The sequence below is a fragment of the Pseudomonas kielensis genome (genome assembly GCF_030505375.1).
GTDB classification, from domain to species: Bacteria; Pseudomonadota; Gammaproteobacteria; order Pseudomonadales; family Pseudomonadaceae; genus Aquipseudomonas; species Aquipseudomonas kielensis.
The window spans coordinates 2820001-2932052 of record NZ_CP130043.1 but is presented as its reverse complement, the minus strand read 5'-3'; the positions used below and the strand labels follow the sequence as shown (position 1 = coordinate 2932052).

Genomic DNA, 112052 nt, shown 5'->3' with positions numbered 1-112052 from the left:
GACCATACCGATGTTGACGAAAACGTAAACAAAAAACGTCATGGTCAGTGCACCGGCCAGCAATTTGCCAAACAGTGTCTGGGCCTGGGCGGTAATCACCAGGCCACGGCCAATCAGCAGCAGATAGATCAGCAACAGGGCGCAAATGCCCACCAGGCCGAACTCTTCGCCCATCACCGCGATGATGAAGTCGGTGTGGCTTTCCGGCAGGAAGTCCAGGTGCGACTGGGTGCCCAGCAGCCAGCCCTTGCCAAATACCCCGCCGGAGCCGATGGCGGCCTTGGACTGGATGATGTTCCAACCGGTGCCGAGCGGATCGCTCTCCGGGTCGAGGAAGGTCAGCACGCGCTGCTTCTGGTAGTCGTGCATGACAAAGAACCACATGGCGATCGCCACCGGAACCGTGGCCGCCAGCACGCTGATGATCCAGCGCCAGCGCAGGCCACCCATGAACAGCACGAAAGCGCCGCCGGCGAGGATCAGCAGCGAGGTGCCGAGGTCGGGCTGGCGCACGATCAGGATGAACGGGATGCCGATCAGGATCAGGCTGACCCCGACGTGTTTGAGTTGTGGCGGCAGCGTGCGCTTGGCCAGGTACCAGGCGATGGTCGCCGGCATGATGATCTTCATGAACTCCGAGGGCTGGAAGCGGATCACCCCGGGAATGTTGATCCAGCGCGTCGCCCCCATGGCGTTGTGGCCCATGATGTCGACCACGATCAACAGCACCACGCCGAACACGTAGCCCAGCGGCACCCAACGCGCCATGAAGCGCGGCTCGAACTGGGCGATGATGACCATCGACACCAGGCCGATGCCGAACGAGGTGGCCTGCTTGGCCAGCAGGTCCCAGCTCTTGCCGCTGGCCGAATACAGCACGAACAGGCTGCCGGCCGCCAGAATCAGCAGCAGGATCAGCAGCGGACCGTCGATGTGCATGCGTTGCAACAGCGTCGCACGGCGACGCATCACATCCTCGCTGGAGAGAATGCGATCGAAATTACTCTTCACGGGCCGTAGCCTCCGCGGTATTGGGGCTGGCGAACTCAGGTTTGAGCCGGCCGTCCTGGTCCAGAAGCCAGGCGTCCATGATTTGACGGACTACCGGCGCGGCGACGCCGGAGCCGGACTCGCCGTTCTCGACCATCACCGACACGGTGATTTTCGGGTTGTCGGCGGGTGCGAAACCCACGAACAAGGCGTGGTCGCGATGGCGTTCCTGCACCTTGGAGCGGTCGTACTTCTCGCCCTGTTTGATCGCGACCACCTGGGCGGTACCCGACTTGCCGGCGATCCGGTATTGCGCGCCGATCGCCGCTTTACGCGCCGTGCCGCGAGCACCGTGCATCACTTGCTGCATGCCATGGTTGACCCGGTTCCAGTCCAGCGGATCGCGCAGGATGATGTCCGGCATCGGGTTGTCGTCCACCGGCTTTTCGCCTTCGATGGTCTTGGCCAGGTGCGGACGAATCCACTTGCCCTTGCTGGCCACCAGTGCCGTGGCCTGGGCCAGCTGCAGCGGGGTGGACTGCATGTAACCCTGGCCAATCCCCAGGATCAGGGTTTCCCCCGGGAACCAGGCCTGGCGGCGAGTAGCGCGCTTCCATTCGCGGGACGGCATCAGCCCCGGCGATTCCTCAAACATGTCCAGCGAGACCTTCTGGCCGATGCCGAACTTGCCCATGTAGGCCGACAACCGATCAATCCCCAGCTTGTGGGCCAGGTCATAGAAGTAGGTGTCGTTGGAACGCATGATCGCCGTGTCGAGGTCGACAAAACCGTCACCGGAGCGGTTCCAGTTACGGTATTTGTGATCGTAGTTGGGCAACTGGTAGTAACCCGGGTCGAACACCCGCGAGGAAGCCGTCACCACCCCGGAGTCCAAGCCGGCAATCGCCACGGCTGGCTTGATGGTCGAGCCAGGTGGATACAGGCCGCGCAGCACGCGGTTGAACAGCGGTCGGTCGATGGAGTCACGCAACTCGGCATAGGCCTTGAAGCTGATACCGGTGACGAACAGGTTCGGGTCGAAACTCGGCTGGCTGACCATCGCCAGGACTTCGCCGGTGTTCGGGTCCAGGGCTACCACCGCGCCACGACGGCCGCCCAAAGCCGCTTCGGCCGCTTCCTGCAGCTTGATGTCCAGGCTCAGGACGATGTCCTTGCCGGGAATCGGGTCGGTGCGCTTGAGCACCCGCAGCACGCGGCCTCGGGCGTTGGTCTCGACTTCTTCGTAGCCGACCTGGCCGTGCAACTGGGGCTCGTAGAAACGTTCGATACCGGTCTTGCCGATATGATGGGTGCCGCTGTAGTTCACCGGATCGAGGGTCTTGAGCTCTTTTTCGTTGATCCGCCCCATGTAGCCCACCGAGTGCGCAAAATGCGCGCCCTGAGGGTAATGGCGCACCAACTGGGCAACCACTTCGACGCCTGGCAGGCGGAACTGATTCACCGCAATGCGGGCAATCTGCTCCTCCGTCAGTTCGAAGAGGATCGGCACCGGCTCGAACGGCCGACGCCCCTGGCGCATGCGTTTTTCAAAGATCACCCGGTCCTCGGGCGTCAGCTGCAGCACCTCGACGATCACATCGAGGACCTGCTGCCAGTCGCCGGAGCGTTCGCGGGTCATGCTCAGGCTGAAGCTGGGCCGGTTGTCGGCAATCACTACGCCATTACGGTCGAAGATCAGGCCGCGCGTCGGCGGAATCGGCTGAACGTGGACGCGGTTGTTTTCCGACAGGGTCGAGTGGTACTCGTACTGGATCACCTGCAGAAAATACAGCCGCGCAATCAGCACGCCGATCAGCACCACCACTGCAATTGCCCCGAACACGACACGGCCACGCACCAGACGGGCGTCTTTTTCGTGGTCCTTGATGCGGATCGGCTGGGGCATGAGGGCAGAACTACTTGTGGTAAGGGTGGCCGGACAGAACAGTCCAGGCACGGTACAGCTGTTCGCCGATCAGGATCCGCACCAGCGGGTGCGGCAAGGTCAAGGGCGATAACGACCAGCGCTGATCAGCCCGCGCACAGACTTCCGGCGCCAGCCCCTCGGGGCCGCCGACCATGAAGTTCACCGTGCGCGAGTCCAGGCGCCAGCGATCGAGTTCCACCGCCAGTTGCTCGGTGCTCCACGGTTTGCCGTGGACTTCGAGGGTGACGATGCGCTCGTTCGGCCCGACCTTGGCCAGCATGGCTTCGCCTTCCTGGCGAATGAAACGCGCCACGTCAGCATTCTTGCCCCGGGTGTTGAGCGGTATTTCCACCAGTTCCAGCGCCAGCTCGGACGGAAGACGCTTGGCATATTCATGCCAGCCTTCTTCCACCCACTTGGGCATGCGTGAACCGACGGCGATCAGTCGCAGTCGCACAGCGGTCCCTTATTGCTGGTCTTTGTTGAGCTTGGTGAAGTGCTCATGGGTGTTTTCCGGGCTGTGGTGCGCGGCGCTGGCCGAACGGCTTTGCTCGGCACCGGCCCACAGGCGCTCCAGGTCGTAGAACTGGCGTGCCGAGGCGGTCATCATGTGCACGATGACATCGTCCATGTCCAGCAGGACCCAGTCGCTGTCGCCCTTGCCTTCTTCGCCCAGCGGCTTGACGCCCTGTGCCTTGACCGCTTCGCGGACCTTGTCCAGCATCGCGCCGATCTGGCGGTTGGAGGTACCGGTGGCGATGATCATGAAGTCAGTGATGCTCTGCTTCTCACGAACGTCGATCACCTGGATGTCCTGGGCCTTGACGTCTTCCAGGGCCGCTACGGCAACCTTGACCAGCTCTTCGCCAGCCAGGATCACGCCAGTGTGCGCTTCTACTGGCAGCGGGGCGCTCTTGAACGTGCCTTTACGCTTTACTTTGGTTTGGTCTTTGTCAGTCATATAAAACTCGTTTTGCTCGTATGTTCGGGCGCATCAATACACGTTGTTGCCACGTGCCTTGAGGCACTCCTATTCAGTTCGGCGCACGGTAAAGTCCGTGCGCATCGATGTAGGCCAGGACCGCGTCGGGCACCAGGAAACGTACCGACTTACCGCTGGCCAGCAGTTGACGGATCTGGGTGGCGGATACCGCGAGCGGTGTCTGCCAGACGAATGCAATCTGTCCACTCGGCCCTTTGAGGGCCAGCGGGTCGCTCACCGAGCGCGCGGCCAGCAGGTTGCGCAAGGCATCCGGCGGTTCGCTGTCGGCATCCGGGCGTTGCAGCACCAGGATGTGGCAATGCTGGAGCAACTCTTCCCAGCGGTGCCAAGTGGGCAGGCCGCAAAATGCGTCCCAGCCCAAAAGTAAAAATACCTGGTCATCGGCGGCGAGTTCCGCGCGCATCAGCTCCAGGGTGTCAATAGTGTAGGACGGCTTGTCGCGTTTGAGTTCGCGGTCGTCCACCACCAGGGGTGCAACCCCAGCCACCGCGCATTCGACCATAGCCAGACGATCGAGCGCCGATACCTGCGGCGTACCCCGATGGGGTGGCCTGGCGCTGGGCGTCAGGCGCAACTCATCGAGATTCAGCGACTCGGCCACCTCCAGCGCACCGCGCAAATGACCGATGTGCACCGGGTCGAAGGTCCCGCCCAGTACGCCAATGCGCCGGGGACAGGGTGCCTGACGGGTCACGGTGGCTGACGGCTCGAGGTCGCCCAAGTCAGACCGGCTCCTGACCGCGCAACTGGCCATCACCGACCACGATGTACTTCTCGCAGGTCAGACCTTCGAGACCCACCGGACCGCGGGCGTGCAGCTTATCAGTAGAAATGCCGATCTCGGCACCCAATCCGTATTCGAAGCCATCGGCAAAGCAGGTCGGGGTGTTGATCATCACCGACGCCGAGTCGACTTCGGCCACAAAACGCCGGGCGTCGCCCTGGTGTTCAGTGACGATCGAGTCGGTATGGTGCGAGCCGTAATGGTTGATGTGCTCGATGGCCTGGTCCAGGCCGTCGACCACCAGGATCGAGAGGATCGGCGCCAGGTACTCGGTGCTCCAGTCTTGCTCGGTGGCGACTTCGGCGTCGATGATTGCCCGGGTCCGCTCGCAACCACGCAGTTCGACGCCTTTTTCGCGGAACTGGGCCGCCATGGCCGGCAGGAAGTCCTTGGCGACCGCCTGGTCGACCAACAGGGTTTCCATGGCGCCGCAGATGCCGTAGCGGTAAGTCTTGGCGTTGAACGCGATGCGCTGGGCCTTGGCCAGGTCGGCGTGGGCACTGACGTAGACGTGGCAGATGCCGTCCAGGTGCTTGATCACCGGCACCCGGGCGTCGCGGCTGACCCGTTCGATCAGGCCCTTGCCGCCGCGCGGTACGATCACGTCGACGTATTGCGGCATGGTGATCAGCGCGCCCACGGCGGCACGGTCAGTGGTCTCGACCACTTGCACCACGGCAGCCGGCAGTCCGGCTTCGGCCAGGCCGCGCTGGATGCAGGCGGCAATGGCACGGTTGGAATGAATCGCCTCGGAGCCACCGCGCAGGATGGTCGCATTGCCCGACTTCAGGCACAGGCTGGCGGCGTCGATCGTCACGTTTGGCCGCGATTCGTAGATGATCCCGACCACACCCAGGGGTACGCGCATCTTGCCCACCTGGATACCCGACGGCCGATAACTCATGTCGCGGATCGCGCCTACCGGGTCCGGCAAGGCCGCCACCTGACGCAAACCGACGATCATGCCGTCGATGCGTGCGGGGGTCAGGGCCAGACGCTCGAGCATTGCCGGCTCCAGGCCATTGGCCCGGCCAGCGGCCAGGTCCAGCTCATTGGCGGCGGTCAACTCGGCGCGTGCGGCATCCAGGGCGTTCGCGGCGGCCAGCAGGGCGCGGTTTTTCTGCCCGGTGCTGGCACGGCCGATCACGCGGGAAGCATCGCGCGCAGCGCGACCCAAGCGGGTCATGTAGTCAAGAACGGACTCAGTCATAGTCTGGAGTGGTCTTTGCTATGGTCGTGGTAAAGAGTAAAGCGGCAGATTATAGCTGTCGCGTCACTCGACTAACAGCGGTGACGGGCGGATGGTCGAAATGGACAGCAAATAGTCAGTCTTCAGCCTGGATTAAGGCCCTGGTTGTTATCATAACGCCACATTTGCTCTCTGAATGCTGCCACCCATGTCCATCCTGCCCCATCCCAAGCAGCCAAAGGCCCTGCCTGACAGCTTTTTCAACCGCGACGCACAGGTGCTCGCCTGCGAATTGCTGGGCAAAGTCATCCGCCATCGCGTGGGCGATTTGTGGCTTTCGGCACGAATTATTGAGACCGAAGCCTATTACTGCGACGAAAAAGGCAGTCATGCCTCCCTCGGCTACACAGAAAAGCGTAAGGCTTTGTTTCTGGATGGCGGGCACATCTACATGTATTACGCCCGCGGCGGCGACTCCCTGAACTTCAGCGCCCACGGACCCGGCAATGCGGTCCTGATCAAGTCCGCCTATCCTTGGGTCGACGAGGTCTCGGGGCCCGCGAGCCTGGCCCAGATGCTGCTCAACAACCCCGACGCCAATGGCCGGCCGCGCCCCTCGCAGAAGCTCTGCGCCGGCCAGACCCTGCTGTGCAAGGCCCTGGGACTTAAAGTACCGATTTGGGACGCCAAGCGCTTTGACCCTCAAGTGCTGTTTGTCGAAGACCTTGGCCGGCCGCCACCCCATGTGATCCAGACCACTCGCCTGGGCATCCCCCACGGACGCGATGAACACCTGATGTACCGCTTCGTCGACAGCGCCTACGCGCCCTACTGCACACGGAACCCTCTACGCCGCGGCCAGGTCGAAGGCCGCGACTATTTACTGATCTGATTCCTGCCCTCGATGGGCCAACAACAATCCTGGAGTTGTACCTATGGGCCCATGGCTCGATAGCCTGACCGCTTGGTTGACGGCAAACCCGCAATGGCTGGCGGCAGCCGTCTTTATCGTGGCCTGCATTGAGTGCCTGGCGATCGCCGGACTGATCGTCCCCGGCACCGTCCTGTTGTTTGCCGTTGCGGTACTGGCGGGCAGCGGCGCCCTGTCGCTGGGGGAAACCTTGCTGCTGGGCTTTCTCGGTGGCTTGCTGGGGGACGTGGTGTCGTACTTCCTCGGCCGGCACTTCCATCAGAACATCCGGCGCTTACCAGGCCTGCGTCACCACCCGGAATGGATCGGCAGTGCCGAAGCCTATTTCCAGCGCTATGGGATCGCCAGCCTGCTGGTGGGGCGCTTTATCGGCCCGCTGCGCCCGATGCTGCCAATGGTGGCCGGGATGTTCGACATGCCCTTCCCGCGCTTTTTTGCCGTCAGCCTGCTGGCGGGCGCCGGCTGGGCGGTGGCCTATCTGCTGCCGGGCTGGGCCACCGGGGCGGCTATCCGCTTGCCACTGCCCGAGGGTTTCTGGCCCCAGGCCGGACTGGTAGTGGGCAGCATCGCGGTGCTGGTGGGCCTGGGCATCAACAGCGGCCTGCGCGGTCATCGGCGCTCTACCCTGCTGATCGCCGGCCTGAGCCTGGTGATCCTGGGTGGGCTGTTTGTCGGCTATTCGCACCTCGGCGCCTTTGATCAAGGCCTGATGACGCTGGTGCAGGAACACCGCAAGCCGCTGCTCGACGAGTTCGCGGTGATGCTGACCCAACTCGGTGAGTTCAAGCACATGCTGGTGATCAGCGCGGCGCTGACCCTGGTGCTGCTGGCCACGCGGCAATGGCGGCACTTGCTGTTCGCCGGCGGCACCCTGCTGGTGACGGCCCTGGCCAATACCGCCACCAAGCAGCTGTTCGCGCGGATGCGCCCGGAAGTCCTGACCGATCCACTGACCAGCTACAGCATGCCCAGCGGCCACGCCTCCGGTTCGTTTGCGCTGTTCCTGGCCCTGGCCGTGCTGGCGGGTCGAGGACAACCCCAGCGCATGCGCCTGACCTGGGTGCTGCTCGGCTGCCTGCCGGCCCTGGCCATCGCCCTGTCGCGGGTTTACCTGGGGGCTCACTGGCCCACCGACGTGGTGGCCGGAGCCATGCTGGCGGCCTGCGTGTGTGCCGCCAGCCTGTGGCTGAGTCAGCGTCAGGCACCACTCGAGCCACTGCCAGCGAAAATCTGGTGGCTGATCCTGCCCGTCATGGTGGGGCTGTTCGGCTTCTACGCCCTGCAGAATCTGCCGCACGCGATGATGCGTTACGCGTACTGAGGCAACCTCAGGCGAACAAATCGCCCTGCAGTTCATCCAACAACGCCTGGATCGCATCCAGGCGTTGTTGCGGATCATCGACCTGCAGCAGCCCGATCTTTTCCAGCTCGGAAAATGGCAGCAAGTAGGCCAACTGGTTCGCCAGTGACTGCTGCCCTGCGGCGTCAGTGCCCATGTTCAACGCCTCGACCATCGGGTGCTCGGCCAGCGCCTTGAGCAAGGCCATCAGGTCGGCGTCTTCTTCCTGCAAGGGCTGCTCGGGCAAATCGTCCAGCCACTCGACCTCGGCGACAGTCAATTGATCACGCTGCACTTCGCTGCGCAGTACATTGAAGCGTCGCCCACCCTGCACGCGAATCCCCAGCAGGCCGTTGTCCTGCTGCTTGAAATCGGTAATCCGCGCCTCGCAGCCGACCCGTGCATACCCCTGCGCAGCCAGGCCGACCTCTTTGCCCTCAAGAATGCACACCACGCCAAACCCTGCCCCCTGCTTCATGCAGCGGCTGATCATGTCCAGGTAGCGCGCCTCGAAAATCTGCAGATCAAGGAAACAGCCGGGAAACAGCACCGTGTTCAGAGGGAAAAGCGCCAGACTCATAGACATGTCCTTACACCACCATCGACACCGCCAACGGCAACAACACCGCCGTGGCCACGCCCATCAGGCTCATCGCCAACGCGGCAAACGCACCGCACTCTTCACTTTCCTGCAAGGCTACCGAAGTGCCCACCGCATGAGCGGTCATGCCCAGGGCCATGCCGCGGGCTTCGGGGCCATGGACCCCGAGGCGATCGAGCAGCGCCGGGCCGAAAATCGCCCCGATCACCCCGGTGATCAGCACAAACACCGCCGCCAACGCCGCCACGCCACCAATCTGCTCGGCCACCAGCATAGCGATGGGCGAGGTCACCGACTTCGGGGCCATGGTCATCAGAATCATGTGCTCGGCACCAAACCACCAGCCCAGCAACACGCACAGACCGGTAGCGACCACCCCACCTACCACCAGCGTAGTAAAAATCGGCCAGAACAGTTGGCGGATGCGCCGCAGGTTGAGGTACAACGGCACCGCCAGGGCCACCGTCGCCGGCCCCAGCAAGATGCTGAGGATTTCCGTGCTTTTACGGTACTCGGCATAGGTCAGGCCACAGGTGAGCAACACGCCAATCACCAGCAGCATGGACACCAGCACCGGCTGCAGGAAGATCCAGCGGGTTTTCTCGAACGCCGCCAGCACCAACTGATAAGCCCCCAGGGTAATGCCGATCCCGAACAACGGGTGATGGATCACCGCCGCCACCGCGCCTTGCCAGTCAAACATCATGAGCGTTCCTCCCGCCGAGCCTGGCGCTTGACCAGCCATTGCATCAGCACCCCGGCAAAGGCCATGGACAGCAGCAACGACAACACCAGTGCGCCGACGATGGCCCAGAAGTCGGCCGCGATATCCGCGGCATACACCATCACCCCCACCGCAGGCGGGACCAGCAGCAACGGCAAATAGCGCAACAAGCTACCGGCGGCCAGGTTCAGTGGCTCGCCGACTTCACCGCGAACGATCAGGAACACCAGCAACAGCAGCAGACCGATAATCGGCCCCGGCAGCACCGGCAACAGCAAATGGTTGATGGCCGTGCCGAGCAATTGAAACAGCACCAGCCAGGTCAGGCCGCGAAGCAACATGAATCATCCCCCACAAGACTCGCCCCCCAAAACGGGCCTGCCATTATAAGCATGGCATCTGCTATGCATGGGTATTCGCCAATGGTATGGAGGATTGACCGGCACCCACCGCCATGATGATCTAAGGTGGTTTCAGCTCACTCAGAAAAACTATAAAACCGATGAACCCAAGGAGAGTCTCAATGCCCTATGTACCCGTTGCAGAGCTCAAGAATTATGTCGGCAAGGAACTCGGACGTTCCGAATGGCTCACCATCGATCAGGAACGCATCAACCTGTTCGCCGAAGCCACGGGTGACTTTCAGTTCATCCACGTTGACCCGGTAAAGGCCGCACAGACGCCATTCGGCAGCACCATTGCCCACGGCTTCCTGTCGCTGTCGCTGATTCCAAAACTGATGGAAGACATCATGGTCCTGCCCCAGGACTTGAAAATGGTCGTCAACTACGGCCTGGACAGCGTGCGGTTCATCCAGCCGGTGAAAGTCGATTCCCGGGTCCGGCTCAAGGTCGATCTGACCGAAGTCACCGAGAAAAAACCCGGCCAATGGCTGCTCAAGGCCACCGCCACCCTGGAAATCGAAGGCCAGGAAAAACCGGCCTATATCGCCGAACCCCTGTCGCTGGCGTTCGTGTAACCCCTGCCGGATGCGGAGCAGTTGCTGCTGTTTCGCACCGCGTCTCTATTTATCAGGCACATAGCTGCGGCATACTCGGTCGCCTAATCACCCGGATCCTGCTATGCGCTCACTTGTACCCCTCGCATTGACCCTGTTGCTCACCGCCTGTGGCGACGGCGAATCGCTGTTGCCGCCGGACGCGCGCCTGCCCGACGGCGGCCGCTATCGGGGAGACCTGGTCGACGGGCTGCTGCAAGGCCGGGGTCGCATCGACTACCCGAACGGCAGTTGGTACGCCGGCCAGTTCGACAAGGGCCAGTGGCACGGACAAGGCGAATGGCACGGCAGCAATGGCGAGGTCTACCGCGGCGCCTTCCAGCAAGGGCTGTTCCATGGCCAGGGCGCCCTGAGCACCAGCGACAGCAGCTACACCGGCGGTTTTAAACTGGGGCGGCGCGACGGCGAGGGCACGCTCAAGGAAAACGGCATGACCTACCGGGGCGAATTCAAGGCCGACCAGTACTCCGGACTCGGCCGCCTTGAGCTCGAAGACGGCAGCCAGTACCAGGGCCAGTTCGCCCACGGCAAACCCAATGGCGAAGGCCAGCGCAGCGATGCCAGCGGCAATCAGTTCAGCGGCCACTTCATCAACGGCCAACTGGACGGCATCGGCAGCTTCAACAGCGCCGAAGGCGACAGCTATGTCGGTGGCTTCAAACAGAATCAGCTGCACGGCAAAGGCCGCTACGAAAACGCCGACGGCGACGTGTGGATCGGCCAATTCAAGGAAGGCGCGCTCAGCGGCAAGGGCGAGCTGATCGGCGCCGACAACAGTCACTACCTCGGGCACTTCAGCGACTGGCGCTTCACAGGCCAAGGGCGCCTGAACCTGCCCGATGGCAGCTTCTACGTCGGCCAGTTCGACAACGACAGCTATCAGGGCCACGGCACACTGGTACTGACCGACGGTACGGTGCAGAGCGGCGATTGGATCAATGGCCAGCGCGTGCGTGATGCCGACGGCAAACTGCTGCCCGATACCCTGGAGCTGGGCTTGCTGGCCCAGGGCCGACTGCTCGATGAAGCACTGGCCAATGTGCCCGCCTCAACTCCCGCGGTCGAACTGTACAGCCTGACGCTCGGCGGCGACGGCAAGCAGAGCGTATTCCTGCGCGAGTCCGACTACGTCAGCAACATGCTGGCCAGCCGGTTTGGCGCCTATGGCCAGATCCGCCTGGTCAACCACCGCGACCACCTCAGCGACCGGCCCATGGCCACCCGGGAAAACCTGCGCCGCGCGGCCCTGACCCTGGCCGAGCGCAGCGGTCCGGAAGACTTGCTGTTCATCTACCTGACCAGCCACGGCACCCACGAACACGAACTGGTGCTCGACCAACCACGCATGGAGCTGGCCGACCTGCCCGCCGATGAGTTGGCCGCCGTCCTGGCGCCGCTGAAAAACCGCGACAAGATCATCGTGATTTCCGCCTGTTACTCCGGCGGTTTCCTGCCGGCCCTCAAGGACAATCGTACGCTGGTCATGACCGCCTCGCAGGCTGATCGGGTGTCGTTCGGCTGCTCCGAGGAGGCGGACTTCACCTACTTCGGCGATGCCCTGTTCGCCCAGGCCCTGAACCAGACCGACGACCTCGAACACGCCTTCAAGCTGGCCAAGGCCACGGTTGCCGAACGGGAACTGGCCGACAACTTCGAAGCCTCTGAACCACAGATCTGGGCACCCAAGGGGGTCCTGGCGCGCTGGCAGGTGCTGCGCAAACAGCAAGCACGAAAAGCGCTGCAAAATGCGGCGTTGAACAACACGGACGCAAAGAGCAACTAAGCTGAACAGTATCAAGGGAGAAACACTATGTACTTGACGCCTCAGCACGTACTGCTCGCCGGAGCCACCGGCCTGACCGGTGAACACTTGCTCGACCGCTTGCTCAACGAGCCCACCATCAGCCGCGTACTGGCGCCCTCTCGCCGGCCGCTGGCGGAACATCCGCACCTGGAAAACCCGGTCGGCGACCCCAGCGCATTCCTGCCTCAACTCAGTGGCCGGGTAGACATCGCCTACTGCTGCCTGGGAACGACGATCAAGCAGGCGGGCTCGGAATCGGCGTTCCGTGCGGTCGACCTGGACATGGTGGTGGCCTTCGCCAAACGCGCGCGCGAAATGGGTGCACGGCACCTGATCGTGATCAGCGCCATCGGCGCGGACCCAAAGTCCTCGGTGTTCTACAACCGTGTCAAAGGGGAAATGGAACAGGCCCTGCGCGCGCAAGACTGGCCACAGCTGACCATCTGCCGACCTTCCCTGCTGCTGGGGGAACGCCTGGAGCCACGCCTGGCCGAGCAAGTGGCCGGCCCGCTATCCCGGTTGATCCCGGGCAAGTACCGCGGCATCGAAGCCTGCCAACTGGCCCGCGCCATGTGGCGCCTGGCGCTGGAGGAGCAGGATGGGGTGCGGGTGGTGGAATCGGACGAACTGCGCAAGCTGGGCAAGTAGCCCCCGCTACAACCCACCCGTCGCCTGAAACCCGATCCCGAGCACCGTCAACACTGACAACGGCAACAACAGCGTGTCGAGCAAGGCGCTGGCCGGCAGGTCGAGGCCGGGGTAACTCGGCGCTTCGGCGCCAAATCGATCCTTGGCACAACAGCCGCCCTGCAGCGCATACCAGTCCAGTCGCGTCCCGGAATACACCACCGGAGCGCCCGGTTGCGCCGCATCCAGGGTGCGCACACTGGCGCACCCTGCCAGCTGCAAGGCCAGCAGCACCAGCAGCAGCTTATTCATCACTGCTCAGATGGTGTTCGCCCCAGCGTGGCAGCATGTCCTGCGGGATGTTCAGCACATTGAGAATCCGCGCCACGACAAAATCCACCAGGTCATCGATGGTCTGCGGCTGATGATAGAAACCCGGCGACGCCGGCAGGATGGTCACGCCCATGTTCGACAGCTTGAGCATGTTTTCCAGGTGAATGCTCGAATACGGCGCCTCGCGCGGCACCACAATCAGCTGCCGGCGCTCTTTCAAGGTCACGTCGGCGGCACGTTCGATCAGGTTGTTGCAGGCGCCCATGGCGATGGCGGACAAGGTCCCGGTGGAACAGGGCACCACCACCATCGCTGCCGGCGAGCCGGAGCCCGAAGCCACCGGCGACATCCAGTCCTCCTTGCCATACACCCGAATCTGCCCGGCGACCGCGCCGGTGTATTCGGTGAGGAAGGCCTGCATCATCTGCGGCTTGGGCGGCAGCGTGACGTCGGTCTCGGTGGCCAGCACCAATTGCGCGGCCTTGGAGATCAGAAAATGCACCTCACGGTCTTCGCGCACCAGGCAATCGAGCAGGCGCAAGCCATACTGGGCGCCTGAAGCGCCCGTCATGGCCAGCGTGATGCGATCCGGACCGTTGTTCATTTAAGCGCCTCGGCGAGCTTGCCGTGCAGGCCGCCGAAGCCGCCATTGCTCATGATTACCACGTGCGTGCCGGGTTGAGCCTGGCTTTTGACCCGCGCAATGATGCCCTCCAGCGAATCGCTGACGATCGATGGCACCGTACACAGCGCCGCGGTGGCCGCCAGGTCCCAGCCCAGGTTAGCCGGGGCGTACCAGATCACCTGGTCGGCATCGACCACGCTTTGGGGCAATCCGTCGCGGTGCGCGCCGAGTTTCATGGAGTTGGAACGCGGCTCGATGATGGCAATCAGCGGGGCGTCGCCGATGCGCTTGCGCAGGCCGTCCAGGGTTGTAGCGATGGCCGTCGGGTGGTGGGCAAAGTCGTCGTAGAGGGTGATGCCGTTGACCTGGGCCACAACCTCCATCCGCCGCTTCACACTCTTGAAGGCGCTCAACGCTGCAATGCCCATGGCCGGGACCACGCCGACATGGCGCGCCGCCGCCAGGGTCGCCAAGGCGTTGGCGACGTTGTGCTGACCGGTCATGTCCCACTCGACCACGCCTTGGGCGACGCCCTCGAACAGCACTTCAAACTTCGACCCGTCTTCGCTGAGCAACTTGACCTGCCATTGCCCGCCGGCACCGGTGGTTTGCACCGGGGTCCAGCAGCCCATCTCGATCACGCGCTGCAAAGCCGGCTCAGTGGTGGGATGAATCACCAGCCCTTCGCTTGGGATGGTGCGCACCAAATGGTGGAACTGCCGCTCGATCGCTGGCAGATCGGGGAAGATGTCCGCGTGATCGAACTCAAGGTTATTGAGGATCGCCGTGCGCGGGCGGTAGTGGACGAACTTCGAACGCTTGTCGAAGAAGGCGCTGTCGTATTCGTCGGCTTCGATCACAAAAAACGGCGTGTCGCCCAGACGCGCCGAGACCGAGAAATTCTGTGGCACGCCGCCGATCAGGAAGCCCGGGCTCATGCCCGCGTGCTCCAGCACCCAGGCGAGCATGCTGCTGGTGGTGGTCTTGCCGTGGGTGCCGGCAACCGCCAGCACCCAACGTCCTTGCAGCACATGGTCGGCCAGCCACTGCGGGCCGGAGACGTACGGCAAGCCTTTGTTCAAGACGTATTCGACCGCCGGGTTACCGCGGGACATGGCATTGCCAATCACCACCAGGTCCGGGGCCGGGTCGAGCTGGGCCGGGTCATAACCCTGCGTCAGTTCAATGCCCTGAGCTTCCAGTTGCGTGCTCATCGGCGGATAGACATTCGCGTCGGAGCCGGTCACGCGATGGCCCAGCTCTTTGGCCAGAACCGCCATCGAGCCCATGAAAGTGCCGCAGATACCCAGGATATGAATGTGCATAGTCAACCTCGTAAAACATCGAGGCAGGTTAGCCTAGGGTGGGAAAAATCGCACCTGATGTTTCAACCGCACGCCATTGCACTACTGAACATCCAGAATCTGCCTGCGACCCTGTACAACACCAATGTCCTTGATAGTCTTGGCACCCCACACGCCAGAGTGATCGCCAGAGGCTGCGCATGAGTACAACCCCCCATGAGCTCAGTATCTCCCCAGACAAAGACCCCAAAAAACTGTCTGCCGGGCAGCGAAAATTCAATGAGCTGGTGAAGAAAATCGACAAACAGCGGCAGATCCTGCAAGCGTGGGAAGCGGCCACCCCGCTGTATGAGCAGCGCTGGCACAGTGAGTTCCTTCCCCAGCTCGACATCCTGCATCAGCACACGGTCGGGTTCGTGCAACTGCTGAGCGACCTGGGTGAGCGGATCAAACTCTCGAAAACTGATCGCAAGACGCTGACCCAGGAAATTTGCGGCCAAGCCTACAGCTTGCTTGATAGCGGCAATTGCAGTGATGAGGAACTGGTTCGCTTGAAAGCGCTGTACAACCAGCACAGTGGCCGCGACTTCGATACCGATGAGGAAGAAGACAACGAGCTTCTCAAACTGGGGCTGCAGGAGATGTTCGGGGTCGAGCTCGACGACGATATCCACGGGCTGTCTCCCGAGGAAATCGCGGAAAAAATAAATCAACGCTTGCAGAGCGAACAACCCGAGCCAAGCAAACCTGGCAAGAAAAACGCCCACCAGCTACGCCAGGAAGCAGCCGCCGCCGAGGCCAGCCAGTCCGTGCGCGAGGTGTATCGCAAACTGGCCAGCGCCCTGCACCCAGACCGAGAAACCGACCCCGACGAGCGCGAGCGCAAAACCGTGTTGATGCAGCGCGTCAACCATGCCTATGGCCAGCGCAATCTGCTTGGGCTGCTGCAACTGCAGCTGGAGTTGGAGCACATCGATGCCAGCACCCTCAACACGCTGACCGCTGATCGACTGAAACATTACAACCGCGTATTGACCGAGCAACTCGATGAGCTGAAACAGGAAGTATTCGATCAGGAGCAAGGGTTCAGACTGCAATTTAATATCGACCCATTCGACAAACTGACACTGGCGAACCTACCTGGTTTTTACCAGCATCAACTCGACTCGGTCCTGGATGATATTCAGGAACTTATGCTGCTCGGCGAAGAGCTGAATGATCCCAAGAACCTGAAAGCCTGGCTCAAGGCACAGAGGGACTATGAGCGCGAGATGGAAAAATCACTCAACGACGACCTGTTCTTCGACGACCCGTTCTTTCGCTGAACAACCGTCACGTCAGCCGACACCTAACGGGTTATCCCGTGCTTGCGCAGCTTTCTATAGAGGGTGTTGCGGCTGACGCCCAACTGTTCGGCGGTGTGGGTCATGTGCCAGCGTGTTTGCTCCAGGGCATTGAGCAGTACCAAGCGTTCGGCATCATTGAGCGGCAGTTCCGGCAGTTCGCCGACCGAGGGGGTCAGCGCCGGACGTGCCTGGCGAATCATCGCCGGCAAGTCTTCGACGCCAATGCGTCCGTCTTCACACAATGCCGCCAGGGTCCGCAATACCGTGCGCAACTGCCGCACGTTACCCGGCCAGGAGAAATCGAGCAGGGCCTGGCGCGCGGGGGCGTCGATCAGGACGGTCTCGTCCCCCGCCTCTTCAGCCAAAAGGAAGTCCAGCAACTGGGATTTATCACCGCGCTCACGCAGGGGCGGCAAGCCCACCTCCAGGCCATTGAGCCGGTAGTACAGGTCTTCACGGAAGCTGCCATCCTGCACCCGCTCCAGCAAGTCCCGGTGGGTGGCGCTGATGATCCGCACGTTGACCGCCTGCGGCTCGCCACCAATCGGCACCACCAGCCGGTCCTCAAGCACCCGCAACAAGCGGGTTTGCAGGGCCAGGGGCATGTCGCCGATTTCATCCAGGAACAAGGTGCCGCCATCGGCCTGCTGCAGCTTGCCGCGCATGCCTTCCTTGCGTGCGCCGGTAAAGCTGCCGCCGCGGTAACCGAACAGTTCGCTCTCGATCAGGCTTTCCGGAATGGCCGCGCAATTGAGTGCGACAAAGGCTTTGTCGGCACGCTGGCTGGCCTGGTGCACGGCCTTGGCAAAGGCCTCTTTGCCCGAGCCGGTCTCGCCGTTGATCAACAGCGGCACATCACGCTCGAACACCCGCAGGGCTTTGCGAAAATCGGCCTGCAGACCTTCATCACCCAGGCAAATACCGGCCAAGCGCGGGCGTTCGGCAATCCTCGGCGCAGGCACAACTGGCGCAGGCACACTGCGCGGCTGACCGCGCAGCAGGGCAAACAAGGCCCGGCCATCACGGGTGCGCAGCGGCCAACTGGCGCTGGCGTTGACGCTGGCGCGGGATAACAGTTGATCCAGCGAACAGTCGAAAAAGGCCTCCACCGGCTTGCCCACCAGGCCGCCGCGAATATGCCCCAGCAGGTTCAGCGCGCTCTGGTTGACGGCGCTAATCCGACCTTCCCCGTCAAACGCCAGCAGCCCTTCGCTGAACAGCCCGACCGACTCGGCCTGCAGGTGAAAACGCAGCAACCACTGGTTGTCGAAATGGCGCAGGAAGTAGCAGCTCTCGATCATTTTCGCCGAGAGATTGACCAGCGCCATGGTGTGGAACTGGCTCTGGCGCGAAACATCATGGCGCGCCGAGGAGACGTCGAGCACCGCCAGCAGTTCGCCATGGGGGTCGAACACCGGGCTGGCCGAGCAGGTCAGGCCGGTGTGGCGTCCCCGGAAGTGTTCATCCTGATGAATGGTCAGCGCCTGGCGTTCCACCAGGCAGGTGCCGATCCCGTTGGTGCCTTCGCAGGCCTCACTCCAGTCGGCACCGAGCCACAGGCCGGCGCGCTCGAAGATCTTGCGCTCGGTGGGCGCCGTGACACAGTTGAGGATCACCCCGCGGGCGTCGGTCAACAGCACCGCATGCCCGGCACCGCTGAGTTGCTGATGCAGGCTGTTCATTTCGCCGCCGGCGATCTGCAGCACCTGCTGCAAGCGCTCCCGACTTTCCAGCACCCGACCATGCTCAAGCACCGTGGGCGCCATGGCCAGTGCCGGATCGAGATGATAGTCCTCCAGGCACCGCAGCCAGGAGCGGGCGATGGATGGATCGCTGCCCGGACCGTGCAACTGGTTCTTGCCCTGGGTGACGGTCAAGACCTGCTGGGCATGGCGGCTCAAATGGTTGTTGTGCATTTCTTATTGTTCTCCCCGAGGGTCAGGTCCGCAGAGCGTTCCTGACCCCCGTGTCCCCTATCTTGTGCCTGGTTCAGGCGAGTGCTTCGCCCTCTCATGCAGCCGAGCATCCTCCAGCCCGACGCGCATTGCAATGCCGACGAGACCGACCGGTCACACGCTGTGCCACAAACGGCACAAAGTGTCACAAGCCCCGTATCGCATCTGGCACAGCCCGTGGACAAAGCCCTGCCGCCGACGGCGCAAGCCCTTGATTTATAGGCACCACAAGGCACTGGCCCGACCTTTGCTCTAGGCTTGTACCAGCGCTCATTGCGCGTACTCCCCTATAAGCACAAAAGCCAAGGAGACACTCATCATGCGTTACGCTCACCCAGGTACTGAAGGCGCTATCGTTTCGTTCAAGAGCAAATACGGTAACTACATCGGCGGCGAGTTCGTCGCGCCTGTCAAAGGTCAGTACTTCACCAATACCTCGCCGGTGAACGGCCAACCGATTGCCGAATTCCCCCGCTCCACAGCTGAAGACATCGAAAAAGCCCTCGACGCTGCCCACGCTGCCGCCGACGCCTGGGGCAAGACCTCGGTCCAGGACCGCTCCCTGGTGCTGTTGAAAATCGCCGATCGCATCGAGCAGAACCTCGAAGTCCTGGCGGTCACCGAATCCTGGGACAACGGCAAGGCCGTGCGTGAAACCCTGAACGCCGACATCCCGCTGGCGGCGGATCACTTCCGTTACTACGCCGGGTGCATCCGCGCGCAAGAAGGCAGCTCTGCCGAAATCAACGAACACACCGCGGCCTATCACTTCCACGAACCGCTGGGCGTGGTCGGCCAGATCATCCCGTGGAACTTCCCGATCCTGATGGCCGCCTGGAAACTCGCGCCGGCCCTGGCTGCCGGTAACTGCGTGGTGCTCAAGCCTGCCGAGCAAACGCCGCTGGGCATCAGCGTGCTGCTGGAACTGATCGGCGACCTGCTGCCACCGGGCGTGCTGAACGTGGTGCAAGGGTTCGGCAAAGAAGCCGGCGAAGCCCTGGCCACCAGCAAGCGCATCGCCAAGATCGCGTTCACCGGCTCGACCCCGGTTGGCTCGCACATCATGAAATGCGCCGCCGAGAACATCATTCCGTCCACCGTGGAACTGGGCGGCAAGTCGCCGAACATCTTCTTCGCCGACATCATGCAAGCCGAAGAATCCTTCATCGAGAAAGCCGCCGAAGGCCTGGTGCTGGCGTTCTTCAACCAAGGTGAAGTCTGCACCTGCCCGTCTCGCGCCCTGGTGCAAGAGTCGATCTACGACGACTTCATGAAAGTGGTGATGAAGAAGGTCCTGCAAATCAAGCGTGGCGACCCGCTCGACACCGACACCATGGTCGGTGCCCAGGCTTCCGAGCAGCAATTCGACAAGATTCTCTCCTACCTGGAAATCGCCAAGGGCGAAGGCGCCGAGCTGCTGACCGGTGGCAAGGTGGAAAAACTCGAGGGCAACCTGGCGACCGGCTATTACATCCAGCCGACCCTGCTCAAGGGCACCAACCAAATGCGCGTGTTCCAGGAGGAAATCTTCGGCCCGGTGGTGAGCATCACCACCTTCAAGGACGAAGCCGAAGCCCTGGCCATTGCCAACGACACCGAGTTCGGCCTGGGTGCCGGTCTCTGGACCCGCGACATCAACCGCGCCTACCGCATGGGCCGCGCCATCAAGGCCGGTCGAGTGTGGACCAACTGCTACCACCTGTACCCGGCGCACGCCGCGTTCGGTGGCTACAAGAAGTCTGGCGTCGGCCGTGAAACCCACAAGATGATGCTCGATCACTACCAGCAGACCAAAAACCTGCTGGTGAGCTACGACATCAACCCGCTGGGCTTCTTCTGATCCAACCTCCCGGCGACTTCGGTCGCCGGGACTGGCTTGTTCCGACAAGACTCATTTTCCGTGCAATGCATTCGGCCCCGTTAGGCGGCCGGGTGCACGGCTGCAAGCAGAGCATCGCAAAGGCCCACGCGCCTTTGGTGAACACAGCGTCCGCGCTGGAAAACAACAATAAGAAAGGAATCCGCAATGGATCAGATCGGCAACTACGTGCTCTATCTCATCATGTTCTGCGCCGTACTCGGCGCCTTCGCGGCGATCTACAACAGCGATGAAGGACTTGGTAAAGAATTCATGGAAGGCATCCACGCCACCGGGCATATCTTCGTGCCGGCGGCGGGGATCATGGCGTCCATCCCCTACCTGACCGTGGTCATCGAAAAAGCCTTCGGCCCGTTCTTCAGTTCCCTGGGCGCCGACCCGGCACTGGCGGCGACCATGATCATTGCCTCGGACATGGGTGGCTATCACCTGGCGTCGGCCCTGGCGGCCAGTAAAGAAGCATTGGTCATGGCACTGATCACCGGCTTCATGGGCGGCGCGACCATCGTCTTCTCCATCCCCATGGGCCTGGCGATGCTCGACAAGCGCGACCACAAGTACATGGCCCTGGGCATCATGTCGGGCATCCTGACCATCCCCCTGGGCGTGCTGATCGCCAGCGTCATCCTCGCGTTCAGCAACCCGCTGGTACGCGACCTGGTATCGACCAACGGCGAGGCCACCTATCAGTTGGCCCTGGGCCTGGGCAGCATCTTCGCCAACCTGCTGCCGATCCTGATCTTCGTCGTGGCCCTGGCCCTGGGCCTGCGCTTTTTGCCCGACCTGATGATCAAGGGTTTCATCATCTTCGGTCGCACCCTGGACGCGGCGATCAAGCTGGTGCTGGTGTTCTCCATCGTCGAATACTTCACCGGTGTGTTCACCCTGGTGTTCGGCGGTTGGGGGTTCCACCCGATCATCGCCGACGCCGAAGACCAGACCCGCGCCCTGGAAACCGCCGGCTACATCGGCATCATGCTGGCCGGTGCCTTCCCGATGGTCTACCTGCTGCGTAAATACCTGGGCAAGCCGCTGGAAAGCCTGGGCAGCAAGATCGGCCTGAGCGCCGTCGGCAGTGCTGGCATGCTGGCCACTATCGCCAACATCCTGGCCATGTTCCGCCTGGTGCGCTTCATGCCGCCAAAGGACAAAGTCATCAACATTGCCTTTGGTGTGTGCGCGGCCTTCCTGCTGGGCGACCACCTGTCCTTCACCGCCAACTTCCAGCCCACCATCATTCTGCCGGTGCTGATTGGCAAGATAAGTGCAGGATTCATTGCCGTGGGCCTGGCGTACTGGCTGTCGGTACCCAAGGCCTTGCAACTGGAAGCCGAGGACCGCGCCGCCGGGATCATTGCCAAGGGCGAATACCTGGGCCTGCCGCTGCCGGAAACCCTGCACCCCGATGGCACCAAGGCAACGGCCTGAGTCCGCTGCATTGAAGTGCGCTGCCGACACCGAGCGTGGCATGCTCAGCCACCGCCGGCCCCGGGCAGCGCACTGTCCTATTTGAAACGGAGACTGAAATGGCAAGTTTTTCCCATAGCGTGGGCGCCCAGACCTACCGCTTCGACGACCTCAAGGACGTCATGGCCAAGGCCAGCCCGGCACGCTCCGGAGACTTCCTGGCCGGTGTCGCCGCGCAAAACGACGGCGAGCGGGTGGCAGCGCAAATGGCCCTGGCGGACATCCCGCTCAAGCATTTTTTGCAAGAAGCACTGATTCCCTACGAGAGCGATGAAGTTACCCGACTGATCATCGATACCCACGACGCCAACGCCTTTGCCACCGTCAGCCACCTGACCGTCGGTGGTTTTCGTGACTGGCTGCTCAGCGACGCGGCCGACGAACACAGCCTGCGTGCGCTGGCCCCCGGCCTGACCCCGGAAATGGCCGCCGCCGTGTCGAAAATCATGCGCGTGCAAGACCTGGTGCTGGTGGCGCAGAAAATTCGTGTGATCACCCGTTTTCGCGGGACCCTGGGCCTGCGCGGTCGCCTCTCGACCCGCCTGCAACCCAACCACCCCACCGACGAGCCCGCCGGTATCGCGGCGAGCATTCTCGACGGCCTGCTGTACGGCAATGGCGACGCGATGATCGGCATCAACCCGGCCACCGACAGCATCGCCTCGATCTGCGCCATGCTGGAAATGCTCGACGCGGTGATCCAACGCTACGAAATCCCCACCCAGGCCTGCGTTCTGACCCACGTCACCACCTCCATCGAGGCGATCAACCGTGGCGTGCCATTGGACCTGGTGTTCCAGTCGATTGCCGGCACCGAAGCCGCGAACGCCAGCTTTGGCATCAGCCTCAGCGTACTCCAGGAAGGCTATGACGCCGGCCTGAGCCTCAACCGCGGCACCTTGGGGCAAAACCTGATGTATTTCGAGACCGGCCAGGGCAGCGCGTTGTCGGCCAACGCTCACTTCGGCCTCGATCAGCAAACCTGCGAGACCCGGGCCTATGCCGTGGCGCGGCATTTCAAGCCATTTCTGGTCAATACCGTGGTCGGCTTCATCGGCCCGGAGTACCTGTACAACGGCAAACAGATCATCCGCGCCGGCCTTGAAGACCACTTCTGCGGCAAGTTGCTCGGCGTGCCCATGGGCTGCGACATCTGCTACACCAACCACGCCGAAGCCGACCAGGACGACATGGACACCCTGCTGACCCTGCTGGGTGTGGCCGGGATCAACTTCATCATGGGCATCCCCGGCTCCGACGACATCATGCTCAACTACCAGACCACCTCCTTCCACGACGCCCTCTACGCGCGCCAGACCCTGGGCCTGAAACCGGCTCCGGAATTCGAGGCATGGCTGGCGAACATGGGCATTTTCACGCAGGGTGACGGCAAGGTCCGGTTCGGCAACAACCTGCCGCCGGCCTTCCGCCAGGCCCTGGCGCAACTGGGATGAACGAGGTGCTTATGGAACAACCACCGATCGACCCGCAGAACCCCTGGCTGGAACTGCGCCGCCTGACCCCTGCGCGCATCGCCCTGGGCCGGTCCGGCACCAGCATGCCGACCGGCGCCCAACTGGACTTCCAGTACGCCCACGCCCAGGCCCGTGACGCCGTGCACCTGGCCTTCGATCACGCCGGGCTGAGCGCGCAACTGGCCGAAGCCGGACGCGCCAGCCTGCTGCTGCACAGCGCCGCCAGCGATCGGCACAGCTACCTGCAGCGCCCGGACCTGGGGCGCAAACTCTCCGAGCACTCGGCGCAAACCCTGCGCGACTACGCCGCGGCCCACCCAGGCGGGGTCGACCTGGCCGTGGTGGTGGCCGATGGCCTGTCGGCCCTTGCGGTCCACCGGCACACCCTGCCCTTCCTGGCACGAATGGAAGAACAGACCCAGGCTGAAGGCTGGTCCCTGTCACCGGTAATCCTGGTGGAGCAAGGTCGCGTCGCCGTGGCCGACGAAATCGGCCAGTTGCTGGGGGCAAAAATGGTGGTGATCCTGATCGGCGAACGCCCCGGCCTCAGCTTCTCCCGACAGCCTTGGCCTGTATTTCACCTACAACCCCAAGGTCGGCCTGACGGACGCCTACCGCAACTGCATCTCCAATGTCCGCCTCGAAGGCCTGAGCTACGGCATGGCCGCCCACCGCTTGCTGTACCTGATGCGTGAGGCCTGTCGTCGGCAGTTGTCGGGCGTCAACCTGAAAGACGAGGCGCAATTGCAGACTATCGAGTCAGAAAACGACGCACAAACCAGCTCCAATTTCCTGCTGGGACCGCAGAATCCTTGAGTCCAATGCGGATTGCGTTTTAGTCGCGCTTTGAGGCAGAGTCGACGAACGGCTGCCCGAGTGATGGATCAATTGCCGTCAAATCCACTGGAAACTGCCGTCATATCTACTTGAAGTTGAGGCCTCTAGCATGCGGATTATTCAAGCTACTCTCGAGCACCTGGACCTGCTGACGCCTCTGTTCGTCAAGTACCGCGAGTTTTACGGCTCGCTGCCTTACCCGGATTCTTCCCGCGCGTTCCTGGAAAAACGCCTGCGCCGCAAGGAGTCGGTGATCTACCTGGCGCTGCCGGATGACGACGATGGCCGGCTGCTGGGCTTCTGCCAGCTATACCCGAGCTTCTCGTCCCTGTCGCTCAAGCGGGTATGGATCCTCAACGACATCTACGTCGCCGAAGACGCCCGCCGCCAACTGGTCGCCGACAACCTGATGCGCACCGCGAAAAAAATGGCCAAGGAAACCCAGGCCGTGCGCATGCGCGTGTCCACCAGCAGCGACAACCTGGTGGCGCAAAAGACCTACGAGTCCATGGGCTTTCGTGAAGACAACGAGTTCAAGAACTACATCTTGCCGATCAGCGACGAACTCTGACATGACCTATGTTTCCAGGTAGCGAGGGCGCACGCTCTCGCCGGGGGGTGCGATGCGCCCCTGAAACCTGAACCCAGGCTGAAGCCGATGCACTCCATTGCCCTGGTATCCGCTCCCCATCGCATTCGTAATCCCTCGCTACAAAACCCACACGCTTTTCACTTTGCTGTCCGTATAATCGCGATCTTTATCGGCCGTAAGAAATAGCCCGCAAACTTGTAGCCATTTTTTTCAGACTTTCCGTACAGGCTTGCCGAGTCGAGCCGTCACACAGGTGCCCCCCATGGATTTCAACCCGATCGACCTTGTCCTGCATCTCGATGTGTACCTCGATATGCTGGTCACCAACTACGGGCCATGGATTTACGCCATTCTTTTCCTGGTGATCTTCTGCGAAACCGGCCTGGTGGTCATGCCCTTCCTGCCGGGCGATTCGCTGCTGTTCATCGCCGGTGCCGTTGCCGCCGGTGGTGGCATGGACCCTGTACTGCTGGGCGGCTTGCTGATGCTGGCGGCGATACTCGGAGACAGTACCAACTATGTGGTCGGTCGAACGGCCGGGGAAAAACTGTTCAGTAACCCCAACTCGAAAATCTTCCGTCGCGACTACCTGCAACAAACCCACGATTTCTATGAAAAGCACGGTGGTAAAACCGTGACGCTGGCGCGCTTCCTGCCGATCATCCGGACCTTCGCGCCCTTCGTCGCCGGGGTCGCCAAGATGCCCTATCCGCGCTTTTTCGCTTTCAGCGTGTTCGGCACCATCCTCTGGGTCGGCGGCCTGGTGACCCTGGGTTACTTCTTCGGCAACGTGCCCTTTATCAAGAAGAACCTGTCGCTGCTGGTGGTGGGCATCATCCTGTTGTCGCTGGTGCCGATGATCATTGGCCTGGTCCGCAGCCGCTTCGGTGGCTCGAGCTCCAAAGCCCAGTCGCGCTGATCGCCCATGGGCCTGCTCAGCACCTGGCGTCGCCAACGCACCCTGGCCAAGCACCCCGTTGCCGATGAAACCTGGCAGCGGGTCCGTCAGCACCTGAGTTTTCTCGACGGCCTGAGCGAAGCCGAGGACCAGTGGCTGCGCGAGTCGGCCGTGCTGTTCCTGCAGGACAAACACCTGACATGCCTGCCCGGCGTTGAATTGCACCAGGAACAGCGCCTGCTGCTCGCCGCCCAGGCCCAACTGCCGCTGCTGCACCTGGGCGATCTGAACTGGTATCAGGGCTTCCACGAGATCGTGCTGTACCCCGACGACTTCCTCAGCCCGCAGCGCCATCGCGATGCCAGTGGCGTCGAGCATGAGTGGGACGGCGAGCACAGCGGTGAGGCTTGGCAACAGGGGCCTATCATCCTGGCCTGGCCGGGGGTGATGGCCAGTGGTGGCTGGGAAGGCTACAACCTGGTGATCCACGAACTGGCGCACAAACTCGACATGCTCAACGGCGACGCCAACGGCCTGCCGCCGCTGCACAGCGACATGCGGGTCTCGGACTGGGCGCAGGTGATGCAACACGCCTACGACGACCTCAACCGCCAGCTCGACCACAACCCCGACGCCGACACACCGATCGACCCCTATGCGGCGGAAAACCCCGCCGAGTTCTTCGCCGTCACCAGCGAGTACTTCTTCAGCGCCCCGGATTTACTGCACGGCACTTATCCACAGGTCTATCGACAACTGCAGCTGTTTTACCGCCAGGATCCCCTGGCAAGGCTTGCGCATTTGCAAGCCGAACATCCGGCGTATCAGCCACACGACTAAGGTCTACACGACTTCTGGCACGTGGCACAGGCTCAGGAATATGCCTATAATCGCCGCCACTTTTTGGTCAATCCGGCCAAGTCATTTGGCCACTAACGGGGGCACCGCCCAATGAGCTACAGCAAGATTCCGGCTGGCAAAGACCTGCCGAACGACATCTACGTCGCGATCGAGATCCCGGCCAACCACGCGCCGATCAAGTACGAAATCGACAAAGACAGCGATTGCCTGTTCGTTGACCGTTTCATGGCCACCCCAATGTTCTATCCGGCCAACTACGGTTTCATCCCCAACACCCTGGCTGACGATGGCGATCCCCTCGACGTGCTGGTTGTAACCCCTTACCCGGTTGCACCAGGCTCGGTCATCCGCGCACGTCCAGTCGGTATCCTGAACATGACCGACGACGGCGGCGGCGATGCCAAAGTTATCGCTGTGCCACACGACAAACTGTCCCAGTTGTATGTCGACATCAAGGAATACACCGATCTGCCAGCCCTGCTGCTGGAACAGATCAAGCACTTCTTCGAGAACTACAAAGATCTCGAAAAAGGCAAATGGGTGAAGATCGATGGTTGGGGCGACGCCGAAGCTGCGCGCGCCGAGATCATGAAGTCGGTTGCGGCCTACAAAGGCTGAGACGGCACTGGCCTGGCGCCAGTGACGGCTTGAAAAAACCCCGGTTATCCGGGGTTTTTTTATAACTATAAGAACTTCAGGTAACAGACTAATTAATACAGTTTGGAGGGATGTTTAGTTACGTTTAGTGTTCGCTTACACACCCTTGCAAAACAACAGAATATTCCTGCATAAATTGTTCGGTTTGTTTATTCAATCTAGTTAGTTGACTGAGTAAAATCCGCGTTTATGAAAAAACACAAATGCGGCCCACGCTTCAAGGCACTCCTCAAGGAGGTGAAAATCACCCCTTCGGAGTTCGCTACCTTCTGCAACGTCGAGCCCCAGCACATCAACAACTGGTACATCCGCGGCGTGCCCTACCCCCGGGTCGAAGAAATCGCTCGCCTGCTGAGTGTCAACAGCCAATGGCTGATCAACGGCGAAGGCCCCAAGCATCCCGTCAACGGCCAAGCTCCCGAGCAGGCCGACAAGCTACTGGACACCCAGGAGCCGCGCGAGCACTACCACGTCTGTATCGGCTCACCCGACATCGAGTTGCCCCTCTACAAAGAACGGCCCAAAGCCCTCGGCTCCCGCGACACCCATGTGGTGAAAATCCCCGGCGAAGCCGTTCGCCTGCCACGCCGCTACCTGGAAAGGCTGGAAGTCGAACCCAGCCGCGCCATCTGCGTGCCCATGGTCGGCGACAGCATGTCGGAGAAAATCCAGGATGGCTCGACCCTGGCCGTCGACTGCAGCCTGACCCATATCATTGACGGCCAGATCTACGCGCTCAAGCACGACGGCATGCTGCGCATCAAATACCTGCACCGCCTCCCCGACGGCGCCTTGCGCCTGCGCAGCCACAATCGCAGCGGCTACCCGGACGAAATCTTCAGCGCCGAACAAATCATCAAACAGAACATCGACGTCCTCGGCTGGGTGTTCTGGTGGTCCACCCTCAACAAACAACGCCCACCCGTACCCTTTGGATGACCACCGCAACGCCCGGCAACACACATCACGCTGGGAATTCCCCAAAAAAATCAGTATGCTGCGCCCCACATTTGCATCGACCCGCCCCGCGCCGGTCCGATCGCACCGACAAGGCAGATGACTTTCTCGCCAAGTCCCACAGCCGGACGCAAGATCCGGATGTACGTTTTGAAGGCTGGTACGGTTTACCAAAAATAAACCAAGCCAGTCCCCGAGAAGCCGGCCACAAGCCGGCTTTTTAATGCCCGCTGAAAACCCCCACCAGGATGGTTTCTTGGTCAAACACTGCCCCTGCTCACCTTCGCGGCGCTGTCCTACGCCCGTATTGCCCGACTGACGGTCAGCCCGGTGCCGATTTTTGTCCCGGCCTTCCGCGTATTCATGGTCCGGGACGTGGAACACAACGACGACCCGCACAATCGCTGGCTGCGCAACTTCATCATCGACACCACCCAGGAGTTGCAGCAGGGGTCGTTGACGCCGACCTGAAGCAGCTCAACAGTGGCAGACAACTGGACGCTGAGCCGAATAGATCGTCAACTCGATCCGCTACTGCGTGCCGGCATCGCGCATTTCCGGCTTGTCACCCTCCACCCGTTCGACGATGGCAATGGCCACCTGACCCGTTTACCCGGCGCAGGCCGTAGTACCCGCTATCAGGTCAACTCTTCGAGCAATGCCGGCGCCAGGCCCGTTTGAGAGACCTGCTCATTTGCCCCACACCCCCCTATCTGCTAGTGTCGCGCCGGTTCAAATGTCACCTGGATAGCCGCCATGGCCCGTAAAAAAGCTGCACTGGATTTCGAACAATCCCTCGCCGACCTGCAAACGCTGGTTGAGCGTCTGGAGAACGGCGAGCTGTCGCTGGAAGACTCGCTGACGGCCTTCGAGCAAGGCATCGGCCTGACCCGCGATTGCCAGGCCGCACTGGCACAGGCCGAGCAGAAGGTCCAGGTGCTGCTGGAGCGTGATGGCGAGCTGGCCGAGGCACCTTTCGACGCGGAACAGCCAGAATGATCGCGGCGTATTCGGCCAGCAGCCAGGCCCGGGTCAACGCCGCGCTGGAAAGCCTGTTTATCGCGCCGAGCCCGGAGCTCGCGCGCTTGTACGAAGCCATGCGCTACAGCGTGATGAACGGTGGCAAGCGCGTACGCCCGCTGCTGGCCTATGCCGCCTGTCAAGCCCTGGGGGGCGAGGCTGAGCAAGCCAACGGCGCGGCCTGTGCGGTGGAGTTGATCCACGCCTACTCGCTGGTGCATGACGATTTGCCGGCCATGGACGACGACGACCTGCGTCGCGGCCAGCCCACCACCCACAAGAAATTCGATGAAGCCTGCGCGATTCTCGCCGGTGACGGCCTGCAGAGCCTGGCCTTTAGCGCCCTGCTCGATCCACGCCTGAACACTGCCGACGCCGAGATCCGCCTGCAAATGGTCAGCGCCCTGGCGTTGGCGGCAGGCCCGGCCGGCATGGTCGGCGGCCAGGCCATCGACCTCGGTTCGGTCGGCATCAAGCTCGACCAGCAAGCCCTGGAGTACATGCACCGACACAAGACCGGCGCGCTGATCGAAGCCAGCGTCAAGCTTGGCGCCCTGGCCAGTGGTCGGGCCGAAAAGAGCGAGCTCAAGGCGCTGCAGACCTATGCCCAGGCCATCGGCCTGGCGTTCCAGGTGCAGGACGACATTCTCGACGTCGAAAGCGATACCCAGACCCTGGGCAAACGCCAGGGCGCCGATATTGCACGGGACAAACCGACCTACCCGGCCCTGCTCGGCCTTGAAGCGGCCAAGGCCTATGCCCTGGAACTGCGCGATCTGGCCCTGCACGCGCTGCGACCGTTTGACGCGTCGGCCGAGCCGCTGCGCGATCTGGCCCGCTACATCGTCGACCGCCGCAACTGATCCGGCGCACGCTGCCCAGCAAGTTCCGCGCTCCGCGTGGGCAGCGTGCGCTGCATCAGGTAAACTGCCGCATCTTTTATACCTATAACGATTCGCCTGATGCCCACGACGTTTCATGAGATTCCCCGCAAGCGCCCGACCACGCCCCTGCTCGACCGTGCCAACACGCCGGACGGCTTGCGCCGGTTAGGCGAAGCCGAGCTGGAAACCCTGGCCGATGAGTTGCGCCTGGAATTGCTCTACACGGTCGGTCAGACCGGCGGGCATTTCGGCGCGGGCCTTGGCGTGATCGAGCTGACCATCGCGCTGCATTACGTCTTTGACACCCCGGACGACCGGCTGGTGTGGGACGTGGGTCATCAGGCTTATCCGCACAAGATTCTCACGGGCCGTCGTGAGCGCATGGGCACCCTGCGCCAGAAAGACGGGATCGCCGCCTTCCCGCGCCGTTCCGAGAGCGAATACGACACCTTTGGCGTCGGTCACTCCAGCACTTCGATCAGCGCAGCCCTGGGCATGGCCATTGCCGCCCGCCTGCAGAACAGTGATCGCAAGGCCATTGCGGTGATCGGCGACGGCGCCCTGACCGCAGGCATGGCCTTCGAGGCGCTGAATCACGCCCCCGAAGTCGACGCCAACATGCTGGTGATCCTCAACGACAACGACATGTCGATCTCGCGCAATGTCGGCGGGCTGTCCAACTACCTGGCCAAGATCCTTTCCAGCCGCACCTACGCGAGCATGCGCGAGGGCAGCAAAAAGGTCCTGTCGCGCCTGCCCGGCGCCTGGGAAATCGCCCGGCGCACCGAAGAGTACGCCAAGGGCATGCTGGTCCCCGGCACCCTGTTCGAAGAACTGGGCTGGAACTACATTGGCCCGATCGACGGCCACGACCTGCCAACCCTGATCGCCACCCTGCGCAACATGCGTGACCTCAAGGGACCGCAGTTCCTGCACGTGGTGACCAAAAAAGGCAAAGGTTTCGCCCCGGCGGAAGTCGATCCGATCGGCTATCACGCCATCACCAAGCTCGAACCCCTGGATGCCCCGGCCGCCGCGCCGAAGAAGGCCAGCGGGCCGAAGTACTCCGGTGTGTTTGGCGAATGGCTGTGCGACATGGCCGCCGCCGACCCGCGCCTGGTGGGCATTACCCCGGCGATGAAGGAAGGCTCCGACCTGGTGGCGTTCAGCGAGCGTTTCCCGCTGCGTTACTTCGACGTGGCGATCGCCGAGCAACACGCGGTCACCTTTGCCGCCGGCATGGCCTGCGAAGGCGCAAAACCGGTGGTGGCGATCTATTCGACCTTCCTGCAGCGTGGCTACGACCAGTTGGTACATGACGTAGCGGTGCAGAACCTCGATGTGCTCTTTGCCATCGACCGCGCCGGCCTGGTGGGCGAAGACGGCCCGACCCACGCCGGCAGCTTCGACCTGTCGTTCCTGCGCTGCATCCCCGGCATGCTGGTGATGACCCCAAGCGACGAGAACGAACTGCGCAAGATGCTCACCACCGGCCACCTGTACAACGGCCCGGCGGCGGTGCGTTATCCACGTGGCAACGGCCCGAACGCGACCATCGACAAAGACCTGGAGCCGATCGAGATCGGCAAGGGCGTGGTGCGCCGCCAAGGCCACAAAGTCGCCCTGCTGGTGTTCGGCGTGCAACTGGCCGAAGCGCTGAAAGTCGCCGAGACCCTGGATGCAACCGTGGTCGACATGCGTTTCGTCAAGCCGCTGGATGAAGCACTGGTGCGCGACATTGCCAGCCGCCACGAGCTGCTGGTGACCATCGAAGAAAACGCGATCATGGGCGGCGCCGGTGGCGCGGTCAGCGAATTCCTCGCCCGCGAAAACATCCTCAAGTCGATGCTGCACCTGGGCTTGCCGGACAGCTACGTCGAACACGCCAAGCCGGCACAGATGCTGGCCGAGTGCGGGTTGGATGAGGCGGGAATCGAAGCTTCGATTCGCGAGCGCCTGCAACTGCTTAACATCTAAACGCAGAACCCTGTGGGAGCGAGCTTGCTCGCGATGGCGGCCTTTCAGTCGATTGAAACCTTGACTGGCACTCCGCTATCGCGAGCAAGCTCGCTCCCACAGTAGTTTTCAGCGCCTATCAAATCTCTACTTGCCGCCAAGCCTCAACGGATCGTCGATGAACCTCCCCCGCCTCGCCCTGACCCTCTCGCTGCTGCCTACCGTCAGCGCCCTCGCCGACACCTTCGAACGCGAACAAGCCCTGAAGCTGCCCGAAGTCCTGATCAGCGCCAATCGCCAGGTCGAAGCCCGCAATGACAGCAGCGCAGCCAACACGGTGTTCACCCGCGACGATATTGACCGCCTGCAACCCTCCAGCGTCACCGACCTGCTGAGCCGGGTGCCGGGAGTGCAAGTCACCCAGATGGGCGGGCGCGGGAGCTTGCCGGGGATTTACATGCGTGGCACCAAGTCCGCGCAAAGCCTGGTGCTGGTAGACGGCCAGCGCATCGGCAGCTCGTCCTCCGGCGACAGCAACCTGCAGCACATCAACATCGAACAGGTCGAGCGTGTGGAAGTGTTGCGCGGCTCGCGCTCAGTGATTTATGGCAGCGATGCGATTGGCGGGGTGATTCAGATTTTCACCCGGCGCAGCGCCGAGCCGGGCCTGCAGCCACGCCTGCACATGGGGTTGGGCAGCAACCAGACCTGGGAGCGCAGCCTCGGCCTGTCCGGTGGCGACGACAACACCCGCTTCAACCTCGGCGCCAGCCTGGATGAAACTGCCGGGATCGACCGCACCCACCAGTCCTATCCCAGCGATGGCGATCACGACGCCTACCGCAATCAGTCGCTGAGCCTGAGCCTGAGCCATGGCTTGAGTGATGATCTGGAAGTGGGCTTCAACGTGCTGGATAGCCGCGGCAAGAACGAGTTCGATAGCCCGTTCGGGCGCTACGACTCAAGCACCGATCAAAGCTACCAACAAAAGCCCTACAGCGACTTCAACGTCAGTAGCGTCAGCAGCTATTTCGATGCCCGCATCAACCCGACCTGGAAGACTCGCGTAGAACTGGGCCACAGCGAGAACCGCGAACAAACCCGCGACAAGCTCAGCGCCGAAAATTCGGTGTTCAACACCTACCGCGACTCCGTGAACTGGCAGAACGACCTGGCCCTCAACGAGCAGAACAGCCTGATCCTGGGTGGCGACTGGTACGAAGATCGGGTCAACAGCGACTTCGACTACTACGGTGCGCGCGCCGCTTTAGGTGAAGACAGCCGCTGGAACCGCGCCGCGTTCATTCAGCATCACTTCGCCGCCGAGCACTTCTCCACCGAACTGGGCCTGCGTCGCGACGACAACCAACAGTTCGGCAGCCAGAACAGTTGGAGCGGCACCTTCACCCTGCCGCTGAACGCCGACAATGACCTGTTGCTGACCTACAGCGAAGGTTTCCGGGCGCCAACGTTCAACGACCTTTACTACCCGGACTACAACAACCCAGGCCTCAAACCTGAGACTTCAAAGAGCTACGAGCTGCAATGGCGCAGCCAACTGACTGACAGCAGTCGCCTGGAAGCCTCGCTCTACCGCACCGACCTCGAAGACGCGATTATCTACGGCAGCCGCCCGGAAAACGTCGCCTCGGCGCGGATCAACGGCTTCGAAGCCGCCCTCAAGCAAGAGTTGTTCGGCTGGCAGAGCAACCTGGGCATCTCGTTCATCGACCCGCGGGATCGCGAGAGCGGCCACACCCTGGCCCGCCGTGCGCGCCGCACCTTGAACCTGGACCTGGATCGGCAGTTCGACCAGCTCGGGCTGGGGGCGACCTGGCAAGCGGTCAGCAGCAGCTACGACGACGAGAAAAACCTCCAGCCCCTGGGCGGCTATGGCCTGCTGGGCCTGCGCAGCAGTTGGGCGGTGAACCACGAAGTCACCCTGCAGATGAAAATCGACAACCTGCTGGACAAGGGCTACAGCCGCGCGCTGTACCAGTACCAAGGCGAGCAGTACGGTTATCGCGAGGAAGGCCGGGCGCTGATGTTCGGGGTGACGTGGATGCCGCAGCTCTGAACTGAGGTACGCGGTGTTGCTCGCGATAGCCGCACCTCGGTCTTACTGACCCGGCGCGATCAACCGGCACAACGCAGCCGTCGCCTGGATCATCTGCCCACTCGGCCGCTCCAGGCCTTTGTCGATCACCCTCAGCAATTGCCCCTGGCTCACCGCCGTGACCTGCGGCCAGGCCTTCCAGGCATCGAGCTGGGCCTGGCTGCTGGCGAGGATCACCTCGGGGTTGCGCGCCAGCACCGACTCGATGCTGACCTGCGGCGCCGGCAGGCGCAGGTCGGCGAACACATTCCGCGCACCACACACCTCAAGCGCATCGCTGATGATCTGCCCGCCACCCACGGTGTACAGCGGCTGGTCCCAGACCTGATAGAACACCCGCAGCGGCACGTCGCGTCGGTAGCGCTGGCGCAAGGCATCCAATTGCCGACGCAGGTCGGCCGCCAGTGCCTGCCCGCGTTCGGGTCGACCCAGTTGCCGGGCAATGTCTTCGATCTGGGTGGTGAGTTGGTCGAGGCGGTGGGGTTCGGCGACGTAGGTGGGAATGCCCAGCCGACTCAGTTGTTCCCGCTGGGCCGGGCCAACACTGCCGGGCCAGAGCAGCAACAGATCGGGTTTGAGGCTGAGCAGGCGTTCGATGTCCAACTGGCCATAACGCCCCACCGACGGCACGGACTCAAGGGCTGGCGGACGCTCGCCGGCATCGAGCACGCCGACCAGCAGGTCGGCGGAGTCCAGTTCAACAACGATTTCCGACAGGGAGGGGGCCAGGCTGACCACCCGCTCCACGGCAGCCGCCGGACCACTGAGGGCCAGCAGCAGCGCCAGCCAGCGCCCCATCAGCCGAGTTGACGCGGAATACGGTAGAGGTAGAACAGCACGGCAGTGGCCAACCCCAGCAGCACCAGAGGCACCGCCTCCAGGCCGACGAACACCGCCAGCGCACCGATCCAGGCCGGCAGGGAAGCCACCAGCATGGCGCTGCGGCGCTGAGCGGCCAGGGCGATCCAGGCGGCGGGCTCTGCGGGGGTATCGAGGGCTTTTTGGGTAGTGATCAGGCCGTGTTTGTAGCCACCGAAAAACTTCAGGCTGACGAACATCGAGGCCATGCCGGCGATGAAGAACGGCATCGCCAGGATCGGGGCCAGGGCTTCACCGTCGCCAAACAGGCCATTGATCACCAGCAACGGCAACAGGGCCAGCGCGAAGTACTGCCACCAATTGACGGACAGGCGCCGCCGAACCTGGCCGCGGGTCACGCCCGGTCCGCCTCGCCCTGATGCTCGTTGCCCATCATGTGGTCGAGCTTGCTGGCCTTGGTCGCCAGGTAGAGTTTGTTGTGCGGGTTGTGGCCCGTGTGCAGCGGCACGCGCTCGGCGACCACGATGCCCATGTCGGTCAATGCCTTGACCTTGCGCGGGTTGTTGGTCATCAGGCGCAGGGACTTGACGCCCAGGTGCTCGAGCATCGGCAGGCACATGGCGTAGTCACGCTGGTCAGCGGCAAAACCCAGGCGCTCGTTGGCTTCGACGGTGTCAGCACCGCCATCTTGCAACTCATAGGCGCGGATTTTGTTCAGCAGGCCAATGCCCCGGCCTTCCTGGCGCAAGTACAGCAACACGCCACGGCCTTCGCGGGCGATGGCCTGCAAGGCGGCTTCCAGTTGTGAGCCGCAGTCGCAACGCTGGCTGAACAAGGCATCGCCGGTCAGGCATTCGGAGTGCAGCCGGCCGAGTACCGGGGCACCATCGGCCACATCACCCAAGCTCAACACGACGTGCTCGCGGCCGGTGGACTCATCGAGAAAGCCATGCATGGTGAATTGCGCAAAAGGCGTTGGCAGCTTGGAAGCGGCGACAAAAACGACAGGCACCGGTGTGCTCCTGATTTATGTACTGGAGATTCGCAGAGGCGGCATTGTAACAGCAGGCTCGGAACCACGCTTAGGCTGAATTATCGGCCATAACGATCAAATAGTTTGATCACTGGTCGGCGGGCTTCAGGTTGCCCTCGAACGGGTACGGTTGTTTCCAGCGTTCGAAAATCGGTTTCAGCCCGCCGTTGCCGACCAGCAGGGTCATGCGCTGATCATACAGCTTCATCAGCGACCTGGCCTCGGAGGTATCGGCAAACCCCAGGAACAGCGGCAGTTCGGCCAAGTGGGTATAGCGGAACTGCTGCTCGTTCACGGCGCTTTTGAGCACCGCTTCGACCTCGGTCCGGGCGTCGATGTAATAGTCTGCACGGCCCTGCTGGAGCATCAGCAGAATGCCGGTGCGGCGCTCGATCTGGTTATAGCGGCGCACATTGGGCAGGTAGTTTTCGTAACGATAGCCGCGCACCCAGGCTAAGCGGTACTTGCCCAGGGTGGCCTGGGTCGGTGCCGGATTGCTCGCCAGGCCGAGGGCGTAGATGTGGTCGGAATCGAAGTTCCAGTGCGGATACAGCACGCCCTGGGCCTCGTCCCGGTAGGACCCGACCTGGGCATCGACTTCCTTCAGTTGCACCAGACCGATCGAGCGGGTGTACGGCACCGTGCGGATGTCCAGCTTGACCCCGGCCGGCTCGAACACCTCACGCAAGATGTCCCAGGCCAGACCGTGCCCGTCGGCAGCGGTGTAGTCTTCCCACTCCTCGCTCGCCAGATGGATCACCGCAGGTACAGCGGGTACCTCCACCGCACGAGCGAGCGAGCAGACCATAGCCAACAGCAGAATCCAGCAACCGCGCCCCACCATTCCCTAGCCCCTCGAACAGTCCCTCAGGTGAAATACCAGACCAGCCCCTGCATCCCCAACCAGGCAAAGACCCCTGCCAACACGTCATCGAGCATGATCCCGACGCCGCCGTGCACATGCCGGTCGATCCAGCGAATCGGCCACGGCTTGAGGATGTCGAAAAAGCGGAACATCAGGAACCCCGCCAACAACCAGTACCACCCCTCCGGTACCAGCCACAGGGTAATCCACATCCCGACCATTTCGTCCCAGACAATGCCCTCGTGGTCGTGTACGCGCAAGTCGTCGGCCACTTTGCCGCACAGCCAGAAGCCGAACAGCATGGTGATGCCCAACATCAGCCAGTAGCCCCAGTCGGGCAGCATCTGCCACAACGGGATGAAGGGTAGCGCAACTAACGAGCCCCAGGTGCCGGGTGCCTTGGGCAAGGTGCCCGAGCCAAAGCCGAAGGCCAGGAAATGCCAGGGATTGCGCCAGACCGATGGCGGCACGAACTCTGCCGGGACCTGTTTGGGATGATCTGTCACGGTGTCTCCTGGAAATGTTGATAACCCCGGATGTTCGGGGTGATGTCCTGCCCATTGGCGTCCAGCAGCGTGACGCCCTGCCCGGCCACGACCCGGCCGACCACATGGATCGGCCAGCCCTCGGCCAGCAGGGCCGGCAAATGAGCCGGCGGCAAGGTGAATGCCAGTACGTAGTCGTCACCGCCACTGACCGCTGCCACCCGGGCCGCATTCTCACCGAGAAACGCCAGCAGTGCCGCCGATAGCGGCAGTTTCTGGTGCTCGACCAGCAAGCCGACAGCCGATGCCTTGGCAATATGCCCGCAGTCGGCGAGCAGGCCATCGGAGATATCCAGCGCCGCGCTGGCCTTGCCGCGCAACGCCTGACCCAACGCCAGTTGCGGCTGTGGCGACCAGTAATGCGCCAGCAACGGTTCGGCGATGGCCGCCGGCGCGGTACGCTGGCCCAGCACCAGGGGCAAGGCCCCGGCGGCGTTGCCCAGGTCCCCGCCGACACACAGCAGGTCGCCGACCTGTGCACCGCTGCGGGTCAGGGCCTGGCCGGCCGGGACGCGGCCAAACACGGTCATGGTCAGGCTCAACGGACCGCGCGTGGTATCACCGCCCACCAGCCGCACGCCGCAGCCCTGCGCCATCTGGTTCAAACCACGGGCATAGGCATCCAGCCAATCGGCGGTCACCGCCGGCAAGGTCAGGGCAAGGGTAAAGGCAACGGGGGTGGCGCCCATGGCAGCCAGGTCACTGACAGCCACCGCCAGCGAACGCTGACCGAGCAGAAAAGGGTCGCAGGGATCTGCGAAATGCACACCGGTCACCAGGGTGTCGGTGGAGATCGCCAGCTGTTCCCCCGCGGGAACAGCGAGCAAGGCGCAGTCGTCGCCGATCCCCAGCGCAACGCCATCGCCCGCCTGCGCACACGGCGCAGCGGCGAAGTAATTGCGGATCAGCTCAAACTCGCCCATGAGGTCTCAAGCGCGTATCAGCGCTTGAACGCCTTCACTTCAGCTTCACGCAGGCGCGGGGCCAGCTTGTCGAGGACACCGTTGACGAACTTGTGGCCATCGGTGGAACCGAAGACTTTAGCCAGCTCGATGCCTTCGTTGATCACCACGCGGTACGGTACGTCGACGCGTTTGAGCAGTTCCCAGGTGGACAGGCGCAATACCGCCAGTTCAACCGGATCCAGCTCGTCGATGGTCAGGTCCAGGCAAGGCGTGAGGGCGGTGTCGATTTCCGTCTTGAACTGCGGAACCCCGTGCAGGATTTCGCGGAAGTAGGCGCCATCGACATCACTGAAATCGTTATCGACCCGGAACTGCGCTTCGATCTCGTTCAACGACTGCTTGGCCATGTGCCATTGATACAGGGCCTGGGTCGCGAGCTGACGGGCTTCGCGGCGCTTGACGCTCTTCGATGGTTTACCAGCATCCGCAGGCTTTGGATCGCGCGGGTTGAAACGATCGCTTTCGTCGCTAATCACTTGGCCTCCAACTGCGCCAGCAGGCTGACCATTTCCAGAGCGGACAGGGCAGCTTCGGCACCTTTGTTACCGGCCTTGGTGCCGGAACGTTCGATGGCTTGCTCGATGGAATCAACGGTCAGCACGCCGAAAGCGACTGGAACGCCGAACTCCATGGACACCTGGGCCAGGCCCTTGGTGCATTCGCCTGCCACGTATTCGAAGTGCGGAGTACCGCCACGAATGACCGCGCCCAGGGCGATGATTGCCGCGAACTCGCCTTTCTGGGCGACTTTCTGCGCAACCAGCGGGATTTCGAAGGCGCCAGGGGCACGGATGATGGTGATGTCGCTTTCGCTCACGCCATGGCGAACCAGGGCATCAACCGCACCGCTTACCAGGCTTTCGACAACAAAGCTGTTGAAACGGCCAACAACCAGGGCGTAGCGGCCTTTGGGGGCGATGAAGGTACCTTCGATGGTCTTCAGGGTCATTCGACAAATCTCTTAAAGAGCCGGGACGCGTTCAGTACGCGTCCCTCAGTGATATTTGAACCGCGAACAAGGGGTGGAAAAACACCGGCCTTTATTCGGAGGGCACGTATTCTACAACTTCCAGATCGAAACCGGATATCGCATTAAATTTCATTGGCGCCGACATCAGGCGCATTTTGCGCACGCCAAGGTCACGCAGGATCTGCGAACCGGCACCGACGATGCTGTAGGTGGTCGGTTTTTTCACCACCGCCTGGTCCGCGGTTTCGCGGATATGCGCCAGCAGCACGTCGCCATCGAGCGGGTGACCGAGCAACAGCACCACGCCGCTGCCCGCCTCGGCAACCGCAGCCATGGCGGCGCGCAGGCTCCAGCGGCCCGGCTGCTTGACCATCAACAGGTCGCGCAGCGGGTCCATGTTGTGCACCCGCACCAGGGTCGGTTCTTCGGCGCACACGGTGCCCAGGGTCAGGGCCATGTGCACGTCGCCTTCCACCGAATCACGATAGGTCACCAGGTTGAATTGGCCCAGTTCGCTGTCCAGTGGCTGCTCGGCAATCCGCTGAACGGTACGTTCGTGGATCATCCGATAGTGAATCAGGTCGGCGATGGTGCCGATCTTGATGTTGTGTTCAGCGGCAAAGGCTTCCAGTTCGGCACGACGGGACATGGTGCCGTCGTCGTTCATCACCTCGCAGATCACCCCACTCGGCTCGAACCCGGCCATGCGCGCCAGGTCGCAGGCGGCTTCGGTGTGGCCGGCGCGGGCCAGGGTACCGCCGGCCTGGGCCATCAGCGGAAAAATGTGCCCCGGGCTGACGATATCTTCAGCCTTGGCGTCCTTGGCGGCAGCGGCCTGCACGGTACGCGCACGGTCGGCGGCGGAGATGCCGGTGGTCACGCCTTCGGCGGCTTCGATCGACACGGTGAACTTGGTGCCGAAGCCGGAACCGTTGCGCGGTGCCATCAGGGGCAGCTTGAGCAGTTCGCAGCGTTCGCGGCTCATCGGCATGCAGATCAGGCCACGGGCGTGCTTGGCCATGAAGTTGATGTGCTCGGCCTGGCAGCACTCGGCGGCCATGATCAGGTCGCCTTCGTTCTCGCGGTCTTCGTCATCCATAAGGATGACCATCTTGCCTTGGCGGATGTCTTCAACCAGTTCTTCGATGCTATTGAGCGCCACAAGGCACCCCCCTTCTTTCGAAATTTGAGCTTCAGGATTTGAGGTAGCCGTTGGCGGCCAGAAAGCTTTCAGTGATGGTGCTGCCGGCCGTCGACTCCGCGGCCTTGTCGCCCAGCAGCAGGCGCTCCAGGTAACGGGCCAGCAGGTCCACTTCCAGGTTCACCCGGCGACCCGGCTGATACGCAGCCATGATGGTTTCGCTCAAGGTGTGCGGAATGATCGTCAGCAGGAATTCGGCGCCATCGACCGCGTTCACCGTCAGGCTGGTGCCGTCGACCGTGATCGAGCCTTTATGGGCGATGTACTTGGCCAATTCCTTCGGGGCACGGATGCGGAACTCCACGGCCCGAGCGTTTTCGGTGCGAGCGACCACTTCGCCGACGCCGTCGACGTGACCGCTGACCAGGTGACCGCCCAGGCGGGTGGTTGGGGTCAGGGCTTTTTCCAGGTTGACCGGGCTGCCGCTCTTGAGGTCATTCATGGCGGTGCAGTCGAGGGTTTCGCGACTGACGTCCGCTGCAAAGCCGTCGCCTGGCAGCTCGACGGCTGTCAGGCAGACGCCGTTGACCGCGATGCTATCGCCCAGTTTGACGTCGCTCAGGTCGAGCTTGCCGGTGGCGACGTGAACCCGTACATCTCCGCCTTTTGGGGTCAATGCACGAATACTGCCGATGGATTCGATGATGCCGGTAAACATGAAGTCCTCCTCGAGAACAAAACCTTCTAGGCCGCAGCCGGGAATTATACGCTCGCGGCCGGCACGGGAATGGCAGTGACTCGCCAGTCATCGCCAACCGCACGAATGTCAGTGATTTTCAGCGCCGGCGCATCCTTCATCTGTGCCAGTGGCCAATCGAGCAATGGCCGCGCCGTGGAGCCGAGGAACTTGCCGGCGACAAAGATCTGGTACTCGTCCACCAGGCCTTGCTGGGCAAAGGCGCCCGCCAGCCTTGGGCCGGCTTCCACCAGCACCTCGTTGACGCCGCGGGCGGCCAGTTCGAGCAGGAGCTTGCGCAGGTCGACCTGACCCTCTTCACCCGGCACGATCAGGCATTCGGGACCGTTGGCGTACTGTTCCTCCACGGCCACGCAGGTGGCGACCAGCGCCGGGCCGGCCTTGAAGAACGGGGCATCGAGGGGCACTCGCAGGCGGCCATCGATCAGGACCCGTAACGGTGGACGGCTCATGGCCAGGGCGCTTTGTTCGGCGTCCAGCCCCAACTCGTCGGCGCGCACGGTCAGGCGCGCGTCGTCCGCCAGCACCGTGTCGGCCCCCGTCAACACCACGCTGGCCTGCGCCCGCAGGCGCTGGACCGCGGAGCGCGCCGCCGGCCCGGTGATCCACTGGCTTTCGCCGCTGGCCATGGCGGTGCGCCCATCCAGGCTCATGGCCAACTTGACCCGCACGAACGGCAAGCCGTGTTCCATGCGTTTGAGGAACCCCTGATTGAGCTGGCGCGCCTCGCCTTCGAGCACGCCGCAGGTGGTGGCGATGCCGGCCTGCTCCAGGCGTTGCAGGCCACGTCCGGCCACTTCCGGGTTGGGGTCCTGCATGGCGGCAACGACTCGCGCCACACCCGCCGTGACCAACCCATCGGCGCACGGTGGCGTGCGGCCGTGATGGCTGCAGGGTTCGAGCGTGACGTAGGCGGTCGCGCCCCGCGCCTGCTCACCAGCGGCGCGCAAGGCGTGGACTTCGGCATGGGGTTCGCCGGTGCGCACATGCCAGCCTTCGCCGACGACCTGCCCGTCACGCACGATCACGCAACCGACGCGCGGATTGGGGTGGGTGCTGTAGTGACCCTTGCGGGCCAGTTCCAGCGCGCGCGCCATGTAGTGGGCGTCGAGGATCGCTTGCTCAGTGGACATCGTCATGGTTTGACCGGTTCTCGGGCCAGGCGATCGATCTCTTCACGGAACTCGTTGAGGTCCTGGAAGCGGCGATACACCGAAGCGAAACGAATGTAGGCGACTTCATCGAGCTTCTGCAGCTCGGCCATCACCAGCTCACCGACCACCAGCGATTTGACTTCGCGCTCGCCGGTCGCCCGCAGTTTGTGCTTGATGTGCGCCAGGGAGGATTCCAGGCGCTCGACGCTCACCGGCCGTTTTTCCAGGGCGCGCTGCATGCCGGCGCGCAGTTTTTCTTCGTCGAACGGCTGGCGACTGCCGTCGGTTTTGATCAGGCGCGGCAACACCAGTTCGGCGGTCTCGAACGTCGTGAAGCGTTCGCCGCAGGCCAGGCATTCACGCCGGCGGCGCACCTGTTCGCCCTCGGCGACCAGACGCGAGTCGATGACCTTGGTGTCGTTGGCACCGCAGAAGGGACAGTGCATGGTGGCAGGCAACAAAAAAAGGGAGGGCCATGGTAGCGCATCCCGGTGGCAAGACAAGCCATAGGGTTTACGGTATACAGACGGGCTATAGTGCTAGATCCATGGATTTCACCTCGCTGGAGCCGCAAATGCCGCTACGACCGCTTGTTTTACTCAGTTTCGTCAGCCTGCTGGTGGCCTGTAGCAGTGATGCGCCCAAACCGGCAGAACCGGCATCCGGCCCCGCGCCGCAGATGGCCCAGAAGAAGGCCCAGGCGTCCGCCGACCAGGGCCCGCTGCCGGCTTACCAGCGCGAATTGAGTGGTTCACTGCAGGGTGTGCCAGAGGGTGCCGAAGTCGAACTGGCGCTGCTGGTGGTCGACGAGCGTTCGCGGCCGCAACTGCTGCTGGCCAGTGCCAACCTGATCGGCAACAACCAGGCCCTGCCGTTTCACCTGCGTTTCAACCCCGAGACCTTTCCCGCCGGCGCGCGGGTCGAGCTGCGCGGGCGCGCCAGCCAGTCCGGGCAACTGATCCTGCACCTGCCTTCGCAACGAATTTTCCAGCCAACCTCCCAGGCACTGGGGCAATTGCAGTTCGTCAAAGCACCATGAATGCACCGCTCGACCTGCAACACGCCCTGAGCGAACTGCTTGGCGATGCGCAACTGGTGCCCTGCCCGCTGCCGGGTACCGAGCTGCAACTGTGGCTGATCGACGGCGACAACATGGACCGCGCCTTCAGCCCGGAAGAAACCCGACGCATCCTGCATGAACCGCCGTACTGGAGTTTCTGCTGGGCCAGCGGCCTGGCGGTGGCGCGCTACCTGGCCGAACACCCACAGTGGGTGGCCGGCAAGCGGGTGCTGGATTTCGGTGCCGGTTCCGGGGTGGCGGGGATTGCGGCGGTCAAGGCCGGCGCGCTCGAAGTGGTGGCCTGCGACCTCGATCCCCTGGCGCTCGCCGCCTGCCGGGCCAATGCCCGGCTCAATGCTGTCGAGCTCAGCTATTCGACGGACTTTTTCGCCGAGGCCGACCGTTTCGACCTGATCCTGGTGGCTGACGTCCTGTACGACCGCGCCAACCTGCCGCTACTCGACGCCTTCCTCAGCCGAGGCCGCGAAGCCCTGGTCGCCGACTCACGGGTGCGCGACTTCTCGCACCCGCTCTACCGGCGCCTGGAGATGCTCGAGGCCATGACCCTGCCCGACCTGGCCGAGCCTGAAGAGTTTCGCCATGTGAGCCTGTACCATGCCTCCCGCAACGCGTAGCAGCGGCCGAGCGTCCTGCGCTTTCGGCCAACCCCCACCAAGCCTTATAGTTGCCCCATCCACGTTTTTTCGAGATACCCCATGAGTCAAGACACGCCGTACATCTTCGACGCCACCACCGCTGATTTCGAGCAGTCGGTGATCGAGAACTCGTTCCACAAACCCGTGCTGGTGGATTTCTGGGCTGAATGGTGTGCACCGTGCAAGGCGCTGATGCCGATGCTGCAAACCATCGCCGAGAGCTACCAGGGCGAGTTGCTGCTGGCCAAGGTCAATTGTGATGTCGAGCCAGACGTGGTGGCGCGCTTCGGCATTCGCAGCCTGCCGACCGTGGTGCTGTTCAAGGACGGTCAGCCGGTGGACGGTTTTGCCGGCGCGCAACCCGAATCCGCGGTGCGCGCACTGCTCGAACCCCATGTACAGATGCCACCGCCGCCTGCGGCCGATCCGTTCGAACAGGCCCAGGGGTTGTTCGACGAGGGCCGATTTGCCGAGGCCGAGGCCGCGCTCAAGGTGCTGCTGGGGGAAGACAATACCCACGCCGGCGCACTGATCCTGTACGCCCGCTGCCTGACCGAACGCGGCGAGCTGGGCGAAGCCCAGGCCGTGCTGGATGCGGTCAAGAGCGATGAACACAAGGCTGCACTGGCGGGCGCCAAGGCGCAGATCCAGTTCCTCGGCCAGGCGGCGAACCTGCCGGATGTGGCCGACTTGAAAGCGCGCCTGGCGCAGAATCCACAGGACGACGAAGCCGTCTATCAACTGGCTATCCAGCAACTGGCCCGCCAGCAATACGACCCGGCACTGGACTCGCTGCTCAAGCTGTTCATCCGCAACCGCGGCTATAGCGAAGGCTTGCCACACAAGACCTTGCTGCAGGTGTTCGAGCTGCTGGGCAATGATCACCCCTTGGTCACCAGCTACCGCCGCAAGTTGTTTGCGGCGCTGTACTGATCGCGACCGGAGCGTCTACAAAGGCTCTACCCAGCTATAGAGCGGTGTATCGCCACCGCTCAGCACCTTGACCTCGGCGCAGTGGCGCAAGCGCACCAACAAGCGCTTGCCGGCCGCCGCGCTGCCAGTCAGCCCTTCCAGTTGTTCGAGCAGATCCGGCCCACTCAGTTGCCCGGACTTGCGCAGTAACGCCTTGGCCAACTGCCACTGGGCGTCGTCCGGATTGGCCGGTTTCGCCGCAGCGCTGGCGGCGGGCTCAACGCCGTCGACCTTGCTCACCTGCAACTGCGCGCCAAGTTTCGCCCAGTCGCCATCATCGAGCTCCAGGGTCAAATCCACCGGCCAGTCGCCGATGCTTCCACGTATGCGCAACATTGGGGTTTCCTCAGATTTATGGCGAACATGCTCCCACGCGTCTTGCGCAACGCCAAGCATGCCGTCAAACTCCCGCCGATATTGTTATAAGATTACATAACAAAATAGTTCACTTCCGCCCCGGAGACTTCCCATGCGCCGTCTGCTTCTCGCTTTGCCGTTTGCCCTGTTGCCACTGGCCATCGCCCAAGCGGCCGAAGAACATGACCACGATCATCAACACGCCAGCCTCAGCGCCCACGAGCATGGCGTCGGCCGCTTGAACGCAGCGCTGGACGGCCAGACCCTGGAGCTGGAACTGGAGAGCCCGGCGATGAACCTGGTGGGCTTCGAACACGCCGCCAGCACGCCGGCAGACAAGGCCAAGGTCGCCGCGGTACGGGCGCAACTGGAGCAACCGCTGGTGCTGTTCAGCCTGCCACAAGCCGCCAACTGCGTGCTCAGCCAGCAGGAGCTGAACAGCCCGCTGTTCGGTGACAAACCGGACGCCGACGATGACCACGACCATGACCATGACCACAAAGACGCCAAGGACGCCAAGGACGCCGACGGCCATGAACACCACCATGACCACAGCGAAATCCACGCGCATTACCAGTTCACCTGCAGCCAACCGGATGCGCTGAAGACCCTGGACCTGGCCCAGGTGTTCAAGACCTTCCCCGCCACCCAGAAAATTCAGGTACAACTCATCAGCCCCAACGGCCAGCAAGGGCTTGAGGTGACGGCCAAGGCGGCGACCCTGAAATTCTGATCCATCCCCTATCCCAGTGTGGGGCGAGCAGAGCTCGCTTCCGCTGGGTTCACCATCAACCTGACCGGCGCTCCATGACCCAAGCACTCATCGAACTGACCGACCTGGGCTTCCATTGGCCTGGTCACCCGCCCTTGCTGGACATCCCGGCGTTTCGCCTGGAGGCCGGTGAAACCCTGTTTCTCAAGGGCCCCAGCGGCAGCGGCAAGACCACCCTGCTGGGCCTGCTCGGCGGCGTGCAGAAACCCAATCGCGGCAGCATCCGTTTGCTCGGGCAGGAACTGACGGACCTGTCGGCCGGCGCCCGGGATCGCTTTCGGGTCGACCACACGGGCTACATCTTCCAGCAGTTCAACCTGCTGCCGTTTCTCTCGGTGCGCGAGAACGTCGAACTGCCCTGCCACTTCTCGACCTTGCGCGCCAACCGCGCGATCCAGCGCCATGGCAGTGTCGACAGCGCCGCCGCGACGCTGCTGGCGCACCTGGGGCTCAAGGATCCAGGCCTGCTCGGGCGACGGGCCGACTCCCTGTCGATTGGCCAACAGCAACGGGTGGCCGCTGCCCGCGCATTGATCGGCCAGCCGGAGTTGGTGATCGCCGACGAGCCGACCTCGGCCCTCGACTACGACGCCCGCGAGGCTTTCATCCGCCTGCTGTTCGCCGAATGCCGGGAAGCCGGCTCCAGCCTGTTGTTCGTCAGCCACGACCAGAGCCTGGCGCCGCTGTTCGATCGTCACCTGTCGCTGGCCGAACTCAATCGCGCCGCCACGCCCGTAGAGGTCTGAGATGTATCTGTTTCGTCTAGCCATGGCCAGCCTGGCTAACCGCCGCTTCACCGCCATCCTCACGGCCCTCGCCATCGCCCTGTCGGTCTGCCTGCTGCTGGCCGTGGAGCGGGTGCGCACCGAAGCCCGCGCCAGCTTTGCCAGCACCATCAGCGGCACCGACCTGATCGTCGGCGCCCGCTCCGGTTCAGTGAACCTGCTGCTGTACTCGGTGTTTCGGATCGGCAATGCCACCAACAACATCCGCTGGGACAGCTTCGAGCACTTCGCCAATAACCCCAAGGTGAAGTGGGCGATCCCGATCTCCCTCGGCGACTCCCACCGCGGCTACCGGGTGATGGGCACCACGGATGCCTACTTCCAGCATTACCAGTACGGCCGCCAGCAACACTTGCAACTGGCCAGCGGCCGGGCCTTTGCCACGGATCCGTTCGAGGTGGTGCTGGGCGCGGAAGTGGCCGACGCGCTGCACTACTCACTCGGCGACCAACTGGTGCTGGCCCACGGCGTGGCGGTGATCAGCCTGGTCAAGCATGACGACAAGCCCTTCACCGTGGTCGGCATCCTCAAGCGCACCGGCACCCCGGTGGACCGCACGCTGCACATCAGCCTAGGCGGCATGGAGGCGATCCATGTCGACTGGCACAACGGCGTGCCGGCGCGCGGCGATGGCCGGATCAGCGCCGAGCAGGCGCGCAACATGGACCTCACCCCCCAGGCCATCACTGCGTTCATGCTCGGCCTCAACAGCAAGATCGCGACCTTCTCCCTGCAACGCGAGATCAATGAGTTTCGTGGCGAACCGATGCTGGCGATCCTGCCGGGCGTGGCGTTGCAGGAGCTCTGGAGCCTGATGGGCACCGCTGAAAAAGCGCTGTTCGTGGTGTCGCTGTTCGTGGTGCTGACCGGTTTGATCGGCATGCTCACGGCGATCCTCACCAGCCTCAACGAACGCCGGCGGGAAATGGCGATCCTGCGCTCGGTCGGCGCCAGGCCTTGGCATATCGCCACGCTGCTGGTGCTGGAAGCCTTTGCGCTGGCACTGTCGGGGGTGATCGCCGGCCTCGGCCTGCTGTACCTGTGCATCGCCCTGGCGCAGGGCTATGTGCAGTCCAACTACGGCCTTTTTCTACCGTTGTCCTGGCCAAGTGAGTATGAATGGACGCTGCTCGGTGGCATCCTGCTTGCCGCGCTGCTGATGGGCAGCGTGCCTGCCTGGCGGGCCTACCGGCAATCGCTGGCCGACGGTCTGTCGATCCGTTTATGAGGACGTTAAATGCCCCGCGCTCTGCTTGCGCTGTTGATGTTGGTCGCCCTGCCCCTGTGGGCGGCCGAACCCAGGGACCTGACCTGGTCGGAGATGATTCCGCCGGACGCGCCCGCCGAAGTACCGAACATGAAGCCGCTGCACGACCTGTCGCAGATGAGCGACGCCTTGTCGGCAGAGTCGGCCCCGGCCGCCCGGCAGGATCTGCCCAACGCGCCGGTGGTGCAGAACCTCGACGGCCAGGCCATTCGCTTGCCTGGCTACATCGTGCCGCTGGAGGTCAATGAGCAGGGGCGCACCACCGAGTTTTTGCTGGTGCCGTATTTCGGCGCCTGCATCCACGTCCCCCCGCCGCCGTCGAACCAGATCGTGCATGTCAGGAGCGAGATCGGGGTCAAGCTCGAAGAGTTGTACCAGCCGTACTGGATTGAAGGCGCCCTGCAGGTCAAAGCCTCCACCAGCGAACTGGCGGATGCCGGCTACCAGATGGATGCCCAGAAGATCTACGTGTACGAATTGCAGGAGTGAAACCGCATATTTTTCATGGGCTGACCTGAACTGACGTCTACGCTCAAGCCGGCGCTTAAGACGACCCGCTCATCCGAGCAACGATCTTAATGCGCCATCACTCTTTCATTGAGCTGCGTCAACGTCCCAGGTCGATCCCTCCATAAAATGGGACATAGAATTCAAATTGTCCCTTGGAGCCCCCATGCACAAGTCTTTGCTTAGCGCTTCCCTCATTGCATTCGCGCTTGCAGCCCCTTCCGTCCAAGCCCACGAAACCGGCGACATCATCGTCCGGGCCGGTGCCATCACCGTCAATCCGAAGGCCGACAGTTCCAGCGTCAAGGTCGATCGCGGCCCGCTGGCGGGTGCCGACCTGGGCGGCAAGGCGACGATGAGCAGCGACACCCAACTGGGCCTGAACTTCGCGTACATGATCACCAACAACCTGGGGATCGAGCTGCTGGCGGCCACGCCGTTCGAACACGACGTCAAACTCAAAGGCACCGCGCTGCCTGCGGCCAATGGCAAGCTCGGCTCCCTGAAACACCTGCCGCCGACCCTGAGCCTGGTGTACTACCCACTGGATCACAAATCGGTGTTCCAACCCTACGTGGGCGCGGGCATCAACTACACCTGGATCTATGACGAGCACGTCGGCAGCCAGGCCAGCGCCAACGGCTTCGACAACTTCCGGGCCAAGAACACCTGGGGTGTGGCATGGCAAGTGGGTGCCGACTACATGCTGACCGACAAGGTCATGATCAACGGCCAGGTGCGCTACATCGACATCGACACCACCGGTTATGTGGATAACAACGCGGTCGCCCCAGGCACCCGCGCCAAGGTCGACATCGATGTGGACCCATGGGTCTACATGGTTGGCCTGGGCTACAAGTTCTAAGCCACGCACGCAAAAAAAGGCGCCTCGACAGGCGCCTTTTTTACGCTCGCAAAATGCCTAGCGACCCAGCAGGCGGGCCAGCCCGACGTTCATCGGCGTTTGCTCGGGGAAGGTGAAGCGCTGCAGCAGGCGCTGGTTGTTCGCCCGCGAGTGGCGGATATCGCCCGAACGGGCCGGGCCGTAGGTGATCGGCGGCAAGTCGCCCACCACTTCGCGCAATGCCTGCAGCATCTGCTTGAGGGTGGTGGCCTGGTTCCAGCCGACGTTGACCGCACCGACTTCCAGCGTGGGCGCTTCGATAGCCTGCACCAGCAGGTCTACCAGGTCTTCGACATAGACAAAATCCCGGGTCTGCTCGCCATCGCCGAAGACGGTGATCGGCAGCCCCTTGACCGCGCGCTCGCTGAAAATGCTGATCACCCCGGAGTACGGCGACGACGGATCCTGGCGCGGGCCGAAGATGTTGAAGAAGCGAAACACCGCAGGCTCCAGGCCATGCTGGCGGCGATAGAAATCGAGGTAGTGCTCGCCTGCCAGCTTGTCCGAGGCGTAGGGCGTGAGCGGCGCCTTGGCGGTGTCTTCGTCGATCGACTGGCCTTCGCCATTGTTGCCATAGATCGCCGCGCTCGAAGCGAACAGCACGCGCTTGACCCCGGCCTGGCGCATGGCTTCACAGACGTTGAGGGTGCCAATGAAGTTGCTCTGGTGCGTACGCACCGGGTCATCCACCGAGGCCTGCACGGACGCCACGGCGGCCAGGTGCGCCACTGCGCAACAACCGACCATCACCTTGGCCACCAGGGCCGCATCGGCGACGTCGCCTTCGATCAACTCGATTCGTGGATCGTCCAGTTGCAGGTTGCTGCGCTTGCCGGTGGACAGGTCATCGAGCACCCGCACCGAATAGCCCTTGGCAAGCAAGGCGTCGGCGAGGTGCGAGCCAATGAAACCGGCACCGCCGGTGATTAATACAGGGCCTTCAGCCATGACGATAAAACCTATCCAGTAAGCCCGGGAGCGCGGCACGCCAGGCGCGAGGCTTGATCCCGAAGGTGTGCAGAATTTTCTTGCAGGCCAGGACCGCGTGTTGCGGTTCTTCGGCGGCATCCGGCCGCGCGGCATGGGCCTGCGCGGTCGGTGCTTCGATGGCCAGCGGATGCAGGGTGCGGGCCTCGGCGAGGATGGCCTGGCCCAGCGCCAGCGGTGTGGTCGCCTCGTGTCCGGCGTAGTGATAGGTGCCCCACAGCGGTGCCGCGCAATCGAGTTGCTTGAGTACCGAAATGATCACCCGTGCGGCGTCGTCCACCGGGGTTGGGTTGCCCCGTCGGTCGTCGGCCATCAGCAGTTCTTCAGGCTGTTCGGCACGGGCCAGGAAACGCCCCAGCGCGCCGTCGACACTGTCATCGAGCAACCAGCCAAAACGCAGCATCACGTGTTGCGGGCAGGTCGCGCGCACGCTCTGCTCGATGCGCCACAACGCCTGGCCACGCAGGCCCAGTGGCACCGGCTCGTCCTTTTCGCTGTAGGCGGTGGCCCGCGAGCCGTCGAACACCCGATAGCTGGAAGGCTGGAGCAGGACGATGTTGTGGTGCTGGCACAATTGCGCCAGGCGCTCGACCGCGCGCTCCTGGCCAGCCAGACGCGCCTCGGGCACCTGTTCGGCCTGGAACCAGTCGAAGTAGTAGGCGAGATTGATCAGCGCGTCCGGGCGAGTGTCGTCGAGCAGTTGGGTCAGGCTCGCGGCATCCCAGCCGTCTTGCGGTGGACGGGGGGCGAGGAAACCGATGTCTTCCTCCGCACCGAGGCGAATCAGCGCCTGCCCAAGGGCATTTCCGCCACCCAGTAACATAAGGCGCATTCGCATAGAGTCAGCAGGCCCAGTCTGTTTGAAACGATGAGTGTAGCGACAGCGCCCACAGGCGTTGCCGTTGAGAGTTGCCGGAATCGTTACATTTTGCGGGTTTAATGCGCAACCGTCACTTATAAACTGCCAACCGCGGTCTTTGCCGCTGCGGCCAAGGGCAACGCAGCGCGCGCACTTGCAACTTGGCCCGGGCGGTCGCATAACTGAGCCCATGAATCTCCCCGAGTCCGCCGACAGCGTCCTCGACGGCTTTCACCCCGCCGTCAGCGCCTGGTTCCGCAGCACCTTCCCGACGGTCACGGCCGCCCAGGCGCGTGCGTGGCCCTTGATCCGCCAGCGCCGCTCGACCCTGATTGCCGCGCCCACCGGCTCCGGCAAGACCCTCACCGCGTTTCTGGCAGTCATCGATGACCTGGTCCGGCAAGGCCTGGCCCTGGGCGGCGAATTGCCTGACGAAACCCAGGTGGTCTACGTCTCGCCGCTCAAAGCGCTGTCCAACGACATCCAGCTCAACCTGCAGACTCCGCTGGCCGGTATCACTGCGCAGCTGCAACAGCAGGGACTGCCGCACCTGCAGATCAGCACCGCCGTGCGCACGGGCGACACCCCGCAAAAAGAGCGCACGGCCATGCGCAAAAGCGCGCCGCACATTCTGGTGACCACCCCGGAATCGCTCTACGTGCTGCTCGGCTCCGACTCGGGCCGGCGGATGCTCGCCAGCACCCGTACGGTGATCGTCGATGAAATCCACGCCATGGCCGCCAGCAAGCGCGGCAGCCATCTGGCCCTGAGCCTGGAGCGCTTGCAGGCGTTGTGCCGCGAGCCGCTGCTGCGCATCGGCCTGTCTGCCACGCAAAAGCCCATCGACGCGGTGTCGCGGTTCCTGGTGGGCACGGGACGCGCCTGTGACATCGTCGACATCGGCCACGCCCGCCCCCGGGACCTGGACATCGAAGTGCCGCCGGTGCCGTTGTCGGCGGTGATGGCCAACGATGTCTGGGAGCTGGTCTACGAGCGCATCGCCACCCTCGCCCGCGAGCACCGCACCACCCTGGTCTTCGTCAACACCCGGCGCCTGGCCGAACGCTTGAGCCGCCACCTCAGCGAACGCCTGGGCAAGCACGCGGTGGCCGCGCACCACGGCAGCCTGGCCAAGGAATTTCGCCTGGACGCCGAGCAACGGCTCAAGCGTGGCGAACTGCAAGTGCTGATCGCCACCGCATCGCTGGAACTGGGGATCGACATCGGCGACGTCGAACTGGTCTGCCAGATCGCCTCGCCCCGTTCGATTGCCGGGTTCCTGCAACGGGTCGGCCGATCCGGGCACCAGGTCGGCGGCACGCCCAAGGGACGCCTGTTCGCCACCACCCGCGATGACCTGATCGAATGCGCCGCCCTGCTCGACTGCGTGCGCCGGGGCGAGCTCGACACCTTGCTGATCCCCGTCGCACCGCTGGACGTACTCGCCCAGCAGATCATCGCCGAAGTCAGTTGCCAGGAATGGCAGGAGCAGGCGCTGTTCGACACCCTGCGCCGCGCCTCACCCTACGCGGGGCTGGACCAGGCGCACTACCAGGCCTTGCTGAAGATGCTCGCCGAAGGCTACAACGGCCGCCAGGGCATCCGCAGTGCGTACCTGCACCGAGACGCCGTCAGCGGCTCCTTGCGCGGCCGACGCGGGGCCCGGCTGACCGCCGTGACCAGTGGCGGGACGATTCCCGACAACGCCGACTACAGCGTGCTGCTGGAGCCCCAGGGGCTGAACATCGGCAGCGTCAATGAAGATTTCGCGGTGGAGAGTATCGCCGGCGATGTCTTTCAACTGGGCAACAGCTCTTACCGGATCCTGCGGGTTGAGACCGGCAAGGTGCGGGTCGAGGACGCCCAGGGCCAGCCGCCCACTATCCCGTTCTGGCTGGGCGAAGCGCCGGGGCGCAGCCCCGAGCTGTCCTATGCCGTGGCGCGCCTGCACGCCCAGCTCGATCAACTGCTGGGCGCCACGCCCGGCGACCTGCAACCGAGCCTGGCCTGGTTGACCGAGACCCTCGGCCTGAACCTGGCCTGCGCCGAACAACTGGTGGACTACCTGGCGCCGGCGCGCCTGACCCTCGGCGCGCTGCCGTCCCAGGACACGCTGCTGATGGAGCGTTTTTTCGATGAGTCCGGCGGCACCCAACTGATCATCCACTCGCCCTTCGGCAGCCGCATCAACCGCGCGTGGGGCCTGGCCTTGCGCAAGCGCTTCTGCCGCACCTTCAACTTCGAATTGCAGGCCGCCGCCAGCGAGGACGCCATCGTGCTGTCGCTGTCCACCAGCCACAGTTTTGAACTGCAGGACGTCTGGCGTTACCTGCACAGCAACAGCGCCGAGCACATCCTCATCCAGGCGGTGCTCGACGCCCCGCTGTTCGGCGTGCGCTGGCGCTGGAATGCCGGCGTGGCCCTGGCACTGCCGCGCTACAGCGGTGGCCGCAAGGTGGCGCCGCAGATCCAGCGGATGAAAAGCGAGGACCTGATCGCCAGCGTGTTTCCCGACCAGATCGCCTGCCTGGAAAACCTCGCCGGCGAACGGGAAATCCCCGATCACCCGCTGGTTGAGCAAACCCTCGACGACTGCCTGCACGAAGCCATGGACTGCAACGGCTGGCTGGCCTTGCTGCGGCGCATGGAGCAGGGCGAACTGCGGCTGATCAGCCGCGACCTGCCCGCCCCTTCGCCCCTGGCGGCGGAAATCCTCAACGCACGGCCCTACACCTTCCTCGACGATGCGCCTCTGGAAGAGCGCCGCACGCAAGCGGTGCTCAACCGCCGCTGGAGCGATCCGCAGTCGACCGATGACCTCGGCGCTCTGGACCCGCAGGCCATCGAGTCGGTGCGCGAAGAAGCCTGGCCACACCCCGGCAGCGTCGATGAAATGCATGAGGCGCTGATGAGCCTGGGGGCCATCACCGACCGCGAGGCGCTAGAGGACGGGTTATGGTTGCCCTGGCTGCAGGAGCTCGCCGAGCAAGGTCGCGCCAGCCGCCTGGCCATCGATGCCGAGCATGGCCTGTGGCTGGCGCTGGAGCGCCTGAGTTGCCTGCAAGGAATTTATCCACAGGCGCTGCTGCAACCGCCGCTGCACCCGTTACCAGGCTTTGACGAGCAGTGGACACCTGATGAGGCGCGGGTGGAGCTGCTTCGCGCCCGCCTCAGTGCCTTCGGCCCATTGCCCCTGGATGAAATTGCCGGCCCCCTGGGGCTGGCGCCGCGACGGGTCGAGCAAGCGCTGGCCCAACTGGAGCGCGACGGTTATGTATTGCGCGGGCACTTCAGCCCGGGAGTGACGCAGGAGCAATGGTGCGAGCGGCATTTGCTGGCGCGGATCCACCGCTACACGGTCAAGCGCCTGCGCCGGGAAATCGAGCCGGTGGCCCTGCAAGACTTCATGCGGTTTCTGTTTGACTGGCAGCACGTGTCCCCGGCAACCCAGGGCCAAGGCAGCGCCATGTTGCCGGTGATTGTCGCGCAGTTCGAAGGCTACCCGGCGGCAGCTTCGGCCTGGGACAGTGACCTGTTGCTGGCGCGGCTCAAAGGCTACTCGGCCACCTGGCTCGATGAGCTGTGCCGCAGCGGCAAGCTGGTCTGGACACGCCTGAGCGCGCGCCACAAGGCGACCAGCGTGGCCCTGCGCAGCACGCCGATCCTGTTGTTGCCCAGGGCGCAAGTGCCACTCTGGAGCAGCTTGACCCCGCAGGCACAGGTCGAGGATCTGTCGCCCAAGACCCAGAAAGTCCATCAGGCCCTGAGCCAGCATGGCGCGCTGTTTTTTGATGAGTTGTTGCACGAAGCGCACCTGCTGCGCAGTGAACTGGAGATCGCCTTGCAGGAGCTGGTCGGCGCCGGCCTGGTGAATGCCGACAGCTTCGCCGGCCTGCGCGCGCTGATCACCCCGGCGAGCAAACGCCAGGCCCGCAGCAGCCGACGCGGGCGCGGGCCGCTGGTCGGCGGGATGGACGATGCTGGACGCTGGGCCCTGCTGCGCCGCACGGCCGCCCCCGTCAGCGATGCCCCGCGCGGCACACCCGCAGACACCCTTGAGCATATCGCCATGACCTTGCTGCGCCGCTACGGTGTGGTGTTCTGGCGCTTGCTGGAGCGCGAAGCGGACTGGCTGCCCAGTTGGCGGGAATTACTGCGCACCTTTCATCGCCTGGAGGCACGCGGGGAGATCCGCGGCGGACGTTTTGTCAGTGGCCTGGCTGGCGAACAGTTCGCCCTGCCCGAAGCCATCCCCCTCTTGCGCGAAGTCCGTCGCCGGCCCCATGACGGCAGCCTGGTCAGCGTCTGTGGGGTTGATCCGCTGAACCTGGCCGGCACCTTGCTGCCGGGGCAGAAAGTCCCGGCCCTGGCCAGCAATCGACTGGTGTACCGCGACGGCGTGCCAGCGGCAGCGGAGATCGCCGGCGTGCAGCATTACTGGCTGCACCTGGACCTGCCACAGCACAGCGCGCTGCAGCAGAAGCTGACCCAGTACCGGCTCACCCCAGTGGCCGACCATGGGCTGTCGGGCTCTTAGGCGCTGTGGCTCGGATTGGGCATCAGCACCGCTGAGTTGTCCCTGGTGCCGATGGCCTCCTCATGCTTGTCTTCGGGCCGGTCCAGGTGCCGCTCATGCAGCAGCACCTGCTGTGGGTAAGTCTGCGCGAAATGCACCCAGGGGCAGTTATCCACAAGCTTTTTCAAGCGCAGGTTGAATGCCCGGTTCACCGCATACTGGCCGCCGGAAACGGTGCGGAACTGCGCCGTCAGGACGACCCCGTTGAGGTCCATCTTGTCGACCCCGAACACTTCCAGCGGACCTTGCAGGTTGTACTTGAGGAACGGGTCTTCGCTGATCGAACGGCCCGCGTCGTGGATCAGCGCGATGGCCTGGTCGACATCGGTGTCGTAGGTGAACTGCACCGAGAAAAACGCAAAGGCGAACTGCCGCGACTGATTGGTGACCGCCTTGATCTGGCCGAACGGCACCGAATGCACAAAGCCCTTGCCGTCGCGCAGGCGCAGGGTACGAATGGTCAGGCCCTCCACCGTGCCAGCGTGCCCCGAGTCGAGCACCACCCAGTCACCGATCGACAGGGTGTCTTCGATGATGATGAATAACCCGGTGATCACATCCTGCACCAGTTGCTGCGAACCAAAACCGATTGCCAGCCCCACGACCCCGGCACCGGCCAGGAACGGTGCGACGTTGATCCCCAGGTTGGCCATGGTGGTGATTGCGCAGATCACCACCAGGATGATTTTCATCGCGTTGCGCAGCAGCGGCAGGATGGTTTTGATCCGGGTACTGGGCTGGCGCGCATTGCGCTTGTTGACCGGCGGCTTCAAGGCCTCCTGAATGGCCGTGTCGAGTACCACCCACACCAGCCAGGTCACCAGGAAGATCAGGCCGATGCGGCTCAACGAGTCGCTGATCGCCCGGCCAATGGCATTGCTGACCGCGAACTCGAACAACGATACGCCCCAGATCCGTCCCAGGATGTCGATGAAGGCGATGGCCATGACAATCCGCAGCAAGGCGTGGGACAGGCTCAGGAAACGTTCCTTGTAGGCACCGCTGCGCTGCACCGCCAGCGCGCTGCGGGACTTGAACAGGTGCTGGAGCATGGTGCTGACAAACACCGTGGCAATCAGCAGCAGGGTGGTGAACAAGGCACAGCGCAGGACTTTCTGATTGTCGTCGCCGATGCCGATCAGGTTGATCAGCGATACCAGCACCATCAACAGGATCGGCCAGTACCAGACCCCGGAGAAGATCCGCAGGGTCTCGCGCAAGGCCGGTTGTTTCTGGCGCTGGGCCAGCGGCAGGATGCGGATCAACTGGCCCACCGGCCGACGCAGGCGAATCACCAGCAGGCCGAAGATGATCGACGCCGACATGCCGGTGAACACCGCGATACTGCTGGTCAGGTTGTCTCCCAGGCGATTGGCGATCTGCGGGCTGGTCAAGGCGTCGCTCAGGGCCACCAGAAAGCCCATGGCGAACAACGGCCGCGGGCTGCTTTTGAGCAGGATGCGCACGGCCGGGCGCTTGTGCCCGGCGTTGAACAGCACCACCAGCGACAGCAACAGCGAAGCGACAAAGATCCCGGCGCTGGTGGCATAGGCCAGGCTCAAGGCCAGCGCCCGACCTGCCGAGGTAGGCAAAAAATGACTGAGGTACAGGGTCAGGGGCAGGCTGACCAAGGCGGGCAGCGTGTAGGGCAGCAGGTAACCGAGCAGCGCCTGGCCGCGCTCACGGGTGAGCAACAGGCGATTGCGGGCCAGACGCCGGGCCAGCAGGCCACCGAGCAACCAGAGCAACGCAAACACCCCGCCCCACACCACGCTCAGCAGGAGGAAATCGCCGACCACGCTCCAGCTCGAACGCGGCGAAGGCTGATTGACCAGTTGGTCCACCTCGTCCACCGCGCGGTCCGCGCGCAGGCGCCAGGCTTGCACCAGGTGCTCGTTGAGATCGAGCTTTTCCTGGACGTCGTCGATGCTCGAACTGATGGCGCCCAGCAGGCCACCCTGCACCAACGGTTCGGTCTTGGCCGCAGCGGCCGGCTCTTTGCCGGTAATCGCCGCAATGGCCGGTAGTGCATTCGCCTGCAAGGCTGGACTGGCGCAACACAGCAGTAGCGCGAGCCCTATCGCGGTTTTGATTCGAGGCAAAACGCGGTGCTCCTTTTTGACAGGGGGATGTGTACAGAAGATCGCGGCCTTGAGTGGTCGCTACAAGCGTAGATCGGTGAAACCTCATGAAGGTTTCACCACCTGGGCGCTCGACCGCCCGTAACGCCGTCGAAACTTTCCGCCCCGGCCCACAGTCATCCACAAACAGGGGGCAGCCCGACGACCATCAGGCGGGATCACACATGGCGGCGTTTGACACCAGCGACGAGCAGGCCGAGCAGGCCGATGCAACGAATACAAGCCAGACCTCGGTACGCCGTTTTACCGTGCTCACGGTCAATACCCACAAGGGCTTCGCCGCCTTGAACCGGCGTTTCATCCTGCCCGAACTGCGTGAAGCGGTGCGCGGTGTCGGCGCCGACGTGGTGTTCCTGCAGGAAGTGCACGGCACCCATGAGCATCATCCCCGGCGCTACAGCAACTGGCCCAGCATGCCCCAGTACGAATTCCTCGCCGACAGCCTCTGGCCGCAGTTCGCCTATGGGCGCAACGCCGTGTACCCGGCAGGCGACCACGGCAATGCCCTGCTGTCGAAATTCCAGATCATCCGTCACGACAACCTCGACGTCTCCATCAGCGGTCATGAGAGCCGTGGCGTGCTGCATTGCGTGTTACGCCTGCCCGGTGAAGGCCAGCTGGTGCATGCCATGTGTGTGCACCTGGGGTTGCACCAGGCCCATCGCGACGAACAGCTGCAACTGCTGACCAAGCGTCTGCAAGCGTTGCCGGCCGACGCCCGGGTGATCGTCGCCGGCGACTTCAATGACTGGCGCCAGCGCGCCGACGCCTTGCTCCAGCCGCTGGGCCTGCGCGAGGTGTTCCGCGAGCACCATGGCCAATCGGCGCGCAGTTTCCCGGCCCGCCTGCCGCTCCTGCGCCTGGACCGCATCTACGTGCGCAACCTCAAGGCCCATCGCCCGCAGGTGCTGGCGGCGCGCCCCTGGTCGCACCTTTCCGATCACGTTCCGCTGTCGGTGGAGATTGAGCTATGAACAGCACCCCGCTGGAAAAAAACCTGCTCGAGCCCCAGGCCACCGCCACCGAATCGGCGGCGGTCGGACGCGCCCTCGTCGACCTGGACTATGGCTGGCACGGCAACAACTGCGTGGTGTTACTGGAAAATGGCGAGGCCTACTTTCCCAAGGTGTTCGAGGCCCTGCGCCAGGCCAAGAGCGAGATTCTGCTGGAGACCTTCATCCTGTTCGAGGACAAGGTCGGCAACGAGCTGCAGCAGATCCTGATCGAGGCGGCGCGGCGTGGGGTGCGCGTCGCCGTCAGCCTCGATGGCTTTGGTTGCGGTGAACTGGCCAGCGAATTCCTCCTGGCGATGTGTGATGCCGGCGTGCACCTGCAGATGTTCGACCCGGCCCCCCGGCGCCTGGGTATCCGCACCAACTGGTTCCGCCGCCTGCATCGCAAGATCGTGGTGGTGGACGGCAGCATCGCGTTTATCGGCGGCATCAACTTCAGCGCCGATCACCTGGCCGACTTCGGCCCAGAGGCCAAGCAGGATTATGCGGTGCAGGTCGAAGGGCCGGCGGTGGTCGACATCCATCACTTTGCCCTGGTGCAAAGTGGCCGCCCTGACAGGGCGCGGTCTGGCTGGCTGCGACGCAAGCACCGGCGCAGCGAGCTGGCGTTCAGCGATCACGATGGCCAGGTGCGCCTGGTCTATCGCGACAACCGCGATCACCCCCGGGACATCGAAGACGTGTACCTGCAGGTGCTGCGCAGCGCCCAACGCCGGGTGATCATCGCCAACGCCTACTTTTTCCCCGGCTACCGCTTGCTGCGCGAAATTCGCAACGCCGCCCGCCGGGGGGTCGAGGTGCGGCTGATCCTGCAGGGGCAACCGGACATGCTGGTGGCCAAGCTGGCGGCCCGCCTGACCTATGACTACCTGCAGCAATCCGGGGTGAAGATCTATGAGTACTGCGACCGCCCGCTGCACGGCAAAGTCGCCCTGGTGGATGAGGACTGGAGCACCGTCGGCTCGAGCAACCTGGACCCCTTGAGCCTGTCGTTGAACCTGGAAGCCAACGTGCTGATTCGTGACCGGGCCTTCAACCGCGAGCTGGGTGAGCGCCTCGATGAACTGAGTGAGCATCACTGCAAGGTCATGCCGGCCAACCAGCAATCCCGGGGACGGCTGTGGCGCATGACCATTGGCTTTCTGGTGTTCCACTGCCTGCGGCACTTCCCCGCCTGGGCCGGTTGGCTGCCGGCGCACAAACCGCGCCTGCAGCCTTTCACGCCTACGGGCCAGGTGCCGGATGACGCCCATGAATCGCGCTGAAAGCCAAGACGCCCCCGCGGCCGCCGAGCAAGCGCCGTCCCGCTGGCGGCGCCTGAAAAAGCCCCTCACGGCGCTGTTTTTCCTGCTGCTGATTGTGTTGTTCACCCTGCTCGCCCGCCGCATCGACTGGAGCGAAGTGTTCGACACACTGCAGGATTTCAAGGTCCGGACCCTGATCATCGCCGCGACGATTACGGTGCTGAGCTTTCTCACCTATGCCTGCTTCGACCTGATCGGCCGCACCTACATCGGGCAAAACCTGACCTGGCGGCAAATCCTGCCGGTGGGGGTGATCAGCTACGCGTTCAACCTCAATCTGAGCGCATGGGTCGGCGGCATCGCCATGCGGTATCGCCTGTACTCGCGGCTGGGGGTCAGCAAGGGCAACATCGCCAAGATCCTGGGCCTGAGCCTGGCCACCAATTGGTTTGGCTACATGCTGGTGGCCGGGGCGATCTTCAGCAGCGGCCTGGTGCACATGCCGCCGGGCTGGAAGCTCAGCAGCACGGCCTTGCAGGGCGTGGGCCTGCTGTTGCTGCTGGTGAGCGCCGGCTACCTGGCGGCGTGCCGCTTTTCCAGCCGTCGTGAATGGTCGATTCGTGGGGTTGAGATCAACCTGCCATCACTGCGCATGGCGGTGCTGCAACTGGCCCTGGGGGCCTTGAACTGGTCGCTGATGGCGGCGGTGATTTTCACCCTGCTGCCGAGCACGCTGGACTACCCGCTGGTGCTGGGGGTGCTGTTGATCAGTGCCATCGCCGGGGTGATTACCCATATCCCCGCGGGGCTCGGGGTGCTGGAGGCGGTGTTTGTCGCCCTGCTGCAGCACCAGGCTTCTCGCGGCAGCCTGGTCGCCGGGCTGCTGGCTTATCGGGCGATCTACTTTCTGTTGCCGCTGTTGATCACGGTGGCCATGTACCTGGTGGTGGAAGCCAAGGCCAAGGCGTTGCGGATCGAGAAAAAACCCTCCTGAACGCCCAGTTTCACTGTAGGAGCGAGCTTGCTCGCGATGGGGCCGACACAGCCAACATCGCTGGTGCCTGCCCCACCACTATCGCGAGCAGGCTCGCTCCCACCAAGAAAGCCTGTCAGGTGGACTGGATGAGGCTCAACCGTTCACCCACCACCATTTCGGTAATCCAGCCCACCAGGATCGAGGTGTAGGCCTGTTGGGCCACGGGCTCGCTGAGGGCGTGATCGGCGCCATCGATGATGCGGTGGGTCAGGGAGTGGGTCTGCTGGCACGCCGCCCGGTAACTCATGATGGTGGCATGGGGGACGTAATCATCGGTTTGCGACTCCACCAGCAACACATCGCCGGTGAATTGCGAGCAGGCGTACAGGGCTCGGTTGCTGTCGGCGTGCACCAGGGTGCTGCGGTAGTCCAGCAGGTCCTGCTTGTCGAGGTCGCGCTTGGGGGTGTGCCAGCGTTCATCGCGGTACAGCGCCGGCACCCGCAGCGCCAGCCAGCGCACGGGGCGCAGCGTGGTGAGGATCGCCGCCAGGTAGCCGCCGTAACTGGTTCCCACCACCGCCACCGCTGACGTATCGATGGCCGGGTGGGCGAGCAGGCGGTCGTAGGCGGCCAGGAGGTCCTTGAGGTTATCTTCGCGGGTCACTCGGCTCAGCGGGATTCCCGTGCCGCCCGTGTGCCCACGCAAGTCGAAGGTCAGGCACACGCAGCCCAGGCCGGCAATGCCCTTGGCCCGCTCCAGGTCGCGCTCCTGGCTGCCGCCCCACCCGTGCACGAACAACACACCCGGGACTTTGGATTTGGGGCTCAGAAAGGTCCCGCTCATGCGTTCGTCGTCGATCTCGATTTCAATGGTTTCGCTTCTAGCCGTCATAAGGTTTGACCGTCACGTACTTGAGGAGAAAATCACTGTTTTCCGCCGGGCCGCGGTAGACCTCGATGGCCCCGGCCGGCAAGGGCTGGTCGTGGTAGGTTTCCACCGACGACACGCGAATCGCCGGCAAACCCGGGTGGTTGACGAAACACTGCAACGCCGCCACTTCCGCACTGCTGGCCCCGCCCATGCGCCACGACTGCTCAAGCACACCGCTGCAACGCTGGCCCCGGGCATCGAGGCCCTGGGCGATGTCGTAGTTGCGCCGCGAGGCATAAAACCCCGGGTAGGCCTCGTCCGCCGCAACGTCGAACACCTGCGCCTGCTCGATGGCCAGGCGCACGTCGTCGGCCAATGGCAACGTGAGCAGGTCGTCGTAGTAGCCCTGGACCACCAGCAGGTCCGAGCCGCCGTAGACTTTTTCGCCCAGACCATCTTCAGTCAGGTATTGCTCGCCGCAGTAACTGAGTACGGTGTCGCCGATGAAGCTCTGGCCGACGCTGTGGGTGATGACCTCCTTGAGGTCCTGCTCCAGCACCACACCACTGCTGAACAACTCGCCAGCGTCGGCCCGACCGAGGATCTGCCGGAAGGCGGCGAGGTGGCTGATCACTTCCTGACCGCGTCCGGCACAGGCGTGTATGGGTTTCAGGCGCAGCGGGCCACGTTCAAGCAGTTGCTCGGCCGCGGGCAGGGCATCGTCAAGGGAGAACACACTGATGCCCTCCAGCACCACCTGGCGGACCCGCTCCGCAAACAAGGGGGCCCAGCCTTCGGGTGCCTTGGCCTGCGTGTTCAATAGACCATGGGTAATGGCTTTGGTGCAGATGAACGGGTGGTCGACGTAGCCGCCCCACAGATCATCCGGCCCTTTGACCCCCAACTGACGGGCAGCCGCAGCACCGATCAGGGTTTGCGTGGGTAACAGGTACAAGTCGCGCCCGGCATGGGTGTCGGGGTCGTAACTGCCGCCATATTGCCAGCCGAGAATCTGCGCCAGCCACTGCGCCAGCGCCTGGTTGGTCTCGACCTCATGCCGTGGCGCCTGGGGCCGCACGGAATGGGCCACCACCCGTCTGTTGCGATTAGTCGGGGTCATGTATCCCCCTGCCATCTGCGCGTGATGAATGTAGCTCAGGGCGGTGCAGGGATCAGGCCAACCCCGGGTATCGGCGGATGCGCGGTTAATTCGCTTGCCGTGGGGAGCACGGCTGGCAACTGGCCTGTCTTATTCTGCACGACCGCCGCCAACGCTCCGGCATTTTGCACGATCCATCCAGGGTGCTAGCGCGCCAGCACCGCCGCCGGCGACACCCCGAATTTGCTGCGGTAATCGCTGGGCGCCAGCCCGGTGATTTTCCTGAAGGTCGCACGAAACGCGCTGGGGTCGGTGTAGCCGACGGTCCAGGCGATATGGTCGATGGTGCCGTTGGTGAACTCGAGCATTTCCCGAGCCTTGCCCACCCGCAGGTGCTGGCAGTACTCGGTGGGTTTCAAGCCGGTGGCCGCGCGGAAGCGACGCAGGAAGGTGCGCTCCTCCAGCCCCGCCTGCTGGGCCATCACGCTCAACGAAACTTCCACCGCGCCGTTGGCTTGCAACCAGTGCTGGACCTTGAGGATCGCGGCGTCGCCATGACTGAGGATTGGCGCGAAGTTGCTGCCGCACTGGCTGGCGCTGTCACTGTGTTCAACCACCAGGAACCGCGCCGTGCCGGTGGCAATGCTGGGCCCGAGCAAACGATCCACCAGGCGCAGGCCCAGTTCGGACCAGGCCATCAAGCCGGCGGTGGTGATCAGGTCGCCATCATCGACGATGGGGGTGTCGGCGTTGAGCTTGACCCGGGGATAACGCTCGGCGAACTGCTTGGCCGAGGTCCAGTGAGTGGTCGCGCTACGGCCATCGAGCAGACCGCTTTCGGCCAGCAGAATCGAGCCCACGCACACCCCGCCCAAGGTTGCGCCGCCCGCGTGTTGCTGGCGCAGCCAACGGATGAGGGGGGCTGACGCCTGCCCTTCGCAAAAGCCACCGATCGACGGCGGGATCAGCAGCGCCATCAAGGTCCCATCAGGACCTGGATGGCTGTCGTAGACGCGCTGCGGGGTGTGTCCGGCCTCGGCCTGCCAGTGGCTGACCCGCAACAACGGCAACTGCGCGCTCTGGTGCTCGGCGGCAATGCGATTGGCGACGCCGAACAGATCGGTCAAACCGTGGACCGCCGCCAGCTGTGCACCGGGATAGATCAGCACGCCCAACTCGGCGACTGCGCGTTCTATGCCCATTGTCAGTTTTCCCCCTTCTATTGTCGGTGCGGCCAATCCTCGAAGCGTCCCTGCGCCGCAATACTGGCGCCCACACCCACTTCCGAGGAAACACCCATGGCCAAGCAAGCACTCATCGTAGTCGATATCCAGAATGACTACTTCCCCCAGGGTAAATGGCCGCTGGTCGGCGCCGATGCGGCTGCCGACAACGCGGTAAAACTGCTCCAGGCGTTCCGTGAGGCCGGCCACCCGGTGGTGCACATACGCCACGAGTTCACCTCCAGCGATGCCCCGTTCTTCACCCCAGGCTCCGATGGCGCCAAGTTGCACCCCAAGGTGCTGAATCGCAGCGACGAGCCGGTGGTGCTCAAGCATTTCGTCAACTCGTTCCGTGAAACCGAACTACAGTCAATCCTCGACCAGCAAGGCATCGAGAGCCTGGTGGTGGTCGGCAGCATGAGCCACATGTGCATCGACGGCATCACCCGTGCTGCGGCGGATCTTGGCTACAACGTCACGGTGATCCACGACGCCTGCGCGTCCCGCGACCTGGAATTCAACGGCCAGGTGGTACCCGCCGCCCAAGTACACGCTGCCTTCATGTCGGCCCTGGGTTTTGCCTACGCCAGCGTGGTGTCCACCGCCGAGTTCCTGGCGGCACAGCCCTCAGCCTGATTCCCTGAGCACTCATTGGAGACGATCGACATGGCTACTCTCACGACTCGCGAAGGCAACACCCTGTACTACAAGGACTGGGGCAGTGGGCAACCGGTAGTTTTCAGCCATGGCTGGCCGCTCTCCAGTGACAGCTGGGAATCACAGATGCTGCACTTTGCCGAGAATGGTTTTCGCGCCATCGCTCACGATCGACGGGGGCACGGACGCTCCAGCCAGCCGTGGGACGGCAATGACATGGATCACTACGCCGACGACCTCGCCGAACTGATCGAACATCTGGACCTGAACAACGTGATTCTCTTCGGTTTCTCCACCGGCGGTGGCGAAGTCGCCCGGTATATCGGCCGGCACGGCACCCAACGCTTGGCCAAGGCCGGGCTGATTTCTGCGGTGCCACCACTGATGCTGAAAACCGAGACCAACCCCAAGGGCCTGCCAATCGAAGTCTTCGACGGCCTCCGTGCCGGCTCCATCGCCGACCGTTCGCAACTCTACAAGGACGTGGCCGGCGGCCCGTTCTTCGGCTTCAACCGCCCCGGCGCCACACCGTCCCAGGGGCTGATCGACGCTTTCTGGATGCAAGGCATGATGGGTGGCCATAAAAACACCCTCGACAGCATCAAGGCCTTCTCGGAAACCGACTTTCGCCAGGACTTGAAGAAATTCGACATCCCCACCCTGATCATCCATGGCGACGACGACCAGATCGTGCCGATCCAGGCGGCGGGGCTTGAGAGCAAACGCTTGATCGAACACGCCGAACTGATCGTCTACCCAGGGGCACCCCATGGGCTGACAGATACTCATAAAGCGCAGGTGAACGCGGATATGTTGCGATTTGCGCGGGGGTAGAGGGCGAGCTTTAAGCGAGAAGTAAACGCAACAAGCCACGCTTTGGATGCACAAGCGTGGCTTGTTTGATGTGGTATTTGATTAAGTTGGCGATGGATCTACAGATATATGAAACCTGTCATCACTCAAGTGGCGAATTTGAATCTCACTGCTGACATCAGCGCCATCCGCCCCTATAACAAGATAGTGGGCTAGCAAGTAAGTCTCGCGACTCATGGGTCTCCTTGAAAGCAGTTTGCGAGACCATGCAACACAAACAGAACCGACGATGATTATGAGGCCGGGGTTCAGTTGGACGTACTGGAAAAAGCTCAGGCCTACCCATCTGTCGTAGTAGATGACAGATGGACCAAAAATCTTTATCGCGACGCCTACAGCAACGATGATAAAGCCGATCCCCATCAGCAGCTTGCCATTATAGACCGCGTCGCCATCAGGCCCTTCGAGGTAAGCGGCATACTGATCGCCGAAGCCGGCGACATGACAGTCCTCGGCAGACGACTTCAACTCTATTCGGTCTTTTGTTTTTTCTTCAGTGTCTGCTTGCATGATTCACTTCCATTGAAAAAGCGAATACTAAGCAGCGGGAGCAGCAAAAGAATGCCGGATAAATAGATTCAGAAATCTCCCACGCAAAAAAGAAACTATTCTGCGCAACCTACTAAAACTGGAAGTCTGTCTTCGTTTGAAACCATAAAAAAAGCCCCTGGACAGGGGCTTTTTGGCAGAAACCTTCAATCAGGTCTCAGGTGTTTGTCAGAACGGAATATCGTCATCAAAACTGTCGAAGTCTGCAGCCGGTTGCGGTGCAGCCTGTTGCTGTGGCGCTGGACGCGACTCACGCTGTGGCTGTTGCGACGGTGCCGGACGCGGTGCCTGCTGGCGTGGAGCGGCTTGCTGGTAGTTGTTACCACCGCCCTGGCCTTGCTGGTCGCCCTGTGGACGGCCGCCCAGCAGTTGCATGGTGCCTTGCATGTCGACCACGATTTCGGTGGTGTAACGCTTGATGCCGTCTTTTTCCCACTCGCGGGTCTGCAGCTTGCCTTCGATGTAGACCTGCGAACCTTTACGCAGGTATTCGCCGGCGATCTCTGCAACCTTGCCGAACATCGATACACGGTGCCATTCGGTCTTTTCGACTTTCTGGCCAGTTTGCTTGTCGGTCCATTGTTCGCTGGTCGCCAGACTCAGGTTGGTCACGGCGTTACCGTTAGGCAAGTAGCGAACTTCGGGATCCTGGCCGCAAGTGCCGACCAATATGACTTTGTTAACCCCACGGGCCATAACGTTCTCCTAGGCTTCGCACGCTGTCGGCGCCGGGTTGTTGACCAGGCGCTCGAGGGTGGTGCGATCCAATAGTTCGGTGTCCAATTTGATGTAAATGGCGGCTTCATCAGCCACCACGATGGCATCGGTTACCCCAACGACGGCCAGCAGGCGCTCAACCAGACCGGCTTCGCGGATCGCTTCGGGCGATAACGGCAAGCGCAGGCTCGTCACATAGGGAGGTTCGCGCATGGTAACAGCAAAGGCCAACCAGAGGGCAGCCAGACCTGCGCATCCGAGGAACACAACCGACAGACCGCCATGCTGGAACATCCAGCCACCCATGATGCCGCCCAGTGCCGAACCGAGGAACTGGCTGGTGGAGTAAACCCCCATGGCCGTGCCCTTGCCGCCCGCCGGTGAAACCTTGCTGATCAACGACGGCAAGGAGGCTTCCAGCAGATTGAACGCGGTGAAGAACACCACCGTACCAATCACCAGGGCCCGCAAGCTGTCGCCGAACTGCCAGAAGAATAGCTCAGTGAGCATCAGCGTCGCGACGGCACCGAGTAAAACTCGTTTCATTTTGCGTTTCTTCTCGCCGTAGATAATGAACGGGATCATGGCGAAGAACGAAATCAGCAGCGCGGTCAGGTACACCCACCAATGTTGCTCCTTGGGCAGCCCGGCTTTTTCCACCAGCGCCAGCGGCAAGGCGACGAAGCTCGACATCAGCATCGCGTGCAATACAAAAATCCCCAGGTCCAGGCGCAGCAGGTCCGGGTGTTTGAGGGTCGGCAACAGGGCCTGGCGGGCGACCCCTGACTCACGGTGCTGCAAGGGGCCCGTGGAGCGCGGCACCATGAACATCACGATGACGATGCCCAGCAATGCCATGCCACCGGTCGCCAGGAACAGGCCGGACAGGCCGAAGGCGCGGGTCAGCAGTGGCCCGACCACCATGGCTACCGCGAACGACAGGCCGATGGTCATGCCGATCATGGCCATGGCTTTGGTGCGGTGCTGCTCGCGGGTCAGGTCGGACAACAGGGCCATGACCGCCGCGGAAATCGCCCCGGCGCCCTGCAGGATACGCCCGGCGATCACGCCCCAGATCGAGTCGGCGTTGGCCGCCAGCACGCTGCCCAGGGCAAAGACGATCAAGCCCAGGTAAATCACCGGACGTCGCCCGATGCGGTCGGAAATGATCCCGAAGGGAATCTGGAACACGGCCTGGGTCAGGCCGTAGGCGCCGATCGCCAGGCCGATGAGGGCCGGGGTCGCGCCTGCCAGGTCCATGCCGTAGGTCGCCAGTACCGGCAACACCATGAACATGCCAAGCATACGGAACGCGAACACCAGGGCCAGACCGCTCGCTGCGCGGGTCTCGCTACCACTCATGCGTTCGCTGTGGGGATCGTGCATGGAATTACCTCATGTGAACCGGCGGCGATTCTATCAGTCCCATCGGTTGACGGGGTATAGGGCGACGCTTTGCCGCGCACGGATGACAGAGTCTTCATGTAGGGCAACGTTGTGCACATTTGATAGTGTGCATCCATCCAGTATTTGGCCTTATACTCCTACGTTTACGCCCGCCGAGCGAGGCCACCTTGGACAAGATCCTGATTCGTGGGGCTCGAACCCACAACCTGAAGAATATCGACCTGACCCTGCCACGGGACAAACTGATCGTCATCACCGGCTTGTCCGGGTCCGGCAAGTCGTCCCTGGCCTTTGACACCTTGTATGCCGAAGGTCAGCGGCGTTATGTCGAGTCGCTGTCGGCTTACGCCCGGCAGTTCCTGTCGATGATGGAAAAGCCTGACGTCGACACCATTGAAGGCTTGTCGCCAGCCATCTCCATCGAGCAGAAGTCGACCTCCCACAACCCGCGCTCGACGGTCGGCACCATTACCGAAATCTACGACTACCTGCGCCTGCTTTACGCCCGCGTGGGTATTCCGCGCTGCCCCGATCATGACATCCCCCTGGAAGCCCAGACCGTCAGCCAGATGGTCGACCTGGTGCTGGCCCAGCCCGAAGGCAGCAAGCTGATGCTGCTGGCCCCGGTGATTCGTGAGCGCAAGGGCGAACACCTGTCGGTCTTCGAAGAACTGCGGGCCCAGGGCTTCGTCCGTGCCCGGGTCAACGGCAAGCTGTGCGAGTTGGATGAGCTGCCGAAACTGGATAAACAGAAGAAGCACTCGATCGATGTGGTGGTCGACCGCTTCAAGGTTCGCGAAGACCTGCAGCAGCGCCTGGCCGAGTCGTTCGAGACCGCCTTGAAGCTGGCCGATGGCATCGCGCTGGTCGCACCAATGGACGATGAGCCGGGTGAGGAGATGATCTTCTCCGCACGCTTTGCCTGCCCGATCTGCGGCCACGCCATCAGCGAGCTGGAACCCAAGCTGTTCTCCTTCAACAACCCGGCAGGCGCTTGCCCGACCTGCGACGGCCTGGGGGTCAAACAGTTCTTTGACATCAAGCGCCTGGTCAACGGCGAGTTGACCCTGGCCGAGGGTGCAATTCGCGGCTGGGACCGACGCAACGTCTATTACTTCCAGATGCTCGGCTCCCTGGCCGCCCATTACGGGTTCAGCCTGGAAGTGCCGTTCAACCAGCTGCCGGCCGATCAGCAGAAGGTTATCCTGCACGGCAGCGGCAGCCAGAACGTCGATTTCAAATACCTCAACGACCGGGGCGACATCGTCAAGCGCTCGCACCCGTTCGAAGGCATCGTGCCGAACCTCGATCGCCGCTACCGCGAAACCGAATCCGCGTCGGTGCGCGAAGAGCTGGCCAAGTTCCTCAGCACCCAGCCCTGCCCGGATTGCCGGGGCACCCGCCTGCGCCGTGAAGCACGGCACGTGTGGGTCGGCGAGAAAACCCTGCCGGCGGTGACCAACCTGCCGATCGGCGATGCTTGCGAGTACTTCGGCACCCTGAAGTTGACGGGGCGGCGCGGCGAAATCGCCGACAAGATCCTCAAGGAAATCCGCGAACGCCTGCAGTTCCTGGTTAACGTCGGCCTCGACTACCTGTCCCTGGACCGCAGTGCCGACACCCTGTCCGGCGGTGAGGCGCAGCGCATTCGCCTGGCCAGCCAGATCGGTGCCGGCCTGGTAGGCGTGCTGTACATCCTCGACGAGCCGTCCATCGGCCTGCACCAGCGGGACAACGATCGACTGCTGGGCACCCTCAAGCATTTGCGCGACATCGGTAACACGGTGATCGTGGTCGAGCATGACGAGGATGCCATTCGCCTGGCCGACTACGTAGTGGACATCGGCCCTGGTGCCGGCGTGCACGGCGGGCATATCGTCGCTGAAGGCACACCGGCCGAGGTCATGGCCCACCCGGACTCGCTGACCGGTAAATACCTGTCGGGCCGGGTGAAGATCGCCGTGCCCGCCAAACGCACGCCACGCAACAAGAAGCTGGCACTGCACCTGAAGGGCGCCCGGGGCAACAACTTGCGCAATGTCGACCTGGAGATCCCCCTGGGCCTGCTGACCTGCGTGACCGGCGTGTCGGGTTCGGGCAAGTCGACGCTGATCAACAACACCCTGTTCCCCCTGAGCGCCACCGCGCTGAATGGCGCGACGACCCTGGAGGCCGCAGCCCACGACAGCATCAAGGGCCTTGAGCTGCTGGACAAGGTGGTTGATATCGACCAAAGCCCGATCGGCCGTACGCCGCGCTCCAACCCAGCGACCTATACCGGGCTGTTCACGCCGATTCGTGAGTTGTTCGCTGGCGTACCGGAGTCGCGCTCGCGGGGCTATGGTCCGGGTCGTTTCTCGTTCAACGTCAAGGGTGGGCGCTGTGAAGCCTGCCAGGGCGACGGCCTGATCAAGGTGGAGATGCACTTCCTGCCGGACATCTATGTCCCGTGCGACGTGTGCAAGAGCAAGCGCTACAACCGCGAAACCCTGGAGATCAAGTACAAGGGCAAGAGCATCCACGAAACCCTGGAAATGACCATCGAGGAAGCCCGGGTGTTCTTCGACGCGGTGCCGGCCCTGGCGCGCAAGCTGCAGACGCTGATGGATGTCGGCCTGTCATACATCAAGCTGGGGCAATCGGCGACCACCCTGTCGGGCGGTGAAGCACAGCGGGTCAAGTTGTCCCGCGAGCTGTCCAAGCGTGATACCGGCAAGACCCTGTATATCCTCGATGAGCCGACCACCGGCCTGCACTTCGCGGACATCCAGCAATTGCTCGACGTGTTGCACCGCCTGCGCGACCACGGCAACACCGTGGTGGTGATCGAGCACAACCTGGACGTGATCAAGACCGCCGACTGGCTGGTGGACCTGGGGCCGGAAGGCGGCTCCAAGGGCGGCCAGATCATCGCCGTGGGTACGCCTGAGGAAGTGGCCGAGATGAAGCAGTCTCATACCGGCTTCTACCTCAAACCACTGCTGGAGCGCGACCGGGCCTGATGCCGGCACATGAAAAAGCCCCTGTCACGTTATCGGTGACAGGGGCTTTTTTATACTTCTGAACAATCCCCCCGCCGAAGGCTGGGATCTTTTCACTGCAAAATCAAAACTGCGACTGCAGGTAGTTTTCCAGACCGATCAGTTTGATCAGGCCCAACTGCTTTTCCAGCCAGTAGGTGTGATCTTCTTCGGTATCGGCCAACTGGATGCGCAGCATGTCGCGACTGATGTAGTCCTTGTGCCGCTCACACAGTTCAATGCCCTTGCACAGCGCGGCGCGCACCTTGTATTCCAGGCGCAGGTCAGCGGCCAGCATGTCCGGCACGGTAGTCCCGACGTCGAGGTCGTCCGGACGCATGCGCGGCGTGCCTTCCAGCATCAGGATCCGGCGCATCAGCGCATCGGCGTGCCCGGCTTCTTCTTCCATCTCGTGATTGATGCGCTCGTAGAGCTCGGTGAAGCCCCAGTCCTCATACATCCGCGAATGGATGAAATATTGATCACGCGCTGCCAGTTCGCCCGTGAGCAACGTGTTGAGGTAATCGATTACGTCCGGGTGACCTTGCATCGCCCTACATCTCCCTGCTTGAAAGTCTGTAGTTTGAACCAAGCCGACCGTTCGGTCACTCGATTCGCGAGATAAAAGCGAAGATATTCTGAGAAAAGTAGTTTAAATAACGCAAAAACCGCCCAATTGAGGGCGGTTCTGCTTCTCGTTTAGACTTCGTTAAGCTGTACACCCAACGCCGTTGCGACTGCTTCTCCGTACGCCGGATCGGCCTTGAAGAAATGCTGCAGTTGACGGTCGACCACGTCAGCGGAAACTCCGGTCATGGCGCCAGCAATGTTGCTGACCAACAGGGCTTTCTGCTCAGCGCTCATCAAGCGAAACAGTGCACCGGCATGGCTGTAGTAGTCGGTATCTTCGCGATGATCGTAACGATCAGCCGCCCCACTCAACGCCAATGGCGGCTCAGCAAACTGCGGTGCCTGCTTGGGCGACTGCGGGAAGCTGTTAGGCTCGTAGTTGGGTGCTGCGCCGCCGTTGCTGCCAAACGCCATGGACCCGTCGCGCTGATAGCTGTTGACCGGGCTGCGGGGTGCGTTCACCGGCAGTTGCTGGTGATTGGTGCCCACACGGTAGCGGTGCGCATCGGCATAGGCAAAGACCCGGCCTTGCAGCATGCGGTCCGGCGACAGGCCGACGCCCGGAACCATGTTGCTCGGGCCAAACGCAGCCTGCTCGACTTCGGCGAAGTAGTTCAGCGGGTTACGGTTGAGTTCCAGTTCGCCGACTTCAATCAACGGAAACTCTTTCTGCGACCAGGTCTTGGTCACGTCGAAGGGGTTCTCGTAATGCGCCGCTGCCTGGGCTTCGCTCATGATCTGGATGCACACGCGCCATTTCGGGAAATCACCGCGCTCGATGGCGCCGAAGAGGTCGCGCTGGGCGTAGTCCGGGTCAGTCCCTGCCAGACGCGCAGCTTCGGCCGGCGCCAGGTTCTTGATGCCCTGCAGGGTCTTGTAGTGCCATTTCACCCAATGCCGCTCGCCGCTGGCACTGATCAGGCTGTAGGTGTGGCTACCAAAGCCGTGCATGTGACGGTAGCCGTCCGGAATGCCCCGGTCGGAGAACAGGATAGTGACCTGGTGCAGCGCCTCAGGGGAGTGCGACCAGAAATCCCACATCATCTGCGCGCTTTTCAGATTGCTTTGCGGCAGGCGTTTTTGGGTGTGGATGAAATCCGGAAACTTGAGCGGGTCACGAATGAAGAACACCGGGGTATTGTTGCCGACGATGTCCCAGTTGCCTTCTTCGGTGTAGAACTTCAAAGCAAAACCACGAGGATCGCGTTCGGTGTCCGCCGAGCCGCGTTCTCCACCGACAGTGGAGAACCGCAGGAAGGTCGGGGTTTGCTTGCCGACGGCCGCAAACAGCTTGGCGCTGGTGTACTGGGTGATGTCGCGGGTGACGGTGAAGGTGCCGTAGGCGCCTGAGCCTTTGGCGTGCACACGGCGCTCAGGGATGTTTTCGCGGTTGAAGTGGGCCAGCTTCTCGATCAGGTGAAAATCGTCGAGCAATAGCGGGCCACGTGGGCCGGCGGAACGGGAATTCTGGTTATCTGCAACGGGAGCGCCACTGGCGGTAGTCAGCGTTTTATTCTGGCTCATGCACAATCTTCCTCTTCAGTCTTGGAAACTGCCGGCTAATCGGCTGAGAGGGAGTATTGACCAGGAACATGACACCATCAAATTTATTAATTGATCAGCATCAATAGAAATTAACTAATTGAAAGCAGCGCTGGATAGACAGGAACAACACCATCCGTCGGCGGCATTTTTGAACGCACACAAAAAACCGGGCACTAGGCCCGGTTCTTCGTTTCAGACTGACGTCTTACTCAGCGGATACTGCTTCACCGCCGGTAGCACGATCAACCAACTCGACGTACGCCATAGGCGCGTTGTCGCCAGCGCGGAAACCGCACTTGAGGATGCGCAGGTAGCCACCCTCACGGGTAGCGTAACGCTTGCCCAGGTCGTTGAAGAGCTTACCAACGATAGCTTTCGAACGAGTACGGTCGAAAGCCAGACGGCGGTTAGCCAGGCTGTCTGTCTTGGCCAAAGTGATCAGCGGCTCAGCAACGCGACGCAGTTCTTTGGCTTTTGGCAGTGTAGTTTTGATCAGCTCGTGCTCGAACAGCGACACCGCCATGTTTTGAAACATGGCCTTGCGGTGCGAGCTGGTGCGGCTCAGGTGACGACCACTTTTACGATGACGCATGGTTCATTCCTTACCAAACACAACGTTCGGTGATTACGACGATCAGGCAGTCGCCTTGTCGTCCTTCTTAAGACTTGCAGGCGGCCAGTTGTCGAGGCGCATGCCGAGGGACAGACCGCGGGAGGCCAGAACGTCCTTGATTTCAGTCAAGGATTTCTTGCCCAGGTTCGGAGTCTTCAACAGCTCTACTTCGGTACGCTGAATCAGGTCACCGATGTAGTAGATGTTTTCCGCCTTAAGGCAGTTAGCCGAACGTACAGTCAGTTCCAGATCGTCAACCGGGCGAAGCAGGATCGGATCGATCTCGTCTTCTTGCTCGATTACCACTGGCTCGCTGTCGCCTTTGAGGTCCACGAACGCAGCCAACTGCTGTTGCAGGATGGTTGCAGCGCGACGGATAGCCTCTTCAGGGTCCAGAGTACCGTTGGTTTCCAGATCAATAACCAGCTTGTCCAGGTTAGTACGCTGCTCGACACGGGCGTTTTCCACCACGTATGCGATACGGCGAACCGGGCTGAACGAAGAGTCAAGCTGCAAGCGACCAATGCTGCGGCTTTCGTCTTCATCGCTCTGACGCGAGTCGGCCGGTTCATAACCACGACCACGAGCTACTACTAGCTTCATGTTCAGGGCGCCGTTAGACGCCAGGTTAGCGATTACGTGATCGGGATTAACGATCTCGACATCATGATCCAGCTGAATATCGGCAGCGGTAACCACCCCCGAACCCTTCTTCGACAAGGTCAGCGTAACTTCGTCACGGCCGTGCAGCTTGATAGCCAGACCTTTAAGGTTCAACAGGATTTCAATTACGTCTTCCTGTACACCTTCGATGGCGCTGTACTCGTGGAGCACACCGTCAATCTCGGCCTCGACTACTGCACAGCCGGGCATTGAGGACAACAGGATGCGGCGCAGCGCGTTGCCCAGGGTGTGGCCAAAACCACGCTCGAGAGGCTCGAGAGTGATCTTGGCGCGGGTTGGACTGACAACCTGCACATCAATATGGCGGGGTGTCAGGAACTCATTTACCGAAATCTGCATGGATGCACCTATTTTCTAGCCCTTACTTGGAGTAGAGCTCGACAATCAGGCTTTCGTTGATGTCGGCGGACAGATCACTGCGAGCTGGAACGTTCTTGAAAACGCCCGACTTCTTCTCAGTGTCTACTTCTACCCATTCTACGCGGCCACGTTGGGCACACAGATCGAGAGCTTGGACAATGCGAAGTTGGTTCTTTGCTTTCTCGCGAATCGCGACCACGTCACCAGCACGAACCTGGTACGACGGCACGTTTACGGTCTGACCGTTAACGCTGACGGATTTGTGCGATACCAGCTGACGGGATTCGGCACGAGTCGAACCAAAGCCCATACGGTATACAACGTTGTCCAGACGGCATTCGAGCAGTTGCAGCAGGTTTTCACCGGTTGCACCTTTCTTGCCAGCAGCTTCTTTGTAGTAGCCGCTGAACTGACGCTCGAGAACGCCGTAGATACGACGGACTTTCTGCTTTTCACGCAGTTGGGTGCCGTAGTCGGACTGGCGACCGCGGCGTTGGCCGTGGATACCAGGTGCTGCTTCAATGTTGCACTTCGATTCGATCGCGCGCACGCCGCTCTTCAGGAAGAGATCGGTGCCTTCGCGACGAGCGAGTTTGCATTTTGGACCAATGTAACGAGCCATTCTTTACAATCTCCTGGATTACACGCGGCGCTTCTTCGGCGGACGGCACCCGTTGTGCGGGATTGGCGTCACGTCGGTGATGCTGGCGATCTTATAGCCACAGCCGTTCAAAGCACGGACAGCGGACTCACGACCTGGACCTGGACCCTTGACGTTAACGTCGAGGTTTTTCAGGCCATATTCCAGCGCAGCTTGACCAGCACGTTCAGCAGCTACTTGAGCAGCAAACGGGGTGGACTTGCGGGAACCGCGGAAACCCGAACCACCGGAGGTAGCCCAAGAAAGCGCGTTACCTTGACGGTCGGTGATGGTCACGATTGTGTTGTTAAAAGATGCATGGATGTGGGCGATGCCATCAACCACTGTCTTTTTAACTTTTTTACGAGGACGAGCAGCAGGTTTTGCCATGATAATTTTCCTGTCGATTCGCTGGGGCGATTACTTGCGGATCGGCTTACGCGGACCTTTACGGGTACGCGCGTTGGTCTTGGTACGCTGACCGCGTACTGGCAGACCACGACGATGACGCAGACCGCGATAGCAACCGAGGTCCATCAAGCGCTTGATTTTCATGTTGATTTCGCGACGCAGATCACCTTCAGTGGTGAACTTCGCCACTTCGCCACGCAGCTGTTCAATTTGCTCGTCGCTCAGATCTTTGATCTTTGCTGCTGGGTTTACCCCAGTCACTGCACAGATCTTCTGTGCAGTAGTGCGACCAACACCATAGATGTAGGTCAGCGAGATAACAGTATGCTTGTTATCTGGAATGTTGACGCCTGCAATACGGGCCATTCAGTGGGACTCCAATTGACAGCTACCTACGCCCCGGAAGCCAAGAAATAGGGCGCGAGATAATATCGCTGTAATAACAAATAATCAACCCGGCAGCGCACTAGCTGCCGGGCTTGAAGCACAATCACACTCAGCCTTGGCGCTGTTTGTGACGCGGTTCCGCGCTGCAAATTACTCGAACAACACCTTCGCGGCGAATAATCTTGCAGTTACGGCACAGCTTTTTCACCGATGCACGAACTTTCATCACCAACTCCTCGAACCTTATGGGTCAGCGCAGCATGCCGCTGCCGTAACCCTTCAGGTTGGCTTTCTTCATCAGGGATTCGTACTGGTGCGAAACGAGGTGCGATTGTACTTGGGACATGAAGTCCATCACAACCACGACGACGATCAGCAACGAGGTCCCGCCAAGGTAGAACGGAACGTTTGCCGCAACCACCAGGAACTGGGGCAACAGACACACGGCCGTCATATAGAGAGCACCGAACAGGGTCAAACGAGTCAGAACGCCATCAATGTAGCGCGCAGACTGCTCACCTGGACGGATGCCCGGAATAAAGGCACCGGACTTCTTCAGGTTTTCCGCTACGTCTTTCGGATTGAACATCAACGCCGTATAGAAGAAGCAGAAGAAAATAATCCCTGCACTAAACAGCAGAATATTCAACGGCTGACCAGGAGCGATCGACTGCGAGATGTCCTGCAGCCAGCCCAAACCTTCAGACTGACCAAACCAGGTACCCAACGAAGCCGGGAACAGCAAGATGCTGCTCGCGAAAATAGCCGGAATAACACCGGCCATGTTCACCTTCAGCGGCAGGTGGCTGGTCTGCGCAGCAAAAACCTTGCGGCCCTGCTGACGCTTGGCGTAGTGAACAGCGATACGACGCTGACCACGCTCAATGAACACCACAAAACCGATAATCGCTACTGCCAGCAAACCGATGGCAACCAGGGCGAAAATGTTGATATCACCCTGACGCGCAGACTCGAAAGACTGCCCGATCGCTCTCGGAAGACCGGCGACGATACCTGCGAATATCAACATCGAGATACCGTTGCCAACACCACGCTCAGTAATCTGCTCACCCAGCCACATCATGAACATTGCGCCCGCCACAAACGTGGTTACCGCAACGAAATGGAAGCCAAAGTCACCAGTGAACGCAACGCCCTGCCCTGCCAGACCAATGGACATGCCAATGGCCTGGACGAGAGCGAGGACGACAGTGCCGTAGCGGGTGTACTGAGCGATCTTGCGACGCCCAGCTTCACCTTCCTTCTTCAACTGCTCCAACTGCGGGCTGACGGCTGTCATCAGTTGCATGATGATCGATGCCGAGATGTACGGCATGATCCCCAGTGCAAAGATGCTCATCCGCTCCAGCGCGCCGCCGGAAAACATGTTGAACAAGCTAAGAATGGTCCCCTCATTCTGTCGAAACAGGTCCGCGAGTCGGTCCGGGTTGATACCTGGAACCGGGATGTGTGCGCCTATTCGGTAGACGATAATCGCCAGGAACAGAAAACGCAGACGAGCCCAGAGTTCAGACATACCGCCTTTGCCGAGCGCAGAGAGAGCACCTTGCTTAGCCATTTATTCCTCGAACTTGCCGCCAGCTGCTTCGATAGCCGCACGCGCACCTTTGGTGGCGCCGATTCCCTTGCCGATAGTGACAGCGCGAGTCACTTCACCGGACAGCATGATTTTCACACGCTGTACGTTGACGTTGATCACGTTGGCATCTTTCAGGGACTGCACAGTGACGATGTCGCCTTCCACTTTAGCCAGCTCGGACAGACGCACTTCTGCGCGATCCATGGCCTTCAGGGAAACGAAACCGAACTTAGGCAGGCGACGATGCAGCGGCTGTTGACCGCCTTCAAAGCCTGGAGCAATGGTGCCACCGGAGCGGGAGGTTTGACCTTTGTGGCCACGGCCACCAGTCTTACCCAAACCGCTACCGATACCACGGCCCGGACGATGCTTTTCGCGACGGGAACCCGGCGCTGGACTCAGATCATTGAGTTTCATCGATTAACCCTCGACACGCAGCATGTAGTAAGCCTTGTTGATCATCCCGCGATTCTCGGGAGTATCCAGTACTTCTACAGTGTGACCGATGCGACGCAGACCCAGACCCTTAACGCACAGTTTGTGGTTAGGGATGCGGCCGGTCATGCTTTTGATCAGCGTTACTTTAACGGTAGCCATGATCAGAAGATCTCCTTGACGCTTTTGCCACGCTTGGCGGCAATGGATTCAGGAGATTGCATAGCTTTCAAACCTTTGAAAGTGGCGTGAACCACGTTTACCGGGTTAGTCGAGCCGTAGCACTTGGCCAGAACGTTCTGAACGCCAGCAACCTCGAGGACAGCACGCATAGCGCCGCCAGCGATGATACCGGTACCTTCAGAAGCAGGCTGCATGTACACCTTGGAAGCGCCATGGGCGGATTTCATTGCGTACTGCAGAGTGGTGCCGTTCAGGTCCACTTGGATCATGTTGCGACGAGCAGCTTCCATTGCCTTCTGGATTGCAGCAGGCACTTCACGCGACTTGCCACGGCCGAAGCCAACACGGCCCTTACCATCACCAACCACGGTCAACGCGGTGAAGGTGAAGATACGGCCGCCTTTAACGGTTTTGGCTACGCGGTTAACTTGAACCAGCTTCTCGATGTAGCCTTCGTCGCGCTTTTGGTCGTTATTTGACATAACTTAGAACTCCAGCCCAGCTTCACGAGCAGCATCAGCCAGCGCTTTAACGCGGCCGTGGTACTTGAAGCCAGAGCGGTCGAAAGCCACTTGCGAGACGCCAGCGGCCTTAGCACGCGTAGCGACCAGCTGGCCAACCTTTGTGGCCGCGTCAATGTTGCCAGTGGCACCATCACGCAGTTCTTTGTCCAAAGTCGAGGCAGATGCCAGAACTTTGTTGCCGTCGGCCGAAATGACCTGGGCGTAGATGTGCTGCGAAGAGCGGAACACGCAGAGACGCACGACTTCGAGTTCGTGCATTTTCAGGCGTGCTTTGCGAGCGCGACGCAGTCGAGTAACTTTTTTGTCGGTCATTTGCTATGCCCTACTTCTTCTTGGCTTCTTTACGACGGACGACTTCGTCCGCGTAGCGCACACCTTTGCCTTTGTACGGCTCTGGTGGACGGAAGTCGCGGATCTCGGCGGCCACTTGACCTACCAGCTGCTTGTCGATGCCCTTGATCAGGATATCGGTCTGGCTAGGAGTCTCAGCGGTGATGCCTTCCGGCAGTTCGTAATCCACTGGGTGCGAGAAGCCGAGAGCCAGGTTCAGCACTGTGCCTTTTGCTTGCGCTTTGTAACCAACACCGACCAGCTGGAGCTTGCGCTCGAAGCCTTGGCTTACGCCTTGGACCATGTTGTTTACCAACGCACGAGTGGTACCAGCCATTGCGCGAGTCTGTTGATCGCCATTGCGAGCAGCAAAACGCAGCTCACCGGCTTCTTCAACGATCTCAACGGACGAATGGATGTTCAGTTCAAGAGTACCCTTGGCACCCTTCACCGAAAGCTGTTGGCCTGCGAATTTTACTTCGACACCGGCTGGCAGCTTAACGGGGTTCTTAGCGACGCGAGACATGCTTATCCCCCCTTAGAACACAGTGCAAAGAACTTCGCCGCCGACACCGGCAGCGCGCGCAGCACGATCCGTCATCACACCTTTGTTGGTGGAGACGATAGACACACCGAGACCGCCACGAACTTTTGGCAGATCATCGACGGACTTGTACTGACGCAGGCCTGGACGGCTAACGCGCTTCACTTCTTCGATGACCGGACGGCCTTCGAAATATTTCAGCTCGATAGACAGCAGTGGTTTGATTTCGCTGCTGATCTGATAACCCGCGATGTAACCTTCGTCCTTCAGGACTTTAGCTACAGCCACCTTCAACGTGGAAGACGGCATGCTTACGACGGACTTTTCAGCCATCTGGGCATTACGGATTCGAGTTAGCATGTCCGCTAACGGGTCCTGCATACTCATGGGCTAGACGCTCCTAATACAGAAAAATTAGCCTTGCGGCTACTACGTGTCGCCGAGAATCTCCGAGCATAAAAAACACGGGCTCAGGCGAGCCGGATATTCTAGACACACTCCGGAAATGAAACAAGCCCCAAAAGGGGCTTGATTCAGATTCAAGGCCACCGATGGTCGGGATCATGCGATCCCGACCATCGAGACTTTGACAGCACTTACCAGCTGGCTTTAACCAGACCTGGTACGTCACCACGCATTGCAGCTTCACGCAGCTTGTTACGGCCAAGGCCGAACTTGCGGTAAACGCCGTGCGGACGACCAGTCAGGCGGCAGCGGTTACGCATGCGCGCAGCGCTTGCATCACGTGGCTGCTTCTGCAGAGCTACGGTAGCTTCCCAACGCGCTTCTGGACTTGCGTTCAGATCAACGATGATAGCTTTCAGCGCTGCACGCTTGGTGGCGTACTTGGCAACGGTGAGCTGACGCTTCAGCTCACGGTTTTTCATGCTCTTCTTGGCCATTTTCCTACTCCAATCAGTTGCGGAACGGGAATTTGAAAGCACGCAGCAGAGCGCGGCCTTCATCATCGTTCTTGGCAGTGGTGGTCAGGGTAATGTCCAGACCGCGGAGAGCGTCGATCTTGTCGTAATCGATTTCCGGGAAAATGATCTGCTCTTTCACGCCCATGCTGTAGTTACCACGACCATCGAAGGACTTGGCATTCAGGCCGCGGAAGTCGCGAACCCGAGGCAGGGAGATCGACAGCAGACGATCCAGGAACTCGTACATACGCTCACGGCGCAGAGTCACTTTGACGCCGATCGGCCAACCTTCACGGACTTTAAAGCCAGCGATGGATTTCCGAGCGTAAGTCACAACGACTTTTTGACCGGTGATCTTTTCCAGGTCAGCAACAGCGTGCTCGATGACTTTTTTGTCGCCGATCGCTTCGCCCAGACCCATGTTCAGGGTGATTTTGGTAACGCGCGGAACTTCCATCACGTTCGAAAGCTTAAGTTCTTCCTTAAGTTTCGGAGCGATTTCCTTCCGGTAAATCTCTTTTAGTCGTGCCATGGTCTTATCTACCTAGCAGTGTTCAAGCATCAACCGCTTTTTGGGTCGACTTGAAGACACGAATTTTCTTGCCGTCTTCTACTTTGAAACCAACGCGGTCAGCCTTGTTGGTTTCGCCGTTGAAAATGGCGACGTTAGAAGCGTCCAGTGGAGCCTCTTTTTCGACGATACCGCCTTGTACGCCCGACATCGGGTTAGGCTTGGTATGACGCTTGACCAGGTTCAGACCGCCAATAACCAGACGGTTGTTAGCGAGAACCTTAAGCACCTTACCGCGCTTACCTTTGTCTTTGCCGGCGATCACGATGATCTCGTCGTCACGACGAATCTTTTGCATGTCGGATCTCCTTACAGCACTTCTGGGGCGAGCGAGACGATCTTCATGAACTTCTCAGTACGAAGTTCACGGGTCACTGGCCCAAAGATACGGGTGCCGATCGGCTCTTGCTTGTTGTTCAACAGAACAGCAGCGTTGCCATCAAAGCGGATAATGGAGCCATCAGCACGGCGAACGCCGTGACGAGTGCGGACTACAACAGCAGTCATCACTTGGCCTTTTTTCACTTTACCGCGAGGAATTGCTTCCTTCACGGTAACTTTGATGATGTCACCGATACCAGCGTAACGACGATGGGAGCCACCCAGCACCTTGATGCACATAACGCGGCGTGCGCCGCTGTTATCGGCCACATCGAGCATGGATTGAGTCTGAATCATATAATTTCTCCGACCCCTAGTCCTTAGACTTCCACAGCGCGTTCGAGAACATCAACCAGTGCCCAAGACTTGGTCTTGGCCAGCGGACGAGTTTCACGAATAGTGACTTTGTCGCCGATGTGGCACTGATTGGTTTCGTCGTGCGCGTGCAGCTTAGTCGAACGCTTAACGTATTTACCGTAGATCGGGTGCTTAACGCGACGCTCGATCAGAACGGTGATGGTCTTGTCCATCTTGTCGCTGACAACACGGCCAGTCAGCGTACGGACAGTTTTTTCGGCTTCAGCCATGATTACTTACCTGCCTGCTGGTTGAGCACAGTCTTCACGCGAGCGATGTCACGCTTAACTTGCGAGAGCAGATGAGACTGCCCCAACTGGCCAGTTGCTTTCTGCATACGCAGATTGAACTGGTCGCGCAGCAGGCCGAGCAGTTGCTCGTTCAGCTGCTGTGCTGATTTTTCACGAAGTTCATTCGCTTTCATCACATCACCGTCCGCTTAACAAAGGAGGTGGCGAGTGGCAGCTTTGCAGCAGCCAGGGCGAACGCCTCACGCGCCAACTCTTCAGAAACACCCTCGATTTCATACAGGACTTTGCCTGGCTGAATCTGGGCAACCCAGTATTCCACGTTACCCTTACCTTTACCCATCCGAACTTCGAGTGGCTTTTTGGTTACAGGCTTGTCCGGGAACACACGGATCCAGATCTTGCCACCACGTTTTACGTGACGGGTCAGAGCACGACGCGCTGACTCGATCTGACGAGCGGTGAGACGACCACGAGCTACAGACTTCAGCGCATACTCGCCGAAGCTGACTTTGCTACCGCGCAATGCCAGACCACGGTTGTGGCCAGTCATTTGCTTGCGGAACTTCGTACGCTTTGGTTGCAACATTTGGCGTACCCCTTACTTAGCAGCTTTTTTACGAGGCGCTGGTGCTTGTGGTTTCAGCTCTTCTTGGCGACCACCAATTACTTCGCCTTTGAAGATCCAAACCTTTACACCGATCACACCGTAGGTGGTGTGAGCTTCGTAGTTGGCATAGTCGATGTCGGCACGCAGGGTGTGCAGTGGCACACGACCTTCGCGATACCATTCAGTACGTGCGATTTCAGCACCGCCGAGACGACCGCTCACTTGGATTTTGATGCCTTTGGCACCAATGCGCATGGCGTTCTGAACAGCGCGCTTCATAGCGCGACGGAACATTACGCGACGCTCCAGCTGCTGAGCTACGCTCTGCGCAACCAGCATACCGTCGAGCTCCGGCTTGCGGATCTCTTCGATATTGATGTGCACAGGCACACCCATTTGCTTGGTCAGGTCCTGGCGCAGTTTCTCAACATCTTCACCTTTCTTCCCGATAACGATACCTGGGCGAGCGGTGTGGATGGTGATACGTGCAGTTTGGGCCGGACGATGGATATCGATACGGCTTACGGACGCGCTTTTTAGTTTGTCTTGGAGATACTCACGCACCTTCAGATCAGCGAACAAGTAGTCCGCATAAGTCCGACCGTCTGCGTACCAGACGGAGGTGTGCTCCTTGACGATTCCCAGGCGAATGCCAATGGGATGTACTTTCTGACCCATCTCTTCGACTCCGTTACTTGTCAGCAACCTTGACAGTGATATGGCAAGACCGCTTGACGATGCGATCAGCACGGCCTTTGGCACGTGGCATGATGCGCTTCAGCGAACGCCCTTCGTTGACGAAAACGGTGCTGACCTTCAGGTCATCAACGTCTGCGCCTTCGTTATGCTCGGCGTTGGCTACGGCCGACTCCAGCACTTTCTTCATGATCTCGGCGGCTTTCTTACTGCTGAAAGCCAACAGGTTGAGCGCTTCGCCCACCTTCTTCCCGCGGATCTGGTCGGCGACCAAGCGGGCTTTCTGGGCGGAGATTCGAGCGCCCGACAACTTAGCGGCTACTTCCATTTCCTAACCCCTTAACGCTTGGCTTTCTTGTCTGCCACGTGCCCACGATAAGTGCGGGTACCGGCGAACTCGCCCAGTTTGTGGCCGACCATGTCTTCGTTAACGAGAACTGGGACGTGTTGACGACCGTTGTGTACTGCGATGGTCAGACCGACCATTTGTGGCAGGATCATCGAACGACGCGACCAGGTTTTCACCGGTTTGCGATCATTCTTTTCCGCCGCCACTTCGATCTTCTTCAGTAGGTGAAGATCGATAAAAGGACCTTTTTTCAGAGAACGTGGCACTGTCGTATCCCTCTATTTACTTGCGACGACGGACGATCATTTTGTCGGTACGCTTATTACCACGAGTCTTCGCGCCCTTAGTCGGGAAGCCCCATGGCGATACCGGATGACGACCACCAGAGGTACGACCTTCACCACCACCATGTGGGTGGTCAACCGGGTTCATGGCAACACCACGAACGGTTGGGCGAACGCCACGCCAGCGTTTGGCACCAGCTTTACCCAGCGAACGCAGGCTGTGCTCGGAGTTCGAGACTTCGCCCAGGGTCGCACGGCATTCAGCCAGGACTTTACGCATTTCACCGGAACGCAGACGCAGGGTCACGTAAACGCCTTCACGAGCGATCAACTGAGCCGAAGCACCAGCGGAACGAGCGATCTGAGCGCCTTTACCCGGCTTCAGTTCGATGCCGTGTACGGTGGAACCGACTGGAATGTTGCGCAGTTGCAGAGCGTTGCCTGGCTTGATTGGAGCCAGTGCGCCTGCGATCAGCTGGTCGCCAGCACTCACGCCTTTAGGGGCGATGATGTAGCGGCGCTCGCCGTCTGCGTAGCACAGCAGTGCGATGTGAGCAGTACGGTTTGGATCGTATTCGATACGCTCGACAGTGGCGACGATGCCATCTTTGTCGTTGCGACGGAAATCGACCATACGATAATGCTGCTTATGACCACCACCGATATGACGGGTAGTAATACGGCCATTGTTGTTACGACCACCAGTCTTCGATTTTTTCTCGAGCAGCGGTGCGTGAGGAGCGCCTTTATGCAGCTCCTGGTTGACCACCTTGACCACAAAACGGCGGCCAGGGGAAGTCGGTTTGCATTTAACGATTGCCATGATGCACCCCTTCCTTACTCAGCACTGCTGCTGAAATCGAGATCTTGGCCTGGCTGAAGGGAGATAACTGCCTTCTTCCAGTCATTACGCTTGCCCAGACCGCGAGCAGTGCGCTTGCTCTTACCCAGAACATTCAGGGTAGTAACACGCTCTACTTTCACGCTGAACAGGCTTTCGACGGCCTTCTTGATTTCCAGCTTGGTTGCATCAGTAGCAACCTTGAAAACGAACTGGCCTTTCTTGTCTGCCAGAACCGTAGCCTTCTCGGAAACGTGCGGGCCAAGCAGAACTTTAAATACGCGTTCCTGGTTCATCCCAGCAGCTCCTCGAATTTCTTCACGGCCGACACGGTGATCAACACCTTGTCGTATGCGATCAGACTAACTGGATCGGAACCTTGCACGTCACGTACATCAACGTGTGGCAGGTTACGAGCAGCCAGGTACAGGTTCTGATCAACAGCGTCCGACACGATCAGAACGTCGGTCAGGCTCATGTTGTTCAGCTTGCCCAGCAGGTCTTTGGTTTTCGGCGTTTCAACGGCGAAATCCTGAACCACGACCAGACGATCAGTACGCACCAGCTCAGCAAGGATGGAACGCATTGCTGCGCGATACATCTTCTTGTTCAGCTTCTGGGAGTGATCCTGTGGACGTGCTGCGAAAGTGGTGCCGCCGCCGCGCCAGATTGGGCTACGGATAGTACCGGCACGAGCACGGCCAGTACCTTTCTGACGCCATGGGCGCTTACCGCCACCACGAACGTCGGAACGGGTCTTTTGCTGCTTGCTACCCTGACGGCCGCCAGCCATGTAGGCCACGACTGCTTGGTGAACCAGCGTCTCGTTAAACTCGCCGCCAAATGTCAGTTCGGAAACTTCGATCGCTTGAGCGTCATTTACATTTAATTGCATGTCAGCTTCCCCTTAACCGCGAGCCTTGGCTGCTGGACGTACAACCAAGTTGCCGCCAGTAGCGCCAGGAACAGCGCCCTTGACCAACAACAGATTGCGTTCAGCGTCCACGCGCACTACTTCGAGGGACTGCACGGTCACGCGCTCAGCGCCCATATGACCGGACATTTTTTTGCCCTTGAATACACGACCAGGAGTCTGGCACTGGCCGATAGAGCCTGGAACGCGGTGGGACACGGAGTTACCGTGGGTATTATCTTGCCCGCGGAAGTTCCAACGCTTGATCGTACCCTGGAAGCCTTTACCTTTGGACTGACCGGTTACATCAACCAGTTGACCAGCAGCGAAGATTTCAGCGTTGATCAGATCGCCGGCCTGGTACTCGCCTTCTTCAAGGCGGAATTCCATTACGGTACGACCAGCGGCAACGTTCGCCTTAGCGAAGTGGCCAGCCTGAGCGGCTGTAACACGCGAAGCGCGACGCTCGCCGACAGTGACTTGCACTGCACGATAGCCATCGGTTTCTTCAGTTTTGAACTGGGTGACGCGATTCGGCTCGATCTCAATGACCGTGACCGGAATGGAGACACCTTCTTCGGTGAAAATACGGGTCATACCGCATTTACGACCGACTACACCAATAGTCATGTTGTAAACCTCATGAGTGTACGGGGCTTTCACCCGCTATGGCCGCCCATTTCAGAGCGTTACACGACTAAGACCGAGTCTTAGCCGAGGCTGATCTGCACTTCCACACCGGCCGCAAGATCAAGCTTCATAAGTGCATCAACGGTTTTATCCGTTGGCTGGACGATGTCCAGAACGCGCTTATGAGTACGGATCTCGTACTGGTCACGCGCGTCTTTGTTGACGTGCGGGGAGACCAGAACGGTGAACCGCTCTTTACGGGTAGGCAGTGGAATTGGACCACGCACTTGAGCACCAGTACGTTTCGCGGTTTCCACGATTTCCTGGGTGGATTGGTCGATCAGGCGATGGTCAAAAGCCTTCAACCTGATACGGATTTGCTGATTTTGCATTGGATTTCAGACTCCGGCTGCTATTCCCAGCGAGCGCAATACGCCCGTTAAAAGGAGGCGCAATTCTATAGACGGGCTATCGCAGTGTCAACTCAATAAAAAAAGCCCCCGCTGAGCGGGGGCTTTTTTCAAGTCATCACTTACTTAAGCGATGATTTTGGCTACGACGCCAGCGCCGACGGTACGACCGCCTTCACGGATAGCGAAACGCAGACCATCTTCCATTGCGATGGTTTTGATCAGGGTGACAACCATTTTGATGTTGTCGCCTGGCATTACCATTTCAACGCCTTCCGGCAGTTCGCAGTTACCGGTCACGTCAGTGGTCCGGAAGTAGAACTGTGGACGGTAGCCTTTGAAGAACGGAGTGTGACGACCGCCTTCTTCTTTGCTCAACACGTACACTTCAGCTTCGAAGGTAGTGTGCGGCTTAACCGAACCTGGCTTGACCAGAACCTGGCCACGCTCAACGTCGTCACGCTTGGTGCCGCGCAGCAGCACGCCGCAGTTCTCGCCAGCACGACCTTCGTCGAGCAGCTTACGGAACATTTCAACACCGGTGCAGGTGGTGACGGTAGTGTCACGCAGACCAACGATTTCCAGTGGATCCTGAACCTTGACGATACCGCGCTCGATACGACCAGTCACAACAGTACCGCGACCCGAGATCGAGAATACGTCTTCGATTGGCATCAGGAACGGCTTGTCGATAACACGAACTGGATCTGGGATGTAGCTATCCAGAGTCTCAACCAGTTTACGAACGGCAGTGGTGCCCATTTCGTTGTCGTCTTGGCCGTTCAGAGCCATCAGAGCCGAACCGATGATGATCGGAGTGTCGTCACCTGGGAAGTCGTAAGTGCTCAGCAGATCGCGCACTTCCATCTCAACCAGTTCCAGCAGCTCAGCGTCGTCTACCATGTCAGCCTTGTTCAGGAAGACAACGATGTACGGAACGCCAACCTGACGGGACAGCAGGATGTGCTCACGGGTTTGTGGCATCGGACCATCAGCGGCCGAGCAAACCAGGATAGCGCCGTCCATCTGAGCAGCACCGGTGATCATGTTCTTCACGTAGTCAGCGTGACCTGGGCAGTCAACGTGAGCGTAGTGACGGATCAGCGAGTTGTATTCAACGTGCGCAGTATTGATGGTGATACCACGAGCCTTTTCTTCTGGAGCGCTGTCGATTTTGTCGAAAGCAACAACAGCCGAACCGAAAACTTCGGAGCAGACGCGAGTCAGAGCAGCAGTCAGCGTGGTTTTACCGTGGTCGACGTGACCGATGGTGCCAACGTTGACGTGCGGTAGGGAACGATCAAATTTTTCTTTAGCCACGACAATTAACTCCTTGCCTAAAGGGCTGAATCAGCCTTGTTTTTTGGTGACAGTTTCGACGATGTGCGTCGGAGCTGGATTGTATTTTTTGAATTCCATGGAGTAGCTTGCGCGACCTTGGGACATGGAGCGAACGTCGGTTGCATAACCGAACATCTCACCCAACGGCACTTCAGCACGAATTACCTTGCCGGAAACCGTGTCTTCCATACCCAGGATCATGCCGCGACGACGGTTGAGGTCGCCCATCACGTCACCCATGTAGTCTTCAGGCGTAACAACTTCTACCGCCATGATCGGCTCGAGCAACTCACCACCGCCCTTCTGGGCCAGTTGCTTGGTCGCCATGGAAGCAGCCACCTTGAACGCCATCTCGTTGGAGTCGACGTCGTGGTAAGAACCATCAAACACGGTAGCCTTCAGGCCGATCAGCGGATAGCCGGCAACAACGCCGTTCTTCATCTGCTCTTCGATACCCTTCTGGATAGCCGGGATGTATTCCTTAGGAACCACACCACCTACCACTTCGTTCAGGAATTGCAGACCTTCCTGACCTTCGTCAGCAGGAGCAAAACGAATCCAGCAGTGACCGAACTGGCCACGACCGCCGGACTGACGAACGAACTTGCCTTCGATTTCACAGTTCTTCGTGATGCGCTCACGATAGGAAACCTGAGGCTTGCCGATGTTGGCTTCGACGTTGAACTCACGGCGCATCCGGTCAACCAGGATGTCCAAGTGCAGCTCGCCCATGCCGGAGATGATCGTTTGACCAGTCTCTTCATCGGTTTTAACGCGGAAAGATGGATCTTCCTGAGCAAGCTTGCCCAGAGCGATACCCATTTTTTCCTGGTCGTCCTTGGTCTTAGGCTCTACGGCAACCGAAATAACCGGCTCCGGGAAGTCCATGCGAACCAGGATGATTGGCTTGTCAGCGTTGCAGAGGGTTTCACCAGTGGTGACGTCCTTCATGCCGATCAGGGCCGCGATGTCACCAGCGCGTACTTCCTTGATCTCTTCACGAGCGTTTGCGTGCATTTGCACCATACGACCCACGCGCTCTTTCTTGCCTTTAACCGAGTTGATCACGCCGTCGCCGGAGCTCAACACGCCCGAGTAAACGCGGACGAAGGTCAAAGTACCCACGAATGGGTCGGTAGCGATCTTGAACGCCAGAGCCGAGAACGGCTCCGCATCGTCTGCATGACGCTCCAGTTCGATAGTCTCGTCATCCGGGTCAGTACCCTTGATGGCAGGAATATCGGTAGGTGCAGGCAGGTAGTCGATAACGGCGTCGAGAACCAGGGGAACACCCTTGTTCTTGAAGGAAGAACCGCAAACAGCCAAGACGATCTCACCAGCGATAGTACGCTGACGCAGAGCAGCCTTGATTTCCTCGTTGGTGAGCTCTTCACCTTCGAGGTACTTGTTCATCAGCTCTTCGTTGGCTTCGGCAGCAGCCTCAACCATGTTGTTGCGCCATTCGTCAGCCAGTTCCTGCAGTTCAGCAGGGATAGGCTCACGACGTGGAGTCATGCCTTTGTCAGCATCGTTCCAGTAGACGGCTTCCATGTTGAGCAGATCGATCTGCCCTTGGAAGTTGTCTTCCGAACCAATGGCCAACTGGATTGGCACCGGAGTGTGACCCAGACGCTGTTTGATCTGACCGATCACGCGCAGGAAGTTCGCACCAGCACGATCCATCTTGTTGACGTAAACAAGACGTGGAACGCCGTATTTGTTGGCTTGACGCCATACGGTTTCCGACTGAGGTTCAACACCCGAAGTACCGCAGAACACAACGACAGCGCCGTCGAGTACGCGCAGGGAACGTTCAACTTCAATGGTGAAGTCTACGTGGCCCGGGGTATCGATTACGTTGAAGCGATGCTCGTCTTTGTACTGCTTGGCAGAACCTTTCCAGAAGGCGGTGATCGCAGCAGAAGTAATGGTAATACCACGCTCCTGCTCCTGCACCATCCAGTCTGTGGTCGCGGCGCCGTCATGCACCTCGCCCATCTTGTGACTTTTGCCAGTGTAAAAAAGGACGCGCTCGGTGGTGGTGGTTTTACCAGCATCCACGTGAGCGACGATACCGATGTTACGGTAGCGACTAATCGGAGTAGTACGAGCCATAAAGCCCTCGCAAAATTAGTGAAGCTAAAATTAGAAGCGGTAGTGCGAGAAAGCTTTGTTAGCTTCGGCCATACGGTGCACGTCTTCACGCTTCTTAACAGCAGCACCTTTACCTTCAGCAGCATCCAACAGTTCGCCGGCCAAACGCAGAGCCATAGACTTCTCGCCGCGCTTACGGGCGAAGTCTACCAACCAGCGCATTGCCAGGGCGTTACGACGGGACGGGCGAACTTCGACCGGAACCTGGTAAGTAGCACCGCCTACACGGCGCGACTTCACTTCGACCAGCGGAGCGATGGCGTCGAGAGCTTTCTCGAAGATTTCCAGGGGATCGCTGTTCTTGCGCTCTTTAACCTTCTCCAGCGCGCCATAAACGATACGCTCGGCAACGGCTTTCTTGCCGCTTTCCATCACGTGGTTCATGAACTTGGCCAGGATTTGGCTTCCGTATTTTGGATCGTCAAGCACTTCGCGCTTGGCTGCTACGCGTCTTCTTGGCATGGATAAGCCCTCAAACGGTCTTCAGGTTCGCTCGGAATCGGTGCCCTTGCGGGACGCCTCCGACCTTACTCTTATCGACTCAGAAAATAAGATGATTCAGTTTTTACAAAAAGCCGCTACTACTTAGGCTTCTTGGTACCGTACTTCGAACGACCCTGGTTACGACCTTTAACGCCGGAAGTATCCAAGGAGCCGCGTACGGTGTGGTAACGAACACCTGGCAAGTCTTTTACACGACCGCCGCGGATCAGTACCACGCTGTGCTCTTGCAGGTTGTGGCCTTCACCGCCGATGTACGAGGAAACCTCGAAACCGTTGGTCAGACGCACACGGCATACTTTACGCAGTGCCGAGTTAGGTTTTTTCGGCGTGGTGGTATACACACGGGTGCATACGCCACGACGTTGCGGGCAGTTCTGCAGCGCAGGCACGTCGGATTTCTCGACGATACGCTTACGCGGCTGACGTACCAGCTGGTTGATAGTTGCCATCTACTAGCTCCACTGTTGTCTTGCGACGCTATTGTCTTGCAAGAAAAGCAAAATGGCAGGAACGAATTCCCGCCAAATTTAGGGGTACAAGAGTCTAAAGAGGATCTTGTCCCCAGTCAAGGCAAGGCCCCAACCTCTCCGCCCATCGAACCTCGACAAACTGTCGGGATTCGACGAACGGAGCGGTCAGGGCCTTACGCTCATTTGTCGCAGAACTCAGTTACCGCTCGAGTTCAGCGCTTCGGTCAGTGCAGCTTCCACTTCACTGGCGCTTACGCGCAACGGTTTGTCAGCATCACGGCGACGCTTACGCTCGCTGTGATAAGCCAGACCGGTACCCGCCGGGATCAGACGACCCACGACCACGTTTTCTTTCAGGCCGCGCAGGTAATCGCGCTTGCCGGTTACCGCCGCTTCGGTCAGTACGCGGGTGGTCTCTTGGAAAGAGGCCGCCGAGATGAACGATTCGGTGGACAACGACGCCTTGGTGATACCCAGCAGAACGCGAGTGAACTTGGAGACGAACTTGTCGTCGCCAGCCAAACGCTCGTTCTCTACCAGGACGTGAGTCAATTCCATCTGGTCGCCCTTGATGAAAGTGGAATCGCCAGATTCAGCGATTTCAACTTTACGCAGCATCTGACGCAGGATGGTCTCGATGTGCTTATCGTTGATCTTCACGCCTTGCAGACGGTAAACGTCCTGGATCTCGTTAACAATGTACTTGGCCAGCGCACTCACACCCAGCAGACGCAGGATGTCGTGTGGATCGCTCGGGCCGTCGGAGATAACTTCGCCGCGGTTTACCTGTTCGCCTTCGAAGACGTTCAGGTGACGCCACTTAGGAATCAGCTCTTCGTACGGATCGGTACCGTCGTTCGGAGTGATAACCAGACGGCGCTTGCCTTTGGTCTCTTTACCGAACGCGATGGTGCCGCTGACTTCAGCCAGAATCGAGGCTTCTTTCGGACGACGAGCTTCGAACAAGTCGGCAACACGCGGCAGACCACCGGTGATGTCACGGGTCTTCGAAGTCTCTTGCGGAATACGCGCGATAACATCACCGATCGCGATTTTCGCACCATCCGCTACACCGACCAAGGCGTTGGCTGGCAGGAAGTACTGAGCGATTACGTCAGTGCCTGGCAGCAACAGATCCTTGCCGTTGTCGTCGACCATCTTCACGGCAGGACGGATGTCTTTACCAGCAGCTGGACGATCTTTGGCGTCGAGTACTTCAATGTTGGTCATACCGGTCAATTCGTCAGTCTGACGCTTGATCGTGATGCCTTCTTCCATGCCCACGTAGGTCACGGTACCTTTCATTTCGGTAACGATTGGGTGAGTGTGCGGATCCCACTTGGCCACGATTGCGCCAGCGTCGACCTTGTCACCCTCTTTAACCGAAATCACAGCACCGTACGGCAGCTTGTAGCGCTCACGCTCACGACCGTAGTCATCAGCAATCGCCAGCTCACCGGAACGGGACACAGCAACCAGGCAACCATCCACTCGCTCAACGTGCTTCAGGTTATGCAGACGGACGGTACCGCCATTCTTCACCTGAACGCTGTCGGCTGCGGAGGTCCGGCTTGCCGCACCACCGATGTGGAACGTACGCATGGTCAGCTGGGTACCCGGCTCACCGATGGACTGGGCAGCGATAACGCCAACCGCTTCACCGATGTTCACCTGGTGACCACGAGCCAGATCACGGCCGTAGCACTTGGCGCAGATGCCGTAGCGGGTTTCGCAACTGATCGGCGAACGCACGATCACTTCGTCGATGCTGTTCAGCTCGATGAACTCGACCCACTTCTCATCTACCAGGGTGCCAGCAGGAACGATGACGTCCTCGGTACCTGGCTTGAACACGTCACGGGCGATAACACGACCCAATACGCGCTCACCCAGCGGCTCTACAACGTCACCGCCTTCAATGTGCGGAGTCATCAGCAGGCCGTGCTCGGTGCCGCAATCGATCTCGGTTACAACCAGATCTTGTGCCACGTCTACCAGACGACGAGTCAGGTAACCGGAGTTAGCGGTTTTCAACGCGGTATCCGCCAGACCTTTACGAGCACCGTGAGTGGAGATGAAGTACTGGAGTACGCTCAAACCTTCACGGAAGTTCGCAGTAATCGGCGTTTCGATGATGGAACCGTCCGGCTTGGCCATCAGGCCACGCATACCGGCGAGCTGACGGATCTGCGCAGCAGAACCCCGTGCGCCCGAGTCGGCCATCATGTACATCGAGTTGAAGGACTCTTGCTCGACTTCGACGCCATGACGGTCGATGACTTTCTCTTTCGAGAGGTTGGCCATCATCGCCTTGGAAACTTCGTCGTTCGCCTTGGACCAAAGGTCGATCACTTTGTTGTACTTCTCGCCCTGGGTTACCAGGCCGGAGGCGTACTGACTTTCGATTTCTTTCACTTCGTCGGTGGCAGCACCGATGATGCGAGCTTTTTCATCCGGGATAACGAAGTCGTTAACACCGATGGAAACGCCGGAAATGGTCGAATAGGCAAAACCTGTGTACATCAACTGGTCAGCGAAGATCACGGTCTCTTTCAAACCAACCACGCGGTAGCACTGGTTGATCAGCTTGGAGATCGCCTTTTTCTTCATTGGCAGGTTGACGACGTCGTACGACAGACCTTTTGGCACAACCTGGAACAACAGCGCACGGCCGACAGTGGTGTCGACGATACGGGTGTTGGTCACGCTGCCGCCATCACGGTCATTGACGGTTTCGTTGATCCGCACTTTGACTTTCGCGTGCAGTGCGGCTTCGCCGGCACGGAACACACGGTCAACTTCCTGCAGATCCGCGAACACACGACCTTCGCCCTTGGCGTTGATCGCTTCACGCGTCATGTAGTACAGACCCAATACAACGTCCTGCGACGGAACGATGATTGGCTCACCGTTGGCTGGCGACAGAATGTTGTTGGTCGACATCATCAACGCACGCGCTTCGAGCTGGGCTTCCAGCGTCAGCGGTACGTGCACGGCCATTTGGTCGCCGTCGAAGTCGGCGTTGTACGCGGCGCAGACCAGCGGGTGCAGCTGGATAGCCTTACCTTCGATCAGTACCGGTTCAAACGCTTGGATACCCAGACGGTGAAGGGTCGGTGCACGGTTGAGGAGAACCGGGTGTTCACGGATCACTTCAGCGAGAACGTCCCAAACCTCTGGCAGCTCGCGCTCGACCATCTTCTTGGCAGCTTTGATGGTGGTAGCGAGACCACGCATTTCCAGCTTGCCGAAAATGAACGGCTTGAACAGCTCGAGCGCCATTTTCTTCGGCAGACCGCACTGGTGCAGACGCAGGGTCGGGCCTACGGTAATTACCGAACGACCAGAGTAGTCAACACGCTTACCGAGCAAGTTCTGACGGAAACGACCTTGCTTACCCTTGATCATGTCAGCCAGGGATTTCAGAGGACGCTTGTTGGAACCGGTGATAGCGCGGCCACGACGACCGTTGTCGAGCAGCGCATCGACAGCTTCCTGCAACATACGCTTTTCGTTGCGCACGATGATGTCCGGAGCAGACAGATCCAGCAGGCGCTTCAAACGGTTGTTACGGTTGATCACTCGACGATACAGATCGTTGAGGTCGGAAGTCGCGAAACGACCGCCATCCAGCGGGACCAGTGGACGCAGATCTGGCGGCAGAACCGGCAGAACGGTCAGCACCATCCATTCTGGAAGGTTGCCGGAACCCTGGAAGGCTTCCATCAACTTCAGACGCTTGGACAGCTTCTTGATTTTGGTTTCCGAGTTGGTTTGCGGAATTTCTTCACGCAGGCGGCCAATCTCGTGCTCCAGGTCGATAGCGTGCAGCAGTTCGCGGACAGCTTCGGCACCCATGCGGGCATCAAAGTCATCGCCGAACTCTTCCAGCGCTTCGAAGTACTGCTCGTCGTTGAGCAGCTGACCTTTTTCAAGGGTGGTCATGCCTGGATCGATAACGACGTAGCTCTCGAAGTAGAGAACGCGTTCGATATCACGCAGGGTCATGTCCATCAGCAAGCCGATACGCGACGGCAGCGATTTCAGGAACCAGATGTGGGCAACTGGCGAGGCCAGTTCGATGTGCGCCATGCGCTCACGACGAACTTTTGCCAGTGCAACTTCAACGCCGCACTTCTCGCAGATCACACCACGGTGCTTCAAGCGCTTGTACTTACCGCACAGGCACTCGTAATCCTTTACCGGGCCAAAGATCTTGGCGCAGAACAGGCCGTCACGTTCTGGTTTGAACGTACGGTAGTTGATGGTTTCCGGCTTTTTAACTTCACCGAACGACCACGAACGGATCATCTCAGGCGATGCCAATCCGATACGGATGGCGTCGAACTCTTCGACTTGACCCTGGTTTTTCAGCAAATTCAGTAGGTCTTTCAAGGCCTTTCCTCCTGGCGGAGCAGAGAGCGGGCAATCCTGCCCCGCTCTCGATTCACGTCACGTGTTATTCGGTTTCCAGATCGATATCGATGCCGAGGGAACGAATTTCTTTGATCAACACGTTGAAGGACTCGGGCATGCCCGGCTCCATACGGTGATCGCCGTCCACGATGTTTTTGTACATCTTGGTCCGGCCGTTCACATCGTCCGACTTCACTGTGAGCATTTCTTGCAGAGTGTATGCAGCACCGTATGCTTCCAGTGCCCAGACCTCCATCTCCCCGAAACGCTGACCACCGAACTGCGCCTTACCACCCAGCGGCTGCTGGGTAACCAGGCTGTACGAACCGGTAGAACGAGCGTGCATCTTGTCGTCTACCAAGTGGTTCAGCTTCAGCATGTACATGTAGCCAACGGTAACCGGGCGCTCGAACTTGTTGCCGGTACGGCCGTCGGTCAGCTGCATCTGGCCGCTTTCTGGCAGGTCTGCCAGTTTCAGCATGGCCTTGATTTCGCTTTCCTTGGCGCCGTCGAACACTGGAGTGGCCATTGGTACGCCGCCACGCAGGTTTTTCGCCAGATCCAGGATCTCCTGGTCGGAGAAGTCATCAAGACTTTCCTGACGCCCGCCGATCTCGTTGTAGATCTCGTGCAGGAACTTGCGCAGCTCGGCAACCTTACGCTGCTCTTCGATCATGCGGTTGATCTTCTCGCCCAAGCCCTTGGCCGCGAGGCCCAGGTGAGTTTCGAGAATCTGACCAACGTTCATACGCGAAGGTACGCCCAGTGGGTTGAGGACGACGTCGACCGGGGTGCCATTGGCATCGTGCGGCATGTCTTCAACCGGCATGATCACGGAGACCACACCTTTGTTACCGTGACGACCGGCCATCTTGTCGCCCGGCTGGATGCGACGACGGATTGCCAGGTAAACCTTGACGATTTTCAGCACGCCTGGAGCCAGGTCATCGCCCTGCTGCAGTTTGCGCTTCTTGTCTTCGAACTTGTCGTCCAGCAGACGGCGGCGATCAACGATGTAGGCCTGAGCCTTCTCGAGCTGCTCGTTCAGAGCATCTTCAGCCATGCGCAGTTTGAACCACTGGCCGTGCTCAAGACCGTCGAGTACTTCGTCGGTGATGTCCTGACCTTTCTTCAGGCCGGCGCCGCCTTCGGCTTTGTGGCCGACCAGAGCGGAACGCAGACGTTCGAAAGTCGCGCCTTCAACGATACGGAACTCTTCGTTCAGATCCTTGCGGATCTCGTCGAGCTGGGTCTTCTCGATGGACAGTGCACGAGCATCACGCTCAACGCCGTCACGGGTGAAGACCTGTACGTCGATGACAGTGCCCTTGGTACCGGTTGGTACGCGCAGGGAAGTGTCTTTAACGTCGCTGGCTTTTTCACCGAAGATCGCACGCAGCAGTTTTTCTTCCGGAGTCAGTTGGGTCTCGCCTTTCGGAGTGACCTTACCCACCAGGATGTCGCCAGCGCCTACTTCAGCACCTACGTAAACGATACCGGCTTCGTCCAGCTTGTTCAGTGCCGCTTCACCCACGTTCGGGATGTCGGCAGTGATTTCCTCTGGCCCAAGCTTGGTGTCACGTGCCACACAGGTCAGTTCCTGAATGTGGATCGTGGTGAAGCGGTCTTCCTGAACTACACGTTCCGACAGGCAGATGGAGTCTTCGAAGTTGAAGCCGTTCCATGCCATGAAGGCGATGCGCATGTTCTGACCCAGTGCCAGCTCACCCATATCGGTGGACGGGCCGTCGGCCATGATGTCGCTACGCTGAACCCGATCACCCTTACGCACCAGCGGACGCTGGTTGATGCAGGTGTTCTGGTTGGAGCGGGTGTATTTGGTCAGGTTGTAGATGTCGACACCGGCTTCACCGGTTTCAACTTCGTCATCCGCAACACGAACCACGATACGGCTGGCGTCGACGGAATCGATAACACCACCACGACGAGCCACGACGCAAACGCCGGAGTCACGGGCTACGTTACGCTCCATGCCAGTACCGACCAACGGCTTGTCAGCGCGCAGGGTTGGTACAGCTTGACGCTGCATGTTCGAACCCATCAACGCACGGTTGGCGTCATCGTGCTCGAGGAACGGGATCAGCGACGCTGCAACCGAAACTACCTGCTTGGGCGACACGTCCATCAGGGTGACGTCTTCCGGCGCCTTGACGGTGAACTCGTTCAGGTGACGAACAGCTACCAGCTCGTCGATCAGGACTTTCTTGTCGTTCATCGTGGCCGAAGCCTGAGCGATCACGTGATCAGCTTCTTCGATGGCGGACAGGAACACGATCTCGTCGGTGACCAGAGCGTCTTTCACCACGCGGTACGGGCTTTCGAGGAAGCCGTACTGGTTGGTGCGCGCATAAGCGGCCAAGGAGTTGATCAGACCAATGTTCGGACCTTCCGGCGTTTCGATCGGGCAAACACGACCGTAGTGCGTCGGGTGTACGTCACGAACTTCAAAACCTGCACGCTCACGAGTCAGACCGCCCGGGCCGAGTGCAGAGACACGACGCTTGTGGGTGATCTCGGACAGCGGGTTGTTCTGGTCCATGAACTGGGACAGCTGGCTGGAACCGAAGAACTCTTTCACCGCCGCAGCCACTGGCTTGGCGTTGATCAGGTCTTGCGGCATCAGGCCTTCGCTTTCAGCCATCGACAGACGCTCTTTGACCGCACGCTCAACACGTACCAGGCCAACGCGGAACTGGTTCTCGGCCATTTCGCCTACGCAGCGAACACGACGGTTACCCAGGTGGTCGATGTCATCGACGATGCCTTTACCGTTACGGATGTCGACCAGGGTCTTCAGTACCGCGACGATGTCTTCCTTGCACAGCACGCCCGAACCTTCGATCTCGGTACGACCGATACGACGGTTGAACTTCATCCGGCCGACCGCAGACAGGTCATAGCGCTCAGGGCTGAAGAACAGGTTGTTGAACAGGGTCTCGGCAGCGTCTTTGGTTGGCGGCTCGCCTGGACGCATCATGCGATAGATCTCGACCAGCGCTTCCAATTGGTTGCTGGTGGAGTCGATCTTCAGGGTGTCGGAGACGAACGGACCGCAGTCGATATCGTTGGTGTACAGAGTCTCGATGCGAACAACCTGCGACTTGGCGATTTTCGCCAGGATCTCGGTGTTCAGCTCGGTGTTGCACTCTGCCAGGATTTCGCCGGTTGCCGGGTGCACGATGACCTTGGCGGTAGTACGGCCCAGGACGTAGTCCAGAGGTACTTCCAGCTCTTTGATCCCGGCTTTTTCCAGCTGATTGATGTGGCGAGCGGTGATACGACGACCTTGCTCGACAATAACCTTGCCTTTGTCATCCAGGATATCCAGGACAGCAATTTCACCGCGCAGGCGCTGAGGCACCAGCTCCAGGCTCAGGCTCTCGCCTTTCACGTGGAATACGTTGGTGGTGTAGAACGCGTCCAGCACTTCTTCAGTGGTATAGCCCAGCGCGCGCAGCAGTACCGATGCAGGCAGCTTGCGACGACGGTCGATACGCACGAATACGCAGTCTTTCGGGTCGAACTCGAAGTCCAGCCACGAACCGCGGTAAGGAATGATCCGCGCCGAGTACAGCAGTTTGCCGGAGCTGTGCGTCTTGCCACGGTCGTGGTCGAAGAACACGCCCGGGGAACGGTGCAGCTGGGAAACGATTACACGCTCGGTACCGTTGATTACGAAGGTACCGTTCTCAGTCATCAGGGGGATTTCACCCATGTAGACTTCTTGCTCTTTGATGTCCTTGATCGCTTTGTTCGACGATTCTTTGTCGAAAATGATCAGGCGCACTTTTACCCGCAAAGGTACGGCGTAAGTTACACCGCGCAATACGCATTCTTTGACATCAAATGCCGGTTCGCCCAGGCGATAACCGACGTACTCCAGCGCAGCATTGCCGGAGTAGCTGATGATCGGGAAAACGGATTTGAAGGCCGCATGCAGGCCCACGTCGCGGAACTGATCTTTAGTCGCTCCCGCTTGCAAGAATTCACGATACGAATCCAGCTGGATGGCCAGGAGGTAAGGCACATCCATGACGTCCGGCAACTTGCTAAAGTCCTTGCGGATACGTTTTTTCTCAGTATATGAGTAAGCCATCAGCGTTCCCCAGCTTGGTCACCTGCTTGTTTGGCCCCTCCCGACGGGAGCAGCCAGAAAATCGTGCAAACCCCATGGTTTGCGCCACCGCATCGGGTGGTTACAGCACGTTATCGACACCGACCCAATCGGCTGCCAATAACGGAAAAAGGCCGGTGGCAAGAGCCACCAGCCATCAGCCTTTCGCTTAACGCTCGGGCTGGAGACGCAAAGTCGAAGCTTACTTCAGCTCGACTTTAGCGCCTGCTTCTTCCAGAGTTGCTTTGGCTTTGTCAGCTGCGTCTTTCGAAACAGCTTCCAGAACCATGGCAGGAGCGCCGTCAACTACAGCCTTGGCTTCTTTCAGGCCCAGACCGGTCAGCTCACGTACTGCCTTGATCACGTTTACTTTCTTCTCGCCAGCTTCGGTCAGCATGACGTTGAATTCGGTTTGCTCTTCAACAACAGCGGCAGCAGCAGCAGGACCTGCCGATGCAGCAGCAGCGGAAACGCCGAATTTTTCTTCGAAAGCTTTGATCAGCTCAACAACCTGCAGAACCGACATTTCAGCTACGGCGTTGAGGATATCGTCTTGGGAGATAGACATTGCTGTATTTCCTGAATTGGGGGACGGCCTACGCGGCCATCGAAATAAACAAAAATACGCGAGAGAAAGTGCTCAGCCTTAGGCTGCGGCAGCTTCTTTTTGCTCGCGAACTGCAGCCAGAGTACGAGCCAACTTGCTGGTAGCGCCTTGAATCACGCTCATCAGCTGAGAAATAGCTTCGTTACGGGTCGGCAGTGTTGCCAGTACGTCGATTTGGTTAGCTGCGAGGAACTTGCCCTCGAACGCAGCTGCCTTGATCTCGAACTTATCCTGACTCTTGGCGAATTCCTTGAACAAACGGGCAGCAGCGCCTGGATGATCTTTGGAGAACGCGATCAGAGTCGGGCCAGTGAACACGTCGTTGAGGACACTGTATTCAGTGTCAGCAACAGCGCGCTTGAGCAGGGTGTTACGTACAACACGTACGTATACGCCAGCTTCACGAGCCTCTTTACGGAGTCCGGTCATAGCGCCTACTGTCACACCACGGGCATCAGCCACGACAGCGGACAGAGCAGCTTTGGCAGCCTCGTTGACTTCAGCGACGATGGCCTTCTTGTCTTCGAGATTAATTGCCACGGGTTTAACTCCTGCTTGTTACCGTTTCATCTGGCCGGAGCCGGATGTCGTTTTGGTGTCTGATTCGGTAAGGAACCGGGAGCACCATCTGCGTAGGCTTGTGGTTTAAGACTTGCGTCGCCTACGGTCTTGGATAGCCCCCGCCAGGCAGGGACCCCAATTTTTCAATTGGCGTGATTACTCACGCCAATGTATTGCTTATACGTCCAGCGAGCCTTGGTCGATGACCAGACCTGGGCCCATAGTGGTGCTCAGGGTAACGCGCTTGACGTAGATACCTTTCGAGGAAGCTGGCTTGATACGCTTCAGATCAGCGATCAGGGCTTCAACGTTTTCCTTCAGCTTGACGGCGTCGAAACCGACCTTGCCAACGGAAGTGTGGATGATGCCGTTTTTGTCGGTGCGATAACGAACCTGACCAGCCTTGGCGTTTTTAACCGCGGTAGCTACGTCTGGAGTTACGGTGCCGACTTTAGGGTTAGGCATCAGACCACGTGGACCGAGGATCTGACCCAACTGACCTACAACGCGCATTGCATCCGGGGAAGCAATTACTACGTCATAGTTCAGGTCGCCGCCTTTCATTTCGGCAGCCAGGTCGTCCATGCCAACGCGATCGGCGCCAGCGGCCAGAGCAGCTTCAGCTGCCGGGCCTTGGGTGAAGACAGCAACACGTACAGTCTTGCCAGTACCGTGTGGCAGCACAGTAGCGCTACGAACGACCTGGTCGGATTTACGTGGGTCAACGCCCAGGTTTACAGCAACGTCAACGGACTCGCTGAACTTGACAGTCGACAGCTCGGTCAGCAGGGCAGCAGCGTCTACAAAGTTGTAGGACTTGCCCGCTTCGATTTTGCCGGCGATAGCCTTTTGGCGCTTGGTCAGCTTAGCCATTACACACCCTCCACGTTAAGGCCCATGCTACGAGCAGAACCGGCGATAGTACGCACGGCTGCTTCCATATCAGCTGCAGTCAGATCCGCGTTTTTGGTTTTCGCGATTTCTTCCAGCTGAGCACGAGTTACGGTGCCAACCTTAACGGTGTTAGGACGAGCGGAACCGCTAGTCAGACCAGCAGCCTTCTTCAGCAGAACCGAAGCAGGGGTCGACTTGGTTTCGAACGTGAAGCTACGGTCGCTGTAGACAGTGATGATCACTGGAGTCGGCAGACCTGGCTCAAGACCCTGAGTACGGGCGTTGAAAGCCTTGCAGAATTCCATGATGTTCACGCCGTGCTGACCCAGGGCCGGACCAACAGGTGGGCTTGGGTTAGCCTGAGCGGCCTTCACTTGCAGCTTGATGTAAGCGGTAATCTTCTTGGCCATGAGGCACTCCAATTACGGGTTCAAACGCCTCGAGAGGCTCCCCGGTTACTTGCGCGTTTATCCCAGTGACGACAAAACCCCACAGCCTAGGGCTGCGGGGTTGGGATGCTTGTTCGGCTAGACCTTTTCGACCTGGCTGAACTCTAGCTCTACCGGAGTAGAGCGACCGAAAATGAGCACTGCCACTTGGATCCGGCTCTTTTCGTAGTTAACTTCTTCGACCGTGCCATTAAAATCGGCAAACGGACCGTCGGTGACACGAACCACTTCGCCCGGCTCGAACAACGTCTTCGGCTTCGGCTTGTCGCTACCATCAGCAACACGACGCAGAATCGCTTCTGCCTCTTTATCAGTGATCGGCGCAGGCTTATCAGCAGTACCGCCAATGAAACCCATCACACGAGGAGTGTCCTTGACCAAGTGCCAAGTACCCTCATTCATATCCATCTGGACCAGCACATAACCAGGGAAGAACTTACGCTCGCTTTTGCGCTTCTGGCCATTACGCATTTCAACCACTTCTTCAGTGGGAACCAGAATTTCGCCGAAGCCATCTTCCATGCCAGCCAGCTTTACGCGCTCTACCAACGAGCGCATGACATGCTTCTCGTAACCCGAGTAAGCATGCACAACGTACCAACGCTTAGCCACGGGACACCCTTAGCCAACAATCAAGGAAACAAGCCAACCGAGCAGGGAATCAAGCCCCCACAACAGCAACGCCATAACCAGAACAACAGCCACCACAATCAGGGTGGTCTGCGTGGTTTCTTGGCGAGTTGGCCACACGACTTTACGAATCTCGGTGCGAGCTTCCTTAACCAGTACAAAGAAAGACTTGCCCTTCGCTGTCTGCAAGCCTACAAAGGCAGCTACAGCAGCTATGGCAAGCAAAGCGAGTACGCGGTACAGGATCGGCGAAGCAGAGTAATACTGATTGCCAACAACGCCAACAACCACCAAAGCAGCTACTACTAGCCACTTAAGCAGATCGAAGCGAGAGCCTTGAGCTTCAGCCTTAGGAGTCATCTATGAAGATCCTGTGAAAAGAAAGCCAGACACACTGAGTGAATCTGGCAGGTCAGGAGGGAATCGAACCCCCAACCTACGGTTTTGGAGACCGTCGCTCTGCCAATTGAGCTACTGACCTAAAACAAAATCAGGCCGACCATTATGCCGGCCTGAAAAAGACATTACAACAACTTACTCGATTACTTTGGCTACGACGCCAGCGCCGACGGTACGACCGCCTTCACGGATAGCGAAACGCAGACCATCTTCCATCGCAATGGTCTTGATCAAAGTGACAGTCATCTGGATGTTGTCACCTGGCATTACCATTTCGACGCCTTCCGGCAGCTCGCAATTACCGGTCACATCAGTGGTCCGGAAATAGAACTGTGGACGGTAGCCTTTGAAGAATGGCGTATGACGACCACCCTCTTCCTTGCTCAGAACGTAAACCTCTGCAGTGAACTTGGTGTGCGGCTTGACAGTACCCGGCTTGACCAGGACCTGGCCACGCTCAACGTCATCACGCTTGGTGCCACGCAGCAGAACGCCGCAGTTCTCACCAGCACGACCTTCGTCCAGCAGCTTGCGAAACATCTCTACACCCGTGCAAGTCGTCTTGACCGTGTCACGCAGACCAACGATCTCAACTTCTTCCTGGATGCGAACGATGCCACGCTCAACACGACCAGTCACAACCGTACCACGACCAGAGATCGAGAATACGTCTTCAATTGGCATCAGGAACGGCTTGTCGATAGCACGCTCAGGCTGCGGAATATAGGTATCCAGGGTCTCGACCAACTTCTTGACGGCAGTAGTACCCATCTCGTTGTCGTCTTGACCATTCAGCGCCATCAGCGCCGAACCAATGATGATCGGAGTGTCGTCACCCGGGAAATCGTAAGTGCTGAGCAAGTCACGCACTTCCATCTCAACCAGCTCCAGGAGCTCAGCGTCGTCAACCATGTCAGCCTTGTTCAGGAAGACCACGATGTACGGAACGCCTACCTGGCGGGACAACAGGATGTGCTCACGAGTTTGCGGCATCGGACCATCAGCGGCCGAGCAAACCAGAATAGCGCCATCCATCTGAGCAGCACCGGTAATCATGTTTTTTACGTAGTCGGCGTGACCTGGACAGTCAACGTGCGCATAGTGACGCACAGCCGAATCGTACTCAACGTGAGCGGTATTAATGGTAATGCCACGAGCTTTTTCTTCAGGGGCGCTATCGATCTTGTCGAAGTCAACCTTCGCCGAACCGAATACTTCGGAGCAGACGCGAGTCAGAGCAGCTGTCAGAGTAGTTTTACCGTGGTCGACGTGACCAATGGTGCCTACGTTGACGTGCGGCTTATTACGTTCGAACTTTTCCTTAGCCATCGAATTCACCCCTACAGAGAAGAATTAAACAAGTCACACTAGCCATTAAAACAAAGGCAGATATTTTCATATCTGCCTTGTTATATGGAGCTCTTGAGCGGATTTGAACCGCTGACCTCACCCTTACCAAGGGTGTGCTCTACCAACTGAGCTACAAGAGCGAAACACCTTGCACAACCTGCGAACTTGGAGCGGGTAGCGGGAATCGAACCCGCATCATCAGCTTGGAAGGCTGAGGTTCTACCACTAAACTATACCCGCGTAAGCTTGCAGCTCACGCTAAAAATGGTGGAGGGGGAAGGATTCGAACCTTCGAAGTCGTAGACGTCAGATTTACAGTCTGATCCCTTTGGCCGCTCGGGAACCCCTCCTAAGCGAGCCGGCATTCTACATCATGCCAGCCTTCTGTCAAGCATTTTCTCATTAAAAACCTGAGGTTAGCTGCGTTGACCGTGCTTCGCGATGCTTGCCGTTAAAGGCCTTCACTGCGTAGCGGGCGCCATTCTATGCAACCTATTGAGCAGTTGCAACCCCCTCGCACCGCATTATTTTATGTTTTAACTCATTGAATTCATTAACAAGCTTCTGCAAGGCAGCGTCATCGGCCAAATACCGGGTTTGAGGGGATACGCGCATCCAGAAGCCGGCTGAATCTGGCAGCGAAGTCGCCAGCTGCTGCACCGTAATATCGAGCGCTGCTAAACGCCCCTCAAATGCTCTAGCCGTCTCCTGGCGAGCAAAGCCCCCTAAGTACAGGCAGTTCTCATCCGCCAACTCCGCCCTGGACTTGTCGCGCGCCGCTGCGGAGTCCTTGGTTTCACTCAACAGACGGATATCCTGCTGCGAGCCCTTATACAGACTCAGCGGCGTGACGTCCTTGGCACGCAAGGGGACCTCCTGCTGATGCCAGACGTAATAGAAGACGTTAAGAACCAACAACAGCAGAAACAACCAACGCATAAGAACCTCAGGACAATGGACAGGCCATGGCCAGGCCCACAAATACAAGATCCGGCACCACCCGCGCTTGCGGGACGACCCCGGACACCAGGTCCGCGTCGCCACCGGTGAGAAATACGGTAAAACCTTCCCCCCAATACTCACGCGCCAGCTCCAGCTGCGTCAGGACGAACCCACGCAGCATCAATGAGCAACCACGTTCTACCGCCTCAACCGTATTGCGACCCGGCGCGAAACTTTCCAGCGCCCTGGTGGCCGCGACATCGTCATAACGAATGCGCCGAGTGTGCGTGCGTAATTGATGACGCATCAAGGGCATACCAGGGCAAATGAAGCCCCCCAGGTGCTTGCCATCGGCAGCAATAAAGTCAGCCGTCAGTGCCGTACCGAAATCCAGCACCAGACAGGCGCCTGCGGCCAGGTGATAGGCGCCGAGCATGGCCAGCCAGCGATCGAGTCCTAATCGCTGAAAATCCTCGTAACCATTCTCAACCCCGGACATCGCCCGGGATGGCGCCGCACACAGCGCGACAACGCCAAACGCATCAGCCAATGCCTTCACCAGCGCGGCCGTTTCATCGTTGGTGCGCACACTGACCAGGCGACAGTGCTTGAGATCCAGCCCCGCACATCCGCGCAGACCGTCCAGCAGGGCCAGGTCCGAATCCACTACCCCCTCGGCAACCAGATGCGTAGCGTCTGCATGCAGCACACGCCACTTGATAAAGCTATTCCCACAGTCGAGCTCAAGAATCATCGCGCAGCCTCAAACTTAGCTCGCCACCACTAAAAACCTTTTCCACGCCGTCGACCTTCAAGCGCAGCGCACCTTGCCCGTCGATGCCCATCACCACACCGTCGATCCGATTGACCCCGGCAATCAGCGACACCGCACGCCCTTGCCAGAGGTGCCCTTGCTCCCACTGCGCCTGCAGTACCGCAAAACCTGAAGACTGGTGACGATTCAGGTGCTCCTGGAGCACGCCGCCGAGGCGTGCCACCAGCAAATTGCGATCAAACGCCCTGCCCGCCTCCAGATACATGGAGGTCCACTGCTGGTCGACCTCATCGGCCTCTTGCATATTCACGTTGATCCCGACACCCAAGACAACATGACACACGTCAGCAGGATCTCCGACCAACTCCAACAATATGCCGGCGATCTTTTTCTCGCCAACCAGAACATCGTTTGGCCACTTCAACCCCGCACCGGCAATACCCAGATCTCTCAAGGTCTCCATCACGGCAAGGCCCACCACCAGGCTCAGGCCTTCTAGCTGGCGCATACCACCATCGATACGCAGCACGAGGCTGTAGTAAAGGTTTTCGGCAAAGGGACTGACCCACTTGCGACCCCGGCGACCACGACCGGCAGTTTGTCGCTCCGCAAGTACCAGGAACGGCGCGGCCATCCCGCGCTCGATTGAACGCAGGGCCTCGGCATTGGTTGAATCAAGCGAGTCAAACACCAGCACCGGCCATTGGCTGGACGGCGAATACTCAGCGACACCGGCCGGATCGAGCAGCGTCAATGGCGCTCGCAACTGGTAACCGCGACCGCGTACCTTATGAATAGTGAGGCCCAACTCCGCCTCGAGATGCTGTAGCTGCTTCCAGACAGCACTCCGGCTGATCCCCAAAGCAACACCAAGCGCCTCCCCGGAATGGAAACGACCATCTTTCAAGAGTTTTAACAACGTCAGCATGCAAGTATCGCCTCACAATGAGGCCCGCATGATAGCCATGCCCAGCGCCGTTGCATAGAAACGCCACATGGCAACTTTCTCGCGCGCAAAAACAAAACCCCAACTGCTTTCGCAATTGGGGTTTTGGAATTTAATCTTGACGATGACCTACTCTCACATGGGGAAACCCCACACTACCATCGGCGATGCATCGTTTCACTGCTGAGTTCGGGATGGGATCAGGTGGTTCCAATGCTCTATGGTCGTCAAGAAATTCGGGTACTGAGTCGTGGCCAGTCGGCCTCGCTTCAGCAAATTGGGTATGTGATAGCTTTCGGTGTTTTGTGAGTTCTCGAACTTTCGGTTCGTTTCGTCTTCACACACCGCAATCAGATGCCTCTTTCGAAGTCACAAGATTGCTTGGGTGTTATATGGTCAAGCCTCACGGGCAATTAGTATTGGTTAGCTCAACGCCTCACAGCGCTTACACACCCAACCTATCAACGTCGTAGTCTTCGACGGCCCTTCAGGGAACTCAAGGTTCCAGTGAGATCTCATCTTGAGGCTAGTTTCCCGCTTAGATGCTTTCAGCGGTTATCTATTCCGAACATAGCTACCCGGCAATGCCACTGGCGTGACAACCGGAACACCAGAGGTTCGTCCACTCCGGTCCTCTCGTACTAGGAGCAGCCCCTCTCAAATCTCAAACGTCCACGGCAGATAGGGACCGAACTGTCTCACGACGTTCTAAACCCAGCTCGCGTACCACTTTAAATGGCGAACAGCCATACCCTTGGGACCGGCTTCAGCCCCAGGATGTGATGAGCCGACATCGAGGTGCCAAACACCGCCGTCGATATGAACTCTTGGGCGGTATCAGCCTGTTATCCCCGGAGTACCTTTTATCCGTTGAGCGATGGCCCTTCCATACAGAACCACCGGATCACTAAGACCTACTTTCGTACCTGCTCGACGTGTCTGTCTCGCAGTCAAGCGCGCTTTTGCCTTTATACTCTACGACCGATTTCCGACCGGTCTGAGCGCACCTTCGTACTCCTCCGTTACTCTTTAGGAGGAGACCGCCCCAGTCAAACTACCCACCATACACTGTCCTCGATCCGGATAACGGACCTGAGTTAGAACCTCAAAGTTGCCAGGGTGGTATTTCAAGGTTGGCTCCACGCAGACTGGCGTCCACGCTTCAAAGCCTCCCACCTATCCTACACAAGCAAATTCAAAGTCCAGTGCAAAGCTATAGTAAAGGTTCACGGGGTCTTTCCGTCTAGCCGCGGATACACTGCATCTTCACAGCGATTTCAATTTCACTGAGTCTCGGGTGGAGACAGCGCCGCCATCGTTACGCCATTCGTGCAGGTCGGAACTTACCCGACAAGGAATTTCGCTACCTTAGGACCGTTATAGTTACGGCCGCCGTTTACCGGGGCTTCGATCAAGAGCTTCGCGTTAGCTAACCCCATCAATTAACCTTCCGGCACCGGGCAGGCGTCACACCCTATACGTCCACTTTCGTGTTTGCAGAGTGCTGTGTTTTTAATAAACAGTCGCAGCGGCCTGGTATCTTCGACCGGCGTGGGCTTACGGAGCAGGTCCTTCACCCTCACCGGCGCACCTTCTCCCGAAGTTACGGTGCCATTTTGCCTAGTTCCTTCACCCGAGTTCTCTCAAGCGCCTTGGTATTCTCTACCCAACCACCTGTGTCGGTTTGGGGTACGGTTCCTGGTTACCTGAAGCTTAGAAGCTTTTCTTGGAAGCATGGCATCAACCACTTCGTGTTCTAAAAGAACACTCGTCATCAGCTCTCGGCCTTAAGATCCCGGATTTACCTAAGATCTCAGCCTACCACCTTAAACTTGGACAACCAACGCCAAGCTGGCCTAGCCTTCTCCGTCCCTCCATCGCAATAACCAGAAGTACAGGAATATTAACCTGTTTTCCATCGACTACGCTTTTCAGCCTCGCCTTAGGGACCGACTAACCCTGCGTCGATTAACGTTGCGCAGGAAACCTTGGTCTTTCGGCGTGGGTGTTTTTCACACCCATTGTCGTTACTCATGTCAGCATTCGCACTTCTGATACCTCCAGCAAGCTTCTCAACTCACCTTCACAGGCTTACAGAACGCTCCTCTACCGCATCACCTAAGTGATACCCGTAGCTTCGGTGTATGGTTTGAGCCCCGTTACATCTTCCGCGCAGGCCGACTCGACTAGTGAGCTATTACGCTTTCTTTAAAGGGTGGCTGCTTCTAAGCCAACCTCCTAGCTGTCTAAGCCTTCCCACATCGTTTCCCACTTAACCATAACTTTGGGACCTTAGCTGACGGTCTGGGTTGTTTCCCTTTTCACGACGGACGTTAGCACCCGCCGTGTGTCTCCCATGCTCGGCACTTGTAGGTATTCGGAGTTTGCATCGGTTTGGTAAGTCGGGATGACCCCCTAGCCGAAACAGTGCTCTACCCCCTACAGTGATACATGAGGCGCTACCTAAATAGCTTTCGAGGAGAACCAGCTATCTCCGAGCTTGATTAGCCTTTCACTCCGATCCACAGGTCATCCGCTAACTTTTCAACGGTAGTCGGTTCGGTCCTCCAGTTAGTGTTACCCAACCTTCAACCTGCCCATGGATAGATCGCCCGGTTTCGGGTCTATTCCCAGCGACTAGACGCCCTATTAAGACTCGCTTTCGCTACGCCTCCCCTATTCGGTTAAGCTCGCCACTGAAAATAAGTCGCTGACCCATTATACAAAAGGTACGCAGTCACCCAACAAAGTGGGCTCCCACTGCTTGTACGCATACGGTTTCAGGATCTATTTCACTCCCCTCTCCGGGGTTCTTTTCGCCTTTCCCTCACGGTACTAGTTCACTATCGGTCAGTCAGTAGTATTTAGCCTTGGAGGATGGTCCCCCCATATTCAGACAAAGTTTCTCGTGCTCCGTCCTACTCGATTTCATGACTAAGAGATTTTCGCGTACAGGGCTATCACCCACTATGGCCGCACTTTCCAGAGCGTTCCGCTAATCTCAAAGCCACTTAAGGGCTAGTCCCCGTTCGCTCGCCACTACTAAGGGAATCTCGGTTGATTTCTTTTCCTCAGGGTACTTAGATGTTTCAGTTCCCCTGGTTCGCCTCTTAAGCCTATGTATTCAGCTTAAGATAACCATCTTATGATGGCTGGGTTCCCCCATTCAGACATCTCCGGATCAAAGTCTGTTTGCCGACTCCCCGAAGCTTTTCGCAGGCTACCACGTCTTTCATCGCCTCTGACTGCCAAGGCATCCACCGTATGCGCTTCTTCACTTGACCATATAACCCCAAGCAATCTGGTTATACTATGAAGACGACATTCGCCGAAAATTCGCAATTACTCACAAATTTTACCTTAGCCTGATCCGTTACCAGTGAAAGTAACGTTCAGTCTATCTTTCTATCACATACCCAAATTTTTAAAGAACGATCTAATCAAAGACTAGAAATCAACATTCACCATCGCAGTGATGGAATGCTCATTTCTAAGCTTTCAACAAACAGAAGCAGTAGTGGTGGAGCCAAACGGGATCGA

General features: G+C 60.1%; 115 protein-coding genes, 5 tRNA genes, 2 rRNA genes and 2 pseudogenes (2 of these 124 only partly in view). 36 read left to right on the top strand and 88 right to left on the bottom strand.

The window, feature by feature from the left end; genetic code table 11:
* From rodA to Q1W70_RS13620, 6 genes are all read right to left on the bottom strand, one after another.
* On the bottom strand, positions 1-969 hold the 5' portion of the coding sequence (rodA, locus tag Q1W70_RS13645; RefSeq protein WP_166590487.1) for a rod shape-determining protein RodA. 135 nt of this gene lie to the left of the window's left edge; only the first 969 of its 1104 coding nucleotides appear in the window; its start codon is at positions 967-969; the stop codon falls past the left edge of the window.
* A 31-nt stretch (positions 970-1000) separates the two neighbouring features.
* Positions 1001-2896: a penicillin-binding protein 2 gene (gene mrdA / locus Q1W70_RS13640; RefSeq protein WP_166590443.1), complete on the bottom strand. Its 1896-nt coding sequence runs from the start codon at positions 2894-2896 to the stop codon at positions 1001-1003.
* Between the two features lie 10 nt (positions 2897-2906).
* Positions 2907-3374: a 23S rRNA (pseudouridine(1915)-N(3))-methyltransferase RlmH gene (gene rlmH, locus Q1W70_RS13635; protein WP_003185785.1), complete on the bottom strand. Its 468-nt coding sequence runs from the start codon at positions 3372-3374 to the stop codon at positions 2907-2909.
* Between the two features lie 9 nt (positions 3375-3383).
* Positions 3384-3878, bottom strand: a complete 495-nt coding sequence (gene rsfS / locus Q1W70_RS13630; RefSeq protein ID WP_166590444.1) for a ribosome silencing factor — start codon at positions 3876-3878, stop codon at positions 3384-3386.
* A gap of 73 nt (positions 3879-3951) precedes the next feature.
* Positions 3952-4674: a nicotinate-nucleotide adenylyltransferase gene (gene nadD / locus Q1W70_RS13625; RefSeq protein WP_371927843.1), complete on the bottom strand. Its 723-nt coding sequence runs from the start codon at positions 4672-4674 to the stop codon at positions 3952-3954.
* Positions 4643-5914, bottom strand: a complete 1272-nt coding sequence (locus tag Q1W70_RS13620; protein WP_185818561.1) for a glutamate-5-semialdehyde dehydrogenase — start codon at positions 5912-5914, stop codon at positions 4643-4645. Before Q1W70_RS13620 ends, nadD begins: the two co-directional genes overlap by 32 nt.
* 187 nt (positions 5915-6101) lie before the next feature.
* Between Q1W70_RS13620 and Q1W70_RS13615 the strand changes: the two genes are divergently transcribed.
* Positions 6102-6785, top strand: a complete 684-nt coding sequence (locus Q1W70_RS13615) for a DNA-3-methyladenine glycosylase (protein ID WP_302098876.1) — start codon at positions 6102-6104, stop codon at positions 6783-6785.
* Positions 6786-6828: 43 nt separating this feature from the next.
* The gene (locus Q1W70_RS13610) at positions 6829-8145 is read left to right on the top strand and encodes a bifunctional DedA family/phosphatase PAP2 family protein (RefSeq protein WP_182342470.1); all 1317 of its coding nucleotides are present in this window, start codon (positions 6829-6831) and stop codon (positions 8143-8145) included.
* Positions 8146-8152: 7 nt separating this feature from the next.
* Here Q1W70_RS13610 and Q1W70_RS13605 read toward each other — a convergent pair whose 3' ends face one another.
* The 3 genes from Q1W70_RS13605 to Q1W70_RS13595 are packed head-to-tail and all read right to left on the bottom strand — an operon-like array spanning position 8153 to position 9829.
* Complete coding sequence (locus Q1W70_RS13605; RefSeq protein ID WP_302098875.1) at positions 8153-8743, bottom strand: LON peptidase substrate-binding domain-containing protein; 591 nt, start codon at positions 8741-8743, stop codon at positions 8153-8155.
* 10 nt (positions 8744-8753) lie between these two features.
* Positions 8754-9470 (bottom strand): LrgB family protein, encoded by a 717-nt coding sequence (locus tag Q1W70_RS13600; protein ID WP_095166287.1) that lies wholly within the window; start codon positions 9468-9470, stop codon positions 8754-8756.
* Positions 9467-9829: a CidA/LrgA family protein gene (locus Q1W70_RS13595; protein WP_166590450.1), complete on the bottom strand. Its 363-nt coding sequence runs from the start codon at positions 9827-9829 to the stop codon at positions 9467-9469. Before Q1W70_RS13595 ends, Q1W70_RS13600 begins: the two co-directional genes overlap by 4 nt.
* Before the next feature lie 182 nt (positions 9830-10011).
* On the opposite strand from Q1W70_RS13595, the gene Q1W70_RS13590 reads away from it, so the two are divergent.
* The 3 genes from Q1W70_RS13590 (at position 10012) to Q1W70_RS13580 (ending at position 12958) form a co-directional block, all read left to right on the top strand.
* A complete protein-coding gene (locus Q1W70_RS13590) occupies positions 10012-10467 on the top strand; it encodes a MaoC family dehydratase (protein WP_166590451.1) in 456 nt (151 codons plus the stop codon).
* Between the two features lie 103 nt (positions 10468-10570).
* On the top strand, positions 10571-12289 hold the full coding sequence (locus Q1W70_RS13585; protein ID WP_166590452.1) for a C13 family peptidase: 1719 nt from the start codon (positions 10571-10573) through the stop codon (positions 12287-12289).
* 27 nt (positions 12290-12316) lie between these two features.
* Entirely contained in the window at positions 12317-12958 is a 642-nt protein-coding gene (locus Q1W70_RS13580; RefSeq protein ID WP_182342476.1) for an oxidoreductase, read from the top strand.
* Positions 12959-12964: 6 nt separating this feature from the next.
* Here the strand turns inward: Q1W70_RS13580 and Q1W70_RS13575 are convergent, their stop codons facing one another.
* The 3 genes from Q1W70_RS13575 to mpl are packed head-to-tail and all read right to left on the bottom strand — an operon-like array spanning position 12965 to position 15220.
* Entirely contained in the window at positions 12965-13249 is a 285-nt protein-coding gene (locus tag Q1W70_RS13575) for a YceK/YidQ family lipoprotein (protein ID WP_166590454.1), read from the bottom strand.
* Entirely contained in the window at positions 13242-13874 is a 633-nt protein-coding gene (gene ubiX, locus Q1W70_RS13570) for a flavin prenyltransferase UbiX (RefSeq protein WP_095166275.1), read from the bottom strand. Before ubiX ends, Q1W70_RS13575 begins: the two co-directional genes overlap by 8 nt.
* A complete protein-coding gene (mpl, locus tag Q1W70_RS13565) occupies positions 13871-15220 on the bottom strand; it encodes a UDP-N-acetylmuramate:L-alanyl-gamma-D-glutamyl-meso-diaminopimelate ligase (protein WP_182342479.1) in 1350 nt (449 codons plus the stop codon). Before mpl ends, ubiX begins: the two co-directional genes overlap by 4 nt.
* 179 nt (positions 15221-15399) lie before the next feature.
* Between mpl and Q1W70_RS13560 the strand changes: the two genes are divergently transcribed.
* The gene (locus tag Q1W70_RS13560; protein WP_182342481.1) at positions 15400-16524 is read left to right on the top strand and encodes a J domain-containing protein; all 1125 of its coding nucleotides are present in this window, start codon (positions 15400-15402) and stop codon (positions 16522-16524) included.
* 23 nt (positions 16525-16547) lie between these two features.
* Here the strand turns inward: Q1W70_RS13560 and Q1W70_RS13555 are convergent, their stop codons facing one another.
* Positions 16548-18461 carry a sigma-54-dependent Fis family transcriptional regulator gene (locus tag Q1W70_RS13555; protein ID WP_182342483.1) on the bottom strand — a complete coding sequence of 638 codons (1914 nt, stop codon included), beginning with the start codon at positions 18459-18461 and terminating at the stop codon, positions 16548-16550.
* 358 nt (positions 18462-18819) lie between these two features.
* Here Q1W70_RS13555 and exaC point away from each other — a divergent pair, with 358 nt between their 5' ends.
* The 15 genes and pseudogenes from exaC (at position 18820) to Q1W70_RS13480 (ending at position 34060) form a co-directional block, all read left to right on the top strand.
* Positions 18820-20340 carry an acetaldehyde dehydrogenase ExaC gene (gene exaC / locus Q1W70_RS13550; RefSeq protein ID WP_166590458.1) on the top strand — a complete coding sequence of 507 codons (1521 nt, stop codon included), beginning with the start codon at positions 18820-18822 and terminating at the stop codon, positions 20338-20340.
* Between the two features lie 186 nt (positions 20341-20526).
* The gene (gene eutH / locus Q1W70_RS13545; protein ID WP_265536815.1) at positions 20527-21807 is read left to right on the top strand and encodes an ethanolamine utilization protein EutH; all 1281 of its coding nucleotides are present in this window, start codon (positions 20527-20529) and stop codon (positions 21805-21807) included.
* Between the two features lie 98 nt (positions 21808-21905).
* Positions 21906-23300 carry an ethanolamine ammonia-lyase subunit EutB gene (locus Q1W70_RS13540; RefSeq protein WP_166590460.1) on the top strand — a complete coding sequence of 465 codons (1395 nt, stop codon included), beginning with the start codon at positions 21906-21908 and terminating at the stop codon, positions 23298-23300.
* 11 nt (positions 23301-23311) lie between these two features.
* Positions 23312-24137, top strand: a pseudogene (eutC, locus tag Q1W70_RS13535) (ethanolamine ammonia-lyase subunit EutC).
* Positions 24138-24267: 130 nt separating this feature from the next.
* A complete protein-coding gene (locus Q1W70_RS13530) occupies positions 24268-24729 on the top strand; it encodes a GNAT family N-acetyltransferase (protein ID WP_166590462.1) in 462 nt (153 codons plus the stop codon).
* 283 nt (positions 24730-25012) lie between these two features.
* Positions 25013-25669, top strand: a complete 657-nt coding sequence (locus tag Q1W70_RS13525) for a DedA family protein (protein WP_095166259.1) — start codon at positions 25013-25015, stop codon at positions 25667-25669.
* Positions 25670-25675: 6 nt separating this feature from the next.
* Positions 25676-26488: a M90 family metallopeptidase gene (locus Q1W70_RS13520; RefSeq protein WP_166590463.1), complete on the top strand. Its 813-nt coding sequence runs from the start codon at positions 25676-25678 to the stop codon at positions 26486-26488.
* Between the two features lie 111 nt (positions 26489-26599).
* Positions 26600-27127, top strand: a complete 528-nt coding sequence (gene ppa, locus Q1W70_RS13515; protein WP_166590464.1) for an inorganic diphosphatase — start codon at positions 26600-26602, stop codon at positions 27125-27127.
* 228 nt (positions 27128-27355) lie between these two features.
* On the top strand, positions 27356-28105 hold the full coding sequence (locus tag Q1W70_RS13510; protein ID WP_166590465.1) for an XRE family transcriptional regulator: 750 nt from the start codon (positions 27356-27358) through the stop codon (positions 28103-28105).
* A 348-nt stretch (positions 28106-28453) separates the two neighbouring features.
* A complete protein-coding gene (locus Q1W70_RS13505; protein WP_302098874.1) occupies positions 28454-28594 on the top strand; it encodes a hypothetical protein in 141 nt (46 codons plus the stop codon).
* A 33-nt stretch (positions 28595-28627) separates the two neighbouring features.
* Positions 28628-28732, top strand: a pseudogene (locus Q1W70_RS13500) (Fic family protein); the annotation flags it as partial.
* Positions 28733-28879: 147 nt separating this feature from the next.
* Complete coding sequence (locus Q1W70_RS13495) at positions 28880-29122, top strand: exodeoxyribonuclease VII small subunit (protein ID WP_095080522.1); 243 nt, start codon at positions 28880-28882, stop codon at positions 29120-29122.
* A complete protein-coding gene (gene ispA, locus Q1W70_RS13490; protein ID WP_166590467.1) occupies positions 29119-30006 on the top strand; it encodes a (2E,6E)-farnesyl diphosphate synthase in 888 nt (295 codons plus the stop codon). Before Q1W70_RS13495 ends, ispA begins: the two co-directional genes overlap by 4 nt.
* Positions 30007-30105: 99 nt before the next feature.
* The gene (gene dxs / locus Q1W70_RS13485) at positions 30106-32004 is read left to right on the top strand and encodes a 1-deoxy-D-xylulose-5-phosphate synthase (RefSeq protein ID WP_166590468.1); all 1899 of its coding nucleotides are present in this window, start codon (positions 30106-30108) and stop codon (positions 32002-32004) included.
* Positions 32005-32161: 157 nt separating this feature from the next.
* Positions 32162-34060, top strand: a complete 1899-nt coding sequence (locus Q1W70_RS13480; protein WP_302098873.1) for a TonB-dependent receptor domain-containing protein — start codon at positions 32162-32164, stop codon at positions 34058-34060.
* 42 nt (positions 34061-34102) lie between these two features.
* Here the strand turns inward: Q1W70_RS13480 and Q1W70_RS13475 are convergent, their stop codons facing one another.
* The 12 genes from Q1W70_RS13475 to nrdR form a co-directional block, all read right to left on the bottom strand.
* Positions 34103-34897 carry a cobalamin-binding protein gene (locus tag Q1W70_RS13475; protein ID WP_409258819.1) on the bottom strand — a complete coding sequence of 265 codons (795 nt, stop codon included), beginning with the start codon at positions 34895-34897 and terminating at the stop codon, positions 34103-34105.
* Positions 34897-35316: an MFS transporter gene (locus tag Q1W70_RS13470; RefSeq protein ID WP_182342531.1), complete on the bottom strand. Its 420-nt coding sequence runs from the start codon at positions 35314-35316 to the stop codon at positions 34897-34899. Before Q1W70_RS13470 ends, Q1W70_RS13475 begins: the two co-directional genes overlap by 1 nt.
* On the bottom strand, positions 35313-35930 hold the full coding sequence (gene ribA, locus Q1W70_RS13465; protein ID WP_027617724.1) for a GTP cyclohydrolase II: 618 nt from the start codon (positions 35928-35930) through the stop codon (positions 35313-35315). The genes Q1W70_RS13470 and ribA overlap by 4 nt, the downstream gene beginning before the upstream one ends.
* 109 nt (positions 35931-36039) lie before the next feature.
* The gene (locus tag Q1W70_RS13460; protein WP_232534645.1) at positions 36040-36759 is read right to left on the bottom strand and encodes a substrate-binding periplasmic protein; all 720 of its coding nucleotides are present in this window, start codon (positions 36757-36759) and stop codon (positions 36040-36042) included.
* Positions 36760-36818: 59 nt separating this feature from the next.
* Complete coding sequence (locus Q1W70_RS13455) at positions 36819-37322, bottom strand: phosphatidylglycerophosphatase A family protein (protein WP_027617722.1); 504 nt, start codon at positions 37320-37322, stop codon at positions 36819-36821.
* Positions 37319-38284: a thiamine-phosphate kinase gene (thiL, locus tag Q1W70_RS13450; RefSeq protein ID WP_166590473.1), complete on the bottom strand. Its 966-nt coding sequence runs from the start codon at positions 38282-38284 to the stop codon at positions 37319-37321. The genes Q1W70_RS13455 and thiL overlap by 4 nt, the downstream gene beginning before the upstream one ends.
* Before the next feature lie 17 nt (positions 38285-38301).
* Positions 38302-38802, bottom strand: coding sequence for a transcription antitermination factor NusB (gene nusB, locus Q1W70_RS13445; RefSeq protein ID WP_056728930.1), 501 nt, complete (start codon positions 38800-38802; stop codon positions 38302-38304).
* Positions 38799-39275: a 6,7-dimethyl-8-ribityllumazine synthase gene (gene ribH / locus Q1W70_RS13440; RefSeq protein ID WP_003228649.1), complete on the bottom strand. Its 477-nt coding sequence runs from the start codon at positions 39273-39275 to the stop codon at positions 38799-38801. The genes nusB and ribH overlap by 4 nt, the downstream gene beginning before the upstream one ends.
* Before the next feature lie 91 nt (positions 39276-39366).
* Positions 39367-40458, bottom strand: coding sequence for a bifunctional 3,4-dihydroxy-2-butanone-4-phosphate synthase/GTP cyclohydrolase II (gene ribBA / locus Q1W70_RS13435; RefSeq protein ID WP_166590474.1), 1092 nt, complete (start codon positions 40456-40458; stop codon positions 39367-39369).
* Positions 40459-40489: 31 nt separating this feature from the next.
* Positions 40490-41155, bottom strand: a complete 666-nt coding sequence (locus tag Q1W70_RS13430) for a riboflavin synthase (RefSeq protein WP_166590475.1) — start codon at positions 41153-41155, stop codon at positions 40490-40492.
* Between the two features lie 44 nt (positions 41156-41199).
* A complete protein-coding gene (gene ribD, locus Q1W70_RS13425) occupies positions 41200-42333 on the bottom strand; it encodes a bifunctional diaminohydroxyphosphoribosylaminopyrimidine deaminase/5-amino-6-(5-phosphoribosylamino)uracil reductase RibD (RefSeq protein WP_166590476.1) in 1134 nt (377 codons plus the stop codon).
* On the bottom strand, positions 42330-42794 hold the full coding sequence (gene nrdR / locus Q1W70_RS13420; RefSeq protein WP_166590477.1) for a transcriptional regulator NrdR: 465 nt from the start codon (positions 42792-42794) through the stop codon (positions 42330-42332). Before nrdR ends, ribD begins: the two co-directional genes overlap by 4 nt.
* Positions 42795-42922: 128 nt before the next feature.
* Between nrdR and Q1W70_RS13415 the strand changes: the two genes are divergently transcribed.
* From Q1W70_RS13415 to trxA, 3 genes are all read left to right on the top strand, one after another.
* Positions 42923-43387 (top strand): hypothetical protein, encoded by a 465-nt coding sequence (locus Q1W70_RS13415; RefSeq protein WP_166590488.1) that lies wholly within the window; start codon positions 42923-42925, stop codon positions 43385-43387.
* Entirely contained in the window at positions 43384-44043 is a 660-nt protein-coding gene (locus Q1W70_RS13410) for a class I SAM-dependent methyltransferase (protein ID WP_166590478.1), read from the top strand. The genes Q1W70_RS13415 and Q1W70_RS13410 overlap by 4 nt, the downstream gene beginning before the upstream one ends.
* Positions 44044-44124: 81 nt before the next feature.
* Positions 44125-44997, top strand: a complete 873-nt coding sequence (gene trxA / locus Q1W70_RS13405) for a thioredoxin (RefSeq protein WP_185818552.1) — start codon at positions 44125-44127, stop codon at positions 44995-44997.
* Positions 44998-45012: 15 nt separating this feature from the next.
* On the opposite strand, the gene Q1W70_RS13400 is transcribed toward trxA, so the two are convergent.
* Positions 45013-45372, bottom strand: coding sequence for a hypothetical protein (locus tag Q1W70_RS13400; RefSeq protein ID WP_166590480.1), 360 nt, complete (start codon positions 45370-45372; stop codon positions 45013-45015).
* A gap of 133 nt (positions 45373-45505) precedes the next feature.
* On the opposite strand from Q1W70_RS13400, the gene Q1W70_RS13395 reads away from it, so the two are divergent.
* The 5 genes from Q1W70_RS13395 (at position 45506) to Q1W70_RS13375 (ending at position 49589) form a co-directional block, all read left to right on the top strand.
* On the top strand, positions 45506-46126 hold the full coding sequence (locus tag Q1W70_RS13395) for a DUF2796 domain-containing protein (RefSeq protein WP_166590481.1): 621 nt from the start codon (positions 45506-45508) through the stop codon (positions 46124-46126).
* 74 nt (positions 46127-46200) lie between these two features.
* Positions 46201-46911 carry an ABC transporter ATP-binding protein gene (locus tag Q1W70_RS13390; RefSeq protein ID WP_185818550.1) on the top strand — a complete coding sequence of 237 codons (711 nt, stop codon included), beginning with the start codon at positions 46201-46203 and terminating at the stop codon, positions 46909-46911.
* A gap of 1 nt (position 46912) precedes the next feature.
* A complete protein-coding gene (locus tag Q1W70_RS13385; RefSeq protein ID WP_166590483.1) occupies positions 46913-48178 on the top strand; it encodes an ABC transporter permease in 1266 nt (421 codons plus the stop codon).
* Between the two features lie 9 nt (positions 48179-48187).
* On the top strand, positions 48188-48706 hold the full coding sequence (locus Q1W70_RS13380; RefSeq protein ID WP_166590484.1) for a DUF3299 domain-containing protein: 519 nt from the start codon (positions 48188-48190) through the stop codon (positions 48704-48706).
* 184 nt (positions 48707-48890) lie between these two features.
* Complete coding sequence (locus Q1W70_RS13375) at positions 48891-49589, top strand: OmpW/AlkL family protein (RefSeq protein WP_166590485.1); 699 nt, start codon at positions 48891-48893, stop codon at positions 49587-49589.
* Positions 49590-49646: 57 nt separating this feature from the next.
* On the opposite strand, the gene Q1W70_RS13370 is transcribed toward Q1W70_RS13375, so the two are convergent.
* Together Q1W70_RS13370 and Q1W70_RS13365 are read right to left on the bottom strand one after the other, a co-directional pair.
* Entirely contained in the window at positions 49647-50576 is a 930-nt protein-coding gene (locus Q1W70_RS13370) for an NAD-dependent epimerase/dehydratase family protein (protein ID WP_302098872.1), read from the bottom strand.
* A complete protein-coding gene (locus Q1W70_RS13365) occupies positions 50569-51453 on the bottom strand; it encodes a sugar nucleotide-binding protein (protein WP_166591470.1) in 885 nt (294 codons plus the stop codon). The genes Q1W70_RS13370 and Q1W70_RS13365 overlap by 8 nt, the downstream gene beginning before the upstream one ends.
* Positions 51454-51664: 211 nt before the next feature.
* On the opposite strand from Q1W70_RS13365, the gene Q1W70_RS13360 reads away from it, so the two are divergent.
* Complete coding sequence (locus Q1W70_RS13360; RefSeq protein WP_302098871.1) at positions 51665-56011, top strand: DEAD/DEAH box helicase; 4347 nt, start codon at positions 51665-51667, stop codon at positions 56009-56011.
* Here the strand turns inward: Q1W70_RS13360 and Q1W70_RS13355 are convergent.
* Positions 56008-58152, bottom strand: a complete 2145-nt coding sequence (locus Q1W70_RS13355) for a mechanosensitive ion channel family protein (RefSeq protein ID WP_302098870.1) — start codon at positions 58150-58152, stop codon at positions 56008-56010. The two genes, Q1W70_RS13360 and Q1W70_RS13355, sit on opposite strands and share 4 nt — an antisense overlap.
* A gap of 203 nt (positions 58153-58355) precedes the next feature.
* On the opposite strand from Q1W70_RS13355, the gene Q1W70_RS13350 reads away from it, so the two are divergent.
* From Q1W70_RS13350 to Q1W70_RS13340, 3 genes are read left to right on the top strand one after another with little or no spacing between them, the layout of a single operon-like run.
* A complete protein-coding gene (locus Q1W70_RS13350; protein ID WP_302098869.1) occupies positions 58356-59165 on the top strand; it encodes an endonuclease/exonuclease/phosphatase family protein in 810 nt (269 codons plus the stop codon).
* Positions 59162-60469 carry a cardiolipin synthase ClsB gene (gene clsB, locus Q1W70_RS13345; protein WP_302098868.1) on the top strand — a complete coding sequence of 436 codons (1308 nt, stop codon included), beginning with the start codon at positions 59162-59164 and terminating at the stop codon, positions 60467-60469. Before Q1W70_RS13350 ends, clsB begins: the two co-directional genes overlap by 4 nt.
* On the top strand, positions 60456-61442 hold the full coding sequence (locus tag Q1W70_RS13340; protein WP_302098867.1) for a lysylphosphatidylglycerol synthase domain-containing protein: 987 nt from the start codon (positions 60456-60458) through the stop codon (positions 61440-61442). The genes clsB and Q1W70_RS13340 overlap by 14 nt, the downstream gene beginning before the upstream one ends.
* 115 nt (positions 61443-61557) lie before the next feature.
* Here the strand turns inward: Q1W70_RS13340 and Q1W70_RS13335 are convergent, their stop codons facing one another.
* From Q1W70_RS13335 to Q1W70_RS13325, 3 genes are all read right to left on the bottom strand, one after another.
* On the bottom strand, positions 61558-62316 hold the full coding sequence (locus Q1W70_RS13335; RefSeq protein ID WP_166591476.1) for an alpha/beta hydrolase family protein: 759 nt from the start codon (positions 62314-62316) through the stop codon (positions 61558-61560).
* A complete protein-coding gene (locus tag Q1W70_RS13330) occupies positions 62306-63415 on the bottom strand; it encodes a DUF3182 family protein (protein WP_166591477.1) in 1110 nt (369 codons plus the stop codon). The genes Q1W70_RS13335 and Q1W70_RS13330 overlap by 11 nt, the downstream gene beginning before the upstream one ends.
* Before the next feature lie 185 nt (positions 63416-63600).
* Positions 63601-64596 carry a GlxA family transcriptional regulator gene (locus tag Q1W70_RS13325; RefSeq protein ID WP_302098866.1) on the bottom strand — a complete coding sequence of 332 codons (996 nt, stop codon included), beginning with the start codon at positions 64594-64596 and terminating at the stop codon, positions 63601-63603.
* Positions 64597-64692: 96 nt separating this feature from the next.
* Between Q1W70_RS13325 and Q1W70_RS13320 the strand changes: the two genes are divergently transcribed.
* Both Q1W70_RS13320 and Q1W70_RS13315 read left to right on the top strand, forming a co-directional pair.
* A complete protein-coding gene (locus tag Q1W70_RS13320) occupies positions 64693-65253 on the top strand; it encodes a cysteine hydrolase family protein (protein ID WP_166591479.1) in 561 nt (186 codons plus the stop codon).
* Between the two features lie 30 nt (positions 65254-65283).
* Complete coding sequence (locus Q1W70_RS13315; RefSeq protein WP_185819240.1) at positions 65284-66108, top strand: alpha/beta fold hydrolase; 825 nt, start codon at positions 65284-65286, stop codon at positions 66106-66108.
* A gap of 81 nt (positions 66109-66189) precedes the next feature.
* Here Q1W70_RS13315 and Q1W70_RS13310 read toward each other — a convergent pair whose 3' ends face one another.
* The 3 genes from Q1W70_RS13310 to Q1W70_RS13300 form a co-directional block, all read right to left on the bottom strand.
* On the bottom strand, positions 66190-66657 hold the full coding sequence (locus Q1W70_RS13310) for a YidH family protein (RefSeq protein WP_302098865.1): 468 nt from the start codon (positions 66655-66657) through the stop codon (positions 66190-66192).
* A gap of 207 nt (positions 66658-66864) precedes the next feature.
* On the bottom strand, positions 66865-67392 hold the full coding sequence (locus tag Q1W70_RS13305; protein WP_159998187.1) for a single-stranded DNA-binding protein: 528 nt from the start codon (positions 67390-67392) through the stop codon (positions 66865-66867).
* 9 nt (positions 67393-67401) lie between these two features.
* Positions 67402-68799, bottom strand: coding sequence for an MFS transporter (locus Q1W70_RS13300; protein ID WP_166591482.1), 1398 nt, complete (start codon positions 68797-68799; stop codon positions 67402-67404).
* A gap of 188 nt (positions 68800-68987) precedes the next feature.
* On the opposite strand from Q1W70_RS13300, the gene uvrA reads away from it, so the two are divergent.
* Positions 68988-71822, top strand: coding sequence for an excinuclease ABC subunit UvrA (gene uvrA, locus Q1W70_RS13295; protein ID WP_166591483.1), 2835 nt, complete (start codon positions 68988-68990; stop codon positions 71820-71822).
* Between the two features lie 103 nt (positions 71823-71925).
* Here uvrA and bfr read toward each other — a convergent pair whose 3' ends face one another.
* The 53 genes from bfr to Q1W70_RS13030 all read right to left on the bottom strand — a co-directional run.
* Complete coding sequence (gene bfr, locus Q1W70_RS13290; protein ID WP_166591484.1) at positions 71926-72390, bottom strand: bacterioferritin; 465 nt, start codon at positions 72388-72390, stop codon at positions 71926-71928.
* Positions 72391-72539: 149 nt separating this feature from the next.
* Positions 72540-73994: a catalase gene (locus Q1W70_RS13285; RefSeq protein WP_166591485.1), complete on the bottom strand. Its 1455-nt coding sequence runs from the start codon at positions 73992-73994 to the stop codon at positions 72540-72542.
* 226 nt (positions 73995-74220) lie between these two features.
* Positions 74221-74607 carry a 50S ribosomal protein L17 gene (rplQ, locus tag Q1W70_RS13280; protein ID WP_024778333.1) on the bottom strand — a complete coding sequence of 129 codons (387 nt, stop codon included), beginning with the start codon at positions 74605-74607 and terminating at the stop codon, positions 74221-74223.
* A gap of 42 nt (positions 74608-74649) precedes the next feature.
* Complete coding sequence (locus Q1W70_RS13275) at positions 74650-75651, bottom strand: DNA-directed RNA polymerase subunit alpha (RefSeq protein WP_007924176.1); 1002 nt, start codon at positions 75649-75651, stop codon at positions 74650-74652.
* A 22-nt stretch (positions 75652-75673) separates the two neighbouring features.
* Positions 75674-76294, bottom strand: coding sequence for a 30S ribosomal protein S4 (rpsD, locus tag Q1W70_RS13270; protein ID WP_003210056.1), 621 nt, complete (start codon positions 76292-76294; stop codon positions 75674-75676).
* Between the two features lie 18 nt (positions 76295-76312).
* Entirely contained in the window at positions 76313-76702 is a 390-nt protein-coding gene (rpsK, locus tag Q1W70_RS13265) for a 30S ribosomal protein S11 (RefSeq protein WP_002555466.1), read from the bottom strand.
* A gap of 30 nt (positions 76703-76732) precedes the next feature.
* Positions 76733-77089 carry a 30S ribosomal protein S13 gene (rpsM, locus tag Q1W70_RS13260; RefSeq protein WP_003186020.1) on the bottom strand — a complete coding sequence of 119 codons (357 nt, stop codon included), beginning with the start codon at positions 77087-77089 and terminating at the stop codon, positions 76733-76735.
* A 130-nt stretch (positions 77090-77219) separates the two neighbouring features.
* A complete protein-coding gene (gene rpmJ, locus Q1W70_RS13255; RefSeq protein WP_002555468.1) occupies positions 77220-77336 on the bottom strand; it encodes a 50S ribosomal protein L36 in 117 nt (38 codons plus the stop codon).
* Positions 77337-77360: 24 nt separating this feature from the next.
* Positions 77361-78689: a preprotein translocase subunit SecY gene (gene secY / locus Q1W70_RS13250; RefSeq protein ID WP_095166168.1), complete on the bottom strand. Its 1329-nt coding sequence runs from the start codon at positions 78687-78689 to the stop codon at positions 77361-77363.
* Positions 78690-79127, bottom strand: a complete 438-nt coding sequence (gene rplO / locus Q1W70_RS13245) for a 50S ribosomal protein L15 (RefSeq protein WP_003228720.1) — start codon at positions 79125-79127, stop codon at positions 78690-78692.
* Positions 79128-79130: 3 nt separating this feature from the next.
* Positions 79131-79307: a 50S ribosomal protein L30 gene (rpmD, locus tag Q1W70_RS13240; protein ID WP_003186033.1), complete on the bottom strand. Its 177-nt coding sequence runs from the start codon at positions 79305-79307 to the stop codon at positions 79131-79133.
* Positions 79308-79309: 2 nt separating this feature from the next.
* The gene (gene rpsE, locus Q1W70_RS13235; RefSeq protein ID WP_003186035.1) at positions 79310-79810 is read right to left on the bottom strand and encodes a 30S ribosomal protein S5; all 501 of its coding nucleotides are present in this window, start codon (positions 79808-79810) and stop codon (positions 79310-79312) included.
* 3 nt (positions 79811-79813) lie between these two features.
* Positions 79814-80164: a 50S ribosomal protein L18 gene (gene rplR / locus Q1W70_RS13230; protein WP_003186037.1), complete on the bottom strand. Its 351-nt coding sequence runs from the start codon at positions 80162-80164 to the stop codon at positions 79814-79816.
* 10 nt (positions 80165-80174) lie between these two features.
* Positions 80175-80708 (bottom strand): 50S ribosomal protein L6, encoded by a 534-nt coding sequence (gene rplF / locus Q1W70_RS13225; protein WP_003176412.1) that lies wholly within the window; start codon positions 80706-80708, stop codon positions 80175-80177.
* Between the two features lie 12 nt (positions 80709-80720).
* The gene (gene rpsH, locus Q1W70_RS13220; protein ID WP_003186040.1) at positions 80721-81113 is read right to left on the bottom strand and encodes a 30S ribosomal protein S8; all 393 of its coding nucleotides are present in this window, start codon (positions 81111-81113) and stop codon (positions 80721-80723) included.
* A 209-nt stretch (positions 81114-81322) separates the two neighbouring features.
* Positions 81323-81628, bottom strand: coding sequence for a 30S ribosomal protein S14 (rpsN, locus tag Q1W70_RS13215; protein ID WP_007918460.1), 306 nt, complete (start codon positions 81626-81628; stop codon positions 81323-81325).
* A 13-nt stretch (positions 81629-81641) separates the two neighbouring features.
* Positions 81642-82181 (bottom strand): 50S ribosomal protein L5, encoded by a 540-nt coding sequence (gene rplE, locus Q1W70_RS13210; protein ID WP_003210069.1) that lies wholly within the window; start codon positions 82179-82181, stop codon positions 81642-81644.
* A gap of 22 nt (positions 82182-82203) precedes the next feature.
* Positions 82204-82518 carry a 50S ribosomal protein L24 gene (rplX, locus tag Q1W70_RS13205; protein ID WP_003176416.1) on the bottom strand — a complete coding sequence of 105 codons (315 nt, stop codon included), beginning with the start codon at positions 82516-82518 and terminating at the stop codon, positions 82204-82206.
* 11 nt (positions 82519-82529) lie between these two features.
* The gene (rplN, locus tag Q1W70_RS13200; RefSeq protein ID WP_002555479.1) at positions 82530-82898 is read right to left on the bottom strand and encodes a 50S ribosomal protein L14; all 369 of its coding nucleotides are present in this window, start codon (positions 82896-82898) and stop codon (positions 82530-82532) included.
* A gap of 23 nt (positions 82899-82921) precedes the next feature.
* Entirely contained in the window at positions 82922-83188 is a 267-nt protein-coding gene (gene rpsQ, locus Q1W70_RS13195; RefSeq protein WP_003176419.1) for a 30S ribosomal protein S17, read from the bottom strand.
* Positions 83189-83190: 2 nt separating this feature from the next.
* Positions 83191-83382: a 50S ribosomal protein L29 gene (gene rpmC, locus Q1W70_RS13190; protein ID WP_002555481.1), complete on the bottom strand. Its 192-nt coding sequence runs from the start codon at positions 83380-83382 to the stop codon at positions 83191-83193.
* Positions 83382-83795, bottom strand: a complete 414-nt coding sequence (gene rplP / locus Q1W70_RS13185) for a 50S ribosomal protein L16 (protein ID WP_027898303.1) — start codon at positions 83793-83795, stop codon at positions 83382-83384. The genes rpmC and rplP overlap by 1 nt, the downstream gene beginning before the upstream one ends.
* Before the next feature lie 12 nt (positions 83796-83807).
* Positions 83808-84494 (bottom strand): 30S ribosomal protein S3, encoded by a 687-nt coding sequence (gene rpsC, locus Q1W70_RS13180; RefSeq protein WP_003176422.1) that lies wholly within the window; start codon positions 84492-84494, stop codon positions 83808-83810.
* 13 nt (positions 84495-84507) lie between these two features.
* Positions 84508-84840 carry a 50S ribosomal protein L22 gene (gene rplV / locus Q1W70_RS13175; protein WP_003103908.1) on the bottom strand — a complete coding sequence of 111 codons (333 nt, stop codon included), beginning with the start codon at positions 84838-84840 and terminating at the stop codon, positions 84508-84510.
* An 11-nt stretch (positions 84841-84851) separates the two neighbouring features.
* Positions 84852-85127 carry a 30S ribosomal protein S19 gene (gene rpsS / locus Q1W70_RS13170; RefSeq protein WP_002555486.1) on the bottom strand — a complete coding sequence of 92 codons (276 nt, stop codon included), beginning with the start codon at positions 85125-85127 and terminating at the stop codon, positions 84852-84854.
* Positions 85128-85143: 16 nt separating this feature from the next.
* Positions 85144-85968, bottom strand: a complete 825-nt coding sequence (rplB, locus tag Q1W70_RS13165) for a 50S ribosomal protein L2 (RefSeq protein ID WP_003228734.1) — start codon at positions 85966-85968, stop codon at positions 85144-85146.
* A 14-nt stretch (positions 85969-85982) separates the two neighbouring features.
* Positions 85983-86282, bottom strand: a complete 300-nt coding sequence (gene rplW, locus Q1W70_RS13160; protein WP_002555488.1) for a 50S ribosomal protein L23 — start codon at positions 86280-86282, stop codon at positions 85983-85985.
* Positions 86279-86881, bottom strand: a complete 603-nt coding sequence (gene rplD, locus Q1W70_RS13155; RefSeq protein ID WP_003228735.1) for a 50S ribosomal protein L4 — start codon at positions 86879-86881, stop codon at positions 86279-86281. The genes rplW and rplD overlap by 4 nt, the downstream gene beginning before the upstream one ends.
* A gap of 12 nt (positions 86882-86893) precedes the next feature.
* On the bottom strand, positions 86894-87529 hold the full coding sequence (gene rplC, locus Q1W70_RS13150) for a 50S ribosomal protein L3 (protein WP_003186059.1): 636 nt from the start codon (positions 87527-87529) through the stop codon (positions 86894-86896).
* Positions 87530-87609: 80 nt separating this feature from the next.
* On the bottom strand, positions 87610-87921 hold the full coding sequence (gene rpsJ, locus Q1W70_RS13145) for a 30S ribosomal protein S10 (protein ID WP_003186070.1): 312 nt from the start codon (positions 87919-87921) through the stop codon (positions 87610-87612).
* Between the two features lie 144 nt (positions 87922-88065).
* The gene (gene tuf / locus Q1W70_RS13140; protein ID WP_150582439.1) at positions 88066-89259 is read right to left on the bottom strand and encodes an elongation factor Tu; all 1194 of its coding nucleotides are present in this window, start codon (positions 89257-89259) and stop codon (positions 88066-88068) included.
* A gap of 30 nt (positions 89260-89289) precedes the next feature.
* On the bottom strand, positions 89290-91395 hold the full coding sequence (gene fusA / locus Q1W70_RS13135) for an elongation factor G (protein ID WP_166591486.1): 2106 nt from the start codon (positions 91393-91395) through the stop codon (positions 89290-89292).
* A gap of 30 nt (positions 91396-91425) precedes the next feature.
* Positions 91426-91896: a 30S ribosomal protein S7 gene (gene rpsG, locus Q1W70_RS13130; protein WP_002555493.1), complete on the bottom strand. Its 471-nt coding sequence runs from the start codon at positions 91894-91896 to the stop codon at positions 91426-91428.
* A 119-nt stretch (positions 91897-92015) separates the two neighbouring features.
* The gene (rpsL, locus tag Q1W70_RS13125) at positions 92016-92387 is read right to left on the bottom strand and encodes a 30S ribosomal protein S12 (RefSeq protein ID WP_002555494.1); all 372 of its coding nucleotides are present in this window, start codon (positions 92385-92387) and stop codon (positions 92016-92018) included.
* Positions 92388-92603: 216 nt separating this feature from the next.
* On the bottom strand, positions 92604-96803 hold the full coding sequence (gene rpoC, locus Q1W70_RS13120) for a DNA-directed RNA polymerase subunit beta' (protein WP_166591487.1): 4200 nt from the start codon (positions 96801-96803) through the stop codon (positions 92604-92606).
* A 64-nt stretch (positions 96804-96867) separates the two neighbouring features.
* Positions 96868-100941, bottom strand: coding sequence for a DNA-directed RNA polymerase subunit beta (gene rpoB, locus Q1W70_RS13115; protein WP_166591488.1), 4074 nt, complete (start codon positions 100939-100941; stop codon positions 96868-96870).
* 220 nt (positions 100942-101161) lie between these two features.
* Positions 101162-101527, bottom strand: coding sequence for a 50S ribosomal protein L7/L12 (gene rplL, locus Q1W70_RS13110; protein ID WP_025215758.1), 366 nt, complete (start codon positions 101525-101527; stop codon positions 101162-101164).
* Positions 101528-101605: 78 nt separating this feature from the next.
* The gene (gene rplJ, locus Q1W70_RS13105) at positions 101606-102106 is read right to left on the bottom strand and encodes a 50S ribosomal protein L10 (RefSeq protein WP_003176433.1); all 501 of its coding nucleotides are present in this window, start codon (positions 102104-102106) and stop codon (positions 101606-101608) included.
* A gap of 198 nt (positions 102107-102304) precedes the next feature.
* The gene (rplA, locus tag Q1W70_RS13100) at positions 102305-103000 is read right to left on the bottom strand and encodes a 50S ribosomal protein L1 (RefSeq protein WP_003176434.1); all 696 of its coding nucleotides are present in this window, start codon (positions 102998-103000) and stop codon (positions 102305-102307) included.
* Entirely contained in the window at positions 103000-103431 is a 432-nt protein-coding gene (gene rplK, locus Q1W70_RS13095; protein ID WP_007933726.1) for a 50S ribosomal protein L11, read from the bottom strand. Before rplK ends, rplA begins: the two co-directional genes overlap by 1 nt.
* A 117-nt stretch (positions 103432-103548) precedes the next feature.
* On the bottom strand, positions 103549-104082 hold the full coding sequence (nusG, locus tag Q1W70_RS13090; RefSeq protein ID WP_003186097.1) for a transcription termination/antitermination protein NusG: 534 nt from the start codon (positions 104080-104082) through the stop codon (positions 103549-103551).
* A 9-nt stretch (positions 104083-104091) separates the two neighbouring features.
* Positions 104092-104460 (bottom strand): preprotein translocase subunit SecE, encoded by a 369-nt coding sequence (gene secE, locus Q1W70_RS13085; protein WP_095147411.1) that lies wholly within the window; start codon positions 104458-104460, stop codon positions 104092-104094.
* A 45-nt stretch (positions 104461-104505) separates the two neighbouring features.
* Positions 104506-104581, bottom strand: a tRNA-Trp gene (locus tag Q1W70_RS13080).
* Positions 104582-104634: 53 nt separating this feature from the next.
* Positions 104635-105828 (bottom strand): elongation factor Tu, encoded by a 1194-nt coding sequence (tuf, locus tag Q1W70_RS13075; RefSeq protein WP_010467251.1) that lies wholly within the window; start codon positions 105826-105828, stop codon positions 104635-104637.
* Between the two features lie 85 nt (positions 105829-105913).
* Positions 105914-105989: transfer RNA gene (locus tag Q1W70_RS13070), tRNA-Thr, on the bottom strand.
* 26 nt (positions 105990-106015) lie between these two features.
* Positions 106016-106089: transfer RNA gene (locus Q1W70_RS13065), tRNA-Gly, on the bottom strand.
* A 25-nt stretch (positions 106090-106114) separates the two neighbouring features.
* Positions 106115-106199 (bottom strand) — tRNA-Tyr (locus Q1W70_RS13060).
* A gap of 142 nt (positions 106200-106341) precedes the next feature.
* A complete protein-coding gene (locus Q1W70_RS13055; protein WP_166591489.1) occupies positions 106342-106788 on the bottom strand; it encodes a hypothetical protein in 447 nt (148 codons plus the stop codon).
* A 7-nt stretch (positions 106789-106795) separates the two neighbouring features.
* The gene (locus tag Q1W70_RS13050; RefSeq protein WP_166591490.1) at positions 106796-107545 is read right to left on the bottom strand and encodes a pantothenate kinase; all 750 of its coding nucleotides are present in this window, start codon (positions 107543-107545) and stop codon (positions 106796-106798) included.
* Positions 107535-108494 carry a bifunctional biotin--[acetyl-CoA-carboxylase] ligase/biotin operon repressor BirA gene (birA, locus tag Q1W70_RS13045; protein WP_166591491.1) on the bottom strand — a complete coding sequence of 320 codons (960 nt, stop codon included), beginning with the start codon at positions 108492-108494 and terminating at the stop codon, positions 107535-107537. Before birA ends, Q1W70_RS13050 begins: the two co-directional genes overlap by 11 nt.
* Before the next feature lie 134 nt (positions 108495-108628).
* Positions 108629-108744, bottom strand: a 5S ribosomal RNA gene (gene rrf, locus Q1W70_RS13040).
* Positions 108745-108904: 160 nt separating this feature from the next.
* A 23S ribosomal RNA gene (locus Q1W70_RS13035) occupies positions 108905-111796 on the bottom strand.
* A gap of 234 nt (positions 111797-112030) precedes the next feature.
* Positions 112031-112052 (bottom strand) — tRNA-Ala (locus Q1W70_RS13030) (it continues 54 nt past the right edge of the window).

Excerpts from the sequence above, each read along its gene's own strand:
- Q1W70_RS13310 (WP_302098865.1), bottom strand. The coding sequence starts at position 66,657 with ATGCAAGCAGACACTGAAGAAAAAACAAAAGACCGAATAGAGTTGAAG.
- rplQ (WP_024778333.1), bottom strand. The coding sequence starts at position 74,607 with ATGCGTCATCGTAAAAGTGGTCGTCACCTGAGCCGCACCAGCTCGCAC.
- rplX (WP_003176416.1), bottom strand. The coding sequence starts at position 82,518 with ATGCAAAAGATTCGTCGTGACGACGAGATCATCGTGATCGCCGGCAAA.
- nadD (WP_371927843.1), bottom strand. The coding sequence starts at position 4,674 with ATGGCCAGTTGCGCGGTCAGGAGCCGGTCTGACTTGGGCGACCTCGAG.
- Q1W70_RS13055 (WP_166591489.1), bottom strand. The coding sequence starts at position 106,788 with ATGCGTTGGTTGTTTCTGCTGTTGTTGGTTCTTAACGTCTTCTATTAC.
- mpl (WP_182342479.1), bottom strand. The coding sequence starts at position 15,220 with ATGCACATTCATATCCTGGGTATCTGCGGCACTTTCATGGGCTCGATG.
- rplF (WP_003176412.1), bottom strand. The coding sequence starts at position 80,708 with ATGTCTCGCGTCGCTAAGAACCCCGTTAAGCTGCCAGCCGGTGTCGAA.
- rpsL (WP_002555494.1), bottom strand. The coding sequence starts at position 92,387 with ATGGCAACTATCAACCAGCTGGTACGTCAGCCGCGTAAGCGTATCGTC.
- Q1W70_RS13400 (WP_166590480.1), bottom strand. The coding sequence starts at position 45,372 with ATGTTGCGCATACGTGGAAGCATCGGCGACTGGCCGGTGGATTTGACC.
- Q1W70_RS13460 (WP_232534645.1), bottom strand. The coding sequence starts at position 36,759 with ATGGTCTGCTCGCTCGCTCGTGCGGTGGAGGTACCCGCTGTACCTGCG.
- Q1W70_RS13480 (WP_302098873.1), top strand. The coding sequence starts at position 32,162 with ATGAACCTCCCCCGCCTCGCCCTGACCCTCTCGCTGCTGCCTACCGTC.
- tuf (WP_010467251.1), bottom strand. The coding sequence starts at position 105,828 with ATGGCTAAGGAAAAGTTCGAACGTAATAAGCCGCACGTCAACGTAGGC.
- trxA (WP_185818552.1), top strand. The coding sequence starts at position 44,125 with ATGAGTCAAGACACGCCGTACATCTTCGACGCCACCACCGCTGATTTC.
- Q1W70_RS13305 (WP_159998187.1), bottom strand. The coding sequence starts at position 67,392 with ATGGCCCGTGGGGTTAACAAAGTCATATTGGTCGGCACTTGCGGCCAG.
- rplB (WP_003228734.1), bottom strand. The coding sequence starts at position 85,968 with ATGGCAATCGTTAAATGCAAACCGACTTCCCCTGGCCGCCGTTTTGTG.
- Q1W70_RS13615 (WP_302098876.1), top strand. The coding sequence starts at position 6,102 with ATGTCCATCCTGCCCCATCCCAAGCAGCCAAAGGCCCTGCCTGACAGC.
- Q1W70_RS13385 (WP_166590483.1), top strand. The coding sequence starts at position 46,913 with ATGTATCTGTTTCGTCTAGCCATGGCCAGCCTGGCTAACCGCCGCTTC.
- Q1W70_RS13530 (WP_166590462.1), top strand. The coding sequence starts at position 24,268 with ATGCGGATTATTCAAGCTACTCTCGAGCACCTGGACCTGCTGACGCCT.
- secY (WP_095166168.1), bottom strand. The coding sequence starts at position 78,689 with ATGGCTAAGCAAGGTGCTCTCTCTGCGCTCGGCAAAGGCGGTATGTCT.
- clsB (WP_302098868.1), top strand. The coding sequence starts at position 59,162 with ATGAACAGCACCCCGCTGGAAAAAAACCTGCTCGAGCCCCAGGCCACC.
- rsfS (WP_166590444.1), bottom strand. The coding sequence starts at position 3,878 with ATGACTGACAAAGACCAAACCAAAGTAAAGCGTAAAGGCACGTTCAAG.
- rplE (WP_003210069.1), bottom strand. The coding sequence starts at position 82,181 with ATGGCACGACTAAAAGAGATTTACCGGAAGGAAATCGCTCCGAAACTT.
- Q1W70_RS13410 (WP_166590478.1), top strand. The coding sequence starts at position 43,384 with ATGAATGCACCGCTCGACCTGCAACACGCCCTGAGCGAACTGCTTGGC.
- ribD (WP_166590476.1), bottom strand. The coding sequence starts at position 42,333 with ATGACGATGTCCACTGAGCAAGCGATCCTCGACGCCCACTACATGGCG.
- rpmD (WP_003186033.1), bottom strand. The coding sequence starts at position 79,307 with ATGGCTACCGTTAAAGTAACGCTGATCAAAAGCATGACCGGCCGCATC.
- rpsN (WP_007918460.1), bottom strand. The coding sequence starts at position 81,628 with ATGGCCAAGAAGAGCATGAAAAACCGTGAGCTGAAGCGTCAGCTCACC.
- Q1W70_RS13315 (WP_185819240.1), top strand. The coding sequence starts at position 65,284 with ATGGCTACTCTCACGACTCGCGAAGGCAACACCCTGTACTACAAGGAC.
- rplA (WP_003176434.1), bottom strand. The coding sequence starts at position 103,000 with ATGGCTAAGCTGACCAAGCGCCAAAAGGCTATCGCCGGCAAAATCGAA.
- Q1W70_RS13380 (WP_166590484.1), top strand. The coding sequence starts at position 48,188 with ATGCCCCGCGCTCTGCTTGCGCTGTTGATGTTGGTCGCCCTGCCCCTG.
- rpsJ (WP_003186070.1), bottom strand. The coding sequence starts at position 87,921 with ATGCAAAATCAGCAAATCCGTATCAGGTTGAAGGCTTTTGACCATCGC.
- rplC (WP_003186059.1), bottom strand. The coding sequence starts at position 87,529 with ATGACTATTGGTGTAGTCGGTCGTAAATGCGGTATGACCCGTATTTTC.
- rplN (WP_002555479.1), bottom strand. The coding sequence starts at position 82,898 with ATGATTCAGACTCAATCCATGCTCGATGTGGCCGATAACAGCGGCGCA.
- birA (WP_166591491.1), bottom strand. The coding sequence starts at position 108,494 with ATGCTGACGTTGTTAAAACTCTTGAAAGATGGTCGTTTCCATTCCGGG.
- Q1W70_RS13575 (WP_166590454.1), bottom strand. The coding sequence starts at position 13,249 with ATGAATAAGCTGCTGCTGGTGCTGCTGGCCTTGCAGCTGGCAGGGTGC.
- ispA (WP_166590467.1), top strand. The coding sequence starts at position 29,119 with ATGATCGCGGCGTATTCGGCCAGCAGCCAGGCCCGGGTCAACGCCGCG.
- rplK (WP_007933726.1), bottom strand. The coding sequence starts at position 103,431 with ATGGCCAAGAAGATTACCGCTTACATCAAGCTGCAAGTGAAGGCCGCT.
- Q1W70_RS13360 (WP_302098871.1), top strand. The coding sequence starts at position 51,665 with ATGAATCTCCCCGAGTCCGCCGACAGCGTCCTCGACGGCTTTCACCCC.
- ppa (WP_166590464.1), top strand. The coding sequence starts at position 26,600 with ATGAGCTACAGCAAGATTCCGGCTGGCAAAGACCTGCCGAACGACATC.
- Q1W70_RS13335 (WP_166591476.1), bottom strand. The coding sequence starts at position 62,316 with ATGACGGCTAGAAGCGAAACCATTGAAATCGAGATCGACGACGAACGC.
- rplW (WP_002555488.1), bottom strand. The coding sequence starts at position 86,282 with ATGAACCAGGAACGCGTATTTAAAGTTCTGCTTGGCCCGCACGTTTCC.
- Q1W70_RS13585 (WP_166590452.1), top strand. The coding sequence starts at position 10,571 with ATGCGCTCACTTGTACCCCTCGCATTGACCCTGTTGCTCACCGCCTGT.
- nrdR (WP_166590477.1), bottom strand. The coding sequence starts at position 42,794 with ATGCACTGTCCCTTCTGCGGTGCCAACGACACCAAGGTCATCGACTCG.
- Q1W70_RS13370 (WP_302098872.1), bottom strand. The coding sequence starts at position 50,576 with ATGGCTGAAGGCCCTGTATTAATCACCGGCGGTGCCGGTTTCATTGGC.
- Q1W70_RS13520 (WP_166590463.1), top strand. The coding sequence starts at position 25,676 with ATGGGCCTGCTCAGCACCTGGCGTCGCCAACGCACCCTGGCCAAGCAC.
- secE (WP_095147411.1), bottom strand. The coding sequence starts at position 104,460 with ATGACTCCTAAGGCTGAAGCTCAAGGCTCTCGCTTCGATCTGCTTAAG.
- Q1W70_RS13415 (WP_166590488.1), top strand. The coding sequence starts at position 42,923 with ATGCCGCTACGACCGCTTGTTTTACTCAGTTTCGTCAGCCTGCTGGTG.
- rpmJ (WP_002555468.1), bottom strand. The coding sequence starts at position 77,336 with ATGAAAGTTCGTGCATCGGTGAAAAAGCTGTGCCGTAACTGCAAGATT.
- Q1W70_RS13320 (WP_166591479.1), top strand. The coding sequence starts at position 64,693 with ATGGCCAAGCAAGCACTCATCGTAGTCGATATCCAGAATGACTACTTC.
- rplP (WP_027898303.1), bottom strand. The coding sequence starts at position 83,795 with ATGTTGCAACCAAAGCGTACGAAGTTCCGCAAGCAAATGACTGGCCAC.
- rplR (WP_003186037.1), bottom strand. The coding sequence starts at position 80,164 with ATGACCGACAAAAAAGTTACTCGACTGCGTCGCGCTCGCAAAGCACGC.
- rpoB (WP_166591488.1), bottom strand. The coding sequence starts at position 100,941 with ATGGCTTACTCATATACTGAGAAAAAACGTATCCGCAAGGACTTTAGC.
- rpsK (WP_002555466.1), bottom strand. The coding sequence starts at position 76,702 with ATGGCAAAACCTGCTGCTCGTCCTCGTAAAAAAGTTAAAAAGACAGTG.
- Q1W70_RS13350 (WP_302098869.1), top strand. The coding sequence starts at position 58,356 with ATGGCGGCGTTTGACACCAGCGACGAGCAGGCCGAGCAGGCCGATGCA.
- exaC (WP_166590458.1), top strand. The coding sequence starts at position 18,820 with ATGCGTTACGCTCACCCAGGTACTGAAGGCGCTATCGTTTCGTTCAAG.
- Q1W70_RS13605 (WP_302098875.1), bottom strand. The coding sequence starts at position 8,743 with ATGAGTCTGGCGCTTTTCCCTCTGAACACGGTGCTGTTTCCCGGCTGT.
- rpmC (WP_002555481.1), bottom strand. The coding sequence starts at position 83,382 with ATGAAAGCGAATGAACTTCGTGAAAAATCAGCACAGCAGCTGAACGAG.
- Q1W70_RS13560 (WP_182342481.1), top strand. The coding sequence starts at position 15,400 with ATGAGTACAACCCCCCATGAGCTCAGTATCTCCCCAGACAAAGACCCC.
- rpsD (WP_003210056.1), bottom strand. The coding sequence starts at position 76,294 with ATGGCTCGTTACATTGGTCCAAAATGCAAACTCGCTCGTCGCGAAGGC.
- Q1W70_RS13300 (WP_166591482.1), bottom strand. The coding sequence starts at position 68,799 with ATGCACGATCCCCACAGCGAACGCATGAGTGGTAGCGAGACCCGCGCA.
- fusA (WP_166591486.1), bottom strand. The coding sequence starts at position 91,395 with ATGGCTCGTACTACTCCGATTAGTCGCTACCGTAACATCGGTATCGTC.
- bfr (WP_166591484.1), bottom strand. The coding sequence starts at position 72,390 with ATGCAAGGTCACCCGGACGTAATCGATTACCTCAACACGTTGCTCACG.
- Q1W70_RS13330 (WP_166591477.1), bottom strand. The coding sequence starts at position 63,415 with ATGACCCCGACTAATCGCAACAGACGGGTGGTGGCCCATTCCGTGCGG.
- rpsQ (WP_003176419.1), bottom strand. The coding sequence starts at position 83,188 with ATGGCTGAAGCCGAAAAAACTGTCCGTACGCTGACTGGCCGTGTTGTC.
- Q1W70_RS13495 (WP_095080522.1), top strand. The coding sequence starts at position 28,880 with ATGGCCCGTAAAAAAGCTGCACTGGATTTCGAACAATCCCTCGCCGAC.
- Q1W70_RS13050 (WP_166591490.1), bottom strand. The coding sequence starts at position 107,545 with ATGATTCTTGAGCTCGACTGTGGGAATAGCTTTATCAAGTGGCGTGTG.
- rpsH (WP_003186040.1), bottom strand. The coding sequence starts at position 81,113 with ATGAGTATGCAGGACCCGTTAGCGGACATGCTAACTCGAATCCGTAAT.
- rpsM (WP_003186020.1), bottom strand. The coding sequence starts at position 77,089 with ATGGCCCGTATTGCAGGCGTCAACATTCCAGATAACAAGCATACTGTT.
- Q1W70_RS13340 (WP_302098867.1), top strand. The coding sequence starts at position 60,456 with ATGAATCGCGCTGAAAGCCAAGACGCCCCCGCGGCCGCCGAGCAAGCG.
- Q1W70_RS13375 (WP_166590485.1), top strand. The coding sequence starts at position 48,891 with ATGCACAAGTCTTTGCTTAGCGCTTCCCTCATTGCATTCGCGCTTGCA.
- ubiX (WP_095166275.1), bottom strand. The coding sequence starts at position 13,874 with ATGAACAACGGTCCGGATCGCATCACGCTGGCCATGACGGGCGCTTCA.
- Q1W70_RS13580 (WP_182342476.1), top strand. The coding sequence starts at position 12,317 with ATGTACTTGACGCCTCAGCACGTACTGCTCGCCGGAGCCACCGGCCTG.
- Q1W70_RS13510 (WP_166590465.1), top strand. The coding sequence starts at position 27,356 with ATGAAAAAACACAAATGCGGCCCACGCTTCAAGGCACTCCTCAAGGAG.
- Q1W70_RS13620 (WP_185818561.1), bottom strand. The coding sequence starts at position 5,914 with ATGACTGAGTCCGTTCTTGACTACATGACCCGCTTGGGTCGCGCTGCG.
- Q1W70_RS13390 (WP_185818550.1), top strand. The coding sequence starts at position 46,201 with ATGACCCAAGCACTCATCGAACTGACCGACCTGGGCTTCCATTGGCCT.
- Q1W70_RS13590 (WP_166590451.1), top strand. The coding sequence starts at position 10,012 with ATGCCCTATGTACCCGTTGCAGAGCTCAAGAATTATGTCGGCAAGGAA.
- eutH (WP_265536815.1), top strand. The coding sequence starts at position 20,527 with ATGGATCAGATCGGCAACTACGTGCTCTATCTCATCATGTTCTGCGCC.
- rplD (WP_003228735.1), bottom strand. The coding sequence starts at position 86,881 with ATGCAATTAAATGTAAATGACGCTCAAGCGATCGAAGTTTCCGAACTG.
- thiL (WP_166590473.1), bottom strand. The coding sequence starts at position 38,284 with ATGGGCGAGTTTGAGCTGATCCGCAATTACTTCGCCGCTGCGCCGTGT.
- Q1W70_RS13325 (WP_302098866.1), bottom strand. The coding sequence starts at position 64,596 with ATGGGCATAGAACGCGCAGTCGCCGAGTTGGGCGTGCTGATCTATCCC.
- Q1W70_RS13475 (WP_409258819.1), bottom strand. The coding sequence starts at position 34,897 with ATGGGGCGCTGGCTGGCGCTGCTGCTGGCCCTCAGTGGTCCGGCGGCT.
- Q1W70_RS13555 (WP_182342483.1), bottom strand. The coding sequence starts at position 18,461 with ATGCACAACAACCATTTGAGCCGCCATGCCCAGCAGGTCTTGACCGTC.
- rplV (WP_003103908.1), bottom strand. The coding sequence starts at position 84,840 with ATGGAAGTAGCCGCTAAGTTGTCGGGCGCTCGAATCTCCGCCCAGAAA.
- rpsE (WP_003186035.1), bottom strand. The coding sequence starts at position 79,810 with ATGTCAAATAACGACCAAAAGCGCGACGAAGGCTACATCGAGAAGCTG.
- Q1W70_RS13395 (WP_166590481.1), top strand. The coding sequence starts at position 45,506 with ATGCGCCGTCTGCTTCTCGCTTTGCCGTTTGCCCTGTTGCCACTGGCC.
- Q1W70_RS13275 (WP_007924176.1), bottom strand. The coding sequence starts at position 75,651 with ATGCAGATTTCGGTAAATGAGTTCCTGACACCCCGCCATATTGATGTG.
- rpsC (WP_003176422.1), bottom strand. The coding sequence starts at position 84,494 with ATGGGTCAGAAAGTACATCCCATTGGCATTCGCCTGGGAATCGTCAAG.
- rpsG (WP_002555493.1), bottom strand. The coding sequence starts at position 91,896 with ATGCCAAGAAGACGCGTAGCAGCCAAGCGCGAAGTGCTTGACGATCCA.
- Q1W70_RS13540 (WP_166590460.1), top strand. The coding sequence starts at position 21,906 with ATGGCAAGTTTTTCCCATAGCGTGGGCGCCCAGACCTACCGCTTCGAC.
- dxs (WP_166590468.1), top strand. The coding sequence starts at position 30,106 with ATGCCCACGACGTTTCATGAGATTCCCCGCAAGCGCCCGACCACGCCC.
- mrdA (WP_166590443.1), bottom strand. The coding sequence starts at position 2,896 with ATGCCCCAGCCGATCCGCATCAAGGACCACGAAAAAGACGCCCGTCTG.
- rplO (WP_003228720.1), bottom strand. The coding sequence starts at position 79,127 with ATGAAACTCAATGATCTGAGTCCAGCGCCGGGTTCCCGTCGCGAAAAG.
- Q1W70_RS13595 (WP_166590450.1), bottom strand. The coding sequence starts at position 9,829 with ATGTTGCTTCGCGGCCTGACCTGGCTGGTGCTGTTTCAATTGCTCGGC.
- ribH (WP_003228649.1), bottom strand. The coding sequence starts at position 39,275 with ATGACCCTGAAGACCATCGAAGGTACCTTCATCGCCCCCAAAGGCCGC.
- Q1W70_RS13430 (WP_166590475.1), bottom strand. The coding sequence starts at position 41,155 with ATGTTTACCGGCATCATCGAATCCATCGGCAGTATTCGTGCATTGACC.
- Q1W70_RS13610 (WP_182342470.1), top strand. The coding sequence starts at position 6,829 with ATGGGCCCATGGCTCGATAGCCTGACCGCTTGGTTGACGGCAAACCCG.
- Q1W70_RS13600 (WP_095166287.1), bottom strand. The coding sequence starts at position 9,470 with ATGATGTTTGACTGGCAAGGCGCGGTGGCGGCGGTGATCCATCACCCG.
- Q1W70_RS13525 (WP_095166259.1), top strand. The coding sequence starts at position 25,013 with ATGGATTTCAACCCGATCGACCTTGTCCTGCATCTCGATGTGTACCTC.
- rplL (WP_025215758.1), bottom strand. The coding sequence starts at position 101,527 with ATGTCTATCTCCCAAGACGATATCCTCAACGCCGTAGCTGAAATGTCG.
- Q1W70_RS13285 (WP_166591485.1), bottom strand. The coding sequence starts at position 73,994 with ATGAGCCAGAATAAAACGCTGACTACCGCCAGTGGCGCTCCCGTTGCA.
- Q1W70_RS13365 (WP_166591470.1), bottom strand. The coding sequence starts at position 51,453 with ATGCGAATGCGCCTTATGTTACTGGGTGGCGGAAATGCCCTTGGGCAG.